We start from the raw sequence: 115,343 nt of genomic DNA, 5'->3' as shown, positions 1-115,343 counted from the left end.
TTCCCTTTGATTCAAAACGAAAAAGGATGACTGTCTTATATAAAGTAAACGACCAATATGTTTCTGTCACAAAAGGGGCTTTTGATCGCTTGGATCTCATTGATGCGAACAACCCTGCCTACTTGAACAAGCATGATGAGTTGGCCAATCAAGCATACCGTGTTTTGGGCGTTGCTTATAAAAGATACGATGAAAAACCTACACGTCTTACTGAAGAAATTCTTGAAAGTCAGTTAGAGTTTGCAGGATTTGTTGGGATTATCGACCCAGCTCGGCCCGAAAGCTATACGGCTGTTTCTATTGCAAAACAAGCAGGGATTCAAACCGTAATGATCACAGGGGACCACTTACTAACAGCAAAAAAAATCGCAGAAGATGTAGGAATTCTCACCGATGGGAAAAAAGCAATGACCGGCGCGGATTTACATGAAATGAGCGATGAAAAATTAGCCCATGTGATTGATGACTATCGAGTCTTTGCCCGTACTTCCCCAGAAGATAAAATTCGAATCGTAAAAGCATTTCAAAAAAATGATGAGATTGTCGCTATGACTGGCGATGGTGTCAATGATGCACCTGCATTAAAAGCAGCTGATGTAGGGATCGCAATGGGAGGTGGCACAGAAGTAGCAAAGGAAGCTTCTGATATGGTTTTAGTAGACGATAATTTTGCGACGATTGTTCAGGCGGTTGAAGAAGGACGACGGGTATACAGCAATATCAGAAAATCATTATACGCGATGCTTGGTTGCAATATTTCTGCACTGACGATCGTTTTAATTTCCTTGCTCGTTGGGTGGGGAGCACCTGTTACAGCGGTTCAATTGTTAATCATAAAAGTAGTTGCAGATGGAATCCCAGGAATGAGTCTTAGCATTGAACCAGTCGATAAAAAAGCAATGATGGAAGCCCCGATCGCTAAATACACGAGCATTTTTGCGCAAGGATTATTGGTAAAAATTGTAGAAATCTCAATTGTTTTTACAGGCGTCACATTAGGCGCGATTCTAATTGGACGTCTAGAATCGATAGAGGTTTCGCAGACAATGACATTTATTGTATTGGGATTATCAACTATTGTGCATATGTTTAATTGTAGAAGTAAAGAATCTATTCTGAAGCTGCGTTTTTTGAGCAATCCGTTGTTAGTAATGACAACCTTCATAGGTGCATTGATCATTATCTTGTTAGTAACGATTCCATTCATGCAAACTATTTTTGGCTTTGTTTCTCTTCGTGCAGTTGACTGGCTATGGGTAATCGGCTTATCCATTTTTCCTTTAGTGTATATTGAAGTGAAAAAATACTTTGGTTTCTTCTAATAAGAATGATAAATAGAAAATCCTCTGTTAACAAATTTTCTTGAGAAATGAGGGAGGGCAAAAACTGGGAAGTTTTTGCGTCTCCTTTAATTATTTACAGACGCTTATGATTTCTGGTTTGATATTATTTAGAAGATATCAGAATGCATAGCAACTATTGTTGAAAGGAAGGAATCGGTAGTATGTTTCAGGAAAATCACCAGAAGTAGCTAAAAAAATCCCCTCTATTCTACTCTCTTTTTCAAGAATTCCTGTTAAATGGTAGGTTTTATGTCAAAATGAAAGGTAGAAATCGATGAGGAGTTGTTGAAATGAAGGAAACAATATTAGCAATGAAGCTGAAAGAATATAGAGAAAAAAACAAGCTAACACAAAGTATGCTAGCAGAATTATTAGAAGTAAGTGACAAGACAATCTCAAAATGGGAGTTAGGTGCTACGTACCCTAGCAAAAAAAATATGATCAAAATAGCCGAAGAATTGGATATCTCATTAGAAACATTACTTTTGGAAGAAACTAAGAAAGACAATGATGATTTAAAAGTAAGTATCAAGTATGGGGTGATTAGTTTTTGCTTGCTCTTTTTTGTCACGATGATCGTTACTTCGTTCAATCAAGACTTCAGCACGATTATGAATCTTTCTATTCAAGAAAAATTTGGTGTACTTTTAAACACTGCTTTAAAATTATTGAGCATCTCGGTGCCGCCAGCGATCATCATTGGCTCCGTGTTTTATTTTTATATCTTCCCTAAAAATAAAAAAGAGAACGAACCATTTCCTCGGTTTCGACAGAAATGGTAGATTAGAGTATAGGAATCAAGTCATGGACAGAAAAACGCATTTTAGATAAAAAGAATGCTCAGTCTGGCTAGTGTGAAAAGCGCATAAATTTTATAAGAAGGGGAGAACAGGGTGGGATTCTTTGGTAAAAAGAAAGAAGTCAGAAATTTAACGAAGGAAGAAGAAGCAGAGATCAAAGAAGAAATGGCACGACAAATTCTTTCGAAAAACGAAAATGATATTGGCATGGTCAAGAAAATTAAAGTCCTGACAAACATGCGTACAGGACAAGCGAAAGACCTATTCCTGAAATTTAGGGATGAGTTAACCGAGAATTAATCGGATAGGGAATCAGATAGCGATTGCCCTTCAAGAAGGCGATATTTTGCTTATTATGTTTCTTTCAAAATTGAGATGAATAGAAAGGGAGAATAGATATGAAGAAAAAAACTCTGAAAAATGGTATTTTTGGGTACTTGTTGTCATAATGGTTGTTGTCTTTTTCTATCTTACTAAGTAAAGAGAATGAATTTTCTTGAAAATAAACACTTACTAAGAATGACTATTTTTTAAGTTATGAATGGATGATGATTTTATGAAAAACGAATATGGATTTACCTTGATTTCAGTTTTAACTATGTTATCCATTAGATTATTATATTGATGAATGAAGCATCCAGAGACCCATTGTTTTCTGAATGCTTTTTTCATCTACAAATCATTCTTTGAGAATCCGGCTGTTGCGAAAAATCAGTGATAGTGTATTAGAATATATGATGAATTCTGTTGAAGGGTGCGTTCATTAAATGGCTCGGGCGATTAATTCCCTGTAGGGTTTCCATTAAAAGGACCACTTACAACGACTTTTCCCAACATATGGCCACTTTCGACATCTCTCGTTGCGCGCTTCAAATTTGCCGCGTTGATTCCATCCGAATAGACTTTGCTTAAGGTTGTTTTTAGTGTCCCTTCATTTGCTAAATCAGCAATCACTTTTAGCGCTTGTCCTTGTGTCTCGATTTGATAGTCGTGGTCTGTTTTAGCGAACATATACTCCCAATCAAAGCTAACAGAAAGGTTTTTCCATACACTTAAATCAAGGGGCTCGTGAAGGCCAACGATCGTGCCCACATGACCATAAGGTTTTACCAAATGGCTGATTTGATCAAAGTATTGGGTGATGTCAAACAAGACAGCGATATAGTCAACATTCGGAACGCCTAATTCTCGAAAGCTGTCCCTTAGGTCGTGATGGTAGTCTAAAGGGTGGTCAACCCCGGTTTTTTGAAGCCAGTCAAAATTTTTTGAACTAGCGGTAGCATACACTTCTAGACCTGCCCAATGAGCCAACTGATTCAGTATCGATCCGACGCCACCCGCACCATTGATGACGAGAATACTTTTCCCTTGATTGGCGTTTTCTTTAGGAATCAAGCCGAATTTTTCAAACAGCAATTCATAAGCGGTTAATGCAGTCAATGGGAATGCAGCAGCCTCTTCATCTGTTAAATTTTTAGGGGCTAGGGCAACGATCCGTTCATCGACTGCTTGATATTCTTGATTGCTTCCTGATCGAGTGGTGGTTCCTGCATAAAAGACCCGATCACCAACAGTAAATTTCATGACATCTTTTCCGACAGCGACCACTTCTCCGACCGCATCAAAACCTAAGATACGCAGGGCATTTCGCTTGCGAGTCGTTTGCCGTAATTTGGTGTCGACTGGATTGACCGAAACGGCTTTGATTTTTACTAATAAATCACGAGGGCCTGGAACAGGGATTCCTTCTTTTTGGTCAATAAAACTATGCGTAGATTCAATTGGCAGGCCTTCGAAAAAGCCTATTACATTCATCGTTTTCTGTTCTGACATCTTCATTCCTCCTTTTCTGGATAGAAAATCGCATTAGTTCTTTTACGTATTGCCCTCCCTTTGGATCAAGACCGGTTAGTTTGCTTTCGCAGGATTTTTTCCGATAAAAATGCGGAACAGACTGTAAGGCTTCTCTCTCAGGTCTTCTCCTTTGTGAAAACTAGCCTGCCGTTGCAGCTGGTTGGCGTTAAAATATAAGTATTGATCTGGTCCAATAGATAAAGTATCTGGCCATAAAATACGCGGATCGTGAGCCAAAGTCTCCATAGTACCATCCGTGTGAATCACACGAATGCTGTTGTTTTCATAGTCGCCAGCATAGATCGTTCCATCTTCTGCCGTAATCATGCCATCAGAGGCGCCTTTTTCGCCCCAATCTTTAACATGTGCTTCTAATGCGTGATCATCAATTTCTTTGTTGAAAATTTTATCGGTTTCAATTGAGTATAAATGTCGACTGGATAAAGGACTAAAAAACAAGGTTTTTCCGTCGGGAGAAATCGCTAGGCCGTCAGCTGCCACTTGCCAATGCGAAGTTGTTCCATCAGCCGAGCGATTTAACAAAATCTCGCCTTCAACTTTAGGAATAAAGGCTGGATCAACCGCGGTGGAGGGCGTGCCATCTAAAATACGGAATGCATCGCCAGTACCTAAATCGAGTACGATCAACGCACCAGGACCGGTAATAGAAGAATCGGTTATATAGGCTACCCCTTCAGAACCGCGGCGTAAATCAATTCGAACATCATTCAAATACGTAGAGTCTAGGACGACATCCGGTGAAAAAGTATAGACTTTGCGAATTTGATTAGTACTTAAATCCACAGCAACCAGTTTTGCCCCACCCTTAACAGGAACGGTGAATTTGGGTGCAGCGGTATCCAATACCCACAAAGTACCAGCACCATCAGCAACGATACTTTGTACACTTAGAAATCCGTTTTCCGGTTTTTGAGGATCAAATGTATTCGCTTCTTGGCTAGGATAAGGAATTAATTTGCCGTCTACTCGTTCAACGACTGTCGCGGTTACTTGGTCTCCCCATTCAGGAAAATTAATAAAGATTCTCCCGGTTTCCGATAAGCTAACGCCGGTAGGCATCGCATCATAAAATTCATGGACTTGTTCTAGTTTGCCAAAATAGTTTTCTTTTGCAGCATTCATTACGTATCTTCCTCTCTGAGCTTTCCCTATTTCACTTCGACTTCAAAGTTCACAACACCACGAGCTAGGACATGTCCAAAGGTATTAAAAATGAAAAAAGCTGGGGTAGAATCCTCAGGAATTTCAACTTTCTCAATAGCCAATGCCCAAACCGTTAAGAAGTAGTGATGAACACCATGACCTTTGGGCGGCGCAGCACCAATATATTTTTTCATGCGGGCATCATTTGGTAATTGAACGGCTCCCGGTGGCAGCTTTGCGTTATCGCTACTGCCGGCTCCTTGTGATAATTCCTCTACAGAAGCGGGGATATTCATGACTGCCCAATGCCAAAATCCTGATCCAGTTGGTGCATCAGGGTCGTATAAGGTAACCGCATAGCTTTTCGTATTGCTTGGTGCACCGGTCCAGTGAAGCTCTGGTGAAATATCTTGTCCATCCTCAATCCCAAAATCACCAGACATAAATTTTTTATCCATAAGTTTCCCGTCAACAATGTCCTTACTGGTCACGTGAAACGCTGGCACGTCTTGTAATCCTAAAAATGGATCGTTCATACTATCTCCTCCTTGAAACGTGTTTTTGTAACAAGGATAGCGTAATCCTCGGTCAATGAAATGTAAATTAGGGAATTTTTTTATACCACAATTAGAGGTGAACGAGTGTAAACTGACTTAAGAAGCCTGCTTGCCAGTCTTTATCCGATTTCAAATGGACTTGACCGTAATCAACTAGCCAACCATGAAAGTTTTGAGCTTGTTCATTGGTAAATGTATCTGGTAATTCGATCATATTTTGAAGGGTGAGGTAAGTAAGCGGCTCATTTAGGCCTAAGCGACTAAAAATTCGTTGTGCGTATTTATCAGCGATAAACACGACCTTATTAAACACAAAAACCATTAGTACATCTGCCGTTTCATAGCCAACACCATAGATAGCTAGCAACTCTTTTCGTAACTCAGCCTGTTCTTTTTTCTGTAGAATACCGATATCATAGTTGTAGCGCTGAAACCAAGAAAAGATTTCTTTTATCGCGCGGGATTTATTTTTGTAGAAACCACTGGGCCGAATCAGATCCTGAAGAAGGAACTGATCAATTTCTGCCAATCTTTTCGGAGAAAATCCAATCTCTCTTCTGATGTTTGCTAAGGAATAGGCCACATTTTTCCAATTGGTATTTTGAACCAAAATTGATCCGACAACGATTTCCCATGGATTTTCTGTATCCCACCACGTTGAATGTTCCATTGATGTGCTTAATGCTTCATATAATTCTTCAATATTTTCAATCTTTTTCACGTTAAAAACCTCATTTTTACTAGCAGTCGCGATCAATTGCAAGTTAAACATTCTTCTTCAAGTAATCCCGCGTTTTTGTGATTAAAATCTTCGCCCCAGCGATACAATAATTCAATGATCTCTTTTAAAGAGTAGCCATAATCGGTCATTCCATACACAACCTGTAATGGTTTTTCCTGAACGACCTTACGATAGATCAATCCATCCTTTTCTAAATCTTTCAACTGCAAAGAGACCATTCTTCTAGTGATGCCAGGAATCAGCTTTTGTAGTTCGTTATAGCGAAGTGACCCATCAAACATCAAATGATATAAGATAACGCTTTTCCAACGACCTGAAATCATTTGTAAAGTCGATTCGACCGCGCAGCCATGTTCGCAATTGTATATTTTTCTTGTCATCTTCCGTTGTCTCCTTTTCCGTATGTCTGAGAGTATCATAAGGATTTACTTACTATTTGTAAAACAATTCATCTCCTAATCGTAAGAAGGCAATAAGAAATAGACGTATAAAAAAATTCCCTAATGTACAACTCTTTCTTTTGAATCTATAGTACACGAGTAAGCAAATTTATTACCTTTACAGTTATCTCAAGTAATCCTAATAAACAACTTGCAAAAAACATTTAGGAGAGATTTATTATGAATAAGAACGGTGCAGACTTGATTGTAGATACATTGATTAAAAATGGTGTGGAATATGTCTTTCAATTGCCAGGCGGCAAGTTGGGTCCGTTATTAATGGCTTTGAAAAAACGTGAAGAGATTAAAGTTGTTACGGTAAGACATGAACAAAATGCTGGTTTCATGGCACAAGGAATTGGGCGCATGACTGGTAAACCTGGTGTAGTGATGACTACGTCAGGACCGGGGGCTTTGAATTTGGTCACGCCCTTAGCTACGGCGACTTCTGATGGTGACCCGGTATTGGCTATTGCCGGACAAGTTCCACAAGCGAAGTTAGTAACACCGTATCCTCAAAATCCTAATATTTCTGGCGTAATGAATGATTCAACGATTACTAAATATGCCAAGGAAATTCAGCATACCGATGCCCTTGCGGATGAAGTAGCGAATGCGTATGTCTCAAGTATCAATGGCAATCCCGGGGCCGTTTTTATGGATATTCCAGGTAATATTCTGTTAGCTGAGACCACTAAATCTGGTTTGGCTTTTTCGACCTTAGTGAATCAATTGGACAATACGATTAGTGACGAAGCTGCCATTCTTAGTGCAGTTGAGAAAATCAAAGCGGCAAAACGCCCAGTTATTATCGTTGGTGCTCGGGCAGCCGATGATAATGCGGCGGCTGCCATTCAAGGGTTCGTTAAAAAAACGGGAATTCCGGTCGTGGAGACGTTCGAAGCTACAGGTCTATTGACGCATGAGTTTTCCCAAAACTATGTGGGTCGAGTGGGGCTGTTTAATAACCTGCCTGGGGATGAACTGGTTTTTAACAGTGATTTAGTGATTACATTGGGATTAAATTTGGTTGAATACTGGGCTTCTGTTTGGAATACCGATAACAAGCGCATTATTGATATTGATACTGTAGTGGATCATTTAGATGAAACTTATCTCCCTGACACCATCCTCTTAGGCAATATCGCAAAAAATCTAAAAAATATTACCAATAGCATAACGGAACAAGCCATTACGGATGAGTGGAAAATGGTGGTTCATGACTTGCAAGAAAAATTGACAGCGAAGAAAAAAGTACCCAGCCAAACACCTGAGGATGCACTACATCCATTGGAAATTGTTGACTCTTTGCAAAAAATAATCGAGGCTCATCCAAATACGACCGTTGTTATGGATGGAGGAAGTCATGAAGTGTGGCTGGGTTCGTACCTAAATGTGTATCGGCCAAAACATTTCTTAATGTCTGATGGGGAACAAACCTTAGGCGTCGGTCTTCCTTGGGCGATTTCAGCAGCACTGTTACGTCCAGAGGAAAAGATTTTGTCTTCAGGTGGGGATGGCAGCTTTATGTTTTCCTCACAAGAATTAGCTACAGTAGCCCATTACAATTTGAATATTGTGCAAGTAATCTGGGTGGATAAAGAATACAACATGGTTGAATTCCAACAAGAACTAGACTATAACGGACAAAAAGAAGGGGTCGATATCGATTATATTGGGTATAAAGAAATGGCTGAAAGCTACGGTATTAAAGCAGTTCGTGTACGTTCCAAAGAAGCTTTAGATGCTGCGCTGAAGGAAGCGTACGCTACGAGTGAACCAAGAGTGATTGAAATGATCGAAGACAATCATGAGAATATTCATTTACGAGATAAAGAACCGTTTAAAAAGTACTGAGTCTTTCTACTATGGGCCACAAAACATGTGTTAGAAAAGAATGGCAATGCACCTTTACTACGTTAAAGAAAAGAAAGTTCTTTTTACAATAAAAACAGTGCCTGACTAAAAATATGAAGTGGAATTTTTAGAGAATCCAGGACAGAAGTCTTTAATAAAATGCCGTTGGTAAGGACGATGATTCGTTTGCTGCTAGCGGTATTTTTGTTAGCATCTCCTCTGATTTTTTCGGAGAAAAGGTCTGCCAATTCGGCACTGTCTTAAAAAAGCACATCGATACTCTAAATACGGTGGATAGCGGTGATTTGGATACGTGTTTCTAGTCTTCATAGAGGCAGATTTCAAGTAAGTCGAATGAAGGAAATTAAGCACTTCCTATGTTGTTTGATGGAAGAATTATTAGTGAGGAGACTCCTTTTTCCAGCTAAGGAATGACTTCTATAGGATGGTTTCCTTGTTAATTGTTGTAAGTATAATGTGTAAAAATATTTTAAGTTTCTTTTTTTAATGATTGATATGTATAATAAGATGGTAAAGCAATAAAGTGTATGCTGAAAAGAGGTCTCTTATGAAAAAATTTGCACTCGGCGTTTTTTGTTTCAGTCTTTTTATCACGGTCGTTGGCTTTTTTTTACAAACGATTTTGATTCCTATTCAAGATTTTGACACAATAAGCCAAGAAGAGCTTAAGAATATCCAACTTGATCTTGCTATTAATTATCCATTAGGAACTGGTATGCTCTATGTCGGACTTCCTTTGTTAGTATGCTCGAGTGGTTATTTGGTTTATTGTTATTTTAGAGATAGGAAGAACTGAAAGAAGAGTAAAACTATCTGGAGTATAAAGCTTTCGTTCATTAGGAGGGATAAGTTGAAAAGAGGGTTATTTTTATTGTTTTATGTCCTATGGAAGGGGCTAGCAATACGTGGCATTCCTTCTTTTTATGCAAGATATTTGATGAGTTATAATCATTTCGGAGTAAAACTATTGTTCGTTTTACTTGGTATCCTTCTTTTCCGTAACTATTTAGTAGAGAGTTATAAAAAGATAAATAAAATTGCGCTAATAAAAATCGGTCTCATCGTACCTACTAGTATTATCCTCACTATCGGTTTAATTAATATTCTTTTATTTCGTGATCTCAATGCGTTGATTTTTGTTTATCTCTCCGATCAAAGAACCCTTCCATTTGTATTCGATGTACTTTTGCTAGCACCTGTTTTCGAGGAAATGCTTTATCGCTATACACTGATTTATGTTGGAGAAAAACGATGGTTGAGAATCATCACTGCTGTCGGAAGCCTCTTGCTTTTTACTGAAAGTCATATCGTAAATGTGAACGGGAATCTTTTTGCTCTTTTTCCCTACTTTGTCATAGGGTTTTATTTGACGATCACCTATTTACGTAGGGGAAATATTTGGGAATCCATTTTTGCACATAGCTTCTATAATTTCGTTGTGATGGCAGCAGCTATCTTGATCTAAAGATTTCTTCTTAATGTTTCCTCTTAATAGTAGAAGAATTGGGGGCAATTTATCTATTATGTACGTATAGAATCTCTAAAACATATTTGGTGAAAGTACATTTGAGAGGTCAGAGAAGCGTCTTAGGCATGTTGTTTTGTACAGTTCTTATCTACGAATGTCTGTCCTTCGTCATTTTTTAGATCATCATTTAGGTTCCACTGCTAAATATGAAAAGCAACTCCTTGTTCAAAGATGACTCACTGGCCCTATTTCCAAGAACATTGTCATACTGACAAAGAAAAGTGACGACATACAATTCAGTAAGAACTAATACAAGTCCGCTTCCTTTTGCAATGTGAGCGGACTTGTATTGGTTTTCTTCAATAAAAACCTATTAACTTTCAGTATCTAACATCCGCTCCATAAACCATTCCACTTGTTGGGGGGCATCGTGGTCAAAGAATGCGGACTCTTTTTTATCTAAAGCGGCTATTTTTTCAATGTCTTCTTGGGAAAGCTCAAAGTCAAAAATAGCAATGTTTTCAGCCATCCGTTCTGGACGAACTGTTTTTGCTAAAGCGACAATCCCTCTTTGCATCAACCAGCGAAGAACAACTTGACCAACCGTTTTGCCATATTGCTTGCCAATTTCTGCTAATGTCGGATTGGTAAATAGGTCATGGCGTCCTTCTGCAAAGGGAGCCCAAGCTTCAACTTGGACGTCATATTTTTCATGCCATTCCTGATCTTCCGCTCGTTGATTCCAAGGGTTCACTTCGATTTGATTGATTTGAGGTTTCGCCTCATTCAAGCCGACAAACTCGATCATCTTAGCTGATTTGAAATTTGAAACGCCAATTGCACGTAATTTTCCTGTTTTTTGAGCAGCAACCATTGAGCGCCAAGCACCATAAATATCTCCATATGGTTGGTGAATAAGGTAGAGATCAAGATAAGTTAATCCCATTGTTTCAAGCGAATGTTCAATCGTTTCTTTCGCTTTATCTTCGGAAGCTTGGAGAATAAATAATTTAGAGGTAACAAAAAGTTCTTCTCGAGTGACTAGACCTTCAGTGATGGCGCGCTTGATTCCCTCGCCTGTTTCTGTTTCATTTCCATAAATAGAAGCAGTGTCGATCAGTCGATACCCAGCTTTGATTGCTTGGTAAACAGCTTCTGCTGTTTCTTCCAAAGGTATTTGATAAACGCCAAATCCTAGTTGCGGCATGGTGACACCATTATTGAGTGTGATTGTTTGCATAATGTTTCCTCCTCTAATTTTCATTGCATGTTCTATCCTAAACCTTGGAGTTAAGTCCATAGCAAGTGAAAGATGTTACTTTTTTCGTTCCCATAATTTTTCCACTTTATCAGGGGTCATATTTCCTGCTTTAAATTTTGCGATATGCTCATCATACGTTTCTATCTTATAAATAAGTAGGTCTCTTACTTCCTGCATTGCTGCTAACTTTTTCTCTAATTCTTCGAGTTGATCGGCTAAAATCTGTTTCTGAGCTGTTTCGACGTTTTGACTTTCACGTACTTGTGCCAATTGAGCAAATTCAATTAGCGATTCGATCGACAATCCTGCATTTCGTAAATGTTTTGCTAAATAGATCCAGTTTAGATCATTTGTTGTGTACACCCGATAGCCACTCTCATTGCGTTGGACAGGTGGAATCACACCGACTCGTTCATAATAGCGCAATGTGTCTACGCTCAAATCAAACATTTCCGCTGCTTTTTTTATATTCATCGTTGGTTCTCCTTATCTTTTCTATAAGTAATCATAAACCCTGAAGTGGACTCTAGGGCAAGTGGTTTAAAATCGTTTATTGAAAAGAATATATTTTGTTCGTTATGGCGACTATTCGGGAAGAAAAAGCTACAAGCATTTTTATTTCAACAGAATGATTTGAGAAATCATCAGTATTGAAAGCTCCTTTCTTAGTGTGTTTCAAAGCAAGTCATACTCTCTTAGAATTGATTGTTTCGTTATCTATTTGAGCGAGGCAGTTTTTATCCATAGATTTTAAATAAATCCATCTCATGTTATGATGATGTTGAAAATTCTTAACTTGGATCAATGAAACAGCGATTCTTGTTATGAAAAACGAAAATAAGCTGATGAGAGTGTGACTATCCATGAATATAAAAGAAGTAAGTAGTATGAATCAAAAGTTAGAGCAACAATTAATTGAAGTATGGGAGAGTTCTGTTAAGGCGACGCACACCTTTTTGTCAGAGACCGAAATCCAAGCCATTAAGCAATACATTCCAGAGGCATTGCATCATGTGCCACATTTGATTATCGTAGAAAGTGAAAATGGAGAGCCAGCTGGCTTCATGGGGATCTCGGATCGAAATCTTGAAATGCTTTTTATAGCAAATGAACAAAGAGGCAAGGGACTAGGAAGAAAACTCTTGGCATACGGGATGGAAAACTATTCTGTAAATGAACTGGGAGTAAATGAACAGAATCCTCAGGCGAAAGGATTTTATGAGCATATGGGATTTGAGGTATACAAAAGAAGCGAGTTAGACGAACAAGGAAACCCTTATCCAATTCTTTATATGAAGAAAGTTGATAACAAGTAGCTGTTAAAAATTATTTGCGTTTGCGGGAAATATGTAAGAAGGAGTCGAGACATATATAGCTAGTCACGACCCCTTCTTTGATTGCTATTATCCTTATTAATAAGTAAAGTAAGGATCAAATGATTTTCTCTTAACTAGCTTTCTCTTCTTTTTTTATCTCTTCTTTTTTCTGATTTGAAAATGGTGTATCAGTCTCTTCAGGTAAGATGATTGGTGGATGATGGGAATGCTGATTACTTCCACACATGGTGATGATTTGTTCTTTTGAAGCTTCAGAGATTACTTTCATTGTATACCTCTCCTTTCTTTTATATTTCCAGATGACATAAGGTAGGCCTATATCATCTAAATTCATGATTTATTTAACTGAATTAGCTCATCAAATGAACCTAGAAATTCCTGATTTGTTGAGTGAGTAACGACAATGATTATTTTATCTGTAAGTGAGCAGATTAAGTCACTGATAATCATCTCGTTTATACTGTCTAGACCAGATGTTGGTTCGTCAAAAAGAATAACATCGGAATCTTTAAAGATTGCCCGAGCAATCTCAAGCCGTCTAAGCTCGCCGCCAGAAAGAAAGTTTATCCATGTATTATCTTGCGTATCGGTTAAATCATTGTTATCAAAGCGATCATCTAATCCACTTCGTTTTAAAACATCAACGATTTTTTCAAGTTCGTATTCACTAAAAATAGAAACGTTGTAAGCAATACTCGTCTGGAAGATAGCAGTTTTTTGTTGGACAAGTGCAACTTTCTCATAAAGGGAGTCTCTAGATAGCTGATTCATCTCTTGCTGGTCAACCAATACTTGATGATCGTCGATAGGGTAAATTCCCGCTAAAATATTCAATAGTGTCGACTTCCCGCTACCGCTTGCGCCAGTGATAGCATATTTTTTTCCACGCTCAAATGTTTGAGTAAAACCATTAAAAATCAAACGATTTCCATGATGGAAATGCAGATTTTCAATCGATAAAGTATTTATTGGTTCTGCAAGTTCAAGTGAGCGATTGGGCTCATCATCATCGGTACCATCAATGAAAGCTATAAGATCGTCCGCGACCTTCTTGCTCGCTAAAATATCTGTAACTGAAGTACTGAAATACTCTAACGGACCGGCAATCGTACTCATTAGTGTAGTCATCGCAATAAGATCGGGAATGGTGATTATTTTGGCAGCAACAAAGAAACCACCAACGATCCATGTCCCTGAATAGGCAAGATCCCCAAGTCCAAAAGAAATTGCATAAGTCAGTCCTTGTAAGGTTTCAAAAGTGATACTTTCCTTTTTTAATCGTTCACTACTGTTAGTAAAAATTTTCGTATATGTTGGAAAACCTTTGCCGACACGTAAGGTCAGGTATCCTGAGAGAAGTTGGTCAAATAAACTAAGTGTACGATCTTGCTCCAGAACAACGGACTTGCGACGATCACTAAGGATTCGCTTAGCGAAATAAGGGGCTAGCAAAGGACTAAAAGCTAAGAGCAGCATAATCAATGAAAAAGAAGTGTTTAATTTTAGTGTGAATAAAAGAGAGAATAGAAAGGTAAAAATGCTTAAAATCAGTCCAAATCCGGGCTTTAAAAATTCTAATTCAACGACTTTCATTTCATTTGCCAACTTTGAGAGATACTCGTTTTTCTCATTTTTAAGAAATAGTACCGGATTCATTCGAACGATTTTCTGCGAGAGACTCTCTCTCAGTTGATTCATTATTGATTGAACTAAGACGGATTTACTTCTTCTTGGAATAAAATCGCTCATCGTGTTCAATAAGATGTAAAAGAAGGCGAATATACCAATAAATAAAAGTCTTTTTACATCTCCTGACATAGCAACCTCGGTGATTTGTCTATACACCAAAGCAACCCCAACTTGAATGAGCGCTGCCATTGCGCATAAAATCACATGCAAAAAGAAAAGTGGTTGGTTTCTTTTTAATATTTTTTTCATTCTCTCCCTCCTATGTAAAAACTATATCACAAATTAAAAAAAAATTGAAATATTATTTTGTGAAATGTATAATTATTGAAAAAGGGGGTTAGGTGATGCGTTTTTCACGGTATGTCGATATCATTGAGAACGGTAACGAGACTATTCTTTGCAATACATTAACGCAAGAAATAGTTACTATTGATTCAAAAAAAATGAAAAGTAAAACGGAGATTTCGAGCGAAATAAGTGAAGGTGAACGAAAATATTTATTTGAAAATGGATTTATACACGGTAATTTGGAAAGTTATAAACAGAAAACAATCAATTTAAAGAGAGACTTAGTTACTATCACTATAAATATCACAGAAGATTGCAACTTTTCGTGTACTTATTGTTACCAGAATGATTTCCTTTCTAAAAATGTTATTACTGATCAGACGATAAATAATATAATGCAATACATTTTAGACATTGCTCAGCTAGGCGTTCGGAGACTATATATCTATTTTTTCGGGGGCGAGCCACTTCTTTATAAAAAAAGAATTCTCGCAATTAAAAGTAAGATTGATCAAATTGCGTCAGAGAAATCACTCTCAATTTCTTATGGTTTAGGAACAAACGCCTATCTACTCACTCCAGATTTTATAAATCATTTTGATTCTTTAATTGTCGATACTACACTAACATCTAGAAAAGATCATGATAGAAATAGATCTCTTAAGAGTGGAAGCGGAACGTATGATAAGATTTTTGAAAATCTAGCGGTAGCATCTAAGAGCGGACGTGTTAAAATCCATATTGGTTATAATACATCTGATAAAAATACAGAAGAGTTTCAGTCTTTTCTCGTTACGATCCGCCAAAGTGATATCAAAGCCCATATCAATTGCTATTACATTAATAACTATGAGTTTAATGAAAATTATTTCAATGCATTATCCTATGAAAAATATCTAAAGTGGGTATCTTCAACTGCAATTGATCACCTAATTGAAAACGGTTTCCTGGTGAATGTCTCTCCATTTTCTTCGTATCGCTTTGAGTGCGATGCGTATAATCCTTGGTCTGTAAAGTTTTTCTCTGATGGATCTATAGGGTTATGTAATGCAACAAATTTTTATGAACGTAGAATAATAAAAAGTTTTACAGAATCATCTTCTTTTGCAGAAGATGTTCAATATAGCCTTTATGACCAAAAGAGTGTTCTTCCGAAAAGCAACAATCAGTGTAATTCATGTGAATTAATTGCAGTGTGTCGAGGAAAGGTACAGTGTGATACTTCATGTAACCCCAACTATTCAATTGATAGAGAAACATTCATACGTTCTTTTGTAAAGCATACAAATCTAGGTAACAGAAAATTTTTTACCCAATTTAATTAGGAGTGATTTTATGAAATTATCGCAATATACGATTGTTGAAGAAGTGGATAATGAAATACTTTTGTACAATTCGGTATACTCTGCTATCGTTTTACTAACTCAAAGCGAGTTCCATGATCTACAGACTTTTATTAATAACGATAACTTTGAGAAAACAGAATTATTCTCTTATTTAGAAAATCAAAATATCATTGTTTCCGATGAGATTGATGAAGAAGCAAGATTAGTGTCTGTGGCAAATGAAAAACGATATAATCCTAGTCAAGTAACTTTCACAATTGCCCCTACGATGAACTGTAATTTTTCCTGTTTTTATTGTTACGAGCAAGGGTTTAGACAACATACTATGACTACTGAAACTGCTAAGAAAACAGCTGAGTTTATTCTTAAAAATGTATTACCCCATCAGTCATTGAAAGTAATTTGGTATGGAGGAGAGCCTTTGATGGGATTGAACTCTATTAAAGTTATAAGTGAAATAATAATGAAAAACGAAAAAAAATATAAAAATTTCAACGCAGAAATTGTATCCAATGGTTATTTGCTAACAGAAAAAGTTGCACAACTTTTAAAAAGTTATCACGTTAATTATGCTCAAATTACTCTGGATGGGGATCAGATAAATCATGATTCTAGAAGATGTTTAACAAATGGGAAAGGGACATTTGCAAGAATATTACAGAATATAGTTAAAACTCTAAAATATATTCCAGTAACTGTAAGAGTAAATATAGATAGGGAGAATAATCATGAAGATGTTATTCGTTTGATGAACTCGCTGGATAATTTTAATTTACTTAAGAAAGTTGGCTTTTATCTTGCGCCGGTAGAGGATTTTGATACCTACAAAACACCCACATGTTATACATCCCAAGAGTTTTCGAAAGAAGAAATAATGGTTTATAAAAGTCTTTTGGAAAGAGGGATAAATATTGTTGCCATACCACGGACAACGATTGGGTTCTGCGAAGCTATCAATCGAGATGACTATGTAATCGACCCTAATGGATTTTTATATAAATGCTGGGTTCATATTGGTAAAACGATTGGACGAGTTGGAGATATCTATACAGGAATACAATTGAACAGTGTGCATAAAACATTTACAGAGTACAAATTTTTTTCGAAAGCGAAATGTTCAAGTTGTAAAGTTCAACCTTTGTGTTTAGGAGGCTGTCCGTTAATTCGAATGAATACAGGTGAGTCGAAGTGCGTTAGCTATAAGTACAATATTGAAGAGCATATAAAAATGGCTTCGGCAAGACTAATATAATCTGGTGGAATATTTTTGCTTCAGAAGATTGATAAGGTCTTCTTAAAAAAATAGCTTAGTTAAATAAGGTTACTATGTTACATTGTGAATAGAATCTATACTTACTTATGAAAATAGAAAGCGTAACTCAATTTTCTCATTCATATTGTAATAAATGATTTCTCATATTAAAATTTTTATAAGAAAACTAAATAGTGAGCAAAGCTCACCCCAAGCAGCCTCCGAAACTGTTTTCGGGGGCTGCTTGAGGTTTGGGGGGCTTAGCTAGCTAAGTAATGATCGATCACTAAAAAAATGATCAAAACAGAATAGGCAATTTTTTCTTTTCAATCAAAAAATTTTGATCATTTTATCAAGCAGAGGATGGCACAAGTAAGTGGAAAGTAGGTAGTGGCTATTTTTTTGTTCAGGATGGGGAAGTAGATTTGTCTAGGATACGCCGGAGGATAAACGTTTTGAGGATCATTTGTTTTTGACTTACCTATGTGCCATCACTGCGGAAACCCTGTGGATGAAGGCGTCATGTACGACACCAGATACTCGGATGAGAGCTAAGGACGTTTGATTGCCGTGCCTGACACGCTTTTTCTAACCGCAAAGTCGTAGGGGCTAAAGAGCTACAGCGCTGAGACAGATGACTGCCCCGTGCGATTTTGGGTGTTTTTTGAACCCTACAAGCTGCTATTGCTACGCGTCTATTCGTCGCAAGCTTGGAAGGTCTTCTCATAAAATGCCCGTCAGCTGTCAACAGGCTGCCTTTTGCATCAGGAAGCATCAGCGTTCCAACAAATCTTTTTGATCCAGTAGTCGCCCACTCATTTTGGGCAACTTCTATCCGAGAAAACATTGCGTTAGAAGTATGTCTGTCCGTCTTTTCCAGATAAAAGTCAGCTGAAAGAGGGCTGATACTTAACAAAACGGCAGTTAGGACGACCACAAGCGCTCTCAAAAAAACTCAGTCCTTTCTTTTCAATGGTCATTGTTCTTATCTGCACTTCATGATAGCACCGAAACGCGAATTATTTTTCGCGTTTTTTTGTTTTTAAAATAAAAAATTAGGTATTCGCTTTTTTGGGTTAAATGGTATACCTGAGATGGAATAAAAATAATAAAAGAAAGGACAGGATTTACAATGAAGAAAACATCATTAGTTGCAGGTTTCGTTTTAGGTGTAGGCGTTTTGTTTACTCTAGGTGCATGCTCAACAGTGGAAGAATCAGGGGAAGTGGTCTCTGGGTCTGGAACGGAAACGTTGATCAGCGATTCGTCAGATGAAGTAGTTGTGGGAAGTGAAAAATTGAGTGATGACGGGTATTTTGAAGAAATCGTAACTAAGGGAATCGATCCGAAAATCAAAGACGTCGTTTGGTATGAAACGAATTATGAAAATGCTGGTTGGGATCACATTCGCTTTTTAGTGAATCATGTAAAAATCGTGAATGTAGAAGAATTCAAAGACAAAGACAAAGAATACAAAACATTGCTCTCACTGAAATATCAATTGTTTAATGAAGATTCGAAAGACAAAAAAATCAAACCTGACAAAGCCTATTTGGTGTTGAATGATGGCAAAAAAGTAGAAGCGGAAGTGTTTGTGGACTACTTAGATGATGAGATTTTGACCCATGACAAACATAAAGATGGCTTTATTCATTTTAAAGTGGCGCAAGAACAAAGTTTGCCAGCGATCAAAGCGGTCGAAATCGAATTTAAAGCAGATGGAGATTTGACACATACGTACCATATTGATCTATCTTCCGCTGCTGAAAAATAGTATCTAACGATAGGAGGTAAAAAAAATGGATACTAGCAAGAAAAAACTATCATTGTTGAGTTTTTTTGCAATAACTGCTTCAATGGTGATGACGGTATATGAGTATCCAACCTTTGCGACATCGAAGATGAATTTAGTTTTTTATTTACTCGTCGGCGGTTTCCTCTGGTTTATCCCTGTAGCCCTTTGCTCTGCGGAGATGGCTACTGTAAAGGGATGGGAAAAAGGGGGACTCTATACCTGGGTCTCAAAAACATTAGGGAGAAAATGGGGCTTTGCTGCCATTTTCTTCCAATGGTTCCAAATCACGGTAGGCTTTATTACGATGATTTACTTTATTGTCGGGGCGCTTTCCTATGCCCTAAATTGGCCGGCTCTTAATACGAATGTTTGGCTGAAGCTGATTGCCACTTTAGTGATCTTTTGGCTGATCACGATCTCGCAATTTGGCGGAACAAAAAATACTGCGAAGATTGCCAAAGTAGGGTTCTTTGTGGGGATCGTCGCAACAGGGATCATTCTTTTTATCTTAGGAATTGTCTACATTGCTCAAGGGAATCCCGTCAAAGTTTCTTTTGGATCAGGCGCTTGGATTCCTGATTTCACGAAAATCAATACGCTGGTCGTTTTTGTTTCCTTTATTTTAGCCTATGCAGGGGTTGAATCTTCTGCCAGTCACGTAAAAGATATGGACAATCCTGGAAAGAATTACCCGAAAGCTATTTTGATTTTAGTTGTAGCAACGATTCTTTTGGATACGTTAGGTGGGGCAACGGTGGCTGCCACGATTCCCCAAAATCAATTGTCTCTTGATACTGGCGTGATTCAAGCCTATTCTTATTTGATCCATCATTTTGGCGGCGGAGAATGGCTGGTTCGTTTGATTGCCGTGGTCATCTGTTTAGGTGTCATTGCAGAAATTGCTGCTTGGGTGGTCGGCCCATCGACTGCGATGCTTGAAGCAGCTGAAAATGGCTTGCTGCCAAAACAAATGGCCAAAGTCAATCAACACAATGTCCCAATCAATATCGTTTTGGTACAAGGCATCATTGTTTCCATTTGGGCGGTTGTCTTGACATTAGGCGGTGGAGGCGCCAATCTATCCTTCTTCGTTGCGATGGCGTTGACGGTCTGCATCTATCTGGTGGCTTATGTCCTCTTGTTTCTTTCCTATATTAAATTAGTCAAAGAAAAAGACGACTTAACAAGAACGTATCATATTCCTGGTGGGAAAAATGTGAAAATTGGTGTTGCGATGGTTGGTTTGCTTGTTTCTATTTTTTCTTTCTTTATTTCCTTCTTTCCACCGAGCGATATCGGCACCGGAAAGGGCGGAACCTATTTAGCCATCTTGATCATCAGTTGGCTGATTATTGTCGTGATACCGTTTGTCATCTATAAATATGTAGGTGAAAAAGCAAGCGATAAAAATAAAAAGCACAACCTATGAGGAGGAGAGCTGCATGTTATTTAGTAAAAAAAATCGAAAAGAAGCCCAATATTTGGAGCCTATCTATGGGAATGAGGCAATGGATCAAGCGATCCCTATGTACAAATTACCAAAAGAGTCCTTGGTACCGCGGGATGCCTATGAATTAGTCAAAGATCAATTGATCGATGAAGGGGTCTCAAGACAAAATTTGGCGACGTTCTGTCAAACCTACATGGAACCAGAAGCAGTCAAAATTATGAGTGAAACCCTTGATAAAAACGCCATCGATAAAACCGAGTACCCACGGACGGCTGAAATTGAAAACCGCTGTGTCAACATGATCGCTGATTTATGGCATGCCCCAGAAGCGTCCGATTTTATCGGTACATCAACGGTAGGCTCAAGTGAAGCGTGTATGCTAGGTGGATTGGCCTTAAAATTTGCTTGGCGCAATCGGGCAAAAAAACTTGGCTTAGATATCAATAAACAAAAACCAAACTTAGTGATTTCTTCTGCCTATCAAGTCGTTTGGGAAAAATTCTGTGTCTACTGGGACATTGAAATGCGGACGATCCCTATCGATGAAGAACATGGCAGCATCAATGTCGAAAAGGTCACGGACTATTTAGATGAATATACGATCGGAGTCGTCGGTATTTTAGGGATCACTTACACTGGACGATACGATGATATCAAAGCACTAGATAAGAAATTAGAGGAATATAACAAACACACCGACTACAAAGTCTACATCCACGTGGATGCGGCTAGTGGTGGATTGTACACACCATTTATGGAACCAGAACTTGAATGGGATTTCCGTTTGAAAAACGTTCGTTCCATCAGTACGTCTGGACACAAATATGGGTTAGTCTATCCTGGTATCGGTTGGGTGCTTTGGAAAGAAAAAGATTTCTTACCAGAAGAGCTGGTCTTTAAAGTAAGTTATCTTGGCGGTGAAATGCCAACGATGGCCATCAACTTTTCAAGAAGTGCCAGCCAAATCATCGGACAATATTACACCTTTATCCGTAATGGGTTTGAAGGCTACCGCTTGATCCACAAAAAGACCAGTGATGTTGCCCAATATTTAGCAAAAGAGATTGAAAACATGGGTTACTTCGATATTTATAATGATGGTTCACGGTTGCCGATCGTCTGCTACAAATTAAAAGAAGATGCCGATATTTCTTGGAATCTGTATGATTTGACGGATGAATTTGCGATGAAAGGCTGGCAAGTCCCTACCTATCCATTACCTGATAATCTATCACATATCAATATCCAACGCTTTGTCTGTCGGGCAGATTTAAGTATGCAAATGGCAATGGATCTGGTGCAAGACATGAAAGAAGGAATCGAGCGCTTGAACAAGCGACCAAGCCGTCATGTTTCATCCGATCAAACCTATGGCTTTTCACATTAAGAACGGTATCGCTAGAAACCCTTTCAATGCTTTTTTCAATGAATAAAAAGTCCCTTTATGAAACGTTTTTTGCAAGACTGAATGAACATTGGTTTATAGAAAAATCAAAGGCGGTTGCATCGACTGCCTTTGATTTTTTTTTTGTAAGAACGGGTAAGCACTTGATAGTGTCGTTTTTTAAGAGAAAGTAAAAAAACAGTGCTTGATAATTTCATTTATTGACATTTCTGGCTTGTGATAGTATTAATTATTATGGTCTAAATATATTTTTTTAGAGAAGAACGTTTTACATAAACAAAAAGGAAATCTTGAACGTTGTCGTGAGGGAATTCTTAGGGAAATTCGTCTTGCATCGAGGGTTTTTGTTTGTCAGTCATGGTTTGCTGGGGAGTAAGTGAAGGAAAAGTATCTGTAGAAAGGGCCTGTTTTTACTGCGCTTGTTTGTTTCATGAGTAACGTACTGCTATCTTTTTCTGTAAATTGGTTGTAACTATTCTGAATGAATATAGATTTACACTGGAGGAAAAACAGTCATGTATAAAGAAGACTTACTGGATAAGGACTTGAAATTAGAGTATATCTTGCTCAAATTTTTGTATTTATCGACCGGTCATATCAAAAAAAGTGATGCGTGTCGGGAATTAGATATTACGATGCCGACCTTGACGAAATTATCAGAGAGCCTTCAACGGCAACTAAAAAATGAGAAGGTCTCTTTTATCATCAATCGTTATACGTTGGAACTGCAAGTAACCGATAGTGTCTCACTGGATGATTTGACCGACACGCTATTGAAAAAATCTGCTAAATATCAAATCATCCATTATTTGTTTCAACATGCAGGCTATGATGCCTTCGTATTAGCCGATGAATTAAACATAAGTGTGGGGACCCTCAATCGATTGATTGCTGAGTGCAATCAGTTGTTGCAGCATTTTGAATTAAAGATCAGAAACAAAAAACTAGTTGGAACGATGACACAACGCATTTATTTTTACTATAATTTTTTCAAAATGGGTGCAACAACGATCGATTCTGTTTTGATCGATGATCTGGTTGCGGAGTTAGCGAAAAAAATAACCTTATCGATTGCCCAACAAAAGCAGCTGAAGATCTGGTTGTATGTGATTATGAAAAAAGTCACGTCTCACACGACCTTGGGAAGTTTAAGTCCGGAAGAACAAACCCAAATTGAGCGTTGCCAAGAGATGCCCCTCTGTCACTTTATTCGACAGATCTATGCTTCTAAAAAATGTATCTGCTCAGTAGATGAAGCGAAGATCGTGCCATTCTTTATCTGTCTCTTCCTCATTACGGTGGGCGGGATTCCTTACGAGGAACTTCGCTTAGGACTGTACACTAATAAAAATCCCGTCTTTGAGATCACCGATGAAGTCATGGCAGCAATCCAGTCCATTTATCGTCTTGATGCCTCGCATACGACGATCGATATCAAAGCCAATGTCTTTTCCTTAATCGCACAAGTTTATTACTTTCATGGAGTGAATTATTCCATCGATCGAGTCACGCTAAATTATTACCACAAAATGTTTCACAATTCCTTGCGGGATCAAGTGATCTCAGACATTCTGGAACACATTATTGCACCGACCAACTTGTTTACGCCCACGAAACTCAACTATCTCAAGAAACGCCTAGTCTTTTTAATTTATATGTTATCGCCTAAAGAAGAATATCGGGTACGGATCGGGGTCTTAAATATGTGCTCTAGTCTTTTGGCGGATGCTTCGATTTACTTGTTAAAAAATGAACTAAAAGGCAAGCAAAATGTTGTTGTTTTACCCTATACTCCGGACGAGACGTTTGACTTGTTGATTTCCAATGCCAATCTCCCCCAATTAGGGAACAATTATGACCAATTTTATCAAGTGACCGCCATTGGTGCCGATTTAGACGTCAATCAGGTTTCTGCGATCGTCGATCAAATTGCTTATTCTAAGTATCATTCTTTTGTGGTGTGAGCCATCACTTGTTAGTTAAAAAGCAGCGAGTCAACGGATAGGTGATTCGCTGCTTTTTCAATTATCTGCGAAGTAGGGAAAGGAAAAGGCGCTTGAATTGCTCTTATCATTGATGACGGAATGAAAACAGGGATCAGTCAAGCAGCTTTCTGCTAGATAATGTGTCCAGTATCCTTGTATAACGTATCGCAACAGAGCAGAAGACATCAAGCGTGAAAATAACAGAAGGGATTCAAAATGCTGGTTTTGGAAGGATGTAAAAAAAAGACCCACATAATGATGTGAGTCTGCAATCGTTAGTTCTGATTTTCTAATTTTTCTAGAACCTTTTTGGGAATTGCATCTTTTTCAACGCTATTCGGGCCTTTTATTGTGCGCTTTTCACTGATCACCGCTTTTACATAAGAATTTGGGGTTAAGGGTTTTGCGTTATCTTCTGATAATGAAACCTCGAGTGTTTGTGTGCTACCATCTTCTTTTACAAAGTTTAACGTGTAATCGTAAGAATACCAAGGCGACTGGTCGCCGATGCCGCTTTTACTTTCATGTTCTACCTTAGGGAGAATCTCAGATGGGACATACGCGTAAGCTGTTTGTCCTGAGTAGGTGGATTGATAATATTCATAGCCTTTGTATCCGGCAAACCCTAAAAGTACGACTAAGACGAATCCGATTATTTTTTTCATATAAACCATCCTTATCCTCAAATATGGAGCTATTATAACAGAATGGTTCTATAGATGACCTTTCAACAGACGAACAGTTTTGCAAGGAGAAATGTTACTAGCCAGTCGTGGAAAAGTGGGGAACGCCGCTAATAAAGGGTTCTATCTATAAATCGTCAGGGGATTGTTGCTTAGAGTGACTAGAAATAAGTGCGGAATCAGGCGAAAAGACCTTAATAAAAAAACACAGCATGGAAAATGTTTCTTTTTTGTATGCTCACCAGCAGACTATTTGATAAGACGTGTCGTTGTTTTTTTCACTATAGAAAGATGAAAAACGGCGCATCAGTTTAATAAAAAACCAGCAAAGACGAGCTCTTATGGAGCGTCTTTGCTGGTTTTTTTCTACTGAAAATGTTTGAGCGCAGGCCATGACAGCTGCTTACGGCTCGATTTTACTATACAAATCGAGGGCTCTTTTCCTGGCTTCGTTATGGTCGACTATAGGCAACGGATAGTCGGTGCCTAAAACTACCTTTAGGTCGGCTTGTTCTTCGTCAGTCATCAGGTAAGGTTCGTGGATGAATTTTAGCGGCAACTGGGCGAGTTCGGGAACAAATTGTTTGATAAACGTCCCCTCTTTGTCGAATTTTTTCCCCTGAGTGATGGGGTTGAAAATTCGAAAGTAAGGAACCGCATCGGTGCCAGTCGAAGCTGCCCACTGCCAGCCGCCGATATTGCTGGCAGCGTCGTAGTCGATCAATTGTCGAGCAAAATAGGCTTCTCCTTGCCGCCAGTCGATCAATAAATCTTTGGTTAGAAAGGAAGCGACGATCATCCGTAGACGGTTATGCATCCAACCGGTTTGATTCAGCTGCCGCATCGCGGCATCAATGATCGGATAGCCGGTTTGTCCTGCTTGCCATTTGTTAAACGCCTCTTCATCCTTTTGCCAATCCATGTTTCGATATTTCTCAATGAGTTCATAGTTTTTTTGCTCCGGATGAGTGAAGTAGATCATATGATAAAAATCTCGCCAAGCCAGTTCTTTTAAAAAGGTCGCTTTGCCAGTGCTGGATGGCATTCCTTGGCAAGCGGCCCAAACCTTCCGAATAGAGAGTTGTCCAAAAGACAAGAAAGGAGACAGGCGGCTGGTTCCTTTGATCGAAGGGAGATCACGGTCTTTTTCGTAGGCGGCCAAACGCTTTTGCACAAAGGCCTGCAATTGTTTATGCGCATAGTCTTCCCCAACGATCGTTGAAAAATCGGTCTTTCTATTGTTTAGCACCTCAGCAAGCAGCGCTGTCCCTGCTTTGAAGTGAGGGGCATCATTAAAATGAGCGGCTTTTTCAAAATCAAGGGCCTGCTTTTGATACACCGGTTTGGGCAGTTGGATCCATTTCTTATAATAGGGCGTAAATTTTTTGTAATACGTCCCGTCCTCTTTGGTGACTTCCGTTGGTTGGTGTAGATGATGTTCTTCAAAGGAATGGACAGTGACGCCTTTTTTCTCGACCAATTCTTTTATGTAGAGGTCGCGTTTACGACCATATCCACGGTTATCAAAGTTGAAGTAAAGCTGGCTCCATTCTGGATAGCAAGCGAACAACTGATCAAAGGCTTCTGTCAACGTTCCCGTCAAGAGGTGGATCGTCAGATTTTGCTTTTTGGCAGCCTCGATAAAGTGAGCAACCGCGCTAAAAAAGTAATCATGGCTTGGTGCATCGGGGAGAAACTGCTTTTCATTGAGATGAAACACACACAACAATTGGTCGTTTGCTTGAAGAGACAAAAGCGCCTCAGTAAGCGCCGTATTGTCCTCTAAGCGCAGATCCTTTCTAAACCACATCACATGAATTGCCATAACAACCTCCTTGATAGTATAACCGTGCTAAAAAAACGATCGGATTTCGTTCATAGTAAAGGAAAGATGGGATTTATTCAAATTTGGCGATTGCGTAAGGAAAATTGCTGTTGCAACAAGTCGAGGGATGCTTACAGGGTTTGTTTTAATTGGTGCACCGATTTGAATAGGCGCTTGTCATTTACCGTTTCGTTTCTGCAAATCGTCTCTTCTTAATAAATAATAGGTAAAAAATGAGTAGTAGGGGATGAAATGAGTTACATTTGCGTAACGAGAACGTATATAATCATAGTATATAGTGAGGCTTTTTACTTTAGCGTTTATTAATAAGCGCATATTTGGATGGAGTGAAGGATGATCAAAAACAAATTACAGCAATACAAAATTTTAACGCTTTTACTGATACTTGTGACGGTTGGATTAATTCTCTTTTTAAATCAGATGATTTATGCTTGGCAGGCCATTGAAATTTTGGCGATTCTTCTTTGTGGCTACTTAGTGGTTTTTGATCAAAGGGATGGAACTTCGAAGATTGCTTGGATCTTAGCTTTATTGTTTTTACCGATTGTAGGAGTCATGTTGTATTATTTAATTGGTCGTGAACCTCGATTAAGGAAGTTGCCCAAACAGCAGATACAAAATGAACGGGAAGTGCAGCGAACGGTTTCGGCTATTTTGCAAGAACATTCAGAGGTCATTCATGGGAAACATGATCTCTCCACTGAGATTTTTCATCTTTCGGGCAAGTATCCCACAACTAATAATCATCTGACTGTATTAAACGAAGGCGCTGAGGCATTCGCTTCTTTGCTGGAAGATATCAAGAAAGCCAAGCATCATGTGCATGTGTTTTTTTATATCGTTAAAGGGGATGAAACAGGGGAGGAGCTGACAAATGTTCTGGTCGAAAAGGCCAAACAAGGGGTGGAAGTTCGGTTTATGTATGATAGCGTGGGGTCGATCGCCTTTCCTAATCAATTGTTATTATTGATGCGAAAGAATGGAGTAGAGGTGCGCACGTATGATTTGTTGAACTCGCCTTGGCTAAGTAATAAAGCGAACTGGCGCAATCACCGTAAAATGGTCGTTATTGATGGGGAGATTGCACATACAGGAGGCATGAATATTGGAAATGAATATAGTGGGCGAGGCAGTAAGTTTTCTTATTGGCGAGACACAAACATCCGGATAGAAGGACCTGCTGTTCTAGAAGTTCAAGAGTGTTTTATTTATGATTGGCTCTTTCTTGATGAGACGGAAGAAACGGTCACTCATTTTTTGACACAGACAGCTACGTATTTTCCGTTGAAGACCGACGTTCAAAGCGGTTCGGAAATCGTTCAGGTAATCTACGGCGGACCCTATGATAGCGAGCGAATCATTAAGGATTCCTTTAATGATCTCATTGGAAAGGCAACGGATTCGATTAAGATCGCCATGCCTTACTTTATTCCTGATGAAGAAAGTTTAGGTGCGCTTAGAAGAGCAGCACGGTGTGGGATCAACGTGCAATTGATTGTGCCGGGAAAAGGGGATCGAGGAATTTCTTTTCATGGCACGAATTCGTTTATTGATGATTTATTATCTGCCGGCGTCGAAGTCTACACCTATGATGAGACTGCTTTTATTCACTGTAAATATATGATCGTCGATGAGTTTGCTGCAACGATCGGGTCAACAAATTTTGATATTCGTAGTTTTTACCTTAACCATGAGTTATCTATGTTCATCTATGGACCGTCTAACATAATCACAGAGTTAAATCAGCAATTTATGGAAGACTTAGCTCGTGCAAAATTAGTAGAAAAAGAAGAATGGCAAGCCAGAAGCCTTTTGACGAAAACAAAAGAAAAAATCAGTGGCTTGTTTGTTCCGATTCTTTGAAGGAAGATAGTGAACAAAAGAATGAATTATTTCTGATCCATCAGTCTCATATATGATTGCCCTATGATTCCTAGCGGATAGCATCTTCTCAGCTAGGGATTATTTTTTGTTTGTGCTAATCTATTGGCTGCATGGATGGAGAGTCTAGCGAATTGCTAGGATTTGTAGTGATTAAGCGATGGGGGTGAGTGAGACGGTGCGTTCACCTGAATCTGTCCACGATCATTCGATTTTTGTGTGTAATGCCCCGTTTTTATGTGAGGAGGGAATGCTAGGAGCTGCTCGTGTCTTCAGAAGATCGTTTTTGAAGAAGCGGGGAACAATGAGACCTCTTTTTCATGTTCCACGCTATTTCATGACGAATCGTGAAACAAACGTTTCAGTTTCAAGGCTGCCTATTGAAATAAGCAATAATTTACGAGATATTGAAATCGGTTACAAGAGTTTTATCCGGAGAAACTTGATGTGATTAAAAGCCAATTTTTTTCAGGGAGGAAAACTATGAGTGAATCAAAATCTATCATCAATGATCGAATAATGCCTGTAATGGGGAAAATTAGTCAGATAAAAGCGATTCGAGCGATTCAATATGGGGCGATGTCTACCATGCCATTGACATTGGGGGTCAGTCTGATAGCTATTTTAGTCAATCTGCCCGTTGAGCCTTGGTTGGCTTGGTTAGCGCAAACTGGGATCGATGAACATATGCGTGCCACTATCAAGGTGACAATGGAAATTACTGCGTTGTATATGACGTTTATGATTGGTTATCATAATGCCAATGAAAGAAATTCAAGTCCTGTGACCGGTGGGATATTATCTTTGGCCTCGTTTTTCGTTTTGATGCCGCAAGTGATTCCCTATGATGGGGGCGAAGTAGCCGGACTAAATTTTGACTATATCGGCAGTAATGGTATTTTCGGCGGGATGATCGTAGCGCTATTGGTGTCTAGTCTATATTGTGTATTGGACAAAAAAGGCTTGGTCGTTAAACTGCCAAACTCGGTGCCGCCAATGGTTGCCCAGTCGCTTTCGCCGACCTTTATTGCCATTATTATATTTGTACTTGTTTGCTTAGCTCGCATCGGCTTTAGTCTAACTGCGTGGGGCGATTATTTTGATTTTATCAATGGCGTGGTCGGAGCACCGATTATGAACTTGGGGGCAACACCGATTTCGGCGATTATTTTTATGATCACTATTTCGATCTTCTGGTTTTTTGGGATCCATCCCAATACGATCCTCAGTATTTACTTGCCGGTTTTAATGGCTACAGGGGTTGCCAATTTAACGGCGTTTATGGAGGGAGAACCGATGCCGCATTTGGCATTTTCAGCGGTGATGGCTTTTTATGCACTTGGAGGTGCGGGCAATACCTTAGGAATCTCGTTGCTGATTCCCTTTATTTCGAAATCACAGCGCTATAAAACTCTTGGGAAACTCAGCTTGGCACCAGCGATCTTTAACATCAATGAGCCATTAGTGTTTGGTTTGCCACTGATGTTGAATCCGATCTTCTTTATTCCGATGGTCAGTACTTCTTTGGTGAATGGGATTATAGGGATCATCGGCTACAATCTTGGGGTGTATGACACACTGAATCCTTCGATCTCACTGCCTTGGATCATGCCAGCCTTCATTGGACCGATCTTGACCATCGGGATCAAAGGTGTGATTGCGGTAGTCATTGCGATTTGTATCAATGGGTTGATCTACTTGCCGTTTTTCTTAAAAGCCGACAAGCTGGCATTGGCGGAAGAGCAAGCGCTTGAAGATGAGGTTATGGCAGAGAAAGTCACAGAGGCGGTCTAAAGAAAGACAGGAGGATCAGTCAATAACATGAGTTTACCAGAAGGATTTTTATGGGGCGGCGCTACCGCCGCCAATCAATATGAGGGGGGCTTTGATCAAGGAGGCAGAGGACTATCTACATTGGATATTGTTACCAGCGGCAGTCAGGAACAGCCCCGTCAACTTACTGTGAAAGATGCGCAAGGCAAAATCCGCAACATTTCTATGTATGAAGGAATGCCAGCGGATTGCCAAGGATACTTAGACGAAAATCAGTATTATCCTAGCCATCGCGCCACAGATTTTTACCATCATTGGCAAGAAGACATTGCTTTATTTGCTGAACAAGGCTACAAGGCTTATCGGATGTCGATCAGCTGGACACGGATTTTTCCTGATGGAACGAAAGAATCGCTTAATGAAGAAGGAATTCTCTTCTATGAAAGGATCTTCAATGAACTGCTCAAATACGGCATTGAACCAATCGTTACCTTAAATCATTTTGATATGCCGCTGGCTTTAGCTGAAAGTCGTGAAGGATGGCTGGATCGGCGTACGATTGAAGATTTTCTGGACTATGCGGTTTTGCTGTTCGATCGTTTTAAAGAGCAAGTGAAGTACTGGATCACCTTCAATGAAATCAATTTTTTGAATGGCTATGTTTTTTTAGGGATCAAAGGAAAAGACTTAGGAAAAAGGGCGCAAGCATTGCATCATGTCTTTCTTGCTAGTGCCCGCTGCGTGATTGAAGGCAAAAAAATCAATCCCGATTTTCAAATTGGAATGATGCTTGCCAGTGCTGGTATGTACCCAGAAACCTGTAATCCAAACGACAGTATGCGGGAAATCGAAGTTTCTAGAATGTTCAAATATCTGTATAGTGATGTCCAATGCCGTGGGTATTACCCTGAATATGCCTTGAAGGAGTATGAACGAAACGGCTGGCAGCTGGTCATGGAATCAGATGATCTTGATCTTTTACGCGTAGGGACGGTCGATTTTCTTTCTTTTAGTTACTACAATTCAGCGGTCATCTCCACAAAAGAACAAGAAAAAACGAGCCGCGGCAATATGATGGAAGCGGTAAAGAATCCCTACTTAGAGGAATCGGAGTGGGGGTGGCCGATTGATCCGACAGGTTTGCGGATCGTATTGAACCAATTGTATGATCGCTACCAGCTGCCGTTGTTTATTGTAGAAAACGGCTTAGGCGCACTTGACACTTTTAACGAACAAAACGAGATCATCGATGATGCGCGTATCGCTTACCTCAGCGCCCATATTGAGCAGATGATCAAAGCGGTTGTACATGATGGCGTGAAACTACTGGGCTATACACCGTGGGGCTGTATTGATATCATATCTGCAGGAACAGGGGAAATGAAAAAACGTTATGGGTTCATTTATGTAGACTTGGATGATGCTGGAAAAGGGACTTTTGCCCGCAAAAAGAAAAAATCTTTTTACTGGTACAAAAAAGTGATTGAGTCTAATGGCACCTCGATCCAAGCAAAGTCTTGATTCAACCTGGAGGTTTTTTATGACAAAGACAGAGACTGATACACCTACCCAGATTACGTATTCCGTCCATTGCCAAAGATACGATTGGGGACCGGCAAACCATAAAATTGTGATTGATTTTGGACAAGTGATCGATGAGCAAGTAGATGCCTCGTTTTTTGAAGTACTAGGAGAAAAAGAAGGCTTTGATTGGTCGACGAAAATACCAAAGCAGATAAAAGGCAAGATCGAACTCAAAGAGGCTTATTTATCTGATTCGACAGGACAAAAGCAACCCGTCGATCTGCCGACGACGTGCGTTACATTGGCGTTGCAGGTTCATCCCGATGCCCCGTTGACATCACCCTTTGTCTTTAATCCACAGTTGTTTTTGAATCAAAAGCGACAGACGATGTATACGATCACGCTAAAGAAGCCTCTGTGTATTAATGGTTCTTCTTTGAACGAGCTCGTTTTGACGAACCAACAGTTTGAAGAAACCGTTTATGAAGGGACCGAGCAATTTCTGCAAAAAGAATTTTTTTATGAAGATGCTGAGTTTGGTGAGATCACTTTACACCATGCACTTTTTGAACCGAAGGAAAAAGGGAAGCATCCCCTAATCATTCTTTTGCACGGCGCGGGCGAAGGCGGAACCGATCCTGAAATTGCGCTTTTGGGCAATAAAGTGGTTGCTTGGGCTGATCCCGAAGTACAAGCGATGTTTGGTGGCGCCTATGTTCTGGTTCCTCAAGTGCCAGATATGTGGATGAACGATGGAAGCGGCGGTTACACTCAAGATGGCACCAGCAAGTATACCCGAGCTGTCAGCCGTTTGATTGATGAAGCAGTTCAGACCTTTGAAACGATCGATCCAACGCGGATCTATTTAGGCGGCGGCTCCAATGGCGGCTTTATGACCATCAATCTGCTTTTAAGAAAGCCCAATTTTTTCGCGGCAGCTTTTCCTATTTGTCAGGCCTATAAGACACAATGGCTCGATCAAAGACAACTTGAAGGCCTCAAGGAGGTCCCACTTTGGTTGACTCATGGCATTCACGATCAAGTCGTTTCCTTTAACGAGCATAGTCAGTCATTATATGAAACGCTACAAGCGATGAACCATCCGAATCTTCACGTGACTGCACTTGAAGCGATAACGGACGAAACAGGCTGCTATCAGGACGGTACGGGGGCACCGTATCGCTACAATGATCATTGGGCATGGATTCCAGTTTATAATGGTGAGATTGCGAATGAAACCCAGTCGTTGTTTCACTGGCTAGCAAAGCAAAAACGATAATGGGTTATCACCTCGGAAGATACCATATATTCCGAGGTGAAATATTTTTTGAGAAAGTTGGGTAAACAATGAATTATCTTGTTTATGATATAGGAGGCAGTTACATCAAATACTGTTTAATGACGGGGGATCGCGAGATTTTCTACAAAGGGAAAGTAAAAACACCTCTTGAAGAGAAAGCCTGCTTTTTAGTCGCTGTCGAAGAAATTTTTCGGCAATTCGAAGGGCAAGTCGATGGTATCGCCATCAGTATGCCGGGGAAAATTGATGTCTTCAACGGTTATGCCCATACCGCTGGTGTGCTGACCTTTTTAGAACAGACAAATATCGTTGATCTCTTTCATACATTCACTGATTTGCCGATCTCGGTAGAAAATGACGGCAAATGCGCGGCATTGGCAGAATCGTGGGTCGGAGCGCTGGCGCATACAGATCATGGCATCGTCTTGGTCTTTGGCACTGGTGTCGGCGGTGGACTGATCATCAATAATCGCCTACATCGCGGCAGCAGCGGGATCGCTGGAGAGTTTAGTTTTGTCCAGCAAACCGATGCGTACCATCAACCAGCCGCTTATTTCGGTGCTTCTGGCAGTGTTCTGTCGCTGGTTAGTGAAGGAGAACGAGTCAAAGGGATGGAAAAAGGCACGCTCAGTGGTGAGTTGCTGTTTCAACTGATTGAGGAAGGCGACAAAGAACTGCAAGGCGTTCTAGAAAAGTATTGTGATACGATCGCCCTTCATTTGTTCAACCTGCAGTATATTTTTGATCCCGAGACATTTGCTATCGGGGGCGGAATCAGTGAGCAAAAACGATTTATCCAAGAAATCGAAAAAAGCATTGATCGGTTGAAAGAGAAACACACATATCATCTTGCAGTGCCGCAGATCGTTCCGTGCAAGTTTCGAAATGACGCGAATTTGATTGGCGCCTTGATGAATCATCATTTAAATAAAGTGAAAAAAGTAAAACACAACCTTATATGAGCATGGGAGACACTCTGCGTTTAGAAAAAGACCAGAAATCGTTCGGTGCAAAATCGTTTGGGAGATATAGTCATGAATTTATTTGCAAAACTGAATTGTGTCAAATATTTGTCTGATACAGAACACAACATTATTGATTTGATTAATAAGGACCCAGTTGCTTTTACACAGATGACCATTCGTGAGATCAGTTCATTGGCATTTGTTTCTAAAGCTACCATCTATCGTTTTTGCAAAAAGTTGGGGTATTCCGGGTTGAATGAATTGAAATTAATGGTCACTGCCTCTTATGCCGATCAATTACAGCATGCAGATAAAAAAGTAGATTTGAATATTCCATTTGGAAAAACAGATTCTGCGTTTACCGTCATCTCAAATTTAAGAGATTTGTACGAGCGCTCGTTATTTTTGGCAACGACTTTTATCAGTGTCAAAGATCTGCAACAGATTGCCGTGGACTTGATCCATGCTGTCAATATTATTGTGTTTGTCGATGATGAACAGCTGCATGTAGCAAAAATTTTTAAAGATCGAATGGAAAGCTGTGGTGCCAGGGTCACAGTTCCTGCAAATCTCTATCAAAAAATTTCACTTGCACAATCGGCAGGTACCCAAGACATTGCGATATATGCTTCCTATTATCCTGTTCAAAAGCGTCACTTGGAGCTAGCAAAGATTTTAAAAGGCAATCAAGTGAAAATGGTGGTCATCAGCTCATCTGATGACCACTTACTCAATCATCATGGCGATCGCAACCTCGTAGTAGGCCCGATCGATCATGAAAAAGACAAGATCGCTGATTTTGCGATTACGATCATTTTTCAATTTTTGTTTGATTCCATCTACTCAGTATTCTTTAAAGAGCGCTACGAAGAAAACATTGAGAACTTACGTGCCTCTTACTTGAAGTATCGGAATATCTGAAAGGGGAGCTTGTGCCTGAAAATTGTGTTTTTAAGCGGTGAATAGCTAACTGTGGGACTATTTTCGTTTAGGGGTGGCTCATCCGTTAGAGTCTGGAAATGCTGCTTGGTTGAAGGACAGTGTTCATTGAAGGGACTATTCTTTATTAAACAAAAGTTAAAAACTCGATTCCATCATTTGGAATCGAGTTTTTTCGCGTCATTTTCTTCTAGCAGCTCGAAAATAATTGATCCCGGTTCCTGCAAATACTACGAAACTAGCCAATAGGAACAAAAATCCTACGGGGATTAGATAGAAATTTTCATGTAAAATGCCGGATTGATCGATGTATTCCACGGAGCTTGCTTTGATGAAGAAGCAGGCAAAGCCGAATAGTAGTAAAAATGTTCCGATCAAGGTCGTGATCAAATTGAGTTTGGCGCGTCGGGTCTCGCTGCCGTCTTTGATTAGTTTTTCAGTGATCTTGTTCACTTGAGTTCCTCCTAAAATCAATTCATCAAGCGAGAGTTGAAAAATCGTGGCGATGGCAATCAACATTTCTAAATCTGGTAGATTGCGATTGTTTTCCCAGTTCGAAACGGCTTGTCTCGTCACGTGTAGTTGAGTGGCAAATTGTTCTTGGGTCAAGTTATTTCTTGTGCGTACTTCTTTGATTTTTTCGCCAAATTCCATCTTTTTTTCCTTTCGCTGATGTGACTTAAGCATAGTCGAAACCTGCGTTGTTTCCAAGAAAGCAGGGCTTGCTTCTTGATAAATCAAGGGAAAGTGGTGCTTGCGTCGTTTTTTATCTGCTGTTTTTTTGAGAGGAGCATCGTTTTCATTCTGAGGTCGTGAAAAACGTCTGTGACAAAGTGACCTTGAAGCATGTTATTTTTACTGCATATCATTTTGTTTATTATAGCACTGAGGCTAAGGGGAAGGAAATATGTGGCTCGTTTTTTCTCTTGCTTGATTGGTACATGTTCGATACATGACAGTTTATCGAGTGGGGAGCAACGCAACAGCAAGTTTCTTTTCTTAAAGAAAATCACTTAGTTGACAAATAGGGAAACATCTTGTTTAATATACCCCGAGGGGTATAAGAAAGGAGCAAGAAATGTTTTCATTATTTAAACGCATACCAAGTATGTCAACAGCAGATTTACAAAAAGAAGGAGCCAAAGAATGGACGGTTCTGGATGTTCGCACGCCGGCGGAGTACCGTAGCGGGCACATTGCCTACGCCAAAAATGTACCGTTAAACAAGATTGCGGGCTTCACTAAAAAAGGTGACAAGAAACTGGCAGTCATTTGCCAATCAGGGATGCGAAGCAAACAAGCAGCCAAAATCCTAAATAAAAAGGGGTTTGATGTGGTCAATGTTCGCGGTGGCATGAATCAATGGCGGGGAACAACCAAAGGAGGAAAGTAACGATGGAAAAAATAGTTATTGTCGGTGGGGTAGCAGGAGGAATGTCTGCAGCAACGCGCTTACGTCGGCTTAAAGAAGTAGCGGAGATCATTATTTTTGAAAAAGGTCCTTTTGTCTCTTTTGCGAATTGTGGACTGCCGTATGCCATTTCTGGTGAGATCGAAGAGCGAGACGCCTTATTGGTCCAAACACCTGAGGCGTTAAAAAAACGGTTTAACCTAGATGTGCGGCCTCTTCATGAAGTGCTGGCGATCGATCCGGAGGAGAAAACGGTCACGGTCAAACATGGCGAACAGGTCTTCACGGAATCTTATGATGCGTTGATTTTATCACCGGGGGCAAAACCGCTAGTACCAGCGATCAAAGGGCTAGAAGAAGCAACCAACGCCTTTTCTTTGCGCAATGTTCCTGACTTAGACCAAATCATGACACATCTTGAAGACAAAAAGCCTCAAAAAGTGACGATCATTGGCGCTGGGTTTATTGGGTTAGAAGTCGCTGAAAATTTACATAAAAAAGGCCTACAAGTAACGATCGTGGAAAAAGCACCCCACGTATTGCCACCTTTGGATGAAGAAATGGCGGCGTATGTCAAAAATGAATTGATCAAGCAAGGGGTCAATGTTTTGACCTCGCAGTCAGCGACCGCTTTTGAAAAAGCAGGGCAAGAAATCGTTCTGGAGGATGGAACGGTTCTGGCTTCAGACATCACGATTCTTTCGGTGGGTGTCCAACCAGAAACGGATTTGGCGAAACGTGCTGGTATCCAATTAGGACACCGGGGGGGTATCCTGGTAGATGAGCAATACCAAACCAGCAAGAAAGACATTTACGCGGTGGGAGATGCCATCGTTGTGAAACAACAAATCACTAACGAAGACACGCTGATCTCCTTGGCGTCACCAGCCAATCGCCAAGGTCGGCAAGTGGCTGATGTATTGGGAGGACTGACTCGCAAAAACAAAGGCAGTATTGGGACGGCGATCGTGCGCGTATTCGATCTTGCCGCAGCGTCCACTGGGTTGAGTGAGCGCAGCGCCAAACTGGCGGGGCTAAATCCTCAGGTGGTTCATCTTTCAGGCAAAGACCATGCTGGGTATTATCCTGATGCGACGGATATTTATTTGAAATTGATTTTTGATGCTGATACTGGAAACATCTACGGTGCGCAAGGCATCGGTGCCAAAGGGGTCGATAAACGGATCGATATTTTAGCAACAGCGATCAAAGGTGGCTTAACGATCTTTGACTTGCCTGAACTGGAATTCACCTACGCGCCGCCTTTTGGCTCAGCGAAAGATCCAGTGAATATGATTGGCTATGCAGCGATCAATCTGGCAGAAGGAATCAGTGAGAATATCCAATGGCACGAATTGACGGAGGCCTTAGAAAACGGTAAGCAGTTGTTGGATGTTCGTTCAGAGATGGAATTAGCCAATAATGGGCGTTTTCAAGAGGCGCTCCACATTCCGTTAGATGAATTGAGAGATCGGTTGTCTGAATTGGATCCAAGTGTTTCGTATGTTGTTACGTGTCATAGCGGATTGAGAAGCTACATTGCCGAACGCATCTTAAAACAAGCGGGCATCAATTGTCAAAACCTCGATGGTGCCTTTTCGTTGTATAATACTATTAAGCCGGAGATGATTATTCATGATTAAAGCCATATCTATGGAGGAATTTACCCAAAAAGAAAAACGTGAGGCGCTTGAGATCCTTGATGTCAGAGAAGTTGATGAGTTTGCACAAGGACACATCAAAACAGCACAAAACCTACCGTTGAGCGAGCTGACGGAACAAACCAGCGACTTAGAGAAGAATAAAAATTACTATGTCATCTGTCATTCAGGGGCTCGTTCGCAAATGGCGTCTGAGTTTTTGAACCAGCAAGGGTTTCAAGTGACCAATGTCCTCGGCGGCATGTCAGCATGGAGAGGAGAAATCAAACGATGACCGCATGCAACAAAGATATTTTGAATCGGTTAAAACGAACCGAAGGCCAGTTGCGGGGGATTCAAAAAATGATCGAAGACGAGAAAGAATGCGTCGATGTCATCACGCAATTGTCCGCCGTTAGTTCCAGCGTCAACCGTATTATGGGGATCATTGTCGCTGAGAATTTGAAAAATTGTTTGGAAAATCCAGACAGCGACACGGAAACCCAAAAGCAGAAAATCGATCAAGCCGTTCAGCTGATCGTGAAGAAATAGCGGGATTTTTGAAAGGTTTGTCGCGTTTTTTATCATCCCATAGAAAAGGTTCAGAAGAGCAGTATGTTCTTCTGAACCTTTTTATTCTTCATCAGTGATTGCTTGTCGACACCAATGGAGGAAATAAGCGGAGCTTGTCGGGATGTTTTGTTTTTTTATTACGAAGGAATATACACCGAGAAGGCTGTATGGTTAAATGGAGGGAGAAACGTCAAAACGCCCGATGGGTCGTTGAGTATTTATAGCGACCAACGATCGCTTTTCTTATGACTAAAATCACAATAAGCGAGTGGGTGTTGCGCAGTTATGACGAATGAGAGAGGAGAGCTTCTTGAACAAAAAAATACAGTCTTTTACATTGCCTTTGATTGCTTCCAATTTGTTTCAAATCATTATTGCACAAGTTTCCTTAGCGATTATTTCAAGAAGATCCACGGAAGCGCTGGCGGCGATCGCACTGATCGACGGGTTTCTCTATGCTTTTGCGGGTATCTTAGGTGCGATTGGGCTGGCTTTTAATATTTATGGCGCAAAGGCAGTCGGGCAAAGAGAAGAGACGAAGTTAAATGATTATCTGTCGTCGGTTCTTTTTCTAGTAGTCGCGATCGGTGTGAGCTTTTTGCTGATTTTCCTGCTTTTTGGACGAGACATTTTACAGCTTGTTTACGGATTTAGCGGGGAGCTGCTAGGAACTGCGACGTTGTATCTTGCAATCATGTCCCCCTATATTTTACTTACGTTAGTCACGTTTGTTTTTACTAGCCTTTTAAAAATTGAAAAGAAAACGAACTACATCCTCGGTGTTTCGATCATTAGTGCGTTGGTACAGGTGTTGCTTAGCTATTTATTGATCAACGGCAATCTCGGTTTTCCCGCCATGGGGGTCTTAGGCAGTGGCATCGCAAATATGCTTGCGACTTTGTGCTTGCTGGGGATTTATGGGGTTCTTTTAAGAGAAAGTCTAGCAAGAGGGCTAAAACAAAGACCACGAAAACGCGCCTTTTTATTGAAAAAATCGATCCCCTTAATGATTCAGGAATGCTTTGAAGGCTTAGTCTTTATTATTGCTTTTGAAGCTTTCGTCTCACGGTTGGGTGTTAGTACGCTGGCCGCCTATGCGATCGGCAGCCAAGGATTGATGATCGCACGGTTGCCTGCTTTGATGTATGGCAACGCAGTGACCGTCTTTGCGAGTGAGGCGAATGGTCAGAAAAATCGTCAGAAGATTTTAGCAGTGGGAAAAAGTGCCTTCGCTTCTTCTTTCGTGGCTTATGTTGGAATCGCCAGTCTGATCTGGGGCTTTCGTTCTGCTTTTTTCCAGTTGTTTACTACAGATGTAGCTGTTTTAGACTTGTTGCCAGCTATTTTGCCAATCATGCTGGGGATAATGCTCGTCAGTCCGTTATATGAAATCACAAAATACTTATTACAAAGTTTGGAGTGCAGTCGCATGGTTTGTCTGTTGACAGGATGCGTCAACAGTCTGGTTTTAATGGGAATCACAGGCTTTTGGAGCAGTGGGCAGCTGAACTTTTTCTTCCTCTACTGTCTATACGGTTTGAATTTCCTGATTCTCGGCAGTTTCTTTGCAGGGCTGTTTTATTGGACGATCAAGCAGCGTTATCCTCAAGGCAAAGGACGCCTTTGAGGGGGATAGAAAAAAGCGAAGGTGCTGCTGATCCTTCGCTTTTTCGTCGCCTACAATTGGACAGGGGAGATTAATTGTGGCTGACTTCTTCGTAAAAGATAGCATTGCGTTCTGCAATCAGTTGGGTTTCCCTTCGCTCTAATTCGAGAAAGGTTTCGTCTGCCAGCAATTCGGCAGCAGAGTAGCCGGCCGCCAAGAAGTTTTCTGCATAGGTCAATTTCTGATTCGTGATGTTTCTTCGTTGCTCGGCAATGACGAGCAGCTGTTTCACATTCATACACTCACTCCATTCTTTTATAAAAAGCAAGTACTAAAAGAGGACAGCTAATAATACTTGCAAGTCAACGTTGAAGGCGGGATATCAATCATGCTCGGCTATTCATAAATAAGAGAAATACGGTAGGTTCGTTTCTGATTGGTCGTTTTATACGGAAGCTTTGTACTAAGTATAAAAAAATTTCCCCCGTAGCAACAGAACCTAGTCGTTTACATAAAGCAACGATTGGTTTACATTACTCGGACAAGCGGGTGTTACAAGAAAAACAAGTAATTTTTCCTAGGGGAACGGCGGGATTTGACGACAAAAAAACCTGCGATCGCCTCAGGCGGATAGCAGGTTTCACGGGCTAGTAGAAATAGCTTAAACGGTTTGTTTTGCTGGGCGCAGCAAGACTTCGCTGATCGCCACATGTTTGGGCTGTTGAATGGCATAAACCACTGCATTTGCTACATCTTCTGGCGTTAGGCTGTTGCCTTCTACGCGAGAGGTTTCTTTCAAGGCTGCTTCTAGTTGAGCATTACCTACGGTTTCAAACAATTCCGTGGAGACCATTCCCGGAGAGACGATGGTGGAGCGAATGCCATGTTCACGTTCTTCTTGGCGCAAGCCTTCCATGATTGCACGAACTGCAAACTTTGTCCCGTTGTACACGGCAGATCCCGGGTAAATGACATGTCCAGCAACTGAGTCAGTGGCGATGATCAAGCCATCTTGTTGTTTTTGCATGATGGGCAGCACAGCGCCGATCCCGTTCAATACCCCCATGATATTGATATCCAGCATTTTTTGCCAGCTGTCATAGTTCAACTCTGCCAAGTTTCCTTGAGGCATGATACCAGCATTATTGAAAAGGACATCAATACGACCAAAGGAGGTCATGGCTAAATCAATGACTTGTTGGACTTGTTCGCGATTCGTGACATCGGCTGTTTGATACAAAACATTTTCTCCTAGTTTTTCAGCCAGGGCTTTAATGCGCTCTTCGCGGCGGGCTGCGATTACTACTTTTGCCCCTTGTTCGGCTAGCTTAACGGCGGTTGCTTCCCCAATTCCCGAAGAGGCTCCCATAATTACGATAACTTTTTCTTTGATTTCTGTCATTTGTATTTCCTCCAGTGAATGATTTTTTCATCGAATCCTGCTGCTGCCAAACCCAAACCTGCGAGATGACGGGTGATTGACAGTACAGTGCTTGCGGTGTATTTTTATTGTAGAACCTGAAGTTAGGTTTAGGTCAAGGGAGAAACAAAATTTTTTTTAGGAGCGATGCAAGTGAGTTACTCGATTGGTGAAGTATCAAAAACGACTAACATCCCCATCTCGACACTACGTTACTACGATCGAGAAGGAATGTTTCCGAATATGGCCCGTAGCAATGGCGGCATTCGGGTGTTTTCAGAAAAAGAAGTAGCGACGATCAAAGTGATCGATTGTTTGAAGAATACCGGCATGCCCATCAAAGACATCAAGAATTTCTTGGATTGGGGCGAAGAAGGCGATGCGTCTTTGCAGAAACGACAGCAGCTGTTTCATGAACGTTTGGAAGAAGTCACCAAGCAAATGGCAGCCTTGCAAGAAACGATGAATACGATCAAATACAAATGCTGGTACTACGATACAGCGATGGCAGCAGGTACCGAGGCGGTAGTAAAAGAGTTGCCGCTAGAAGAAATACCAGAAGAAGTCCGATCATACAAACTGTAAGTCCATCGAAAAACCACCTGCTGTTTTTGCAGGTGGTTTTTCGATTCTACTGGTTTTGCTGGGAAAATCAACCTTGCCAGTTGCCGTTTTCTAATGAAAGACTGACAATCCTACGAAAATAGGCTCTGTTATTCAGTAGCGCTACTCAATAACCCCCACTGGAATCAAATAGCGGGGTTCATTTTCCGTCGGCAGTTGTAATAATTCTTTGAGTTCATGATCCGTGAAGGCGCCGATCGGCACAGCGCCTAAGCCTAACGCTTGGGCTTGTAAAAGGACGTTTTGGGCGGAATGACCGACTTCGATATAGGCATAGCGTTCGATTCCTCGGTCCCCATAGCGCTCAATCAGTCGTTCATAAACCACTGTATAAAGCAATGTGGCAGGTGCCCGTTGGATCGCTTGCTGATCCAACGAACCTTCCGCCAATGCGGTCCGAAAATCACCAGCAAGGATTTTTTCTAAGGCATGTTGCTCAGGTTGATACAGATAAAGCCCTGGCTCAAGCCCCGTTACCTGTGTGACCACGACATAGAGGTCTAAGGGATACAAGGCACCAGCCGAAGGCGCTGTCCGGCGACCATCTTCTGTAGTGACACCGGCAGCGGCCCATAAAAGCTGTGCCAGCTGTTCTTGTGTTAGCTCAGTGTCTTGAAAATCTCGTTGCGAGCGCCGCTCGAAGAGAGCTTCCGCCACACTGGTTTCCCCGTCTAAGATCGGTTGCGGCAGTGGAAAGGTTTCATAGGAAACCGCAGGTTCAGAAGAAGTGGCGGTGTTGGTAGTCGGTTGTTCTTCAATCGGTGCTGTATCCGCACTGCAGCCAGTGAGGAGTAAGCCCAGCATCCAAAGAGCGCCTAAATGAGCAAAGCGAAATCGTTGGTAACGGGTCATGAGGGTTCCTCCTTTTCCTAAGGACTTCGTGTTATTTATAAGTATAACAAGGATTGCTTTTTCATGCGCTTTTATTCACAAGTAGATAATTAGGGAGGTAAGCAGTCTCTCAGTCGTATCATAGGCTGATTGTGCTTTTTAATATTTTCTAAAGACCTAGATAATGAGTAGTATCGTATTAACTTGCTATGAATATTTTTTATGAAATCCAAACCGACTGCAATCAAACGTAAGAGAAAAAAAGGCCATACAAAAACCCTCCAGCAACGAATTGCTGGAGGGCTTCATTTAATTCGCAGCTGCCAATGACGCTTGGTTTTGTTTGGCATGGTAGGCTTCTACGTCTAAGATTGCTTGTTTGAACATTTCTCGCGTGATCTCATAAGGCACGTGGACGATATCATTGGTGGTCATTGCTTTATCTAAGATTGCCTCAAGGTCGCTGGTGGCGTTAAGACCCATATCTGCTAAGCAAACCGGCAGTTTGTTTTCCTTCATAAAGGCGTAGATGCGCTGGAAGAGGGCCTCTTGCTGATCGAGCTGCAACAAGGCCAAAACACCGTAACTAACGGAAGCACCATGCAAATAGTCTTCCATTTTTTCCAAAACGGTCGTTCCGTAGTAAAAGGAATGGGCAAGGGCGGAGTTGTAATCATTGATGACTAAGACGGAAACTAAGCCGGTAGTCACGATGATATCCAAGACGACTTGCTCAATGGCATAAGATGGCTGATTGGCGGCACTGTCTTTCAAGGCTTGTGTGCCGTATTGCAATAAGCGTTCCGTGCACATTTTGCCGATTTGGATGCCTAACCCATCGGTGTAGTCTAACTCATCGCCCCGCGCTGAAAACGTCGATTCGATCTCTTTGGAGAGGGCATCGCCGATTCCTGCCCATAAGTACTTGTCGGGGGCCTGGGCGATGATCTCACTGTCGATAAAGGCATGGGTCGGTGGTTGCGAAGGGAAAAACAGCCCTTGCATCTCGCCGTTTTCTTTATAGATGACACAGACCGCGGTGACTGGTGAGCAGTTGGAGCCGATCGTTGGAAAGGTGAAGACTGGTTTGCCTGCTTTTTCTCCAACCACTTTGACGGTATCGCAAACGCGGCCGCCGCCAACGGCGAATAGAACATCGGCGGCTTGGACGCTTGGATTGGCTAACAGCTGATCGACGTTTTCATAGGTCGAGTTGCCGCCGTACCACAAGGTATCCGTCACTTTGACTGCTGACGTTAAACCGGCTTTGATCTTGTCTTCGGCTTTTTCAAGGGCGGTTTTTCCGCCGATGATCACGGCATTGGTGCCGTATGGTTTTACGATCTCATTTACTTTTTCGTAGGCGTCCGCCCCGATTGTGTAGTTTGGCAAAAAGATACTTTGACTCATACTGTTTTCCTTCTTTCTTGGCCACGAGATTGGCTAAAATTGGTCCGGTAATTTGATGGATCACCATGCCGACTGCGGCAGGGGTAACGGCTGCAGCAATGGCGGCAAAGTGGGCATTGGCTAACGAGATCGCTAGGCCGGTATTTTTCATTCCTAATTGAAACATGATGGATTTGGCTTGGGTGGCACTGACGCCCATCACACGGCTCAGACCATAGCCTGCACCGTAGCCGATCAAGTTATGGAGCAAGACTAAGAAAATCACGATCAAGCCAGATTGGACGATGACGGCACCGTTGCGAGCGACAGTTCCGGCAACGATCAATAAGATACTAACGGAAGAAATCAACACAAATGATTGCAGAAATCGCTCGATGTGCTTGGCAATGAGTTTGTGGACGATCACCCCTAAAATGATCGGCAAAAGCACCATCTGCAATACAGACAAGAGCATTTCCCAGAAGGAGATCTCAGTATACTGACCAGCCAAGATGTAAACCAAAAAGGGGGTAACGACGGTCGCTAACAAGGTCGATACCGTGGTCATGGAAACGGTGAGGGCGACATCGCCTTTGCCGATAAAGGTCATGACATTGCTGGCGGTTCCACCAGAAACGCAACCTAGTAGGACAAACCCGATGATCAAACCGGAAGAAAGACCAAACAGCTGCGCTAAGCCGTAAGCAACCAAAGGACTGATGGTGAACTGGAAAAGCACTCCTAAGATGAATGCTTTAGGCTGTAAGACGACCATTTTAAAAGCAGCAACGTTTAAAGTCATCCCCATACAAAACATGATGATGCTCAGAAGAATCGTTGTACGAGGCGGAATCCATAAGAAGGGTTGCGGGAAAAAATAAGAGACGATCATCAATAAAATCATGATATAGATCAAATACTTGTTTACAAAAGCAGCGATCGTGTTGACGGTTTTCATAAGAAAAAATCATCCTTCCTTTTTCTGCATGACCAATCAAGTGTTCAAACAGAAGGGGTCTTTAGAATAAGTGCAGTGCATAACCGTGGGGAATCGGCAGCAGTTGTTCAACGAGCGTTTTCGGATCTATCTGACATCAATGTGTCAGCCTGCAAAAGGCCGCTTCCTTGAAAATGGGTATAAAAAAACACTCCATCTCAAGAAGTTGATCTTCTTTTTGGATGCAATGTGAATAGGGACTCTTTGAATGTATAAATCAAACAGTCCCGGCTATAATAATAAAATAATTCGTTTGCTAACATTGGTGCGGGTCATATACGCCACCGTCCTTTTCTTTATTTGGAATTTTCTAAATATTTAAATTATTTCTACCTAGTCTACAAAAGAGTCAAGGCTTTGTCAATCGTTTGAGAAAATTTTTTTCATTTTTTTGGGTGTTTTTTTAAAAACATGGGTTTCTATGGGGAAAAATAGCAAGAATTGGTTTGTGCTGTGCCTTTTTCTCCTTCGTTTAGAAACAGAATAGTTGTTGGATCTAGGTTTTTGTCCTACGATGATACTAGCAAGAGTTGGAAAAAGAGTCGAGAGGAGTAAAGAAAATGAAGATTTTTGTCGTTGGTGCTACCGGACGGGTGGGCCAAAAATTGATCGCCTTTCTAGAAAAACAAGGACACATCGTTTATGCTGGTGCGCGCAGCAGTGAGAAAATCACAGAAACGGAGAATATCAAGCCCGTGTTCTTTGATTTACACACGGAACCGGAAGAGATGGCGGCCAAATTCGCAGATGCGGAAGCGGTATACTTCGTGGCGGGTTCCCGAGGCAAAGACTTGCTGCAATCTGATCTGTATGGTGCGGTCAAAGTGATGCAAGCCGCTGAATCAAAAGGAATCAAGCGCTACATCCACCTTAGCTCAGCCTATGCCTTAGAACCTGAACAGTGGCAAAGGGAAGGCATGGCGTCATTGATGGATTACACGATCGCCAAATTTTTCTCTGATCGCTGGCTGATCGACAATACCGCACTAGACTATACGATTTTGCAGCCGGGTGCGTTGAAAGAAACACCAGGATCTAGTTTGATCGAGATCAGTGAAACGACCTCTGGTGCGATCCCGATCGAGGATGTCGCCGTCTTGTTAGGTGAAATGCTGGAACGTCCAGCAACTTATCAAAAAGTCATCAAAGTCCAAGCAGGAGAAACACCGATCAGCGAGGCACTGGATCAGCTTTAAGGCGTGCCTTTGGGCTTGAAGAGAATGTACTGAAGGAACTGCACGGCAGCGAATCGTTGTCGTGCGGCTTTTTTTTCGTAAAACTTTGAGATGCCCCTTCATTGCTATGAAAGCGATGACTCTTGACTTTGGAAAAATAGTTTGTTACGCTTATTGCTAACTTTAGAGGGGGTGGTAAACGAATGTCAAGCGACTCGAGTGACGGTGAGCAGAAACACTATTTTGACTTGCCTTACTTTTTAATTGAATAGGAGACCAACAACAGCGCGTTATTTAGGAGTAGTTTCTAAATAAGGGGCTTATTTGCGTTATCCATCAATGAAAAAAGAAAAGGAAGAAGAATAAATGAATAAAAAAGAGTTTCAATTATCAGTGTCAGAAACAATCGAACAGTATCAGGTGCCCTCTATCGATCAGGGATTGACTGAGGCGCAAGTAACCGAGCGGTTAGAAACCTACGGATTGAACCAATTAGCGATTAAAAAAACCGCCAAGTGGCGGTTGCTGCTGCGGCAATTCCATAACACGATCATCTACATTTTGATTTTCTCCGCCATCTTAACGCTGCTGATGGGGCATTTCTCTGATGCCGTGATCATTGGCATCGTCGTACTGGTCAATGCGTTGATCGGTTATTACCAAGAAGCAAATGCTTCCGATGCGTTAGAGCGGATCAAAGAGATGCTATCAGCAGAAGCCACGGTCTATCGGAATGGGATTCGGCAAGACATTCCAGCTGCCGAAGTCGTTCCGGGGGATGTTGTATTCTTAGAAGCCGGTGACAATGTGCCTGCGGATCTGCGGATCATCGAAGCCGACAACTTGCGTATCCAAGAATCCGCCTTGACTGGTGAAGCCGATTCGGTGGAAAAAATAACAGATGCCTTAGTGGATGAAGCAACCCCATTAGCAGAACAACGGAATTTGGCGTTTGCTTCGACTTCCGTGACGTCAGGAAGCGGGAAAGGAATCGTGATCGCTACCGGCGCCACGACTGAGATCGGGAAAATCTCCACAGAAGTCAATCAAACGGAAGAACGAAAAACGCCGTTGATGAAAGAAATCGATGGGCTGGGGAAAGGCATCACCTATGTGATCATGGGCGTGGCGGTCTTGCTGTTTATCGTCAGTTTGTTCCAGCAAACCTACGCGATCTCTGTCTTGTCCTTAGCCGTCGTCACCATGATCGTCGGCTCGATCCCAGAAGGATTGCCAGCAACGACATCGGTGGTTTTGGCGATGGGTGTCAGCGACATGGCAAAAAACAAGCACACCATCATCAAAACACTGCCGGCGGTTGAAACGCTAGGCTCAGTGGATGTGATCGCGACGGATAAGACCGGTACCCTGACCAAAAATGAAATGACGGTCAAAGACATCGTATTGGCTGAGCAGGAATATGAAGTGACGGGTGACGGCTATGCGCCGGTGGGCGTGATTCGTCCAAAGCAGGAGGACGTTCGCACGCAAGACATCTTGCAGTTGTTTTTGGAAGCTGGCTACGAAGCCAACGATACGGTATTGGTGCCAGAAGGAAATCACTGGACGATCAATGGGGAACCAACAGACGGCTCCTTTTTGACGCTGTATCATAAGCAATTTGCCTATCCGCAAGCACCTGCTTACCAAGAGCTGGATATGCTGCCCTTTGATTCGGACAACCGCTACATGGCGAAACTAGTGGCAAACCCTGCGGGGGAACGCTTGCTATTTGTTAAAGGCTCCCCAGATAAATTGTTTGAAATGGTGCAAAAACAAGCGGCACCTTCTAATGAAGCCTATTGGACAGGTCATGTTCGCCGCTTGTCGGCAGAAGGCAAACGAGTGGTAGCGGTGGGCTATCAGAAAGTTTCGATTGATCACATTGATGAAACGATTTTTGAGCAAGGGCTACAATTACTAGGGATCGCCGGGATCATCGATCCGCCGCGAGAAGAAGTGATTGCCTCCCTGAAGGAAATGAACCAAGCCGGTGTTCAAGTGAAAATGATTACTGGGGATCACCCTCTGACCGCCAAAGCGATTGGGGAAAAGCTTGGCTTAGCGGATGAGATTCACGTCGTGACAGGTGCCGAGTTGGATCAGATGAGTGAAGCTGAATTTCAAGATGCTGCCTTGACGAATCAAGTCTTTGCACGAACCACGCCGAAAAATAAATTGGACATTATCAAAGCGCTACAAGCCAAAGGCAAAGTCACGGCGATGACAGGGGACGGCGTTAACGATGCCCCGGCGTTGAAGCGGGCGGATATCGGTGTAGCGATGGGGATCAGCGGCACGGATGTAGCCAAAGATTCTGCTGATATGATCTTGACCGATGACAATTTCGGTACCATGTCCTTAGCGATTCGCGAAGGACGCAGGATCTATGACAACATCAAAAAGAGCATTCTGTTTCTGTTGCCGACATCTTTTGCCGAAGGGCTGATCATTGCCTTTACGATCATGATGCAAAAAGAATTGCCGCTGCAGGCGACACAACTGCTGTGGATCAACATGGTTTCTGCTATTACGATCCAGTTTGCGTTTATCTTTGAACCAGCAGAGTCTGGGATCATGAGCCGCAAGCCGCGAAAGACAGGCAATAAATTGTTGAATCGTCACGATATTTGGCAGATGGCGTATGTGTCGATCTTGATGGCAGTCATCAGTTTGATCGCTCATGACTGGCTCTTGCTGCAAGGCGTCAGCGAAGCCGTTGCCAGTACCATGATGGTCAATATCGTGGTCTTGAGTAAGATTTTCTATTTGTTCAACATCCGTACCAGTGCACCAGCGTTTTCTAAAGCTTCCTTCACCAATCCAAAAGCGTTCGTGATCATTGGTGTAATGCTGGTTCTGCAACTGTTATTGACCTATGTTCCATTTATGCAAAGCGCCTTTCATACGGAGGACATGTCCTTGATCGGCTGGGTCATCTCAGCAGCTTCTGGGATGGTCGTCTTACTCGTGACGGAGTTCGATAAATGGCTTCGTTCGAGAAAAAATATTTAACCTAGGTTTTCTCGTATTTTTTTACAGGCAAAATCGCCTTGCTGCAGCTTAGGAAAATGGCGGAACGACAAGGGATTTCTGCTGTCGCTTCTTTGGGATTGCCAAAAGAAAAAGCCAAGAGGAATTCCTATTGGCTTGTAATCAGGCCTATTGACAAACAAAAATGGTCGGGCTAAAATGCACATGAATTGAATAGTATTCTTCGGGGCAGGGTGTAATTCCCGACCGACGGTGACAAGTACAATGCTTGAAGTCCGTGACCCGCATAGCTATGCGGTGGAGCCAGTGTGAATCTGGCACCGACAGTGAAAGTCTGGATGGGAGAAGAAAAACCACAAAATTTCAAGGGGCGCAGTGCGTCTAAAATTGATTTTTTGCCGGTCTTGTTTGTCTATGCCTCGTGAGATTCTCACGAGGCATTTTTTTATTGAAAGGAGGAAGGAAGATGCATAACGAATACATGCGTTTGGCGATCGCAGAAGCCAAAAAAGGGCGTTACCAAACCTTTACCAATCCGCTAGTGGGCGCTGTGATCGTCAAAGAGCAACGGGTCATTGCCAAAGGGGCTCACTTAGTCTATGGGCAGCCCCATGCGGAACGAAACGCCATCGAACAATGCCATTCCTCCGAAGACCTAATCAATTCGACTTTATACGTGACGTTAGAACCTTGCAACCATCAAGGAAAACAGCCGCCTTGCACCCAGCTGATCATCGACAGCGGCATCAAAAAAGTAGTCGTCGGCCAGTTAGACCCTAACCCGATCGTGGCTGGACAAGGCAAGCGCTTTTTAGAAAATCAGGGCATCGAAGTGTTGGTGGGTATCGAAGAAACAGAAGTGCGCCGTTTGAATCCACACTATAATTTTTACCATCAGCATCAGCTACCTTACGTGGCATTGAAGCAAGCGATCACTTTAGATGGTCGGATCGCTCATGATGCGCAGACCCGCAATGCGATCACTGGTTCAGCGGTTTGGCAAAACGTTCATCAAGAACGTGGGGACTACCAAGGGATCTTAGTGGGCAGTCAGACGGTGTTGACAGATGATCCCACCTTATTGACCACGATTGAAACCAGCTTTCCGCCGATTCGCATCGTGGTAGACCGTCGGGGACGAACGCTGTCGCAACCCCAATTGGCACTGTTTGCCGACGATTCGGCACCTGTGTGGATTTTTACGCAGCAGGCAGCTGTCAGTGATTTGCCAGCGCATGTCTCAGTGATCCAGCTGGAAGAGTTGACGATCGCTGCATTGTTGAAGGAGCTTGCCACACGACAGGTCCAATCGCTTTACGTGGAGGGAGGCGCTGCGATCCATGATGCCTTTTTAGCCAGCGGACTGTGGCAAGAAAGCATTACCTATGTGGCGCCAAAGTTTCTTGGGGGCAATAGTCTCGCAAGTTTTACTAGTGAACGTACCCCGAAACAGCTGCAGCAGCTAACAGAGGTGACGGTGACAGCAGTTGGGGAAGATGTTTGCATCCGAGGAAGGAGACAAGAGGAATGTTCACAGGATTGATTCAGGAAAAAGGCCGCATCAAAGAGATCCGCAAGCAAAGCCGCACGATCCAGCTAACCTGCAGTGCGTCGGAAGGCTTGCTGGCGGATTACCAGATTGGAGACAGTATGGCGATCAATGGTACGTGTTTGACGGCGATCGCCAAACAAACGACGACGTTTACGGTGGATATCATGCCGGAAACCTTTCAACGAACGACCTTTAAACAACTCTCGGTAGGTGCCGAAGTCAATTTGGAGCGAGCGATGGCAGCAACGCAGCGCTTTGAAGGCCACTTTGTCGCTGGCCACATTGATGTAACGACCCGTTTGATCCAGAAAAAGCAGTTGGAAAATGCCTTGATCTTGACGTTTGCTTATCCTGTCAGTGTGCAAGGGGAAATCATTCCGCAAGGGTCGATTGCGATCAATGGCGTCAGTTTGACGGTTACCCAGACGACGGCACAGGCATTTTCCGTTAGCTTGATCCCCCATTCCAAAGACCAGACGACGCTGGGGCAGTTGAAACAAGGGGAGTGGGTCAATATCGAGACGGATATGATCGGGAAATATGTCAAATACCAACGAAAATGAAAGAAGGCAGACGATGCATAAAGTAGAACAAGCAGTGGAATGGTTAAAAAAGGGCGGCTTAGTGATTGTCGCCGACGATGAAAATCGGGAATCAGAAGGAGATTTGATTGGGATCGCTGAATACGCAACGCCAGAATCTGTCAATTTTATGGCGACTTATGGCCGCGGCTTGATCTGTGCACCCATCTCACAAGCGATCGCTGAAAAGCTGGCATTGCCTGAGATGACCGCCAATAATACGGATGCCTTTGGCACCGCGTTTACCATCAGTGTCGATCACGTGACGACGAGTACAGGAATTTCTGCGAAAGACCGGGCAGTGACGATTGAAAAGTTGGCTGATCCTGCGTCACAGGCTGCGGATTTTTATCGCCCTGGCCATATCTTCCCATTGACCGCTCAACCTGGCGGCGTGTTGGAACGCAGAGGACATACAGAAGCGGCTGTGGATTTAGCAAAGCTTGCTGGCAGCGTGGAAGCAGCCTACATTTGTGAGATTTTAAATGAAGATGGCACGATGGCTCGGGTCCCAGAATTGAAAAAATTAGCAGAAAAATGGCAGCTGCCGTTTTTGACCATTGATGAGTTGGCGGAATATCTACGAGGAACTGCACCTATCACGGTGGATCTGCCAACGGCTTATGGGGCGTTCCAATTGACCTTATTTGAAGATGAATTCGGCAATGAACACCTTTTACTAGCCAAAGGCGAGATTCAACATACTACCGAGCCGCTGTTACTACGGATCCATTCAGAGTGTTTAACAGGCGACGTCTTCGGCTCTCATCGCTGTGATTGTGGCGAACAGCTGCAAGAAGCGATGCGGCAGATCGAGGCAAAAGGCCGTGGTGCGATTTTGTATCTACGCCAAGAAGGCCGCGGTATTGGCTTGCGGAACAAGCTCCGTGCCTACCAGCTGCAGGAACAAGGCATGGATACGTATGAAGCAAATATTGCATTAGGGTTTGCAGCAGATGCCCGTCATTACACGTTTGCTGCCGATGTTTTACGTTCCTTAGAAGTGCAGGAGATTCAACTGATGACCAACAACCCTGACAAGGTGAAGGAATTAGAAAGCTTAGGGATCAAGGTAGTAGCACGGGTACCGCTGGAGATGCCTGTGCATAAAGAAAACAGCAGCTATTTGAAAACGAAGAAAGAAAAGTTTCACCATTACCTATCTATTTAATCAACCAAAGGAGAATGAGCGATGACAGTATTTGAAGGAACGTTTCAGGGAGAGGCAGTCAAAGTAGGGATCGTGGTTTCACGATTCAACGAGTTTATCACTTCCAAGTTAGTGGAAGGCGCCAAAGACAATTTGGTGCGTCATGGAGTCAAAGCAGAAAACATCGATGTGTATTGGGTACCAGGTGCTTATGAGATTCCGTATATTACCAAAAAAATCGTTGACCACAAACAATACGATGGGATCGTGACATTAGGTGCCTTGATTCGCGGAGCAACGACCCACTATGAATTGATCTCAAACGAAGTGGCGAAAGGCGTAGCCCAAATTGGTCTGAATGCCGACATTCCGATCATGTTTGGTGTATTGACGACTGAAACGATTGAACAAGCCGTTGAACGAGCGGGAACCAAAGCCGGCAATAAAGGCAGTGAAGCCGCTCAAGGTCTTTTGGAGATGATTTCGTTGAATCAGCAAATCCTTGGCAACGCATAGGTTTCACGTGCTAACAAAGGGAAGCTAGCAAGAACAAGCCTGCCTAAGCATAGGCTTCAGACTGGAGACAGACTTCGTACGAAATGAAGTCTGTCTTTTTTCATCATTAAAAAAACTGGATTATTTTGCCGAAGAATTTGCTTCTTCACGGGTACCGTGTTTTCGATAGGTCAATGGAAAGGAAAATGCCCAATCAATCACGAACATTAGAATAACTCTTATTTAAGGAAATTTTCAGAAAATTATTTACATTTCACAAAAGGTTCCTTATAATGACTCTATTCATTGAGAGTGATTCTCATTTGCAAATAGATGTCAAAGTAGCACATGGCTTTGGCGCTTTTCATGAGAAGAACTTTTATAAGCGAAAAAACGCACAGATGCTTCTTTTATGATGGCGGCGAGGCAACACTCAGGTTGTTTTTGCTGTGAAATCAGAGGAGTTCGTGCTGAATAAAGGAGAATCACATGTCGGTAGGGTTGATTAAATCAAATCGTTGGATGGTGTCGACAATCATTTGCTGTGTTTTAGTTGTCGCCATTCTCTTATCTGCAGGAGTTGCTTTGGCAAACGGACAAGCCAATATCACCCTTGGCGAAGTTTACCAAATTCTCTTCTATAAAATCAGCCACGGGTTGGTTGGTGATCTTTCAGGCATTTCAGACGCAAACATCAATATCGTCTGGTTTGTTCGGGCACCGCGGGTCTTGCTTTCTATTTTTGTGGGGATGGGGTTAGCGATCAGCGGGGCAGTGATGCAGGCAGTGGTCCAAAATCCGCTGGCAGATCCATATATCCTAGGGATCTCTTCCGGCGCATCCTTAGGGGCGACCTTTGCCATCTTAGTCGGTTTTGGCGGCTCGGCGCTAGTCTTGCAGCTGGGCTTATCGTTTGGCGCCTTTGCAGGAGCGGGGATTGCGACTATTTTGGTGCTGCTGCTTGCCAGTATCGGTGGGAAAATGACTTCCACAAAACTTGTGCTGTCGGGGACGATCGTCAGTGCCTTATGTAGCTCTGTTTCAAACTTGATCATCTATCTGGCTAGCAATGCAGAAGGGATGAAGACCGTAGCGTTTTGGTCGATGGGCAGCCTAGCCTCGGCTTCTTGGAACAAATTGGGCTTTATCGTGGTTCTGGTTTCTTTGATCACGCTGTTCTTCCTGACGCAATACCGTGTTTTGAATACGCTTTTGCTGGGGGATGAAGTTGCTTCCACCTTAGGGGTCAAGCTGACCTTCTATCGGCGTTTTTACATGCTGCTAGCAGCGCTATTAACTAGTATCATCGTTGCGAATTCTGGGATGATCGGCTTTGTCGGCTTGATCATTCCTCATATCGTACGTGGAGTCAGCGGCTCGGATCATCGCCTGTTGATGCCTTTGACCGCTTTGACAGGCGCGTTGTTTTTGATTTGGGCGGATGTGATCGCCCGCTCGACCCTGCAAGGAGTCGAACTGCCGATCGGGATCATTACAGCGCTGATTGGCGCACCGATCTTTATCTATATCATTGTCAAACGACAATACAACTTTGGGGGGTGACGAGATGAAATTGGCAGTTGAAAAGCTCAATCTGACGATCGGGGATCAGCAGATTCTAAAAGACATCTCCGTCCAAACCGCACAAGGGCAATTTGTCGGTTTGATTGGGTCTAATGGCAGTGGGAAGTCCACGTTGTTAAAAGCCATCTACAAAACGTTGAAACCAGACAGCGGCGAAATTTATCTGGGTGAGACGAATATTTTGAAAAGTTCCGAAAAAAAAGTCGCCCAGCAAGTCAGCGTCGTCAGTCAATTCAATGAGTTGAGCTTTGATTTAACAGTAGAACAGATGGTGCTTTTAGGCCGCACGCCCCACAAGGGGTTGTTGGAACAAGACACCAAAGCCGACCATGAACTGGTCACCGAAGCCTTAGCCAAAACAGGGCTAAGTGCCTACAGAAAACGCAGCTACCTCTCATTATCAGGAGGCGAAAAACAGCGGGTCGTCCTTGCTCGTGCCATCACCCAAGAACCGAAATTTATGATTCTCGATGAGCCGACCAATCATTTGGATATCCGTTACCAGCTGGAAATCTTAGAGACCGTCAAGCATCTGAAGATTGGCTTGTTGGCGGCGCTGCATAATTTGGAACAAGCAGCCAACTATTGCGACATTATCTATGCCTTAAAAGATGGTCGGGTCGTAGGGTATGGCGAACCAGAAACGCTGCTGACAGAAGAACTGATCGAAGAAATCTATGGCGTGAAATGCAGTATTTACCATCATCCGATCACAAGCGGATTAGGGTTTCATTATTATTTTGAAAAGGAGCAAACAGATGAATAAATGGGGAAAAATGATTGGGGTAGGATTGGCAGTCTTTACATTAAGCGCTTGCGGCAATACGAAGGATGAAGGAACTTCGGCTTCTTCCTCACAGGCAGAAAGTACGTATCCCTTAACCATCAGCAACTACACCAAAGCAGAAGGCGGCACGCAATGGACCGCCAAGGATCAAACCTTTAATGAGGCACCAAAAAAAGTCGTTGCCAACACACGACCAGCAGCGGAATTGCTGCTGCATCTCGGCCTCAAGGATCAGATTGCGGGTGTCGGTGCAACCTTTGGTGCCGCTGATGAGGAAGTTGCTGCTGATTACGCAGAACTCAACGACCTGGGCAGCGACTATATCAGTAAAGAAACAGCCTTAAGTGTGGATCCAGATTTGATTTTTGGCCGCGGGGGACTTTTCGATAACCAAGATTGGGGCGTCGGCACCGTTGATTCCTTGAACGAGATGGGCATTCCGACTTATGTCCAAGAAACCTCTGTCACTGGGGCGACGTTTGATTCTGTTTATCAAGACATTGAAAACCTTGGTAAGCTCTTCAATGTCCCTGAGGCAGCCGCTGCTTTTGAAAAAGAATTAAAGGATCGTCAGAGTGCCTTGGAAGAAAAAGTAGCAGACAAAGAAGAGCAAACCTTTGCCCATCTCTTTATGTCTGATCCTAGTGTTGTCAGTGTCTATGCCGCTCAAGATGAGTCTTTTTTCAATAGCAACTTTGATATGATCAAACTGAACAATGTGTTTCAAGACTATTCAGGGGAAGTCAGTGTCGAAACTTTGATCGAAACGGATCCCGATGTCTTGATCGTCGGCGACTGGTCAACGATCGAAGGCAGTGTTTCCGGCCAAGAAATCATTGAAGGCTTATACAAAAACGACAAACTCTCTAGCATGAAAGCCATCAAAAACAAACAAGTCTACAGCATGGACTACAATTATCTCTTTGGCTACGGCTACCAAGCCTTGACTGGTTTGGAAGAACTGGTAGAGCAAATGGCACAATAAACACCTCCTATTCCCATAAAAAGGAGAACCAACTTTTTATATAATAGAAGAAAATCAACGTTTCACTGGCCGATTGACCACAGAAACGTTGGTTTTTTGTATTTGGGAAAAGCAACCTTTGCCGCTGCCCGTTACGCAACAAGTAGCCCGTTAGCTGTTTTTTTCTGTCTCTTGGTTCATTTGATAGCGAGACAAAAGCTTTTCTTTGTGTTTTTGCATGATTGTTTCCAGAGAAATATCGTATTTATCGGCGAGAATAAATAAGTTATCCAGTACATCGCCCAATTCTTCCGTCAGATTTGCCAGTTTTTCTTCCGGCAAGCCTTCTTGTTCATCGGGACGGTCACGGCCAATCTCCAATGTCCGAATGGCACGGCTCACTTCCCCGACTTCTTCTGCTAAAAAATTCGCCCGAATAAACGGATCATATTGATACCAGTTGCGGGCTTTGTAGAAGTCACTGATAAATCGTTGATATTCCTCAATGTTCATAATTTTTTTTCCATCCTTTCCCAGAACCTTTATCAGAATCATGATATACTATTTCAAAATGATTGAGAAGGATGATGGAGAGTTTTATGAAAATTGCAGTCTATTGTGGTGCCAGTGTCGGTAATGAACCTAGTTTTGCAACAGCCGCCCAAGAATTGGGGCAGTGGATCGCTTCACGGCAAAATACGCTGGTCTATGGCGGCGGAAAAGCGGGCTTGATGGGCGTGCTGGCAGATGCTGTCTTAGAAAATGGCGGTCAGGTGATCGGGGTGATCCCAACCTTTTTAAAAGATCGGGAACTAGCACATCCTGGATTGACCGAACTCCATGTCGTCGAGACGATGTCAGAAAGAAAACGAAAAATGTTCGAATTGTCGCAGGCGTTTGTCGCACTGCCAGGTGGTCCCGGGACGCTGGAAGAAATCACGGAGATGATCTCGTGGTCAAGAATCGGTCAAAACCCGAATCCTTGTGCTTTTTATGATGTGAACAACTTTTACCGCGCAACGAGAGCCTTGTATGACAACATGGTGGAAAATGAGTTCTTGACGCAGGCCGATCGCGAAAAAATCGGTTTTGCGCAAACAACCCAGGAGCTGGAAGTCTTTATTCAAGCTTACGAACCACCAGTTATTCGGCAGTATTAAGCGTCTGTTGCAAAAGAGCAAGGCGAAGCACCGGCGGGTGTCGTCTTGCTCTTTTGCTTCTTTGACGCATTCTTAGTATAATGGGGTTTGTTTTGCAAGTGGGGTCATAAAATAAGATCCTTGGACAAAGAAATGGAGCGTAAATCATGACAACAAATTTTTGGGCTGAATTGCCGAAGCCTTTTTTTATTCTAGCACCAATGGAAGATGTCACCGATGTCGTTTTTCGGCATGTCGTTCAAGCTGCCGGCGCACCAGATGTTTTCTTTACGGAATTTACCAACTCCGATAGTTACTGTCATCCAGAAGGACGCGACAGTGTGCGGGGACGTTTAGTCTTCACCGAAGATGAGCAACCGATGGTAGCCCACATTTGGGGAGACAAGCCAGAGTATTTCCGTGAAATGAGTATCGGATTAGCCGAGATGGGCTTTAAAGGGATTGACTTAAATATGGGCTGTCCAGTGCCAAACGTTGCCGGACGAGGCAAAGGCAGCGGCTTAATCTTGCGACCAGAAGTTGCTGCTGAGCTGATCCAAGCAGCCAAAGCTGGCGGCTTGCCGGTCAGCGTCAAGACGCGTTTGGGCTATACCGAACTAGGGGAAATGGAAGCCTGGTTGACCCATGTCCTACAACAGGATATTGCCAACCTTTCGATCCATTTGCGAACCCGTAAAGAAATGAGCAAGGTCGATGCCCATTGGGAATTGATTCCTGAAGTGGTTGCCTTGCGGGATAGAATCGCCCCACAAACGAAGCTGACGATCAACGGCGATATCCCTGATCGTACCAAAGGTTTAGAGCTAGCAGAAAAATATGGCGTAGACGGAATCATGATCGGTCGGGGTATTTTCAAGAATCCCTATGCCTTTGAAAAAGAACCGAAAGAGCATACCTCAGAAGAGCTATTAGGCTTGCTACAGCTGCAATTAGACTTACAGGATCATTACGCCAAAATGGTGCCACGCTCGATCGCAGGATTGCATCGTTTCTTTAAAATCTATGTCAAAGGCTTCCCAGGAGCCAGTGATTTGCGAGCAAAATTGATGAATACCAAATCAACGGATGAAGTTCGGCAACTGCTGGCAGAGTTTGCGGAGAAAAAGAACCACGAGGAAAGTATTGAAGCGTAAGTTTCAATGCTTTTTTTGTTTTTGGTTGCTGTACCCGCTCTATTGTCAATCCTTACTTGACAATAGATAGGTACCTATGTAAAATGGAGAGCGGACTTTTAACTAGGTACCTATCTAAATAGTGAAGAGGCGAAAGGAGCTGAAGGTCGATGGTTTCCGAACAAGAAATCGTGGAACGATTGTTTGAAGTGTATAAATTAAATCGGCGGTATGCGGAACAAAAGTATGGACGCTTTATGCCGGGACGGGGGCAGTTCAATTGTTTGCTGGTATTGGACGAAAAAGGCACGTTGACCCAAAAAGATCTCGCCGCGTATTTAGCGATTCGTTCGACATCCACTGGCGAACTACTAAAGAAACTGGCTGAAAAAGGGCTGATCCAAAAAGAAGTCGATCCGAAAGATAAACGCAGCCATTTGATTTCGCTGACAGAAGCAGGCAAGGAAGAGGCACAGCGAATGAAAGAAAAACGCAGCAAGGCGCACCAAGAAATGTTGACCTATTTGACGGCAGAAGAAAAACAAGCCTTTGGTCAAGCCTTAGCAAAAATCGAACAGTTTTATCTTGAGAAGGAGGCGGACATTGATTGAGTGAAACAGTCCAACGAACGGAACGTCAGCGGACGCTGATTTTTATTAATTTAATGATTACATGTATTGCCGTATCCATGTTGGCGACCGCATTGACGACGGCTTTACCCGCCATCGTCAATGACTTGCAGATTTCCGTCACTACGGGCCAATGGCTGACTAGCGGGTATTCTTTGGCAATGGCGATCGTTATGCCCTTGACGGCATATCTTATGAATCGTGTGCCAACCAAGAAGCTCTATCTCGCTGCATTAGGAATCGCTCTGGTGGGTTTGCTGCTTTGTGCCACAGCACCCAATTTTCTAGTCATGATGCTTGCTCGTATTTTGCAGGCCGTAGGCAATGGAATCTTGACCGCGATGGCACAAGTGATCCTCTTATCGATCTATCCGATCAATCGCATCGGTGTCGTGATGGGCTGGTATGGACTCTCAATCACCGCGGCACCCGTGATCGCACCGACGATCGCCGGGCTGATCGTGGACCGGTTGAACTGGCATGCAATTTTTTATATCGTTGCCGTGATTGTTTTGATCTCATTGATTTGGGCCATAAAGGTTTTTGATGATGTGTTGCCAGTAAGCAACAGCAAATTTGATCAGACCTCTTTTGTTTTGAGTGCCTTCGCCTTTGGTGGGATTACTTTAGGCTTTGGCAATATCGGCAGCTATGGCTTTTTCAGCTTACCCGTTTTAGGAACCTTAGGGCTCGGTTTGGTAGCAGGGATCTTCTTTGTCTTCCGTCAGTTAAGAGCGGAAACTCCATTTTTGGATCTGCGGGTCTTAAAAACAAAAGAGTATGCCATCAGTGTCTTTGGCAGTATCATGCTTTACTTGGTCTTGATGGGTTCGGCGATGCTGATGCCGCTATACGTGCAGTCGATTTTAGGCAAATCAGCGACGATCTCGGGATTAGTCGTTTTGCCAGGCTCTCTGGTCTCGGCTTTCTTAAGTCCCGTGGCTGGGCGAATCTATGACAAAGTCGGCATCCGTCTGTTGACGCTTTTTGGCGGCGGCTCACTGGTCTTGAGCAACATCGGCATGTATTTTATCCATATGCACACGGGTATTTGGGTAGCAGTGGTTTTGAACATGCTGCGCTGTGCCGCCACAGGCTGTTTGTTGATGCCCTTCGTGACGTGGGGAAATAAAAATATTCCGCCGCAGTTGACGGCGCATGGAACAGCATTATTGACTTCTTTGCGAACGGTGGCAGGCGCTATCGGTACAGCATTATTTGTCGGGATCATGAATAGTGTGGCGCAAAACAGCACGACCTTAACGGGGACGAGTGCACTGCTTCATGGGATGAATGTTTCTTTCTTATTGATGACGATCGCTTCTGGTCTGCTGTTTGCAACGGGGCTATTTTTGATTCGAGATCAGAAACCAGAAGCCGTGTGGCTGGAAGGTGCGGAAGAACCGCTGGAATAAAGAGGGGCACCTTTCTTTGAAGGGTGCTTTTCTTGATTTATTTCATGAAACTCTATGAAAAACCAAAAAATTCGATATAATAAGATAACTTATGGTTTAGGAGGAGTATTTTTTTTCAGGAAAGACTTGCTTTCAAGGAAAAAAATCAGGGATAAAATGAAGAATAAAGGCGTTTATTTTGGGTTGTCTGCCTATGTATTATGGGGCTTGGTCACACTATATTGGAAAATAATCGTTGGGGTTTCCCCGTTAGCCACGATGTGCTACCGAATCGTGTGGTCCTTTGTTTTTATGGTGTTGTTTATCGTGCTTTCCGGGAAGAAAACGCAATTTTTACAAGAAGCGCGTCTGCTGTGGAAGAACAAAGCATTTGCTGGACTGATCGTTTTAGCGTCTGTGCTGATTTCCATCAACTGGTTCACTTTTATCTTCGCGGTGAGTGCGGGCCACGTGATGCAAGCCAGCTTAGGCTATTACATCAATCCGCTAGTCAATGTCTTGTTAGCAACCGTTTTTTTGAAGGAACGACTTAGTCGTACTGGCATGCTGGCGTGTCTGCTGGCAAGTATCGGGGTAATCTTATTGTCGATTCAAACAGGAACGATTCCTTATGCCTCACTGATCATGGCCTTTTCCTTTAGTACGTATGGCTTGATCAAAAAAAGAATCCCTATTAGTTCCGTCACTGGGTTAACGATCGAGACGATGGTGATTTTTCCCTTTGCGCTCGTGTATATTTTAGGATTTTCAAGCGTCGGCTTTATGAATTATCCCTTGCAAACCAATCTCTTATTGATGGGTGCCGGGATCGTGACGGCTATTCCGCTGTTGCTGTTTGCGGAAGCCGCGAAAAATGTTTCTTACATTACGCTTGGGTTTATTCAATACGTCAACCCGACGATCATGCTTTTGTTGGCCATCTTTTTGTTTCACGAAACCTATTCACTGGCCCAATTTTCCGCCTTTGCGTTTATTTGGCTAGGGATCGCGGTCTTCACCTATGGTACGTTAGGCACGGCTATGAAAGAGCGGCGCATGGGACAGCAAAGAAAGCAACTCTGATACATCAGGAATGGCTGCAGCTGAGCCGTTCCTTTTTTTATTAAAAAACAACTCAATTTAGATAGTGAAGGATGTTGCAAGGAGAATTGTTCAATGGTATAACAAAGGAAAAGCACGTTGCAGAAATTCTGATTGAAAAGGGTTGAATCTGCCACAGGGGTGTGTTATTATTCTTTCAGTTACAAGGATTGTTACTGTTCGGCAGGCAAAACCAGAATTGACCGTAGCGCGCTAATGGGGAGATTCTAGGTTTTTTTATTTTGGAGTGAGGGAAAACGATGGTTATTGGGAAAATATTAAATAATAATGTCGTCATCTCGACCAATGATGCCGGTCAGGAAGTGATCTATATGGGTCGTGGCATTGCGTTTAAGAAGAAGGTCGGCGATCCAGTGGATGAAGCCTTTGTCGAAAAAGAATTTGTGTTAAAGGATACGTTTACCGCAAATCAGTTTCAGCAATTGTTTTCAGACATTCCTGTGGAAGAAGTCGAAGCCGTCAAGCAAGTGGTGGATGATGCAGAAGCGTCATTGGGGATCGAGCTGTCGCCAAATATTTATTTGACACTGACCGATCATATCCATTATGCGCTAGTTCGGGCACGTGAAGGCATTGAGCTGCCGAATCCATTGTTGTTTGAGACCCGCAAATTTTATCCGAAAGAGTATGCGGTTGCAGCAGATGCCGTTGCTTATTTTGAAAAAGTCTTCGGGATTTCATTGCCGGAATCGGAAATTGGCTTTATCGCCTTTCATATCGTCAATAGCGAACAAGCAAATGGTACGATGGAAACCACGATGCAAGCGGTAGAGATCGTTCGTGACGTATTGGCGATCATCAGTCGTTTTTATGGACGAGTCTTTAACCCAGATTCCTTGAACTATCAACGGATCACCACGCATTTACAGTATTTTGCGCAGCGCTATTTAAGCGATGAACTTTCGGGGGAAAAAGATGAATTTTTATTTGCCCTTGTGCAATCGAAGTACCCTAAAGCGTTTCAAACGGTTCAACGGATCAACGAATATTTGATCAAAACCTACGACAAATCGATCGGTGAATCAGAAATGATCTACTTAACGATCCATATCGAACGTGTCGTCAATGATCAAACCAATTAACATTCAATCATTAACGGATTGTTACTGTCAGGCAGGCAATACCCAGATTGAAAAGACAACAGTCAGCGAGGAAAAGACTCGTTGGACGGTCGTTTTTTCAATCTGGGTTTTTTTATTAAAAAAGGAGTGTTGAAAAAATGAGTTCAAATAAAGAAATTGCCGTTCGCGTCCTCGATGCGGTGGGCGGCAAAGAAAATGTCAATAGCGTGGTGCATTGTGCGACCCGCTTGCGTTTCAAATTAAAAGATGAGAACAAAGCGGATACGGCACGCTTGAATCAAGACGACGACGTGATCCAAGTCGTTCAAAGCGGCGGACAATACCAAGTGGTGATCGGCAGTCATGTCAGCGACGTTTACCGTGAATTGAATGGAGTAGCGAACTTCGATGGTGAAGCAGACAGCAAAGGCGACAAAGGCAACCTGTTGAATCAACTGGTGGATATTATTTCGTCGATCTTCACGCCGTTTTTAGGCGCAATGGCAGGTGCCGGGGTCTTAAAAGGATTCTTGACGCTGGCAGTCACCTTGAATTGGTTAGCAGCTGATTCTGGGGTCTACACCGTATTGTATGCGATTGCCGATGGGTTGTTTACCTATTTACCAGTGATGTTGGCTTTTACTGCAGCGAAAAAGTTTCGCACCAATGAATTTCTAGCGGTTTCCTTAGCGATGGCGTTGGTTCATCCAGACATTACCGCTTTGGCTGGACAAACCTTGAGTTTCTTAGGCTTACCGGTCATTATTGGTGCTAGTGCTTATACGTCTTCAGTCATTCCGATTATTTTAGCGGTCTTTTTACAAAGCTATGTGGAGCGTTTCTTTAAAAAAGTCATTCCTAGCTTCTTACAGATCATCTGTGTACCTTTAGCGGTCTTCTTGATCATGGCGCCATTGACCTTTATTGTCGTCGGTCCACTAGGAACGATTTTAGGAAACTTGTTAGGTAGTGCTTACGACAGCATTTACCACTTCAGCCCACTGATCGCTGGTGCTGTTATGGGTGGTTTATGGCAAGTCTTTGTGATGTTTGGCATGCACTGGGGCTTTGTGCCGATCATCATGTTGAATCTCAGTCAAACCGGTGTCGATACCATGGTACCAATGCTGTTGCCAGCTGTCCTTTCTCAAGGTGGTGCAGCGCTAGCAGTGTTCTTTATGACAAAAAATGTGAAATTGAAAGGCTTGGCCCTTTCTTCAACGATCACCTCAATTTTTGGGATCACAGAACCGACGGTGTATGGGGTAACCTTGCCATTGAAAAAACCATTTATCGCCGCGTGTATCAGTGGTGCCATCGGGGGAGCCTTCATCGGCTTCAGCCAAGTCGAAAACTATACCTTTGGGTTAGTCAGCTTACTAAGTCTTCCTTCCTTTATCCCACAAGATACGAAAGATCTAAGTGGTCTGATCGCAGCTTCAATCGGAACGGCTATCGCTTTTGGCGCCGCGTTTGTCTTGACCTTCTTCTTACGTTTTGAAGATCAGCCAGCAACCGAAGCCAGTGCAGCACCAGCAAAAGAGCCAGCAGCACCCACAGATAGTTCGTCTAAAGAACGAGTGATCCTCAGTAGTCCGTTAGAAGGCAAAGTGGTTCCCTTAGCAGAAGTCAAAGACCAAGTCTTTTCTTCTGGTGCATTAGGAAAAGGCATCGCCATCGAACCGACCGTCGGGGCTTTGTATGCGCCGGCAGATGGCACCATCACGACGCTCTTTCCTACCGGCCATGCTGTTGGTTTGACCACTACGGATGGAGCAGAAGTCTTGATGCATATTGGTATGGATACCGTGGAACTAGATGGCAAAGGCTTTGAGGTCTTTGTTAAACAAGACGATCAAGTCAAACGCGGTGATTTGTTGGTGAAGTTTGATCTAGATACGATCAAAGCTGCCGGCTTATCCACGATTACACCAATCGTTGTGACGAATACGCCGCAATATTTAGATGTGATGGATATGAATCAAACCGATGTCTTGCAAGGAGAAGACTTCTTAGCCATCGTAAAATAAGCAAAAGAAACCCGATCCTCGACTGAATATCAGCAAGGATCGGGTTTTTTGTAAGAAAATAAGGCGCAGTTGCCGGTCTCGCTTGCCTTCTTCGGTGGAGAATGCTTGTCACAGCGCTAGTTAAGGGCAAGACCAACAGCAGGAACGCGTACTCAGGGAAAATCCGAACATTCTTATGGGCTGCTCCTTATACATGGCTTAAATTTCCGGCAAGCGACTCTAAAGCGGGGAAATCGAGAATTGCATAGCCCTGTTTTTGTTTTTCGATCAGCTTGTCTTCACGAAAGCTGGTAAAGGTTCGCAGCAGGTGGCGATAGCTGACATTCAAGATTGCGGCACAGGTGGTTAACTGAAAGGAAAAGTGTTGGTTTTCTTGATGCGCAAGAATAAATTTGGCCAACCGTGTCTCTACAGGTTCCGTCAATGAATTCGCTAAGTTGATCCCCGAATTCAAGCGGGAACTGAGCAACTGACAGATGGTTTGCAAAAAGCGGACGTCTTGTTGCAAGGTGCTGCGGTAGCGATTCAAAGGGATGCAGACGCAGACGCAAGCAGAAGCGGCTTTGACACTGCTTTTCGGCAAGAGTTCCCATAAAGAGGAAGCTTCCCCTAAAGGTGCAGCCGGCTTGGCGTAATCAATACAAATCGTTTGGGTATCCGAAGAGAAGGAATAGACCATCACGGTTCCTTCCACGAGAAAATACAAGTATTCAGAAGGCGTGCCCGTTCGAATCAGGTGCTCTTCTTTTTCAAAGGAATGCAAAGTGGCCATCGCTAACAAATCATTGTCCATATAAGATTGCAGATCGTATGTGTCAATGTAATTACTGAGGCGTGCGGTATCATCGATTTTTTTCATGGGAATCAGCCACTCCTGAATGGTTTTCTTTAAGTATAGCTTAGTTCCCCTTTTGACTCAACACGAACGATAAATAAAAACTAATGTAAATTGTATGTAAAAATAAGGTAAAATAGGACATGTGTCACTTCATTTTGAAGGGATACTTGGTATGATTTGAATGTAAGAAAGCTTCAAACCATTAGGAGGAGAAAAAATGCCATTGAAACGAATTGTTAAAGGGATGTTAGGAATTGCGTTAGTTGCAGCATTGACCGGCTGTGGGAATGGGAGCAGCAGCGACAGCAGTGCCGCAGCCGAAAAAGAAAAGCTGGTGGTACAATTCGTACCGACCAATAATGACGGCTCGATGCAAGCCAAAGCAAAACCGTTTGCTGAGTATTTATCAAAAAAATTAGACCGTGAAGTAGAAGTAACGTTAGCAACGGATTATTCGACGATCGTAGAAGCGATGGCTTCTGGACAAGTTGATTTAGGGATCATGCCGCCAGCCGCTTATGTTCAAGCCAAAGATATGGATGCAGCAGAAGCGATTTTGACTTCTCAATTAGGTGCCTATGATCCAGAGACCGGCTTGCCATTAGAAGGCGAAAAAACCAATACCTTCAAAGGGGAGATCTTGGTACGTGCGGATAGCGATATGACAGAATTGACGGACTTAAAAGGGAAAAAAATCGCTACATTGAGTCCGAACTCTGCCAGCGGCTATATTTACCCAGTTGCCGAGTTGAAAGATGCAGGAGTTGATCCAACGACGGATGCTACATTAACGACGGTGAACGATATTCCAAGTGAGATCACTGCAGTCTTGAATGGTCAGATGGATGCCGCCTTTGTGTTTCAAGGGGCACGGAATGTCTTTGCGTCAAGCTTCCCAGATAACGATTTATTCGAAGATCTAAAAGTTCTTTACTTAACCGAAGGGGACATCCCGAATGACGCCATTGCCGTTCAACCGACGATGGATGCTGAACTAAAAGAGCAGATCAAAGAAGTGTTCTTGAATATGGCAGACGATGAAGAAGGCGCCGAAGCAATGAGCTTGTGGGGACACCAAGGGTATGAAGAAGCAGCTGATTCTGCTTACGATACCATTCGCGACTATACTAAACGAGCAGCAGAGTAAAAAATCAGGGATTGCGGTAGAAGGATAACGGGACACGGAGATGTGCAGCGATTTACTAGGGGAATAGGTGGAATACGCAGTATCAGTGCATTTTTTAGTGAGATAGACCGTGACCGATTGGGGAAACTTTGCCGCGGTCCCTACATAATGGAGAAGACAGATGATAACTTTTGAGAATGTATCCAAAGTCTACCCGAATGGGGTCAAAGGATTACAGAACATAGATGTAACGATTGAACAAGGAGAATTTGTGGCAATCATTGGTTTGAGCGGTGCTGGTAAGAGTACCTTTTTGCGCTCGATCAATCGCTTAGTGCCAATCACTGAAGGAGATATCCGGGTAGATGGCAAATCAGTCACGAAAGCCAATAAAAAAGAATTGCGCTTGATTCGCCGACAAATCGGATTGATCTCCCAAAGCTTCAATTTGGTCAAACGTAGTACTGTCCAAAAGAATGTGCTATCTGGTCGTTTGGGGTATTACGGGACATGGAAAAGTATTTTAGGGTTGTTTACGAAAGAAGACTACGAAAGAACGAAAGAAGCACTAGCGACTGTCGGCTTGTCAGACAAACTGCAAACGAGAAGCGACCAGTTGAGTGGTGGGCAACAGCAGCGGGTATCCATCGCCCGTGCCTTGGTCCAACAAGCACCAGTGATTTTAGCAGATGAACCCGTGGCATCGCTAGATCCCATCACGACAGAGAAAGTGATGGAGGATCTGAAGAAGATCAATCAAGAAATGGGCAAAACGATTGTCATCAATCTGCATTCGATTCCCTTGGCTCGTCAGTATGCGACAAGGATCATTGCCTTAAAAGCAGGTGCAATCGTTTTTGACGGCAACGCAGCCGCTTTGACGGATCAGCGTTTAGAACAAATCTATGGGAAAGCAATTTTTGAAGAAAAGGCAGGAGAAATCGATGAAACTGAAAGAAACAGTTCATTTTAATTGGTACAAACACCTGCTGCTGATTCTTTTATTGCTGCTCTTTTTTCAAAGCAGTGCCTGGATCACGGGGGCTGATTTTGCCCAAGTGTGGTCGAATCGAAGCCAGATGACGGCTTTCATGGCTCGCTTTTTGCATCCGGATTTTAGTTATTTACCACAACTGATGATGCCCTTGATCAAGACATTGCAGATGTCCTTTTTAGGCACCGTTTTAGGAGTAGTCGCAGCGATACCGGTGAGTCTGTTGGCGACGACAGTCGTGACAGAAAGCCGGTGGGTCTCTGTGCCGATGCGTTTTCTCTTAGGTCTGGTGCGGACGATCCCCAATTTATTGTTGGCGGCATTGTTCGTAGCGATTTTTGGGATCGGTGAAGCCACTGGTGTTTTGACCATCGCGGTCTTTACCTTTGGGATGGTTTCACAGCTGATGTTCCAAGCGATCGAAACCATTGATTTTGCGCCAATCGAAGCAGCGGCGGCGGTAGGGGCAAATAAATTTCAAGTGACTGTTTGGGCGATCATACCTCAAGTCATCAGCCAGTTTGCCAGCTATACTTTTTATGCCTTTGAAGTCAATGTTCGAGCTTCGACGGTGTTAGGATATGTTGGTGCCGGCGGGATCGGGGTCATCTTGAACGCCTCATTGGCATTGTTGAATTATGAACGGGTCTCGATCATTATCTTGACGATTTTGTTAACGGTAGCGATCGTTGATTTTCTAAGTGAGCGGGTAAGGAGGTCATTCCTATGATGATCAGAGAAGTGAAGAAAACGACTTGGCTGTTATGGGGACTCTTTGCTATCTTACTGGCATTATCCGCAGCGACGCTGGATTATTCCGGATTGAGTACTTTTTCCTTAGCGATGGGAAGAGATGTCCTGCAAGGGCTGAGTCAGCCAGACTGGTCTTTCTTTTACGACGGTAGCGGGGAGGATCTGTGGAGCTTATTGTTACTGACGATCGGGATCGCTTGTCTAGGAACGATGATCGCAACAGTCTGCGCGATACCGGTGACCTTGCTGAGTGCCGCCAACCTATGGTCTTCTGCGCCGTGGGTCGCGAAGATCGGCAAAATGATCTGCAATATCTTGCGGGCATTTCCAGAGCTAGTTTATGCGATTATTTTTGTCCGTGTGGTAGGTCCGGGACCTTTCGCTGGGGTTATGGCGATCGGTGTCCACCAGATCGGTATGCTGGGCAAGCTGTTCACGGAAGAAATGGAAGCCATGGATGAGCGCTTGACGGAAGAGATGCAAGCAGTCGGTGCCAACTTTTGGCAAACGATGTTTTTCGTGCGGGTTCCTTATTTAGCACCCATCTATAGTTCCTTTGCGTTGAATCATTTTGAAATTGCGGTCCGCAGTGCGGCAACGTTAGGGTTAGTCGGTGCCGGCGGGATCGGTGCACCATTGATTTTTGCTATTCAAACCAGAACCTGGAGCAAGGTAAGTATTATTTTGTTGGGCGTCGTTGTGACCGTCTTCTTATTAGACCAGTTGACTGGAATCATCAGAAAGAAATTGAGATAAACCTATGAATGTATTGCATATATCAGATATCCATTTTCGAGAAAGTTACCTGCCTTGTGAAGAAGGGTATCAAGGAATGCTGGCAGCTATGCAAAATCCCTTGATTCCTCTTGAAGAGTGTATCCAAGATGCCAAGGCGCGAGGGGCGATTGATTTGGTGGTGATCAGCGGTGATTTGACCGAAGATGGCGCGCCTGCCGATTATGCCTCTTTGAAGCATTATCTAGAAAAAGCCTTTGGCTCAGTGCCGATCGTAGTAACGCTAGGCAATCATGATATTAAACGGCATTTTCGCCAAGGCTGGCAAGGCAAGTCAGTAGAAACGGCCAGTGATACACCTTTTAATCAAGTCTATGAAACGGAGACATTGGCGGTCGTGACTTTCGATAATTCCTGTTACGGCTATGCCGACGGTATCGTAGATGAGCGACAGTTTGAATGGCTGCAAGCCACGCTGGCGCAGCTCAAAGAGAAAAAGATCATCTTTGTGACGCACCATCATTTGTTGCCTTATCAAGCAAGCACGCCGGCATGGGCCGGTGCCAATCGTTTGGTGGCATTATTGCAGCAGTATCAGATCTCTTGTATTCTCAGTGGACATACCCATCATGCATTTACGGGAACGATCGCAGGGATTCCTTACTATACTGTGGCAAGTATGTCGTTTGTCGGGGAAGATGAAGGCGAGGGGATGGTCCGTTTTGAAGAACGCTATGGATACAATTTGTATCGTTTTGAGGAAGGCGCGCTGGTTCATCAATCCTCAGAAAACTATCGACCGAACCGCGTATTGATGCGGGTCAACATGCAAGGATAAAAAACAGACGTTCCGTCAACGCTGAATTTAGCAGCAGGAAAGGAACGTCTGTTTTTGTGCAAAAAAGGCTTAACCTTGATTGCCAAAGGTTTTGACAACTTCAATCGTGCCGTCGATATGGAAAAACAAGGTATAGTTTTCTTCGGTTTTGATACCGTCAAAGCGGCGAGCATAATAGGTGACTGCGTCTTTGAAGGTTTGTGGGGGGACACCTAAAAAATCAGCGCATGCCGCCAACGTTTTGCAGCCTTCTTCAAAACAAGCGATGATATCATAGGGCGTGACCACGATCGCAGAACCAATGTCACGGGCTTTGCGTTCTTGTTTGCGTTTTTCGTTGGTGTCTTGGGCGGTAATGTCGCCAGCACTGGTCAAATAATGACCGATTTCTTCACCGATGGTGCTCAAGAGGTCTTCTTGTGATTGGTCAGGGTTCAAGTAAATATGGTGATCGATGTACAATCCTTGCTGACCATCAGGCATATTTTTATCGAAAATAAAGTGCAAGTCTGGGTAGGCGGCCATCAGTTCTTCTACTTTATCCATTTCCATCATTCCTTTTGGGCGTGCCGCTGTTTTATAAATTCAATGTAGCTGAGGATATCTTCCATCTGCTCATCGGTGACGTCATCATCAATATGGGCCGCAACGGTTTGAACTTTTGCAGAGGGCGGCGTAAAGCCTGCCGGGACTTGTCTGCCTAATAAAAAATCGGTGGATACTTGAAAAATCTCCGCGAGTTTGACGATGGTCTCGCCATCGGGTTCGTTACGATCATTTTCGAAATGCGAATACGCTGCGCGGGTGATCCCTAGCTGATCTGCGATCTGCTGTTGGGTTTGGTTGGTTCGTAGTCTGAGTGTTCTTAGCCTTTCGCCAAGCATGAGTGATCGCCTCCTTTTTTGTAGTATAGCACGTTGGATATAATTTGTATCTATTTTTGTATTATTTGATATAAAAAATATCACATCAGTTGACGATACGAATCGTATCTTTTATACTGGAAACAGATGATATGAATCGTATCAAAAAGAATGGGGGAGGATCATGGATACATCGATCGTAACAGTTGTCTTGCCGTCACTCATTACTGGTGTACTTACTTATTTGGCTACCCGAGTATCCAGCAAAGCGAATTTGGAACAAACGAATATCGAAAATGCCCAAAAGCTTTACCTAAAATATGAACAGATCAATCAAGAATTGACCCATAAAATCGATCAGTTAGAAGAAGAAGTCCAAAAGACCGCCAAAACCTACCAAGAAGAAGTCTTGGTCTATCAAGGAAAGCTTGCTACTGCCCAAAGCGAAAGGGATTTATTGCGGGCAGAAAACCAGGTGCTGAAAGAATTACAGCGAGGGAATCAAGTGCCTGTGGCGCGTGAAGAGAAGCAACATTCAGCCGTTGGCTAATAGAAAAAAACTGCTTATCCATCAATAAGCAGTTTTTTTTCTAGTTTTTATTCTTTAATTGATTATTTGTTCATTCACGTAGGCAGCATAAAGCGGGTGATTGTTGATCAATTCTGCATGGGTACCTTGACCGGTAATGGTACCTTTTTCTATAAAGTAGATTTGATCGGCATCCACGATGGTCGACAAGCGATGGGCGAACACTAATGTCGTGCGCCCTTCCATTAGATGATCCAACGCCCGCTGGACCTTTTCTTCCGACTGAGAATCTAGGCTGGCGGTCGCTTCATCGAGCATCAGCAGCTTGGGGTCTCGCAAGAATGCTCGTGCGATGGCGATCCGTTGTTTTTGCCCGCCAGATAGTTTGACGCCGCGTTCGCCGATTTGTGTTTCTAGTTTTTCGGGGAACTCTTGGACGAACTGATCGGCATAAGCCAATGCCAGTCCTTGCCACAATTCCTCCTCTGACAGTGTTCGGCTTAATCCGTATTGCAAGTTTTCCCGAATCGTACCGGCAAAGACCGCACTGTCTTGGGAAACATAGCCGATCTGTGCCCGCCAGTCCTGCAGATCAATGTCAGCTATCGGCTGTTCACCAATCAGCAAGCGCCCGCTGGTGGGTTCATAAAAGCGTTCCAGTAAAGCGAAGATCGTGGATTTTCCGCCGCCGCTTGGTCCCGCAAAAGCAATCACGGTGTTGGGTTTGGCTTCAAAAGAAATGTTTTGCAAAATCGGCCGTTTGGGATCGTAACTGAAATCGATCTGTTCTGCCCGTAGGACTGCGCCGTCGATAGCGGCTTTGGGTGCTGCCTGGATCGGCTCCAGCGGCGTATCCAAAATTTCTTGGATCCGTTCCGTAGCACCCATCGCTTTTTGGACTTGTGAAAAGAACATCGCAAACGTCGTCACAGGCGCAATAATATTAAAGAGATACAGTAGAAAAGCAATCAATGCGCCACTCGTCAAGGTGCCGGCTTGGACACGGATCGCGCCATAACCGAGGATTCCTACGAGTAATCCCAGCATTGCCGTCGTCATGATTGGCTGCAAAATCGCACTAACTTTCGCATCCTTGACCCCGAGGGTAAAGATTGCCCCAATGTTGCGCCGACCGTTTTCTTGTTCACTAGCTTCTCCGTTGCTGGCTTTGATCAAACGGATCTCTGAGAGTTTTTCGCTGGCATCCGCATTGAAATCGGCAGTCGCTGCTTGTAGTTGGCGTCCTAGTTTCGACATGATCTTGCCGATCGGCCACATGATCAAGGTGATCAAAGGCACCGCACTGAACATGATCGCCGCCATCTTCCAATCCATCAAAAACAAGATGATCATCGAACCAACCAATTGGATCAAGCCAGTGACAAAGCTGGGAAATTGCGAGGTGACTAGTTCTTTGATCACGGAAGTATCATTAACGAGTCGCTAACTGCTTTCCCCCGACTTATGGTCATCAAAATAGCTGACTGGCAAATGCAGCAGATGTTTCCAAAGACGTTCTCGTAATGTTTTCACGGCACTTTCTCCCACATAGCGCAAGAGAAAGCCGCCTAAAGTGCCTACGCCTAATTGCAGCACAAAGGCTAGGATCAAAACGACCAGCATGGAGGTGCTGAACGTGGGGGTGCCGCTGGCATCGACTAGCGTTTTCGTCAGCTGCGGCACGACCAAACTGGCGGCACTCGTGATCAGGCTAAAGAGCATCCCTAAAAGAAACAAGCCTTTCTTGGGATTGACACTGACGATCAGGTGGATAAAGTCTTTCATTTTAAATTTGTTTTTGTTCACTGTTGGTGTCGTTGTTTCCATTCGTTTTCCTCCGCTACAAGCAAGATGTCCTGCAGCTTTTTCTTTTTCATTAGGTGCTATTAGAAATCCTGCCAATCATCTTCGGCTGCTTCGTCTTTAGAAGCGGAATCAGGTCTTGCTTTGCGGTCTTGTCCAAACCCGTAGGCATCAAAAAAGTTGCCTTTTCCCCATGTGTCCCGTGGATCATTCGCCTCGCTACTATCAAATGGCCCAAATGGCCCAAATGACCGATTGCCAAACATGCCGCGGTGTCCAGGAAATGGCATTTGCCGCATGGCTTCTTTGATCTGCTTTTTCATTTGACGCCGCTCGTCAGCGCCCATATCTTGCCAAGTATCTTTCATTTGTTGCTTCATTTTTCGGCGATCGTCATTCGTCATTTCCTGCCAATTTCCACCCCATTGCTTCATCATCTGTTCCCGGATCTCCTGCATAGCTTGTAGACGATCCATCGGGTCAATAAAGCGTTGCGTCTGTTGCTGAAAGTCAGCTTCCCACCCAGCGGCGATGTTTTCAAGCAGACGAGCAAATTCGGTTTGTTCTTCCTCTGTTAACCCAGCAAAAAACGTTTGACTGCTGGCGGCTTCTTTTTGTGCCAGTAATTTTTCTGCTTTTTTTCGTCCAGTCTCTGTCAGAAAGATTCGTTTGATCCTTTTGTCGGCTGCATCTTCTTTGCGTTGGATATCCCCACTGCTTTCCATTTTCTTCAATAGTTCTGCCAAGGAACTTGGCCGTAAATCTAAAACTTCTGCGAGGTAATTTTGCACCAAGCCATCTTCTAAATTTAAAACGGCTAGGACGCGTTGCTGTCCAGAAAGGCGTTGGTTATTTTGACTCATAAAAGCATTGCTGGCTTCGCTGATAAAACGAAGCTGTTTCATTAAGTGATCGGTCATTGTACTCATTGAGAACACTCCTTTTGAATTATTGTTCGGTACCTAATGATATCGATGAGTTGATTATAGTTCGGTGCCGAACGAATGTCAAGAGGAAGTAGCTGGGATTTTTTTCTAACAAAAAGTAAGCAAAATGATTGACTTACTAAAAGTAAGTTTGATATGCTGAGTCCATCGTTAAAGAAAACACAATAAAAGGAGTACAAAAGAATGGTCTTTGGATTTGGGAAAAAAGAACAAATAATTGAAAAAGAAGTAATTAAAGAGGTGTATCGCACTCCGGAAAAGAAAAAAGCGCAAAAAATCGGAATCATCGTTGGCAGCACGAGAGAAGGCCGCGTGAGTCCGCAAGTAGCCAATTACGTTTTACAAACAGCACGAGCACATAGCGACCGCTCATTTGAAATCATTGATATCAAAGACTACGACTTGCCCTTTATGGGTACAGGCGAAGCGAACCAAGCGTGGAATGAAAAAATCGCTGAATTAGACGGTTATATCTTCATCGTACAAGAATACAATCATGGGCTATCGGCTTCCTTGAAAAATGCGTTAGACAGCGCCCGCGAGGAATGGTTCAACAAAGCAGCAGCAATCGTCAGCTATGGTTCAGCAGGGGGTATTCGGGCCGCTGAGCAAGTTCGCTTGATTTTGGCGGAACAAAAAGTAGCCACGGTGCGCACTAATCCAGCCTTCAACTTATTTACTGATTTTGAAAATTTTGCCACCTTTACTCCTGGCGAACATATGACGGCAGGAATGAACGATATGTTGACGGAATTACTGGACTGGGCAGACACATTTGCCAATCGTTAAAAAACAAACGAAAACAATCTTAGGAGGAACCTATCATGAAATTTGGTATTATTTTAGGCAGTACAAGAGAAGGACGCGTAAGTCCGCAAGTCGGAGCATATATTCAAGAAATTGCTACTCAACGGTCAGAGCATCAGTTTGAGATCGTTGATGTAAAGGCATTTGATTTACCGTTTATGGGAACGGCTGAGCCAAACATGGCGTGGAACAAAAAAATCGCTGAATTAGATGGCTATATCTTCATCGTACAAGAATACAACCACGGTTTTGCGGCTTCCTTGAAAAATGCCGTAGACTCTGCACGGGAAGAATGGTTTGATAAAGCAGCTGGGATCGTCAGTTATGGTTCTGGCGGTGGGATTCGTGCCGCTGAACAATTGCGTAACGTTTTAGCTGAACAAAAAGTTGCCACCGTGCGGACTAACCCAGCCTTCAATCTCTTCACAGATTTTGAAAATTTCAGTACCTTCAAACCCGGTGCGCACATGGCTGCAGGTGTCAATGACATGCTGGATGAATTGTTGTTGTGGTCAAAAGCTTTTGCCACGATTCGCTGATCTGTTTTAGGAGGTCACCATTTATCATCGATCATTTGCTGTTTCATTCATTGAATGGAGCAGCATTTTTTTGCGTTTCCAAGGAATGGTTTTCACTGGAAAGGCTATTTCACTGAAAGAATGACTAAAAATCGGGTATACTAGAAGAACAGAAGATGCGGGCAACTGCGTTCGATTTTTTGCCCAACGAGTGCATCCAGTAACAGAGGAGTGAACAAGAGCATGAATCTACTTTTTGCGATTGATGATCGATTCAGTGAACAATTAAAAACAACGTTATATTCAATCAAACGCCATACGACAGCAGCATCTTTCGATGTCTATGTCTTACAAGAAAAAGAATTGAGGCAAGGTGCAGAGCTAGAGGTCTTTTGTCAAAAATTGGCGATGACCTATCATCCCGTCATCATCGGTTCTGGTTCGATCTTTAAAACGGCACCAGTTAGTGACCGCTACCCAGAATCAATCTACTATCGATTGTTGGCACAAAATTACTTGCCGCAGCAGGTGGAAAAAATCCTGTATCTGGATGCGGATATTTTGTGCATCAATGATTTGCGCCCCTTGTATGAGCTGACGTTAGGGGATTTTCTGTATGCCGCTGCCAGTCATTCCAAGCTGACAGAAGTGACGACGGTCATCAATAAAGTCCGTTTGCGCAATTATGAGTCAGAAGGCTACTATAATTCAGGTGTCTTGCTGATGAATGTGCACCAGCTACGGCAAGAGGTCAAAGAAACAGAAATCGCAGCCTTCATTGAGAAAAATCATTTGAACCTCTTTTTGCCGGATCAAGATATTTTAAATGGGTTATATGGTGATCGGGTGCTGGCGATTCCTGATCAGCTCTATAACTATGATGTACGGAAAAACCGTACGTATGAGACGATCAGCCTAGGGGAATGGAGTTTGGATTGGGTCATCGAACATACCGTTTTGCTGCATTTTTGCGGCAAAGAGAAACCATGGAAGAAAGGCTATCGCAGCCGCTACGGTTCGTTATACAAATATGTAGAAAATGAACGGCGGAAGTTTGAAGAGGAACAATCAAAGAGCGTATGATTAAAAAAGCTTTACTTGGACAAAAGACAGGTAAAGCTTTTTTTTCGATCATTTTTTGAAGGGAATTCTTGTAAAATCAAGTAGACGCATCTAATTTGCTTCCGCATCGATAAGGAAACACCTTGTGTTCAAAAAGAAAGCGCTATCTATTATGATGACATTATCAACCCATTGCCATGCTAAATCAGGTGAGCAACTGATTTATTCAACGTAAGGAAAATCAGTACTACACCACTATTTAGCAGCTACTGAACATAGATAGTGAAAATGAGTGTATTCGTTAAGGAGGAAAACTATATGAAAAAAGCATTAATCATCTGTGCAGGCGGTATGTCTTCATCGGTCATTGCAAAAAAAACGACGGAATATTTTAAAGAGCGAGGAAAAGAAATTGAACTAGATGCAACGTCTGCCTCTCAAGGAGCAGCCACGATCGCCAAAGATGAATACGACCTATACTTAGTCAGCCCTCAAACTAAGATGTACTTTGCGAATCTTGAAAAAGCTGCCATCAAGTACCAACGACCCATCGTAAATATTCCGCCCCAAGCCTATGTTCCGATACCGATGGGCATTGAAAAATTAGCTGCTGTGGTAGAACAAAATATCAAATAGCAGTTCAAAGCAGTTCAAATAAGTAGCTAGATGAAAATAGGTTGATGAAAAAGGTTGATGAATAATGTTGAGTAAAAAAGAAATCATCATGCTAAAGATGCTCTACCAAAACCGCAACACATACACTAGCAGCAAACAGATCGCAAATCAACTGGGGGTCTCAGATCGGACTACTCGCAAGTACGTTCAAGGTCTGGGACTTATCCTGAAGAACCATAAGATTGGTCAAATTTGTGCCAAGCAAGGACAGGGGTATCGCTTGAACATCACGGACCAGCGTTCCTTTGATCTGTTTTATTCAGAGAAGACCAATCTCAGGCCAACAGCTGACGATCTAACCACGATCAATGAAGCCAATGACCGGCAATATTTTTTGTTAAATCAATTGTTATTTGGGCATAAGCCCGTTTTTGTTGATGATTTGGCAGCGGATCTATGTGTTTCGCGCTCGACGATTTCAAATGATATCGTTGAAATCAAGCAATTATTAAAGCCTTATACGATCGAGTTGAAACATCGAACCAGTCAAGGCATTTATGTTGAAGGATCTGAAAACAGTCTGCGGCATTTCATCATGAATTACTTTTTCATGAATCGCCTGCAAGACAATCTTTATGCATTCTCAATGTACAAACATCTATTAGAGGGGATAGCGATCGAGGAGATCGTGATCATCGTCTTGGACACCTGCCGTAAATACTTTTTGAAACTCTCTGATTTTATGATCTACACGATCGTCCTGCATATAGGCTTAGCGATAAAACGGCTGCAGTCGGGCTTTGAGATCCAGCTGCATCCGCAGGATCCTGAATTGGAACAAGAAGCAGAATACCAGTCGGCTATAGAAATCGTTGAGAAGATTCGCCAACAGATGAGCATTGCTTTGCCGCCAGAAGAGGCTTTTTATATCGCCATTCACTTAAAAAACAAACTAGTTTCCGAAACTATCCGTGAACAGATCGATTTAGATGATAACGAGGTCAAACAACAGCTGTTAGCTGTTTTGCATAAAATCGATCAAGAAACCGGCTTTTGCTTAGTCGAAGATCCACTGTTGATAGAAGGGCTGATGATGCATATCACCCCCTTATTGCAACGATTGAATAACGGTACGAGTATGGAGAATCCTTTGCTAGAGACCATCAAAAAAGATTACAGTGACTTTTTTCAGTTAACGATTCGGCATTTTTCTGATGTTCCCTTCTTTGCCCCCTATAGAGTGACCGAAGGAGAGCTTGCCTATTTGACGATCCATTTAACTGCTGCGATGGAACGCTTAGCGAATCAACAAAAAGCTAAGGTCATAGTGATCTGTGCAACAGGAATTGGTAGTTCGCAAATGTTAAAAAATCGTTTGGAACACGAACTTGGTTCAAAAATCGTGATTGAAGATATGATCAGCTATTACGAAATCAGTGAACAAAAACTAGCAGGGATCGATTTGATCATTTCATCCATCAAAGTACCAGATGTGGTTCTAAATATCCCCATCGTCACCGTCAGTGTTTTTTTAGATAAAAAAGATATCCAAAAAATCAATCGCCAGTTGAAGCAGTATAAAATCAAAAAACAGTATGGTAGCATACTGAAACAACAGCCGAAATCTTTATCTGACAAGGAGCGGGAATTGATTGAGACCAGCTTTCGCTCAGAACTTTTTCTGCTGATAGAGGAAGAGACTGACAAAGCAACTGTTATGGATCAGTTGCTGACGAAAATTGAAGGCTTGGAAAAACGTTCAGTGAAAGAAGCGCTAGGCAAGCAGCTTGCTTTACGAGAAGCCTATAGCTCAGTAGCTTTTTCGGATCATTTGGCGGTGGCGCACCCCATTGAACCGATCACCAATGATGCTTATGCGGCCGTTGCTATACTAAAACAAGGCATAAAATGGGATGACGAGCATGACCAGATCCAGCTGATTTTCTTACTTTCCCCTGATCGATTGGGGCAAGTAGAATTGAACAAAATCAGCCAACTGTTAGTACCGATCATTGAAGATGAATCATTTAAAGATGCACTCATAGCAAGTGGTGATTTTGAACATTTTATGAAATGTTTTATTGGGTATCACCTAGAAGCACATATATAGCACATGTAAGGGAGAAAGAACAATGGAATCAGAAAAATTACAAGAGACCGCTTTTCAAATCATTCTTAGCAGCGGGGATGCTCGGACAATCGTTCATGAAGCATTCCAAGAGATGCGCCAAGGAACTTTTGAAGCAGCACAAGCAAAACTGGATCAAGCAAATGAAGCACTAGTAGAGGCCCATAAAGCACAGACGGGCTTATTACAAGAATACGCCAGCGGCGAAAAAATCGACATGGAGATTATCATGGTCCATGCACAAGATCATCTGATGACAACGATGACTTTGCGAGAAGTGGCGATTGAAATGCTGGCGTTATACCAGCGAGAGCGGTAGAAAGGAAGGAAACAAATGACCAATCAAGAACAACAGAAAAAAATGGCAGAAAAAAATTTTCGGTTTAATCGCTTTTTATTTCTAAGGTATGTATTAGCAGTGTTTTTCTTTGCAAATCTTTATTGGTTATTGGCTGCGATGGCCAGCAATGCCCTACTCCTGATTCTTCCGCTGGCGCTGTTGGTTTTGGCTATTTCGGCAATTGGAGAATACGTGCGCCTTTATGGCAGCCACTCAGAGCAAATAGCAGAAAAACTGCGGTGGACGCGCTTGTTTTATCTTTGTCAACTGACGATGAATCTCCTTTTATGCGCCGTTTGTTTCTTCTCTCCTCTGTTTTCATTCGTTTTTCCTTTTCTTGATAATACACTGCACAATCGAGGCATTCTTACACTCTGGCTTAGTGTGGGGCTAACGTTAGCTGCGCTATGTTTGCAGCGTGTGAATAAGATCCGTCGCAAAAAAGATACGTATTATGGATATATTAAAGAATACCAAAAACTCATTGAAGGGAAGTAGTTACATTATGGAACAATCAAATAGCAAGTTGTTCAGTCTCTTAGAAACGGCCGTCATGGGACCGTTAGGAAAAGTGGCACAGTTCAAAATCGTACGTGCCATCATGGCTGCTGGGATGGCTTCGATTCCTTTTACGATCGTTGGCTCGATGTTTTTAGTTATCAATGTATTGCCGCAGACCTTTACCTTTTTAGAAGATTTCTTCAATAATACTTTTTTCAGAGTCAGTGAATTGTATATGCTGGCAAACAGCACGACAATGGGACTTTTGGCATTATATTTTTGTATCGTTCTCGGCTATGAATACACCAAGATCTATGCGGAAGAAGAAGAGTTGGATCTTGCGCCTATGAGTGGGGCGTTACTATCGATGTTTGCCTTTTTCATGTCGATCCCACAATTGATGATTGTGGATGGCAACATGTCACGGATCACCGATCAAGAAAATGCCATCATCAATGGCTGGGCGATCGGTGGCGACGGGGTGGAGCGTTTAGGAACGACCGGGATATTTACCGGTATCATTATGGCGGTGTTGGCCGTTCAGTTGTACCGTTTATGTGTGACGAAAAAATGGGTCATCAAAATGCCTGAAGAAGTCCCATTAGGGGTTGCCCGTGCCTTTACAGCATTGATTCCCGCCTTTGTTGTGGCCTTCACGGTTCTTATCATCAATGGCGCATTAGTTGCAGCAGGAACGGATATTTTCCAAATCATTGCGGTACCTTTTGGGTTTGTTACCAATTTGACCAACAGTTGGTTAGGTTTGATGGTGATTTACTTTTTAGTCAGTGCATTATGGTTAGTAGGGATTCATGGCGCAAATATCATTTTCTCTGTATTGACGCCAATCACCTTAGGCAATTTGACAGCCAATGCTGAGGGCGCCAATTTTGCATTAGCTGGTGAGTTTAACAATGCGTATGTGACCGTCGGTGGTTCAGGGGCAACGCTAGGTCTCGCTTTATTCTTGGTTTATCTGGCGAAATCAAAACAATTAAGAGTGTTAGGAAAAGCTTCGATCATTCCAGCATTATTCAATATTAACGAGCCGTTGATTTTCGGGATTCCTTTGATTTATAATCCTTTCTTAGCGATTCCCTTTTTCTTAGCACCGATGGCATCCGCATCGATTGCCTATTTTGCGATCGAATTGGAAATCATTCGACCGATGATCGCCCAAATGCCATGGCCTTCTCCAATCGGCATCGGCGCATTTATTGGAAGTGGAGGCGATTGGAAAGCCGCAGTTTGTGCTTTCTTATGTGCAGGCGTTGCCTTTTTGATCTACTTCCCATTCGCTCGTTCTTATGACGCAGGCCTAGTCAAGCAAGAAGCCCAAGAAGGGGAACAAGCAGCATAAATCGAAAGGAATAAGAAAGAAACGTCCACACGGCCGTTTCTTTTTTTAAGCGTTCTATTCTGCTTTTTTTCGATTCGATGGTACGATGAAACTAGTGAGTTATGAAAAAAAGAAGGAGTGGAGAACATGAAATTTTTAATTTGGCTGGTCTGTGTGATCGGCATTGAAGCAACAGGAATCATCTCGAGTTTGTTTGCAGGGGACATTGCCGGAACGTATGCGCAAATGGAAAAACCCTTTTTAGCCCCTCCTGGCGGGATCATTGGGATCGTTTGGACGATTTTGTATGCCTTTATGGGAACGACGTTGTATCTGTTGATCGTCGCCAAAGTCAATCCAGCGCTTAAAAAGAATGCCTACATCTTCTTTGCGATCCAGCAAGTATTAAACTTCTTTTGGAGTATCGTTTTCTTTGGCTGGAATGCTTACTGGGCAGGAACGGTCATTATTGTCTTGTTAGTGTTATCAGTGATTATTTGTATGATCCTCTTTGCTCGCATCGACAAAAAAGCGATGTACTTGTTTATTCCTTATTTGATTTGGTGTTTATACGCCGGCTACTTAACGATTGGCTTAACTTTATTGAATGCCTGATAGAAAAACCCTCTTCCAAGCGTCTTGTTGGAAGAGGGTTTTTTCTTTTAGATATAGTCTTCAGTCAATTCCATAAAGCTGGCAACATCTTTTAGGACCATGTCGATCCCTGCTTGCCAGAAGTCTGGTTTCGTTAAATCGACACCAAGGTGTTTTTGCGCCAGTTCTTCCGTCGTCATTGAAGCAGTATCTTGCAATAAAGCAATGTATTCTTCTTCAAAGCTAGACCCTTTTTCATTGGCATACGCGTAGATCCCCATACTAAAGAGGTAACCAAAGGTATAAGGGAAGTTGTAGAACGGCACATCGTCAATAAAGAAGTGCAATTTGGCTGCCCAGAAATGTGGGTGATAAGTCGCTAACCCATCCGCATAGCTTTCTTTTTGCGCCGCAGTCATCATTTCCGTGATTTGTTCCGCTGAAACCAAGCCCTTTTGACGAGCTTGATAGAAGCTGTTCTCAAAAATAAAACGTGCGTGGATGTTCATGAACATCGCGATCGCATTTTGCATTTTAGCATCCAATAGATTGATTTTTTCTTCTTTTGTCGTTGCTTCTTTGAGGGTTGCATCAGCAACGATCAATTCAGCAAAGGTACTTGCTGTTTCGGCAACGTTCATGGCATAGTTGCGGTTTAATTCTGGCAGCTCCCAAAGAACGCTGCTGTGAAACGCGTGACCGAGCTCATGGGCAAGCGTCGCTACTTCGTTGACAGAATTGCTGTAGGTCATGAAAATACGTGATTCTTTGGTTTCTGGCAAGCTGGTGCAATAGCCGCCAGGACGTTTGCCGGGACGATCTTCTGCTTCGATCCAGCTTTTTTCAAAAGCGACTTGGGCAAAGTCAGCCATTTTTGGGCTGAACTTACGGAAGTTGGTCAAAATGAAGTCAGCTGCTTCATCAAAGGTGTAGGTTCTTTCTTCCATATCGCCAAGGATGATTGGCGCATCTTGGTCTTGCCATTCCATTTTTTCTTTGCCGAAAAGCTGCGCTTTGCGGGTCAAGAAATCAACGATCGGCTGTTTGTTCTTTTGGATCGTGCCCCACATAGCATCCAATGTCGCTTTTTGCAGACGATTGTATTCTAATGGTTCCTTCAAGTAATCAGTGACACCGTGAAGTTTGAAGGTAGAAAGGCGGAAACCGTCTAAGTGGTTCAAGGTATCCGCAAAGAGGTCTTCTTTTTCTGCCCACGTCTTTTCCCAAGTGTCGAATAAACGCGCACGAACTTCCGGATCAGGATCACCCATCATTTTATTGAAGGCTTGACCAGCTGAAAACTTGATCGTCGTGCCGTCTTCTTGCAGGAAAGGAATTTCGATCGAGGCAACGATCGTATCGTAATGTTGGCTCCAAGCATTCAAGCCATCTAAATTTAAAGTATTGATGATGGTCTCTTCTGCTTCGGATAACAATTCTTTGCCGTCGCGGCGAATCTCGCTTAAACGAAAAGCGACAGGTGCTAAGTTTTCCGCTTTAACTAGTGCTGTCCAATCATCCTCAGAAATTTCTGTCAATTTTTTCGAGAAAACGGTTTGTGCTGCTTGCAGTGCTGGCAATTTTGCGTAGAGGTCACCCGTCAGGATTTTGGCTTTGCTGTCATTGACATTCGCTGAAAGCAAGGCATTGATAAAGCTGCCGCATTGTGAAAATCCTTGACTAATAGTTGCGGATAAATCAAGTAACTCTTCTAATTTTGCTGCATCGTCTTCGCTGTTGGGCGACCATGCATCGACTGTTGTTCGGTAATTTGCAATTTGTTCTTCCAGTTGGCTCATGCGTTCTTTTAATTGAACAGAATCGCTGCCTCCCGGAAAGATTGTTTCCAGATTCCAATTGATTGAATAGGTCATTCCTATCAAACCCCTTTCTTTTCCTTCGATCTTATTAAGTATAGCATAACGAAATTTGGTCGCAACCATCAGAATCCTTATGAAATAAGGGTTCTTGATGAAACTGTACCAAAAACAAAAAATGGAATGTATAACTCCTTGATCTATTGATAGGGCGGAAAAACGTCAAAAATAAAAAAACTATCACATCCTCATCAAATTCTTAGAAAAAAATCGATGGATAAATATTACATATGAAAAAAAACAGCGAGTAAAAAAACGCCTGATGAGCGATATTCGCTTTTTCATGCATAATGCCAAATCCTTTGCGAAAAGAACACGAAATATACCACTGCGAAAGCGTATACAATTAGGTAGCATAGAGGTGTAAACAGAAGAAGGAGGAAGAAAAATGCCAAATGCTATTCATGTTTTTTCAGAGATTGGACGATTGAAGCAAGTCATGCTTCACCGCCCTGGTCGGGAATTGGAGAACCTTGTTCCTGATCATTTGAACCGCCTGCTATTTGATGATATTCCTTTTTTGGAACAAGCCAGAGCAGAACATGATCGGTTTGCGGAAGTCCTACGTCAAAATGATGTGGAGGTGTTGTATCTAGAAGATTTAGCTGCTGAATCGCTCACGTCACCAGAAATCAAACAGCAATTTCTCAAGGATTATTTAGCGGAAACTACAATCCAAAGTTCTGAGATCATCAAAGAAGTCACGGATTATTTTATGTCTTGTGACAATGATCGGGAACTGATCGACAAAACTATGGCTGGTTTAGCCAAAAATGAACTGGAGCTGCCAAATACCCAGAGCCTCGCTGGGACCGTGGATGATCAATACCCATTTCTGATCGATCCAATGCCGAATTTGTATTTTACACGAGATCCCTTTGCGACGATTGGTAACGGAGTATCCTTGAATCGCATGTATTCAGAAACAAGACGGCGCGAAACGTTATACGGCAAATATATTTTTGCTCATCATCCAATGTTCCAGCAAAATCCGCCTCATATGCTGTATGATCGCGCCCAACCAACCCGCATCGAAGGTGGCGACGAATTAGTTCTGTCAAAACATGTGTTGGCGATTGGTATCTCGCAACGAACGGATGCCGCTTCGATTGAGCAGCTGGCCCGCAAAGTGTTCGAAAATGAGCCAAGCTTTGAGTATGTTCTAGCGTTTGACATTGGTCAAGAGCGCAAATTCATGCATTTAGATACGGTATTTACAATGGTCGATCATGACAAGTTTACGATCCATCCAGAAATCGAAGGAGAGCTGACGGTTTATTCAATCTCACGAGCAGGTGATGGGGTGACGATCAAAGAAGAAAAGGACACGTTGGAAAATATTTTATGTCGCTATCTAGAACTAAATGCGGTTGAATTGATTCGTTGCGGCGGCAGTGATTTGATTGCAGCAGCTCGGGAACAATGGAATGACGGTTCCAATACCTTGACGATCGCACCTGGCGAAGTCGTCGTATATGACCGCAATACCATCACCAATCAGAAGTTGGCAGAAGCCGGTATCAAATTGCACAAAATCTCCGGCAGTGAATTGGTTCGTGGTCGTGGCGGTCCTCGTTGCATGAGCATGCCATTTGTTAGAGAAGATATTTAAATCAGAGGAGGAATCATCGATGGAACAAGTATTTAAAGGAAGAAGTTTTTTAGCAGAAAAAGATTTTACGAAAGCCGAGTTAGAATACCTCATTGATTTTTCAATCTATTTAAAACAATTGAAAAAACAAAATATTTCTCATCGTTATTTAGAAGGTAAGAACATTGCCCTTTTGTTTGAAAAAACATCGACTCGGACACGGGCGGCCTTTACGACAGCTGCCATCGATCTTGGTGCCCATCCAGAATTTTTAGGCGCGAATGATATCCAGCTAGGCAAAAAAGAATCTGTGGAAGATACAGCAAAAGTTTTAGGCAGCATGTTTGACGGTATTGAGTTTCGTGGATTCAGTCAACAAGTCGTTGAAGATTTAGCCAAATTCTCCGGTGTTCCTGTTTGGAATGGCTTAACCGATGAATGGCACCCAACCCAAATGATCGCTGACTTTATGACCATCAAAGAAAACTTCGGCACCTTGGAAAACATTACGCTAGTTTATGTGGGCGACGGCCGGAACAATATGGCGAATAGTTTGTTAGTGACGGGGGCAATTTTAGGGGTCAACGTTCGTATCTGTGCACCAAAAGAACTTTTCCCAGCGCAAGAAGTGACAGACTATGCCAACAAATTTGCTAAAGAATCTGGCAGTCAGTTGATGGTAACAGATGATATCCAAAAAGGCGTCAAAGATGCAGACGTCTTGTATACCGATGTTTGGGTGTCAATGGGGGAAGAAGACCAGTTCGAAGAGCGGGTGAAGCTGTTGAAAGATTACCAGATCAACCGCGAAATGGTGATGGCCACCGGAAAACAAGACGATGGCTTGATCGTGCTGCACTGCTTGCCAGCGTTCCATGATACGAATACGACGTATGGAAAAATGATCGAAGAAAAATTTGGCATTTCTGAAATGGAGATCACAGACGATATTTTCCGTAGTCACTGGGGTCGTCAATTTGAAGAGGCTGAAAACCGGATGCACTCGATCAAAGCGATCATGGCAGTAACATTAGGCGATCTATTTATTCCTAGAGTGTGAGAAGGAGCAGTGAGCAGATGAGTGAAAAGAAACCAACGATCGTTGTCGCCCTTGGCGGCAACGCCATCTTAGCAGAAGATGCCAGTGCCAAAGGGCAAAAAGAGCGACTCAAACAGACCGTGGACTATCTGATTCCCTTGATCCGAAAAGACGTCAATTTGATCATTACTCATGGGAATGGTCCCCAAGTGGGAAACCTGGTTTTGCAGCAGCAAGCGAGCGATTCTAGCAAAAACCCAGCAATGCCTTTAGATACCTGTGTCGCCATGACCCAAGGCAGTATTGGCTATTGGTTGCAAAATGAGCTGAGAATCCAGTTGAAAGCAGCACAAATAGCGAAGCCGGTGGTGACTGTGGTCACGGAAATTACAGTCGATGCCCAAGATCCAGCATTTGCCCATCCGACAAAACCAATCGGGCCGTTCTTAACGGAAACGGCTGCCAAAGAAGCCATGGCGGCTTCAGATGCCATCTACCGGGAAGATGCTGGTCGTGGCTGGCGGAAAGTCGTGGCTAGTCCTGCACCACAAGCGATCCAAGAAGTTGCCAGCATCAAAGCGCTGATTGAACAAAACACGATCGTCATTTGTGCAGGAGGCGGCGGCATTCCCGTGCTAGACAATGGCCTGGGTGTTGAAGCCGTGATCGATAAAGATTTTGCTTCTGAAAAATTGGCTCGATTAGTCGATGCGGATCAGCTGATCATTTTAACGGGCGTAGAAAAAATCGCTTTGAACTTTGGCAAGGAAAGTGAGCAGTGGTTGGATCATGTGACCGCCGCGGAATTGGAAACCTATGTCGATGAAGGCCATTTTTCACCAGGTAGTATGTTGCCGAAAGTACAAGCCGCTTTGAACTTTGTCAAAATGGGGGCGGAAAAACGGGCAGTGATTACTTCTTTAGACAAGCTGGCAGCTATCGATGATGCTGGCACGCAGATCACCTGGAAGTAAGCGAAGCAGCAAAGCAAGACCCAAAACATTGGAGTGAGAAAAATGATCGACCACCAAATAAAAGATCCATCAACAAGAGCGAACAGCTTTCAATGGCTGGAAGAAGAAAATCAGCAGCGTTTGAAAGAGCATATTTACTGCCGTACGTACAAAAAAGGTCAAGTGCTTTTTTATGAAGGCGACGTAAGAGATCGGATATTCCTTGTGATAGAAGGACTTGTGCGGATCGAAAAGACCGACGGAACTGATTCCTATTGTTATGTAGATTTTGTTGGGCCAGATCAGTTATTTCCTTTGATTGGCTTGTTTGAAAGAGACAACTATGATGTATCGGCATTCGCTGCAACAGACATTGTCGTGCAGTTTGCAGCGATGTCACTGTTTGAACCGCTAGTCGTTTCGTCTACAAGTCAGTTGCTGTGGCTCAATCAGCAAATGAGCCGGCAGTTGGAAAAGCAAAGACGCCGTGTCGAGTATTGTGTCACCTCCAGCGCGCAAACAAGAGTCGTTAATACGATTGGTCTTTTGATGATCGAGCATGGGCAGACACAAGGTGAGCAGATTCGCATCCCTTTTCCAGTTTTTATCAATGATATAGCCAAGTACAGTGGAACGACGCGAGAGACAGTCAGTCAAACGCTCAAGGCGCTCGTGCATAAAAGAAAGATTTATTATCGCTACAAAGAACTCATTATTTATGACCAAGATTATTTTTCTCATGTTGCCAAGTAATGGCTGGCAGCAAATAGGATCGATTCAAAAAAGGGGGAACACAGATGAAAAAAAAGCAAAAAGAAAAAAAGTCGCTGACATCATTCAGTATCTTATTTCTGATCATTATCGCCTTGACGGTCGCTTCCTGGCTCTTAGCAGGGCAGCCTTTTGCGCCTTCTTTACCAGCAGGCCAAGAAGAGATGGTCAGCCAAGTGGTGGGTGCCAAGTTTTCTGATTTCTTTATGGCGCCTTTTAACGGATTTCGTGATGCGATCGAGATCTGTGTGTTTATTCTCTGTTTGGGTGGTTTTTTGAATATCGTCACGCGAACAGGCGCTTTGGAAGCCGGGATTCAGCATTTGGTCAAAAAACTCAAAGGCAATGAGTTGATTTTGATTCCGATTTTAATGATCTTGTTTTCGATCGGCGGCTCCACTTATGGAATGGCGGAAGAAACGATTCCTTTTTATTCCTTATTAGCAATAACGATGGTGGCATCAGGTTTTGATACGATCGTCGCAGCAGGAACCGTTATGCTGGGTGCTGGTGCCGGCGTGATTGGCTCCACCGTCAATCCCTTTGCGACCGGCGTTGCGATGGATGCCTTGCGAAGCATCGATATTGCCCCAAACAATGGCACGATCTTAGTAGTCGGGGCATTGCTTTGGTTAGTCACGACCGCATACTGTATCTTTGTGGTGATGTCTTATGCCAAAAAAGTCAAAGCCGACAAAGGCTCCACGATCTTATCGCTGCAAGAGCAAAAAGAAATGGAAGAACATTTTGTCAAAGACACGAACGAAGCCTTGGTGTTTACGCAAAAACATCGCCTGATTTTGACGATTTTTGGTTTATCCTTTGTGATCATGGTGGTTTCCTTGATTCCTTGGGGCGACTTTGATATCCATGTGTTTGACGGTTGGACCGCCTTTTTGACCGGCAATAGCTTCGGTGAATGGTATTTTGGTGATTTGGCCATGTGGTTCTTCTACATCAGTATCATCATTGCGTTGATTCAAGGATTCTCAGAAAAAGAAATCGTGACCAACTTTATCGATGGGGTCAAAGACATTTTATCCGTTGTCTTGATCATCGTTGTGGCACGGGGTGCTTCCTACATTATGCAAACGACGTACTTGGATCTGTTTATTTTGGATCGGGCTTCCCATCTTTTAGAAGGTCTATCACCTGTCCTGTTTGTGATTGGCGCCTACATTTTGTATCTGCTCTTATCGTTCTTGATTCCATCGACTTCCGGACTAGCGTATGTATCGATCCCGATCATGGGGGCCTTGGCGCAAAGCATCGGACTCAATCCGAACGTCATGGTGATGATCTTTACTGCTGGTTGCGGATTAGTGAATTTGATCACACCAACTTCTGGCGTCGTGATGGGGGGATTGGAGCTGGCTCGGGTCAACTATTCCACTTGGACCCGCTTTATGCGCAAACCGTTACTGGTTATCGGAATTTCCAATCTTGCCATTTTAATCTTCTCAATGTTGTTCTTGTAAGCTACGTTTCAAGATGTGAACGAGACGGATCAACTATTTCAGTAAGCGAGGCGACTTGAGAGGAGCGGATCAAGTAAATGAAAAAAAAAGAGCGACAAGCAATTATCAAAAAACTCTTTGTCCTACATCGGATTGAGTCTCAAGAAGAATTGATGAATTTATTAAAAAAAGAAAATGTTTCAGCTACCCAAGCCACGATTTCTAGAGACATGCGGGAAATGAACATCGCTAAAACGTATGCCAAAAACGGTCGGCCGTATTATTCGATCTTTGAATCCAAAGAGCAGGATCTAGAAGACAGAATTGCGTTTTCGATGTATGAGTACCTAAAAAAGATTACGCAGATTGACTTTTTAGTTGTCGTTCATACGGCTGAAAACGGCGCCGATGTGATCGCCAATTATCTTGATGAAATGGAGCTGCCAAAAATTGTCGGCACGATTGCAGGGTTTGATATTTTATTGATCATCACGCCGTCACAAGAAGCGGCAGCAGAGGTCGTCGATCGGTTGAACCATTATGTAGAAGGCTACGAGATGGGTTCGTCATTGTTTACTGGAGAAAAAAACGCAAAACAGCCCTGAGAATCGTTGAAGGAGCTGAACGTCACAAGCCCCAAAATCTCACGACCAAACGGGTGACGGCTTTTCATACCGATGGCTATTTTTAAAAAGAAAGAGTGCTTCTAATCTTCACGGAAGCACTCTTTTTGTGTGTGCAATGTCACCACGGTTTGCTGGAAAAACAGTTGCATCACCAAATGAAAATGGTAAGATAGGAAAATGAGGAGTGAAAACTATGAAAAAATTACTGAAAGAACCGAATTTTTACTTTTGTATCGCACTTGCGGTTATGGTCATCCTCTTTATCAGTTCTTCACAAACCTATGAGCAGCAATCACAAATCGGGTTGCTTTCACGAATCTTAAAAAATGAACCATTGAAAGAGTGGCTAGAGAAGATTTCTTTTTCCTATGCTGGTTCGGAGATCAGTATTGCGGAAAAAGGCTATTTCTCATTTGTGGAATTTTTCATTCGTAAAGGCGCACATTTCTTTACCTATTTTGTCTTAGGGGGCAGTCTGTTCTTAACGCTTGTTTTTCGAAAACAGCCGTATTGGCTAGCCGCTTTTTTTGCTTGGTTAGCAGCTACCGGCTATGCTGGGATCGATGAATACCATCAAATGCTGACGGGAGGACGGACGCCGCTTTTTCAAGATGTCATGCTGGATTCAGCTGGAGCACTGACCGCCGTTCTTTTGGGGTGGTTGATTTGTCAGTTATCGAAAAAGTCACCTAAACGCCGCAAAACATAACGAGTTGTCGGCGTTTTTAAGCGTTAAGCTGTTAGAAAGTATAAAAAACAAGAGGCGAAACCAATGGAAAAAAGTTTGAGTAGTGTCAAAGGCAAAACCGAGTTTGTCGTGCATGAAAGTTTGCCGGTGGGGGTTCTTCTCGCGATGGCTGGCGGCTTTTTAGATGCCTATACCTATCTCTTTCACGGTGAAGTGTTTGCGAGCATGCAGTCGGGGAATGTTATTTTGTTAGGGATCAATCTTTCAACGGGGCAGTTTGAACAAGCCTTTCGGTATCTGCCACCAATCTGTATGTTTTTAGTGGGGATCGTGGTGACGAATTATCTGCAGCATCATTTTCCGACTGGTGGTTGGATCGTTTGGCAAAATGCTGCGTTGATCTTTGAAGCGATCGGTATTTTGGTTCTGGGCTTTTTTGCGCGTTCTTTACCCAATGTCCTGGTTGATTCCGGATTATCTTTTTTTGCAGCGATTCAATATGCCGCTTATCGGCGCTTGGCAGGGATGCCCTATGCCACCACGATGACCACTGGCAATTTACGTTCGCTGGCTGATTACTTATATTTGCGCGGGTTTAAGCAGGACCGATCAGTGACACCCAAGATCATTTCTATTTCCTTGATCATCGGCGGTTTCTTTTTTGGGGCGGTTTTAAGCAGCTTGCTAGGAATTTTCTTATTCCACCGGACCATCTGGGTGGTTTCAGGAATTTTAGCCCTGGTGTTGGGAATCACGATCCACAGTCAAAATAAAGAATAGAAAAAAGACATTCGCCGGAATGTCTTTTTTGTCTTACTTTTTGGTGCTCGCGCGTGAATCTTTGAGATACAGCGCTATTTCTACCAGCAGTGCTGCCAGAAGATAGCTGCCAAGGACGGCTATCTGGTAAAATTTCTCTTCAATCAGCTCGTTGCGCTGCAGCAAAATGACCCCACCTAAAAAGAGCATCGCCAACAGGGAGAACCACTGCTTGGAAAAACGCCAATTGCTGACACTGGCTGTACTGCGCTTGGTGCGAAAGCCGAATATATAATTGGGTTCTTCTCGGTAAAAGAACCGGAAGACGATGAAAAAAATACCCGTAAAAATCAACAACAAAAGACCAATATCGATCGAGATCACTTCCTTTCAAGCGAGGTTTGTTGGGAAAATCAGCGAATAAAAAGGATTATCTATTTATTGTACTCGCTGTAAAGGATTCTATGAAGGGGAACTATTGAAAAAATAGATAGTTTTGCGTAAATAAAAAGGGAGGGCGCTATAAGTCGCCATCCCTTTTTCAATTATCCGCGTTGAAATGGTCCTTTTGGTGCAATCAGTTCAAGATTGGTGCCATCTGGATCTGTAAAGTAGGCAACACCTGTCCCGAAGCCGCTTTTTAAACCATCTTGTTCTTCAAAAACGATTGGGGTACCGTCAGGTTCAACCCCGATGGCTTTTAGACGAGCAACGGCTTCATCAATATTTTCGACTTCAAAACAAAGATGCATGGCACTGATTTGCTCATTGGAATAGCTAGCTTTGTTGGATTTTGGTTCGACGTATTCTAAAAGGTCGATGTTGAGATTGTCTAAATGAAGATTGGCGTATTTGATCAATGTATCCTCTAAACCTTGCGTTTGCGCCATTCGTTTGCCACCGATCGTATCTTGATTGGCGATTTTCTTTCCAGTTAATGCTTCATAAAATTGGATGGAACGTTCGAGATTGCTGACGGTGATTCCCACGTGGTTCACCATTGAAAAGCCTGTGTTTGTGTTTGTCATTATACTTCCTCCTAAGGTTTTGTTTAGTATATCGTTTGGTTAATGAAAATCGAATGTGTCTGGATCTGGACCCACTCGCAGGTCCTCATTTAATGCGTTCAAGCGGGCTATTTCATCTTCTGATAAATGGAAATCAAAAATCGCTGCATTGGCGCGCATTCGCTCAGGGTGTGTCGATTTGACATTGACTAAGATTCCTTGTTGGATAGCCCAGCGTAAAAGCACTTGTGCCGCTGATTTTTGCTGTGCATCGGCGATCGCCAAGACGGTTTCCTCTTTCAGCAGTTTGCCTTGCATCAAAGGTGACCAAGCTTGGATCGCAATCCCCTTTTCAGCACAAAAGTCCCGCAGGTCTTGCTGCGTAAGTTTGGGATGCAGTTCGATCTGATTGACGACAGGAACGACCTTAGCAGCGGCCAATAGTTGCTCCAAGTGATGAATCTGGAAGTTGCTGACCCCGATTGCTTTGATTTTTCCAGCGGCATACAAGTCTTCCAATGCGCGCCATGACTCTTGAAATGCCTGGTTTCCCGGCCAATGGATCAAGTACAAGTCGAGATACTCGAGGTTTAAGCGGGCCAAACTCTCATTGAAAGCATGGATCGTTTCATCATAAGTTAAGTGATCGTTCCAAAGTTTGGAAGTGACAAAGAGTTCTTCACGAGCCAACCCCGTTTCTTGTAAGCCTTGTTTGATTCCTTCCCCTGTTCCTGTTTCGTTGCCGTAAATAGCCGCCGTATCAATCAGGCGATACCCATTGATAATGGCCTGTTTCACGACCTCTGCTGTTTCAGCTTCAGGGATTTGAAAGACACCTAACCCCAAACCGGGGATTTTGCTGCCGTTGTTCAGTGTAACGGTATCCGATAATTTTTCGATCATAAAAACATCTCCTTTATTTTTTTCTGTAATCATCATATAATGAGGAGGTAAGGTTGTATAGTACGTACTTTTTTGTTTGATACACACCTTTTGGTAACATTTGTGTGTTTACAGACTTGATGAGGTGAAAAAAATGGAAGAAAAAATTTATAATATCGGTGTAGAAGCAACGATGGATGTCATCGGCGGGAAATGGAAACCAATCATTCTTTGTAATTTACGCCATGGGGCATTGCGTCCTAGTGATTTACGGCGAAAAATTCCTGGCATCAGTCAAAAAATGTTGACGCAGCAATTGCGGGAACTAGAAGAGTCTGATATCGTTACCCGCAAATCCTATAATCAAGTACCACCCAAAGTTGAGTATTCCTTGAGTGAATATGGAGAAACGTTAGGCGGCTTATTGGATACCCTTTGCCAGTGGGGCACGATGCACGTCGCTGCGCTACAAGACAAAGGAGAACAAGTTACTTTGTTAGAACAAGAAGAGGCGATTGTCTAGCAGAGGGCAAGTGGCATGAGAAAAGGCCGGCAGAAACCATTGGTTTCCGTCGGCCTTTTTTAGGCTATGCTTGTTGGATCAATTCTAGAATGGCTTCAGCATTCATGCCGCTGTAATGATTGATGGGAAATGACAGGCGCTTGATTCGCGGCGGGATGGCCTGCTTGATCATCGGATCTGTTAAAGAAAGCAAAGGATCGACCAAAACGATTTTTTCTTGCGAAAAACGATAATTCATCAGACGTTCTGGTGTCACAACAGTCACGCTGATTTGATCCTCGGACAGCATTTGGATGTTGCGGGCGAAAATTTTAATCAGACTTCCAGCTAAAGTAGAACGATCAATAAAGACAACTTTTTCCAAAGTGATTCTCCTTTTTAATTAATATGCTTAATTAAGTATATTAATTAAATGGCGCTTTGTAAACAGGAACATTTGGAAACAACAAAAAAGCCGCAAAAGAATTTTTTTGCGGCTTTTGGTTCATCTATAAAAAGGTTTGACTCTTTTTTCCATTAAATCACGATCACGGGTGTCCCGACTTCGGCTTTACTGTACAATTCTTTCATCACGCCTGGCGGAGTATTGATACAGCCGTGAGAGCCGCGGGTTTTCCAAAGATCACCACCGTATTCCGTTTGCCAATCAGAATCATGGATTCCGACACCGGTCCAATCGATCGGCATCCAGTAATCAACAGGGGACGCATAATCTTCACCGGTCAAGGTTGCATCTTCTTCTTTGTTCCAGACATAGAAGACACCAGTTGGCGTTGGTGTGGCTGGTTTTCCAGAGATAATTTTCGTATCTAGCACCAGCTCGCCATCTTTGTAATACCACATGTGTTGGTTTTTCAGATCAACTTCGATATACGTGTTGCCAAATAACGGGCTGCCAGCATCGGTGCTTCCTTGAGCGATCGGTGTGCGCGTGAAGTCTTCGCCGGCTTTTAACGCCTCAATCAATGCTTCTGTTTCCGCATCGGTTTGGATCGTCCAGCTGAGGGTGCCGGCTGGAACCGTTACTTCGCCTTGTTTGGTACTCTTGAAGGTCGAAGAATTGGTGCTGGTGTTGTATTGCTCTCCGATAGAAGCGACATAGCTTCTTACTTTGTCTTCGTCGATCGTGGTGTTGCCATCTTTGTAAGAGAGCCAATCCATGATCGATTCTCTTGGAATTTGAAACGTGTTTCCGTTGATCGTATAATTGCCGGTTACTTTGGCGATTTTATTCAACGAATCCATTTCTTTGGTTAGATCAGGATCATCAGCGGTCACACTTGGTTTTGTGACGTAATCGACGAGATTTAATTCCTTTTCGCCACTGACGATGGCTTCTTGTAAGTCTGCTACTGCTTTGTCCACATCAATGGCATCGCCGTCAACTTCTGGTTTGATAGAAAAGCCGTCTTCGCCTTTTTCCAATGTTGCATCGGCTGACTTGGTACGATCCTCATTTAAAGTTTCTAGTTCCTTTTGGATCGTGTCCGTTTCGCTGTTTAGCGTATCTTGATCCACCGAGAGATTGTCCAGTGTTTTTTCTTCTGCAGCGGAAACATAAGCCATTCCCCAACTCCACTGGTTCTGTTCATCTTTTAATGATTGCAGCTCATTGGTGAAATCCGTTTGTAACCCAAATTGAGCAAGGTTGATTGTCTTCCATTCGCTATCGCCTTCTTTGATGGTGAAATCTTCTTGCGAGTAGCGGTCATGCAGCAGGGCATTGGCCTCGGCAACAGTTTTGTTGCTGATGTCGATCCCATCGATTTCAGTCTTTGGTAAAAAACGGTTTGCATAATATGTACTTCGGTAGGTATAGCCGCCAGCGATCACTACTAATATAGCAGCCACAACGATCAGAACAATTTTCTTGGTATTGTTCTTGGCGTCAGTATGTTTGTTTGAACGAGTCATTCAACTACTCCTTTTTTTCTAATGGCATAATAGATAATAACGCTTAAATCATACCATATTCCCCCAAGAAAGCGAATATGGCAAATGAAACTTCCATGAAAAATAGAAAATTCTTAAACTATCTTTAGCTAAGCTGTAGAAAAGCATTTCTTTGCATAAAAAAACTGAACGAACCGCAGCAAATCATCTTGATCAAATTGTTCTGAAAAAGAGTGAGCTGTAAGGTTCGTTCAGTGGCATAGTTGACTAGCTAAACGAAGTGAAAGAAATTATTGATTGTCTTCTGCATCTAGTTTCGCAAAAGCTTCATCAAGAATATCTTTTAATTGTTTTGCAGAAGCGGCCATCCGGTCTTTTTCACCATCCGTCAATGGGATCTCAATCACTTTTTGGATCCCTTGGGCGTTGATAACTGCAGGCGCACCGATGTACAAGTCGTTTAAGCCGTATTCGCCGTTCATGTACACAGACAATGGTAAAACAGCATTTTCATCGTCTAAGATCGCGCGAGTGATTCGTGCTAAGGCTACCGCGATCCCATAGAAAGTCGCACCTTTTTTCTCGATGATGGTGTAGGCTGCATCACGAACGCTGAAGAAAATGTTGACCATTGCTTCTTCATCGATATCTGGGTTGTTTTTGACCCATTCATAGATTTGCAAGCCGGCTACGTTGGCATGAGACCAAACAGGGAATTCTGAATCCCCGTGTTCGCCTAAGATATAGGCATGGACGTTACGGGCATCAACATCGACTAATTCAGCCAAAGCTTGACGGAAACGTGCAGAGTCTAAAGAAGTACCTGAACCGATGACGCGTTCTTTCGGGAAGCCTGAGAATTTCCAAGTCGAATAAGTCAAAATATCGACTGGGTTTGCTGCTACTAAGAAGATTCCGTTGAACCCTGAATCAACGATTTGGGTAACTACTTCCCGGTTGATTTTCAAGTTTTTATGAACCAAATCTAAGCGGGTTTCACCTGGTTTTTGAGGCGCACCAGCTGTAATAACGACTAAATCAGCATCATGTGCATCTTCATAAGAAGCGGCATAGATTTTTTTAGGGGAAGTAAAGGCCAAGGCATGGGACAAATCAATTGCGTCGCCTTCTGTTTTTGCTGTATTTATATCAATGATTCCGACTTCTTGCGCAATGTTTTGGGTCACCAGCGCAAACGCGTAACTAGAACCAACCGCACCGTCTCCAACAAGAATTACCTTTTGGTGATCTTTTTTGTTCGTTTTTGCAGTCATCTGTGTATCATTCCTTCCGCATAATTGTTTTACTCGCTATCATCCTACCATTTTCAAGTATATTTGTCATGTGATTTGCACAACAATATTACACAAAATATCGCTGTTTCAGTTGTAAATGCTTTCTTTGTTATTACGTCAAAAAGAGGATATATCAACGTTTTATTAAGATTCGTTAAGAAAGATAAAAACTGAGCAAGAGGACGCCACCATAACAGTCCATTTCGTGTTATAATTATTTCAGCAAAAGAACTGGGCGCATTTGTGTGCCCAGTATTTTGTGTTTGGATAAGAAAACCGATAAAATAGTTGAAGAATCAGCTTGAAACTAGAAATAATGGAGTGTAATCGAAAAATGAAAATGATTGTAGGCTTGGGAAATCCCGGCAAAAAATATGAGAAAACCAAACACAATGTTGGCTTTATGGTAGTGGATGCCTTGGCACAAAAGTACCAAGCAACCTTTAAAAAGTCGGCTTTTGAAGCAGAAGTGGCAGAGTTTTTCTTGAAGGGTGAAAAAATCCTTTTGGTCAAACCGCAAACCTTCATGAATGAATCCGGTCGTTCGGTAGGTCCGTTGATGACCTATTTTGGCATCTATCAAGAAGAATTAGTAGTGGTCTATGATGACCTTGATTTAGCATTAGGGAAAATCCGCTTGCGCCAAAAAGGCAGTGCGGGGGGACACAATGGAATCAAGAGTTTGATCGCGCATTTGGACTCGACAGTCTTTGACCGCATCAAAATCGGGATCGATCGGCCACGTCCAGGACAAACCGTGGTCAATCATGTACTGAGTCCTTTTGCAAAAGACGATCTGCCCATCGTTTTACAAAGTATTGATAAGGCAGTCGAGGCAAGTAGTGATTACTTGACCAACGGCGACTTTCTTGCCACAATGAATCGATTTAACTAAGGAGGGCCGAGATGGATTTAATTGAATTAATAAATAAAGTGCCGACAGTGGCGGCTTGGCATGCAGGTTTACGTGAACAGGCCCCCCGGCAATTATTGACCGGTCTAGCTGGATCGGCAAAAACATTGGCGATCACCGGTGTGTATCAGGCATTTCAAAAACAAGTGATCGTGGTGACACCAAATCTGTATTATACGAATCAACTAGCCGAAGATCTGCGCAACGTGACGGATGATGTCTATGTTTTCCCAGTGGACGAAGTGTTGTCAGCCGAAATGGCTTTTTCTTCACCAGAAGCACGAGAAGAACGAGTGGCAGCGCTGAATGCTGTTTCTCAAGGAAAAACCGGGATCTATGTGTTGCCGGTGGCGGCTTTGCGAAAGTATTTGCCTGAAAAGAAAACCTGGTTAGCCAACCAATTCCAATGGCAAATCGGCGATGAGATCGATTTAGAGCGTTTGCCGCAACAATTGATCTTGATGGGTTACGAACGGCAGTCAATGATTGGCAAACCCGGCGAATTCAGTATTCGTGGGAGCATCCTCGATATTTATCCATTAAATGCCGAATACCCCGTACGGATCGAGTTATTCGATGTAGAAATCGACTCGATGCGTTCTTTCAACGTGGGAACGCAACGCTCAGTGGAAACGCTGCAGCAAGTGGCTATTTTACCGACTACCGAATTGGTTTTCTCAGCGGAAGATTTAGCGGCGGGGCAAAAGCAGCTACAAGAATTATTGAACAAACGGTTGGCGGTCACCAAAGAAGTAACTGATCGCGCGTTTTTAGAAGACTATTTCGGCCAATTGGCCTCCCAATGGCAAGCGGGGATTCCCGGTGAAAGTGCCCGTTATTACACGGATTTGCTTTATCGTCAGCAAACGAGTGTCTTAGATTATTTTTCTGAAGACGCCTTTTTGATGATCGATGATTATGCTCGGATCATGGAGACCAATCGTGAGATCGAACGGGAAGAAGCGGAGTGGCATACCCAAAAATTAGCGGAGCTGCGGGTCTTTTCTGAACAGCAATTCGGGATCGATGTCCATCAACTGCTGCAAAAAGAAACCTTTGTGACCAGCTTCTTTTCTTTATTCCAAAAAGGAATGGGGAACATTCGCTTCCAAGCGATCCATCAATTCCAATACCGGCCGATGCAGCAGTTTTTCAGCCAAATGGGTCTCTTGAAAGTTGAGATCGATCGCTGGGAGAAGCAACAGCAAACGGTGATTTTTCTGGTCAGTGACCAAGAACGGGCCAAGAAGTTAGAGCAAGATCTGCGAGATCATGATATCTATGCCGTGCAGACGCAACAAGACCGCCTGTTTACGGGACGCACCCAAATCGTGGTGGAACGTTTGCAAAGCGGCTTTGAAATGCCGCAAGACAAGCTAGTGGTGGTTACAGAAAAAGAAATTTTCCAAAAGATGAACAAAAAAAGAGCCCGCCGGCAAAATGTCACCAATGCGGAACGTCTCAAAAGCTACAATGAGTTAAAAACCGGCGATTATGTCGTCCATGCGAATCATGGGATCGGGAAGTACATCGGCATGGAAACCTTAGAAGTCGATGGCGTCCATCAAGATTACATGACGATCTTGTACCAAAACGAAGACAAGCTCTTTATTCCAGTCACCCAATTGAATTTGATTCAAAAATATGTGGCTTCCGAATCGAAAACACCGAAAATCAATAAATTAGGAGGCAGTGAGTGGGCGAAGACCAAGCGCAAAGTGACGGCTAAAATTGAAGACATCGCAGATGATTTGATTTTATTGTATGCCAAACGCGAATCAGAAAAAGGCTATGCCTTTCAACCAGACGATGCCTATCAAAAAGAATTTGAAGATGCCTTTCCTTATTCGGAAACCGATGATCAGCTGCGCAGTACGGCAGAGATCAAGCGGGATATGGAAAAAGAAAAGCCGATGGACCGTTTGTTAGTTGGAGATGTCGGTTTTGGGAAAACAGAAGTGGCGCTGCGGGCTGCTTTTAAAGCGATCAAAGAAAGCAAACAAGTGGCTTTCTTAGTGCCGACAACGATCTTGGCACAGCAGCACTATGAAACGATGGTCGATCGTTTTGAAGGCTTCCCCGTCAATGTTGGGGTGCTGAGTCGTTTTCGGACGAAAAAACAGCAGAATGAAACGATCGAGCAAGTGCGCAAAGGGCAAGTCGATATTTTGGTTGGGACCCACCGATTATTGTCAAAAGATGTCGAGTTTGCTGATTTGGGCTTGTTGGTGATCGATGAAGAACAACGTTTTGGGGTCAAACACAAAGAGCGCTTGAAACAACTGCGTTCGCAAGTCGATGTGTTGACGTTGACGGCAACGCCGATCCCAAGAACATTGCATATGTCGATGCTGGGCGTGCGGGACCTATCTGTGATCGAAACACCACCGGAAAATCGTTACCCGATCCAAACCTATGTGATGGAGATGAATCCAGGAGCGGTGCGAGAAGCGATCCAACGGGAGATGGCACGCGGGGGCCAAGTGTTTTATCTCTATAATCGTGTCGATACGATCGAGCGAAAAGTCGAAGAACTGCAGGCGTTAGTGCCAGATGCACGAATCGCTTATGCCCACGGGCAAATGACCGAGATCCAATTGGAAAATACCCTGTTTGACTTTATTGAAGGGCAATACGATGTGTTGGTGACGACGACGATCATTGAAACCGGTGTGGATATTCCCAATGCCAATACGTTGTTTGTGGAAAATGCCGATTACATGGGGCTTTCGACGTTGTATCAGTTGCGTGGCCGTGTCGGTCGGAGCAATCGAGTCGCTTATGCGTATTTCATGTATGAACAGCAAAAAGTGTTGAACGAAGTCAGTGAAAAACGTCTGCAAGCCATTAAGGACTTTACGGAGTTAGGTTCAGGATTCAAAATCGCGATGCGAGATCTTTCGATTCGTGGGGCAGGAAATCTATTGGGGGCGCAACAGCACGGCTTTATCGATGCAGTCGGGTTTGACATGTACTCACAAATGCTGTCGGAAGCAGTCACTCGTAAACAAGGGAAAAATACCCAAACAGAAAAAACGACCGTTGAGATCGATCTGGGGATCGATGCCTACTTACCGACTTCGTATATTGAAGACGAACGGCAAAAAATCGAGATCTATAAACGAATTCGTGAGCTGGAATCACAAGAAGCAGTTGATGAACTTCAAGATGATTTATTAGACCGTTTCGGAGAATACCCTGTAGAAGTGGCGCACCTCTTAACGGTGGGCGAGATCAAAATGAACGGCGATCGTGCCTTGTTAGAAACTATCCGCAAGCAGCAACAAACCGTGTCGTTTACTTTGAGTAAAGTAGGCACGAAAAATTATTCGGTGGAGCAGCTGTTTGAAGCATTGAAAGCTACTAAATTAAAAGCCACGATGGGTGTCGATCATGAGCAAATGACCATCAAATTACAGATTCCGCCAGTGATGAAAGAAAGCACCTGGCTATTAGAAATCCAAGATTTTGTCAAAGCGTTACGGGAACAAAAATACGCCAGCCAAGGCTAGAAAGGAACCAGAGGGATGCCGAAATCACAATTGAAGCGTACGATGGAAGGGGCGTTTATTTTAACGATCGCTTCCTTTATCGCAAAAATCTTAAGTGCCGTTTATCGGGTCCCTTTTCAGAACCTGGTAGGCGACGAAGGGTTTTATGTGTATCAACAGGTCTATCCGATTTATGGATTGGCAATGACTTTGGCGTTGTCAGGTTTGCCGCAGTTTATCTCCCGCATTGTTGCTGAAGAACCTGATCCTTTGAAAAGCAAGGAGCGGCTGCAAGCGTTGACGTCTTATGTGCTTTGGTCGGCGATTGGCTTATGGGCTGTGACCTTTTTATTTGCCGGTCCAATCGCGCAAGTGATGGGGGACCATCAACTGGCAGGCTTGATTCGAGTCGTTTCCTTTACCTTTTTGTTTGTCCCACCCTTGACCTTTTATCGAGGAATGTTTCAAGGAAATCTACAAATGGTGCCAACCGCAGTGTCTCAAGTTGTAGAGCAGCTGCTTAGAGTTGGTGTGATTTTAGGTGCTGCGGCAGCTTTCCAGCAATTGGGCTGGACGATTTATCAAACGGGGACTGTCGCCATGATGGGTGCCTTAGTCGGGGGCCTTGCGGCGTGGTGGATTTTAAGTTATTATAGCCGACAAATCAACGGCAAACGCCTATCGCTATGGCATAAACCAGTCACCCGTACAGGAGAAAATACCGCTGGTTTATCCGCCTCGTTGAAAAAACGGTTCTTCTTAGAAGGCGGTCTGTTGACGATTTATAGCGGCTATTTGATCTTGTTCCAGTTAGCGGATTCGTTTTTATTGACCAATGCGCTAGAAGCGGGGGGATTGACGGCACAAGCAGCCCGGATTTCGAAAGGGATCTATGATCGCGGACAACCCCTCGTCCAACTAGGTCTTGTGGTGGCGATGGCGTTAAGCTCGACGTTTTTGCCAACGTTGACCAAGTATTTGACGGTAAAAAATCAGCAGCTGTTTGAAAAGTCGGCAAAAATGTATTTGCGCCTAACGATCGGGATTGCTTCGGCTTCTGCGGTAGGGTTAGCGATTTTGCTGCCTTATATCAACTTTGCTTTATTTAAAGACGGATCTGGCAATGCGGCGCTGGTATTGTTTGTCTTTTCCATCGCTCTGATGGCGACGATCCAAGCCTATCAAAGCATTCAACAAAGTCGCAATACCTATACCTTCGGCTTGCTCGCTGCGGGAATTGGTCTTTTAGTCAAATGTCTATCGATGTGGCCGCTGACCGCTTCTTATGGGACTGCAGGAGCAAGTATCAGTACGCTGTTGGGGTTAGGCGCGACCTTATGCTGTTTTGTGGTTTCCGAACAGCGTCGAGCACAAAGTAGCATCAATCGCTTTTGGTATGAAGGAAATTATGGAAAAAAATTATTTCTTTGTTTAGGGATCATGGCAAGCGTGCTATTCTTATATTATAGCTTCGTTGCGATCTTATTGAACGGTCCTTTGACCCATCGACTACAGGCGCTGATTTTTTGCCTAGGCGGTGTCGGTTTGGGAGGCGCAGCCTTTATCGGGGCAGCGATCAAAATCAAATTGTTAACGATTCGCGAATGGCTGTTAGTTCCATTTGGAAAGAAACTATTAAGAAGAGGTGAAAAACATGAGATTAGATAAATTTCTTAAAATCTCCCGCATCATCAAGCGTCGCTCTGTGGCCAAAGAAGTGGCAGACAAGGGACGCATTCAGATCAACGGCAAATTAGCCAAGTCAAGCAGTGACGTCAAAGTAGGCGATACTATGCGTATTCAGTTCGGGAATAAGGTCTTGGAAGTAAAAGTCAATGAATTGCATGAATCGACGAAAAAAGAAGACGCTGCAAAAATGTATGAGATTGTTTCAGAGGAAAGAATCTCAGAAAATGCTTGATTTTTACGGCATTTTCAGTTAGACAAGCTTTGCGGATGTTGGTATAATGTAAAAAACAAAGACAGCGACGGGAGCGAGTTCAGGTGGCAAAAGAATCAAATAAAAAAATAGAACTATTGCAGACCGATTATGCGAAAGAGCAATTTGCCAAGTTTGAAAAAGAGCGGCGGCAAGTCGTGTTTCGCCGACGTCGGCTGGTGGCGTTTTTCGTGGCGGCATTAGCGATATTTGCAGTCGTGGGGATTCAGATGTTTAACGACCAAATGCGCCTGCAAAAACTAAAGGAATACAAGGCGGAAACAGTCGCCGAACAAAAAGAAGCTGAACAAAAAGTGGCTTCATTGGAGCGAGATGTTGCCTTATTGCAAGACGATGAGTATGTGGCAAAATTGGCCCGCAGCCGATTCTTCTACTCAAAAGATGGCGAAAAAATTTATCCTGTCTTGCCAGATGGAACGGATTCTCAAAACACTAATGAGCGTTCTGCGCAAAGCGAACAAGAATCATCATCCACAGAGTCACAAGATTAAGCAATGTCATACCTACTCAGCGCAGTAGTTTGAATTATTTTAAATGGGTAAAAATTAGGAGGAACATTTTTTATATGTCAATCGAAGTTGGAGCGAAACTAAAGGGCAAAGTGTCTGGTATTACAAATTTTGGTGCGTTCATTGATCTTGGTGAAGGGAAAACTGGTTTGGTGCATATCAGTGAAGTATCAAACGGATTCGTCAAAGACATTCACGACGTGTTGTCTGTTGGGGATGAAGTGACAGTACTTGTTACGGCAATCGGCAACGATGGAAAAATTGGACTATCGATCCGCAAAGCAGAAGATAAGCCGGAAGAAAAACGTGAATACCCGAAAAAAGAATTCAATCGACCAAATCCGAAAAAATCTTTTTCACGCAATCAAACTACGAATGTAAATAAACAAGACTTCGATTCATTGATGAGTTCTTTTCTAAAAGATAGTGATGATCGTCTTTCATCATTACGTCGAAATACAGAAGGAAAACGCGGTGGCCGCGGCGGACGCCGTAACTAAACATGAATAGCAAGTTGGAAAAAGCTGAAACAAAACTGTTGGTTCGTTTTGTTTCAGCTTTCTTTCTTGTGGGTCTACCAAATGAGAAGGAGGGCAAATGATGGTCATTCAAACCGTTCGAGGGCAACTCACTGCCATCGATCCTGAAAAAAAACGCCGCTTTTTGCTGGCGGTATCGACGGGCGTCGACTCCATGGTCTTGCTGCAGGTCTTTTGTCAGTTGTTTCCCGAAATGCAAAAAGAGCAGGTCTTTGGTGTGGCACATGTAAACCATCAATTGCGTCGAGCATCTGCTGAGGAAGCTGCTTTTTTACGGCAGTACTGCCAAGAACGCGGCATTCCTTTTTATGAGCGGTGCTGGGAAAATCCGCCAGAAACTGGCATAGAAGCTAGCGCTCGGGACTTTCGCTATACGTTTTTTGCCGATGTCATGTCCCGAGAAGGCTATGATGTTTTGCTGACTGCTCACCACAGTGATGACCAAGTAGAAACGATGCTGATGAAGATGATGCGAGAAGGCCGCTTGCAATCGGCTGGCGGGATGCAGCAGCAGCAGCCTTTTCACGCTGGAATCCTGTTGCGGCCGTTGCTTAGTGTCAGTAAGACAGCGATTTACGACTATGCGCAAGTACAGCAGATTCCCTACTTTGAAGACGAAAGCAATCACGAACCGCTGTATTTGCGAAACCGACTACGCCAGCAAGTAGTGCCGGCATTAAAAGCGGAAAATCCGCAACTGTTGCCGCATTTTCAACAGCTTTCTGTAGAAATGCAGTTCGCCAATCAGTTGATCCAGCAAGAGCAGCAGCAATGGTTGTCTGCGTTCGTTCAACAGCAAGCTACTCGCTTAGTGATCGATCTGCAACAGCTGCCGACGTTTTCGCCGGCGCAGCGCTATTTTTTCTATGCGGGGTTTTTGCAACAAGCAGAAGCTTTTACAAAGCATCCACTCAATCAAAAACAGCTGCCACAGCTATTGCGTTTGCTAGACGAAAAGAAAGGGCAATGGCAATTGGCGTTGCACAAACAGTGGCAGCTGCGGCGCAGTTATGACCAATTACTATTGGAACCCATTGCTGTTCCCCAAAAGCCTGCAGCGCCGTTGACAGAAGTCAGTCAGCGTCTGGTTTTAGGAGAAGGGATCTATCTTTCTGAAAAGGAATGGATTGGGTATTTTCCGATAAATGAACAGCATATTCCCAAAAAAATCACAAATTGGTCAGAGTTTTCCCAAGATTTACCGCTAAACTATTCCTCTGAGCTGATCGTACGTAAGCGTCAGCCAGGAGACCGAATCCGCTTGGCACGTGGCCTGACCAAAAAGATCAGTCGTTTTTTTATCGATTCAAAAATTCCTAATGAAGAGCGAGAAAAAAGTTGGGTCGTCACAAACCTTGATAAACAGGTGATTGCCTTACTACCTCATGCATTTTCCTATTTGAGTATTACGCCAGAAACTGATAAAATACACTACATACTTCTTTATAAATATCAGAAGTAAGAGTTGGAAGGAGAACTTTATGCTAGATAAAGATATTGAGAAAATTTTGATTTCCCGTGACGAAATCAAAAATCGTTGTGTGGAACTTGGTCAAGAATTAACGGCGGCTTATGCGGATAAAAATCCTCTAGTCGTAGGTGTACTGAAAGGTGCCGTTCCTTTCATGGCAGACATCGTTCGTGAGATGGATTGTTACTTGGAGTTAGACTTCATGGATGTCTCAAGTTATGGCAATGCCATGATTTCATCTGGAGAAGTCAAAATCATTAAAGATTTAGATACAAATGTTGAGGGCCGCGATCTTTTGATCGTTGAAGACATCATTGACAGCGGTCGCACGTTGGCTTATCTGGTAGATCTATTCAAATACCGTAAAGCGAAATCAGTGAAAATCGTGACGTTATTAGATAAGCCGGAAGGCCGTGTTGTTGAGATCGATGCTGATTACGTCGGCTTCGATGTGCCAAATGAGTTTGTTGTTGGATATGGACTGGACTATGCAGAGCAATATCGAAACTTACCTTACGTTGGCGTCTTAAAACCTAGTGTTTATCAGTCAAATTAGTGACTGTTCTAAATCAATTGTGATACAATTAAATGGTCAGGATTGATAAAACAAAATAGCCAGGGAGGTACGCATGAATAAGAAAAATAACGGTATGGTAAAAAATACCTTATATTATGTACTTGTCTTGTTGGCGATGGTCATGGTCGTTTATTTCATTTTTGGAAATGGCAATCAGCAGACCCCAACGATCGAGTACTCCACGTTTACAGAACAACTGAAAGACGGGAAGGTCAAACAATTTACTGTCCAACCCGCTAACGGTGTTTATCGAATCGTGGGTGAATACAATGAAGAACAAACTGTCAGCAATGACAACAGCTTGTCTGTTTTAGGCAATACACAGGCGAGTTCGACCCGCTTTTCAACGATCATTTTACCAAATGATTCTACGCTGAGCGAAGTCACCAGTCTGGCCTCAGCACAAGGGGTCAAAACTACCATCGAAGAAGAATCCAACAGTGGTATTTGGTTATCGCTTTTGGTTAGCTTCTTACCACTTGTGATCATCATTTTCTTCTTCTATATGATGATGAGCCAACAAGGCGGCGGCGGTGGCGGTGGCGGCCGTGTGATGAACTTTGGCAAATCAAAAGCCAAAGAAGCGGACAAAAAAGCCAACCGCGTACGTTTTTCAGACGTAGCCGGTGCAGAAGAAGAAAAACAAGAACTTGTCGAAGTCGTGGAATTCTTGAAAGATCCTCGACGTTTCGTTGAATTAGGTGCCCGTATCCCAGCAGGTGTCTTACTTGAGGGACCTCCGGGAACCGGGAAAACGTTGCTAGCCAAAGCCGTTGCCGGTGAAGCTGGCGTACCGTTTTACTCGATCTCTGGTTCAGATTTCGTTGAAATGTTTGTCGGTGTCGGTGCAAGCCGGGTACGTGACTTATTTGAAACAGCGAAGAAAAATGCACCAGCCATCATCTTTATCGATGAAATCGATGCCGTCGGTCGCCAACGTGGTGCCGGTATGGGTGGCGGACATGATGAGCGGGAACAAACATTGAACCAATTATTGGTTGAGATGGATGGTTTTGATGGGAATGAAGGCGTGATCGTCATTGCCGCAACGAACCGTTCGGATGTTCTAGATCCAGCGTTGCTGCGTCCAGGTCGTTTTGACCGTCAGATTTTAGTTGGTCGTCCAGACGTGAAAGGCCGTGAAGCAATCCTCCGTGTTCATGCTCGGAACAAACCTTTATCAGATGATGTTGATTTGAAAGTCGTTGCCCAACAAACACCGGGCTTTGCCGGTGCGGATCTGGAAAACGTCTTGAACGAAGCCGCCTTAGTTGCTGCTCGTCGTAACAAGAAAAAAATCGATGCTTCAGATATCGATGAAGCAGAAGACCGCGTGATCGCTGGTCCTGCGAAGAAAGACCGTGTCATCAACAAACGCGAACGTGAAATGGTTGCTTACCATGAAGCAGGACATACCATTGTTGGTTTAGTCTTGAGTCGTGCCCGTGTGGTACACAAAGTAACCATCATTCCTCGGGGGCGAGCTGGTGGGTACATGATCGCCTTGCCAAAAGAAGATCAATTCTTGATGACTAAAGAAGATATGTTTGAACAAATCGTTGGCTTGCTAGGTGGACGTACGGCTGAAGAAATCATCTTCGGTGTGCAATCAACGGGGGCTTCCAATGACTTTGAACAAGCAACTGCGCTTGCAAGAAGCATGGTGACAGAATATGGAATGAGCGATAAATTAGGTCCAGTTCAATATGAAGGAAACCATCAAGTCTTTGTCGGTCGCGATTACGGTCAAACAAAAGCATACTCTGAACAAGTTGCCTTTGAAATTGATCAAGAAGTTCGCAAGATTTTAATGGATGCCCATCAAAAAGCCCATGAAATCATTGAAGAACATCGTGCCCAACACAAATTGATCGCTGAAAAACTACTTGAACATGAAACATTGGATGCTAAAGCAATCAAATCCTTGTTTGAAGAAGGCAAAATGCCTGCAGGGACTGAAAGCTCTGAGTATCCTAGTGAAAAAGCCCAAACGTTTGAAGAAGCGAAACGTGCGCTGGAAGAAAAAGATGCAGAGAAGCAAGCTGCAGAAAAACACAGCGAAGATGCATCATCAAACGATTTTGATCAACAATTGGAAGACGTTCGCCGCAATAGCGAAAGCCAACCGACTGATCAAGAAAACAAAGATGATAACGCCTAAAACAAGACGTATCAAGGCGCCGAGGAAACTCGGCGCCTTTTTGTTTCTATTTAAGAAGACTTTTCTTAAATTCAAACACATTCAGTTGAAAAAAGCGGCGCTTCCTAGTATGATTCATTAATGAATAAAAAGGAGAATCAAGATGAAGGATTATTTAGTAAAAGCACTCGCATATGACGGCTTCGTCCGAGCATACGCCGTATCGGCAACAGAGACGATCGCCGAAGCACAACGACGCCATGAAACATGGAATACGGCATCTGCTGCTTTAGGGCGAGCGATGGTGGGAAGTTTGTTATTAGGCAGTACCTTAAAAGGGGAAGACAAATTGACCGTCAAAATTCAAGGAAATGGTCCTGCTGGGGCAATCGTCGTAGACAGCAATGGCCGTGGGGACGTAAAGGGATACATAAAAAATCCACAGATCAGTCTGCCATTGAATCCTCAAGGAAAATTGGATGTTCGGGGCGCAGTGGGAGACCAAGGAATTTTTACCGTAATCAAAGACTTAGGGCTAAAAGAACCTTTCTCTGGACAAACACCGATCGTCTCTGGGGAACTTGGGGAAGACTTTACTTATTATTTAGCAGTGTCAGAACAGATTCCTTCTGCTGTTGGTCTGAGTGTATTAGTAGAAACCGATGATTCGATTCGGGCAGCCGGTGGATTTATGCTACAGATCATGCCTGGTGCCAGTGAAGAGATCATTGATGCCATCGAAAAACGTTTGGGAGAATTGCCTCGAGTGTCAACCTTGATCGATGAAGGCCAATCACCAGAAGAGGTCTTAGCGACATTGTTACCAGACACGACGATCGAAGTACTAGAAAAAATGCCCGTCCAGTTCCACTGTGATTGTACGAAAGAAAAATTTGCGACAGCGATCATCACCTTAGGGGCTGAGGAGATCCAAGCAATGATCGATGAAGATCATGGGGCAGAGGCAGTCTGCTCGTTTTGTGGCAACAAGTATCATTTTGATGAAACGGAATTGGCGGCGTTGAAGAAAGAGGCGGAAGCGTAAGTGAAAGATAGACAGACATGGCAGATCGGCTCGGTTGAGATTCCTAACCGCGTCGTCGTTGCGCCAATGGCGGGGATCACCAATTCTGCGTTTCGTGTGACAGTCAAAGAATTTGGCGCGGGTTTAGTCGTCTGTGAGATGATCAGTGATCGAGGGATTCAACTGCGTAACAAGAAGACCCTTGAGATGCTGTTTATTGACGAGACCGAGCATCCTCTTAGTATTCAGATTTTTGGTGGGAATAAAGCATCCTTAGTAGAAGCAGCGCAATTTGTCGCAGAGAACACAACTGCCGATATCATTGATATTAATATGGGGTGTCCTGTAAACAAAATCATCAAAGCAGAAGCTGGTGCGAAGTGGCTTTTAGATCCCGACAAGGTTTATGAAATGGTCCATGCTGTTTCCAGTGCGATCGACAAGCCCGTTACCGTCAAAATGCGGATCGGTTGGGATGAGCAGCACGTCTTTGCGGTTGAGAATGCCCAAGCCGCGGAAGCAGCGGGTGCTGCAGCAATCGGTATGCATGGCAGAACCCGTGTACAGATGTATGAAGGATCGGCTGATTGGGACGTTTTAAAACAAGTGAAGCAAAGTATCACCATTCCCTTTATGGGCAACGGCGATGTCAGAACCCCTGAAGATGCGAAACGAATGTTGGAAGAAGTCGGCGCTGATGCAGTGATGATCGGACGGGCAGCCTTAGGCAATCCGTGGATGATTCACCGCACCAAGCAATACTTGGAGACAGGCGAGTTGTTGCCGGAACCAACACCACGAGAAAAAATTTCGACAGCGAAACTTCATTTAGAACGGTTGGCTGATCTAAAAGGGGAAAAAATCGCTTCGCGAGAATTCCGCCAACATGCTGCGTACTACTTAAAAGGTATTTCACGGGCAGCCAAAGTGAAGGCAGCTATCAATCAAGCAGAAGATAAGCAAACGATTTTTGATTTATTAGATGCATTTGTAGAGAAGACCGAAAAACAGCCGGTAGCAACTTTTAAGGAATAAGAAACAAATCAAGTCGATTCGAAAGTTCGGCTTGATTTTTTGCGTCATCATTGGCATTATAAGAAGGAAACCCAAGTTAAGAATGGAGGAAAACTCGTGACAGAGGAACGACAAACACAAGAAGAATTGAATGATCAAATGTTGGTTCGCCGTGAAAAGATGGAAAAACTACGGGAAGAAGGCATTGATCCTTTTGGCAAGCGATTCGAACGCACCCATAATTCTGCCGAGTTACATGAGTTATTTGATCAAAGAACCAAAGAAGAATTAGCCGAAATGAATCTTTCAGCAAGCATTGCAGGAAGAATCGTTACAAAACGTGGAAAAGGGAAGGCTGGTTTTGCGCATTTACAAGACCGCGAAGGCCGTATTCAAATATATGTACGTAAAGACCAAGTCGGGGACGAACCTTACGAAGTATTCAAGCATGCAGATCTAGGTGATTTCTTTGGTGTATCTGGTGAAATCATGAAGACCGACACTGGCGAAGTGACCATCAAAGCCAAAGAAATCGTGATCTTATCCAAAGCATTGCGTCCATTGCCAGACAAATACCATGGCTTGACGAACGTAGAACAACGCTACCGTCAACGTTACTTGGATTTGATCAGTAATAAAGAGAGCTTTGATCGTTTCATGAAACGAAGCCAAATCATTAGCGAAATTCGTCGTTACCTTGACGGACATGGATATATCGAAGTCGAAACGCCAGTATTGCATAATCAAGCAGGTGGTGCAGCGGCTCGTCCCTTCATTACACACCACAATGCCTTAGACATGGATCTGTATTTACGAATCGCACTTGAGCTTCACTTGAAACGATTGATCGTGGGTGGCATGGAAAAAGTCTATGAGATCGGCCGCGTTTTCCGAAATGAAGGAATCGATACGACCCATAATCCCGAGTTTACGATGCTAGAAGCGTATACAGCATATACAGATTTCAAAGATGTGATGGATTTGACAGAAGGCATTATCCGTAATGCTGCTGAAAAAGTCTTGCATACAGCAACGATCCAATACGATGGACAAGAAGTCGATTTAGCTAGCGACTTTGCACGAATCCATATGGTCGATGCAATCAAAAATCAAACAGGTGTTGATTTCTGGCAACCAATGTCCGTTGAAGAAGCGCGTAGTTTAGCGAAAGAACATCATGTTGAAATCACTGATGCCATGACTGTTGGCCATATCATCAATGAATTCTTTGAGACATTTGTTGAAGAAACGTTACAGCAGCCAACCTTTGTCTTTGGTCATCCAGTGGAAGTTTCGCCATTAGCGAAAAAGAATCCAGAAGATGAACGCTTTACGGATCGCTTTGAATTATTTATCGTTGGTCGTGAATTTGCGAATGCCTTCACGGAATTGAATGACCCAATCGATCAAAGAGAACGTTTTGAAGGACAAGAAAAAGAGCGCGAAGCAGGAAATGATGAAGCCCATGGGGTGGATGAAGATTTCTTAGAAGCACTTGAATACGGTATGCCGCCAACTGGTGGATTAGGGATCGGGATCGACCGCTTAGTGATGCTGTTGACCGATGCACAATCGATTCGTGACGTTTTATTATTCCCGACAATGAGATAAAAAAGCTCCGTCCACTCGCAAGAGATGGGCGGCTTTTTTTCTTGTCTGCTGGATCAGGGAGAAAAACAGTGAGGAATTAGAGGGGAAAAAGCCAGGGTAATTGCTAGAAAACGGATTAAATGCGAACGATAAAAGCTGGATTCAATGTGATTAGACGGGTTTGTAAAAATTAAAAAAAGCCATAGAAAATGATTGACCGCAAGGGATTTAGTTGGTATATTATTACATGTGCCAAATGACTGAAATGAATTCGTAAAAAGAATTGAAAAAAGTGGTTGACGCACAGCTCGACAGATGATATTATAACGAAGTCGCAATTTTAAAATAGTTAATCGACGTTGATACATCAACAAAATTAATTAAAAAAAGTTGTTGACAAATAACAAATCATTTGTTATTCTAATGAAGTCGCTGAGACAGCCGCTACGAAGTTGAAAAACAACGGGCGAAAAAAACTTTTTAAAAAAGAGTTGACAATCAACTGTCGCTCTGATATGATATAAAAGTTGCTAACACAGCACTGTAGACCTTTGAAAACTGAACAAAGCAAGCAAACGAACCAATGTGTAGGACGTTTCAATTTATTGAAACAAATACATGCAAGCAATAGCTAGCAAAGTTAATTTTTATGAGCTTAATGACCGTATGGTCATTCAAACAAATCATTATGAGAGTTTGATCCTGGCTCAGGACGAACGCTGGCGGCGTGCCTAATACATGCAAGTCGAACGCTTTTTCTTTCACCGGAGCTTGCTCCACCGAAAGAAAAAGAGTGGCGAACGGGTGAGTAACACGTGGGTAACCTGCCCATCAGAAGGGGATAACACTTGGAAACAGGTGCTAATACCGTATAACACTATTTTCCGCATGGAAGAAAGTTGAAAGGCGCTTTTGCGTCACTGATGGATGGACCCGCGGTGCATTAGCTAGTTGGTGAGGTAACGGCTCACCAAGGCAACGATGCATAGCCGACCTGAGAGGGTGATCGGCCACACTGGGACTGAGACACGGCCCAGACTCCTACGGGAGGCAGCAGTAGGGAATCTTCGGCAATGGACGAAAGTCTGACCGAGCAACGCCGCGTGAGTGAAGAAGGTTTTCGGATCGTAAAACTCTGTTGTTAGAGAAGAACAAGGATGAGAGTAAAACGTTCATCCCTTGACGGTATCTAACCAGAAAGCCACGGCTAACTACGTGCCAGCAGCCGCGGTAATACGTAGGTGGCAAGCGTTGTCCGGATTTATTGGGCGTAAAGCGAGCGCAGGCGGTTTCTTAAGTCTGATGTGAAAGCCCCCGGCTCAACCGGGGAGGGTCATTGGAAACTGGGAGACTTGAGTGCAGAAGAGGAGAGTGGAATTCCATGTGTAGCGGTGAAATGCGTAGATATATGGAGGAACACCAGTGGCGAAGGCGGCTCTCTGGTCTGTAACTGACGCTGAGGCTCGAAAGCGTGGGGAGCGAACAGGATTAGATACCCTGGTAGTCCACGCCGTAAACGATGAGTGCTAAGTGTTGGAGGGTTTCCGCCCTTCAGTGCTGCAGCAAACGCATTAAGCACTCCGCCTGGGGAGTACGACCGCAAGGTTGAAACTCAAAGGAATTGACGGGGGCCCGCACAAGCGGTGGAGCATGTGGTTTAATTCGAAGCAACGCGAAGAACCTTACCAGGTCTTGACATCCTTTGACCACTCTAGAGATAGAGCTTCCCCTTCGGGGGCAAAGTGACAGGTGGTGCATGGTTGTCGTCAGCTCGTGTCGTGAGATGTTGGGTTAAGTCCCGCAACGAGCGCAACCCTTATTGTTAGTTGCCATCATTTAGTTGGGCACTCTAGCGAGACTGCCGGTGACAAACCGGAGGAAGGTGGGGATGACGTCAAATCATCATGCCCCTTATGACCTGGGCTACACACGTGCTACAATGGGAAGTACAACGAGTTGCGAAGTCGCGAGGCTAAGCTAATCTCTTAAAGCTTCTCTCAGTTCGGATTGTAGGCTGCAACTCGCCTACATGAAGCCGGAATCGCTAGTAATCGCGGATCAGCACGCCGCGGTGAATACGTTCCCGGGCCTTGTACACACCGCCCGTCACACCACGAGAGTTTGTAACACCCGAAGTCGGTGAGGTAACCTTTTTGGAGCCAGCCGCCTAAGGTGGGA

106 protein-coding genes, 1 rRNA gene, 1 pseudogene and 1 riboswitch (2 of these 109 running past the window's edge) are annotated in these 115,343 nt (G+C 43.3%); of the genes and pseudogenes, 78 read left to right on the top strand and 30 right to left on the bottom strand.

The window, feature by feature from the left end:
• The 3 genes from IGJ01_RS16315 to IGJ01_RS16305 all read left to right on the top strand — a co-directional run.
• Positions 1 to 1,322: the 3' portion of a cation-translocating P-type ATPase gene (locus tag IGJ01_RS16315; protein ID WP_005233166.1), read on the top strand. The gene continues 1,240 nt to the left of window position 1, outside the view; 1,322 of the gene's 2,562 nt are visible here — the last part of the coding sequence; its start codon lies off the left edge, out of view; the stop codon is at positions 1,320 to 1,322.
• Positions 1,323 to 1,633: 311 nt separating this feature from the next.
• Positions 1,634 to 2,125: a helix-turn-helix domain-containing protein gene (locus IGJ01_RS16310; protein ID WP_005233169.1), complete on the top strand. Its 492-nt coding sequence runs from the start codon at positions 1,634 to 1,636 to the stop codon at positions 2,123 to 2,125.
• A gap of 111 nt (positions 2,126 to 2,236) precedes the next feature.
• Complete coding sequence (locus tag IGJ01_RS16305) at positions 2,237 to 2,443, top strand: hypothetical protein (RefSeq protein WP_005233172.1); 207 nt, start codon at positions 2,237 to 2,239, stop codon at positions 2,441 to 2,443.
• A 480-nt stretch (positions 2,444 to 2,923) separates the two neighbouring features.
• Here IGJ01_RS16305 and IGJ01_RS16300 read toward each other — a convergent pair whose 3' ends face one another.
• From IGJ01_RS16300 to IGJ01_RS16280, 5 genes are all read right to left on the bottom strand, one after another.
• Positions 2,924 to 3,976: a zinc-binding alcohol dehydrogenase family protein gene (locus IGJ01_RS16300; protein WP_008380297.1), complete on the bottom strand. Its 1,053-nt coding sequence runs from the start codon at positions 3,974 to 3,976 to the stop codon at positions 2,924 to 2,926.
• Between the two features lie 75 nt (positions 3,977 to 4,051).
• Complete coding sequence (locus IGJ01_RS16295; RefSeq protein ID WP_005233176.1) at positions 4,052 to 5,140, bottom strand: L-dopachrome tautomerase-related protein; 1,089 nt, start codon at positions 5,138 to 5,140, stop codon at positions 4,052 to 4,054.
• A 26-nt stretch (positions 5,141 to 5,166) separates the two neighbouring features.
• Positions 5,167 to 5,697 (bottom strand): YbhB/YbcL family Raf kinase inhibitor-like protein, encoded by a 531-nt coding sequence (locus IGJ01_RS16290; RefSeq protein WP_005233187.1) that lies wholly within the window; start codon positions 5,695 to 5,697, stop codon positions 5,167 to 5,169.
• A 91-nt stretch (positions 5,698 to 5,788) separates the two neighbouring features.
• Complete coding sequence (locus IGJ01_RS16285) at positions 5,789 to 6,490, bottom strand: endonuclease III domain-containing protein (protein ID WP_005233189.1); 702 nt, start codon at positions 6,488 to 6,490, stop codon at positions 5,789 to 5,791.
• Positions 6,472 to 6,840, bottom strand: coding sequence for a winged helix-turn-helix transcriptional regulator (locus IGJ01_RS16280; RefSeq protein WP_008380292.1), 369 nt, complete (start codon positions 6,838 to 6,840; stop codon positions 6,472 to 6,474). The genes IGJ01_RS16285 and IGJ01_RS16280 overlap by 19 nt, the downstream gene beginning before the upstream one ends.
• Positions 6,841 to 7,080: 240 nt before the next feature.
• On the opposite strand from IGJ01_RS16280, the gene alsS reads away from it, so the two are divergent.
• From alsS to IGJ01_RS16265, 3 genes are all read left to right on the top strand, one after another.
• Positions 7,081 to 8,757 carry an acetolactate synthase AlsS gene (gene alsS / locus IGJ01_RS16275; RefSeq protein WP_008380291.1) on the top strand — a complete coding sequence of 559 codons (1,677 nt, stop codon included), beginning with the start codon at positions 7,081 to 7,083 and terminating at the stop codon, positions 8,755 to 8,757.
• Positions 8,758 to 9,325: 568 nt separating this feature from the next.
• On the top strand, positions 9,326 to 9,574 hold the full coding sequence (locus IGJ01_RS16270) for a hypothetical protein (RefSeq protein ID WP_008380289.1): 249 nt from the start codon (positions 9,326 to 9,328) through the stop codon (positions 9,572 to 9,574).
• Positions 9,575 to 9,628: 54 nt separating this feature from the next.
• Positions 9,629 to 10,243: a CPBP family intramembrane glutamic endopeptidase gene (locus tag IGJ01_RS16265; protein WP_008380288.1), complete on the top strand. Its 615-nt coding sequence runs from the start codon at positions 9,629 to 9,631 to the stop codon at positions 10,241 to 10,243.
• Between the two features lie 376 nt (positions 10,244 to 10,619).
• Here IGJ01_RS16265 and IGJ01_RS16260 read toward each other — a convergent pair whose 3' ends face one another.
• Together IGJ01_RS16260 and IGJ01_RS16255 are read right to left on the bottom strand one after the other, a co-directional pair.
• Positions 10,620 to 11,486, bottom strand: coding sequence for an aldo/keto reductase (locus IGJ01_RS16260; RefSeq protein WP_008380285.1), 867 nt, complete (start codon positions 11,484 to 11,486; stop codon positions 10,620 to 10,622).
• Positions 11,487 to 11,561: 75 nt separating this feature from the next.
• On the bottom strand, positions 11,562 to 11,981 hold the full coding sequence (locus IGJ01_RS16255) for a MerR family transcriptional regulator (protein WP_005233209.1): 420 nt from the start codon (positions 11,979 to 11,981) through the stop codon (positions 11,562 to 11,564).
• A 389-nt stretch (positions 11,982 to 12,370) separates the two neighbouring features.
• On the opposite strand from IGJ01_RS16255, the gene IGJ01_RS16250 reads away from it, so the two are divergent.
• Positions 12,371 to 12,823, top strand: a complete 453-nt coding sequence (locus tag IGJ01_RS16250) for a GNAT family N-acetyltransferase (protein ID WP_005230546.1) — start codon at positions 12,371 to 12,373, stop codon at positions 12,821 to 12,823.
• Positions 12,824 to 12,953: 130 nt separating this feature from the next.
• Here the strand turns inward: IGJ01_RS16250 and IGJ01_RS16245 are convergent, their stop codons facing one another.
• Positions 12,954 to 13,112 (bottom strand): hypothetical protein, encoded by a 159-nt coding sequence (locus IGJ01_RS16245; protein ID WP_008380281.1) that lies wholly within the window; start codon positions 13,110 to 13,112, stop codon positions 12,954 to 12,956.
• Positions 13,113 to 13,174: 62 nt separating this feature from the next.
• Positions 13,175 to 14,782 (bottom strand): ATP-binding cassette domain-containing protein, encoded by a 1,608-nt coding sequence (locus IGJ01_RS16240; protein ID WP_005233211.1) that lies wholly within the window; start codon positions 14,780 to 14,782, stop codon positions 13,175 to 13,177.
• A 95-nt stretch (positions 14,783 to 14,877) separates the two neighbouring features.
• Between IGJ01_RS16240 and IGJ01_RS16235 the strand changes: the two genes are divergently transcribed.
• The 6 genes from IGJ01_RS16235 to IGJ01_RS16210 all read left to right on the top strand — a co-directional run bounded on the left by IGJ01_RS16235 (position 14,878) and on the right by IGJ01_RS16210 (position 24,033).
• Entirely contained in the window at positions 14,878 to 16,146 is a 1,269-nt protein-coding gene (locus IGJ01_RS16235; protein ID WP_430601251.1) for a radical SAM protein, read from the top strand.
• Positions 16,147 to 16,156: 10 nt separating this feature from the next.
• Positions 16,157 to 17,419, top strand: a complete 1,263-nt coding sequence (locus IGJ01_RS16230) for a radical SAM/SPASM domain-containing protein (RefSeq protein WP_005233213.1) — start codon at positions 16,157 to 16,159, stop codon at positions 17,417 to 17,419.
• A gap of 1,132 nt (positions 17,420 to 18,551) precedes the next feature.
• Positions 18,552 to 19,193 carry a hypothetical protein gene (locus IGJ01_RS16225; protein ID WP_005230557.1) on the top strand — a complete coding sequence of 214 codons (642 nt, stop codon included), beginning with the start codon at positions 18,552 to 18,554 and terminating at the stop codon, positions 19,191 to 19,193.
• A 25-nt stretch (positions 19,194 to 19,218) separates the two neighbouring features.
• Positions 19,219 to 20,643, top strand: coding sequence for an amino acid permease (locus tag IGJ01_RS16220; protein ID WP_430601250.1), 1,425 nt, complete (start codon positions 19,219 to 19,221; stop codon positions 20,641 to 20,643).
• 13 nt (positions 20,644 to 20,656) lie between these two features.
• A complete protein-coding gene (locus IGJ01_RS16215) occupies positions 20,657 to 22,051 on the top strand; it encodes a glutamate decarboxylase (protein ID WP_005233215.1) in 1,395 nt (464 codons plus the stop codon).
• 533 nt (positions 22,052 to 22,584) lie between these two features.
• Entirely contained in the window at positions 22,585 to 24,033 is a 1,449-nt protein-coding gene (locus IGJ01_RS16210; RefSeq protein WP_194199876.1) for a helix-turn-helix domain-containing protein, read from the top strand.
• Positions 24,034 to 24,329: 296 nt separating this feature from the next.
• Here IGJ01_RS16210 and IGJ01_RS16205 read toward each other — a convergent pair whose 3' ends face one another.
• Positions 24,330 to 24,719: a YxeA family protein gene (locus IGJ01_RS16205; RefSeq protein WP_035006924.1), complete on the bottom strand. Its 390-nt coding sequence runs from the start codon at positions 24,717 to 24,719 to the stop codon at positions 24,330 to 24,332.
• 421 nt (positions 24,720 to 25,140) lie between these two features.
• Complete coding sequence (locus IGJ01_RS16200) at positions 25,141 to 26,562, bottom strand: cryptochrome/photolyase family protein (RefSeq protein WP_400451075.1); 1,422 nt, start codon at positions 26,560 to 26,562, stop codon at positions 25,141 to 25,143.
• A gap of 354 nt (positions 26,563 to 26,916) precedes the next feature.
• On the opposite strand from IGJ01_RS16200, the gene cls reads away from it, so the two are divergent.
• The 6 genes from cls to IGJ01_RS16170 all read left to right on the top strand — a co-directional run bounded on the left by cls (position 26,917) and on the right by IGJ01_RS16170 (position 34,947).
• The gene (gene cls, locus IGJ01_RS16195) at positions 26,917 to 28,446 is read left to right on the top strand and encodes a cardiolipin synthase (protein WP_301389521.1); all 1,530 of its coding nucleotides are present in this window, start codon (positions 26,917 to 26,919) and stop codon (positions 28,444 to 28,446) included.
• A 501-nt stretch (positions 28,447 to 28,947) separates the two neighbouring features.
• On the top strand, positions 28,948 to 30,258 hold the full coding sequence (locus IGJ01_RS16190) for a PTS sugar transporter subunit IIC (RefSeq protein ID WP_086316659.1): 1,311 nt from the start codon (positions 28,948 to 28,950) through the stop codon (positions 30,256 to 30,258).
• Positions 30,259 to 30,285: 27 nt separating this feature from the next.
• Positions 30,286 to 31,758 carry a glycoside hydrolase family 1 protein gene (locus IGJ01_RS16185; RefSeq protein ID WP_144330802.1) on the top strand — a complete coding sequence of 491 codons (1,473 nt, stop codon included), beginning with the start codon at positions 30,286 to 30,288 and terminating at the stop codon, positions 31,756 to 31,758.
• Positions 31,759 to 31,777: 19 nt separating this feature from the next.
• Positions 31,778 to 33,040 carry a prolyl oligopeptidase family serine peptidase gene (locus IGJ01_RS16180; RefSeq protein WP_176273440.1) on the top strand — a complete coding sequence of 421 codons (1,263 nt, stop codon included), beginning with the start codon at positions 31,778 to 31,780 and terminating at the stop codon, positions 33,038 to 33,040.
• A gap of 68 nt (positions 33,041 to 33,108) precedes the next feature.
• The gene (locus IGJ01_RS16175; RefSeq protein ID WP_086316656.1) at positions 33,109 to 34,023 is read left to right on the top strand and encodes an ROK family protein; all 915 of its coding nucleotides are present in this window, start codon (positions 33,109 to 33,111) and stop codon (positions 34,021 to 34,023) included.
• A gap of 72 nt (positions 34,024 to 34,095) precedes the next feature.
• On the top strand, positions 34,096 to 34,947 hold the full coding sequence (locus IGJ01_RS16170) for a MurR/RpiR family transcriptional regulator (protein ID WP_086316655.1): 852 nt from the start codon (positions 34,096 to 34,098) through the stop codon (positions 34,945 to 34,947).
• A gap of 198 nt (positions 34,948 to 35,145) precedes the next feature.
• Here the strand turns inward: IGJ01_RS16170 and IGJ01_RS16165 are convergent, their stop codons facing one another.
• Positions 35,146 to 35,619 (bottom strand): DUF3955 domain-containing protein, encoded by a 474-nt coding sequence (locus IGJ01_RS16165; RefSeq protein ID WP_052533231.1) that lies wholly within the window; start codon positions 35,617 to 35,619, stop codon positions 35,146 to 35,148.
• A gap of 424 nt (positions 35,620 to 36,043) precedes the next feature.
• Between IGJ01_RS16165 and IGJ01_RS16160 the strand changes: the two genes are divergently transcribed.
• The 5 genes from IGJ01_RS16160 (at position 36,044) to IGJ01_RS16140 (ending at position 40,216) form a co-directional block, all read left to right on the top strand.
• Positions 36,044 to 36,358, top strand: a complete 315-nt coding sequence (locus IGJ01_RS16160) for a rhodanese-like domain-containing protein (protein WP_086316654.1) — start codon at positions 36,044 to 36,046, stop codon at positions 36,356 to 36,358.
• A gap of 2 nt (positions 36,359 to 36,360) precedes the next feature.
• A complete protein-coding gene (locus IGJ01_RS16155; RefSeq protein ID WP_086316653.1) occupies positions 36,361 to 38,019 on the top strand; it encodes an FAD-dependent oxidoreductase in 1,659 nt (552 codons plus the stop codon).
• Complete coding sequence (locus IGJ01_RS16150; protein ID WP_086316652.1) at positions 38,012 to 38,311, top strand: rhodanese-like domain-containing protein; 300 nt, start codon at positions 38,012 to 38,014, stop codon at positions 38,309 to 38,311. The genes IGJ01_RS16155 and IGJ01_RS16150 overlap by 8 nt, the downstream gene beginning before the upstream one ends.
• On the top strand, positions 38,308 to 38,568 hold the full coding sequence (locus IGJ01_RS16145) for a metal-sensitive transcriptional regulator (protein ID WP_005230585.1): 261 nt from the start codon (positions 38,308 to 38,310) through the stop codon (positions 38,566 to 38,568). The genes IGJ01_RS16150 and IGJ01_RS16145 overlap by 4 nt, the downstream gene beginning before the upstream one ends.
• Positions 38,569 to 38,899: 331 nt before the next feature.
• A complete protein-coding gene (locus IGJ01_RS16140) occupies positions 38,900 to 40,216 on the top strand; it encodes an MATE family efflux transporter (protein WP_086316650.1) in 1,317 nt (438 codons plus the stop codon).
• 70 nt (positions 40,217 to 40,286) lie between these two features.
• On the opposite strand, the gene IGJ01_RS16135 is transcribed toward IGJ01_RS16140, so the two are convergent.
• Together IGJ01_RS16135 and IGJ01_RS16130 are read right to left on the bottom strand one after the other, a co-directional pair.
• The gene (locus IGJ01_RS16135) at positions 40,287 to 40,493 is read right to left on the bottom strand and encodes a hypothetical protein (RefSeq protein ID WP_008380254.1); all 207 of its coding nucleotides are present in this window, start codon (positions 40,491 to 40,493) and stop codon (positions 40,287 to 40,289) included.
• Between the two features lie 363 nt (positions 40,494 to 40,856).
• Positions 40,857 to 41,597: an SDR family oxidoreductase gene (locus IGJ01_RS16130; protein ID WP_008380252.1), complete on the bottom strand. Its 741-nt coding sequence runs from the start codon at positions 41,595 to 41,597 to the stop codon at positions 40,857 to 40,859.
• Positions 41,598 to 41,762: 165 nt separating this feature from the next.
• Between IGJ01_RS16130 and IGJ01_RS16125 the strand changes: the two genes are divergently transcribed.
• Positions 41,763 to 42,200: a MerR family transcriptional regulator gene (locus IGJ01_RS16125; protein ID WP_086298802.1), complete on the top strand. Its 438-nt coding sequence runs from the start codon at positions 41,763 to 41,765 to the stop codon at positions 42,198 to 42,200.
• A 141-nt stretch (positions 42,201 to 42,341) separates the two neighbouring features.
• Here the strand turns inward: IGJ01_RS16125 and IGJ01_RS16120 are convergent, their stop codons facing one another.
• The 3 genes from IGJ01_RS16120 to IGJ01_RS16110 form a co-directional block, all read right to left on the bottom strand.
• Positions 42,342 to 43,091, bottom strand: a complete 750-nt coding sequence (locus IGJ01_RS16120) for a SagB/ThcOx family dehydrogenase (protein ID WP_086298800.1) — start codon at positions 43,089 to 43,091, stop codon at positions 42,342 to 42,344.
• Between the two features lie 288 nt (positions 43,092 to 43,379).
• Positions 43,380 to 44,480, bottom strand: coding sequence for an iron-containing alcohol dehydrogenase family protein (locus tag IGJ01_RS16115; protein ID WP_005233244.1), 1,101 nt, complete (start codon positions 44,478 to 44,480; stop codon positions 43,380 to 43,382).
• A complete protein-coding gene (locus tag IGJ01_RS16110) occupies positions 44,416 to 45,417 on the bottom strand; it encodes a bile acid:sodium symporter family protein (RefSeq protein WP_005233246.1) in 1,002 nt (333 codons plus the stop codon). Before IGJ01_RS16110 ends, IGJ01_RS16115 begins: the two co-directional genes overlap by 65 nt.
• Before the next feature lie 599 nt (positions 45,418 to 46,016).
• On the opposite strand from IGJ01_RS16110, the gene IGJ01_RS16105 reads away from it, so the two are divergent.
• The 9 genes from IGJ01_RS16105 to IGJ01_RS16065 all read left to right on the top strand — a co-directional run bounded on the left by IGJ01_RS16105 (position 46,017) and on the right by IGJ01_RS16065 (position 56,759).
• Entirely contained in the window at positions 46,017 to 46,652 is a 636-nt protein-coding gene (locus tag IGJ01_RS16105) for an NAD(P)H-binding protein (RefSeq protein WP_008380239.1), read from the top strand.
• 345 nt (positions 46,653 to 46,997) lie between these two features.
• A complete protein-coding gene (locus IGJ01_RS16100; protein WP_086316648.1) occupies positions 46,998 to 49,646 on the top strand; it encodes an HAD-IC family P-type ATPase in 2,649 nt (882 codons plus the stop codon).
• 194 nt (positions 49,647 to 49,840) lie between these two features.
• Positions 49,841 to 49,979: riboswitch (FMN riboswitch) on the top strand.
• Positions 49,980 to 50,091: 112 nt separating this feature from the next.
• On the top strand, positions 50,092 to 51,168 hold the full coding sequence (ribD, locus tag IGJ01_RS16095) for a bifunctional diaminohydroxyphosphoribosylaminopyrimidine deaminase/5-amino-6-(5-phosphoribosylamino)uracil reductase RibD (protein WP_086316647.1): 1,077 nt from the start codon (positions 50,092 to 50,094) through the stop codon (positions 51,166 to 51,168).
• The gene (locus tag IGJ01_RS16090; protein ID WP_301389117.1) at positions 51,153 to 51,740 is read left to right on the top strand and encodes a riboflavin synthase; all 588 of its coding nucleotides are present in this window, start codon (positions 51,153 to 51,155) and stop codon (positions 51,738 to 51,740) included. The genes ribD and IGJ01_RS16090 overlap by 16 nt, the downstream gene beginning before the upstream one ends.
• The gene (gene ribB, locus IGJ01_RS16085; RefSeq protein ID WP_400451085.1) at positions 51,718 to 52,929 is read left to right on the top strand and encodes a 3,4-dihydroxy-2-butanone-4-phosphate synthase; all 1,212 of its coding nucleotides are present in this window, start codon (positions 51,718 to 51,720) and stop codon (positions 52,927 to 52,929) included. Before IGJ01_RS16090 ends, ribB begins: the two co-directional genes overlap by 23 nt.
• A gap of 21 nt (positions 52,930 to 52,950) precedes the next feature.
• Positions 52,951 to 53,424 carry a 6,7-dimethyl-8-ribityllumazine synthase gene (ribH, locus tag IGJ01_RS16080; RefSeq protein ID WP_005233264.1) on the top strand — a complete coding sequence of 158 codons (474 nt, stop codon included), beginning with the start codon at positions 52,951 to 52,953 and terminating at the stop codon, positions 53,422 to 53,424.
• A 468-nt stretch (positions 53,425 to 53,892) separates the two neighbouring features.
• Positions 53,893 to 54,966, top strand: a complete 1,074-nt coding sequence (locus IGJ01_RS16075) for a FecCD family ABC transporter permease (protein ID WP_005233272.1) — start codon at positions 53,893 to 53,895, stop codon at positions 54,964 to 54,966.
• 4 nt (positions 54,967 to 54,970) lie between these two features.
• A complete protein-coding gene (locus IGJ01_RS16070; RefSeq protein ID WP_005233273.1) occupies positions 54,971 to 55,753 on the top strand; it encodes an ABC transporter ATP-binding protein in 783 nt (260 codons plus the stop codon).
• Positions 55,746 to 56,759 (top strand): ABC transporter substrate-binding protein, encoded by a 1,014-nt coding sequence (locus IGJ01_RS16065; protein ID WP_005233274.1) that lies wholly within the window; start codon positions 55,746 to 55,748, stop codon positions 56,757 to 56,759. The genes IGJ01_RS16070 and IGJ01_RS16065 overlap by 8 nt, the downstream gene beginning before the upstream one ends.
• A gap of 150 nt (positions 56,760 to 56,909) precedes the next feature.
• On the opposite strand, the gene IGJ01_RS16060 is transcribed toward IGJ01_RS16065, so the two are convergent.
• Positions 56,910 to 57,251 carry a MazG nucleotide pyrophosphohydrolase domain-containing protein gene (locus IGJ01_RS16060; protein WP_034872892.1) on the bottom strand — a complete coding sequence of 114 codons (342 nt, stop codon included), beginning with the start codon at positions 57,249 to 57,251 and terminating at the stop codon, positions 56,910 to 56,912.
• An 86-nt stretch (positions 57,252 to 57,337) separates the two neighbouring features.
• Between IGJ01_RS16060 and IGJ01_RS16055 the strand changes: the two genes are divergently transcribed.
• The 7 genes from IGJ01_RS16055 to IGJ01_RS16025 all read left to right on the top strand — a co-directional run bounded on the left by IGJ01_RS16055 (position 57,338) and on the right by IGJ01_RS16025 (position 65,246).
• Complete coding sequence (locus tag IGJ01_RS16055; protein ID WP_008380221.1) at positions 57,338 to 57,898, top strand: TIGR00730 family Rossman fold protein; 561 nt, start codon at positions 57,338 to 57,340, stop codon at positions 57,896 to 57,898.
• Between the two features lie 146 nt (positions 57,899 to 58,044).
• A complete protein-coding gene (locus tag IGJ01_RS16050; protein WP_005230648.1) occupies positions 58,045 to 59,031 on the top strand; it encodes a tRNA dihydrouridine synthase in 987 nt (328 codons plus the stop codon).
• Positions 59,032 to 59,180: 149 nt separating this feature from the next.
• Entirely contained in the window at positions 59,181 to 59,621 is a 441-nt protein-coding gene (locus tag IGJ01_RS16045; RefSeq protein ID WP_301389110.1) for a MarR family winged helix-turn-helix transcriptional regulator, read from the top strand.
• Positions 59,618 to 61,054: an MDR family MFS transporter gene (locus tag IGJ01_RS16040; protein ID WP_301389108.1), complete on the top strand. Its 1,437-nt coding sequence runs from the start codon at positions 59,618 to 59,620 to the stop codon at positions 61,052 to 61,054. The genes IGJ01_RS16045 and IGJ01_RS16040 overlap by 4 nt, the downstream gene beginning before the upstream one ends.
• 156 nt (positions 61,055 to 61,210) lie before the next feature.
• Positions 61,211 to 62,116 (top strand): EamA family transporter RarD, encoded by a 906-nt coding sequence (gene rarD, locus IGJ01_RS16035; RefSeq protein WP_301389106.1) that lies wholly within the window; start codon positions 61,211 to 61,213, stop codon positions 62,114 to 62,116.
• A 278-nt stretch (positions 62,117 to 62,394) separates the two neighbouring features.
• Positions 62,395 to 63,237 carry a BglG family transcription antiterminator LicT gene (gene licT / locus IGJ01_RS16030; protein WP_005233287.1) on the top strand — a complete coding sequence of 281 codons (843 nt, stop codon included), beginning with the start codon at positions 62,395 to 62,397 and terminating at the stop codon, positions 63,235 to 63,237.
• A 137-nt stretch (positions 63,238 to 63,374) separates the two neighbouring features.
• Positions 63,375 to 65,246, top strand: coding sequence for a beta-glucoside-specific PTS transporter subunit IIABC (locus IGJ01_RS16025; RefSeq protein ID WP_086372413.1), 1,872 nt, complete (start codon positions 63,375 to 63,377; stop codon positions 65,244 to 65,246).
• Positions 65,247 to 65,433: 187 nt separating this feature from the next.
• Here the strand turns inward: IGJ01_RS16025 and IGJ01_RS16020 are convergent, their stop codons facing one another.
• Entirely contained in the window at positions 65,434 to 66,105 is a 672-nt protein-coding gene (locus IGJ01_RS16020; protein ID WP_430601249.1) for a cyclic nucleotide-binding domain-containing protein, read from the bottom strand.
• Positions 66,106 to 66,301: 196 nt separating this feature from the next.
• On the opposite strand from IGJ01_RS16020, the gene IGJ01_RS16015 reads away from it, so the two are divergent.
• From IGJ01_RS16015 to IGJ01_RS15995, 5 genes are all read left to right on the top strand, one after another.
• Positions 66,302 to 67,231: a phosphate/phosphite/phosphonate ABC transporter substrate-binding protein gene (locus IGJ01_RS16015; protein WP_086372412.1), complete on the top strand. Its 930-nt coding sequence runs from the start codon at positions 66,302 to 66,304 to the stop codon at positions 67,229 to 67,231.
• A 160-nt stretch (positions 67,232 to 67,391) separates the two neighbouring features.
• Positions 67,392 to 68,183: a phosphonate ABC transporter ATP-binding protein gene (gene phnC / locus IGJ01_RS16010; RefSeq protein WP_005230661.1), complete on the top strand. Its 792-nt coding sequence runs from the start codon at positions 67,392 to 67,394 to the stop codon at positions 68,181 to 68,183.
• Positions 68,155 to 68,934: a phosphonate ABC transporter, permease protein PhnE gene (gene phnE / locus IGJ01_RS16005; protein ID WP_008380208.1), complete on the top strand. Its 780-nt coding sequence runs from the start codon at positions 68,155 to 68,157 to the stop codon at positions 68,932 to 68,934. Before phnC ends, phnE (IGJ01_RS16005) begins: the two co-directional genes overlap by 29 nt.
• Positions 68,931 to 69,713, top strand: coding sequence for a phosphonate ABC transporter, permease protein PhnE (gene phnE, locus IGJ01_RS16000; RefSeq protein ID WP_005230666.1), 783 nt, complete (start codon positions 68,931 to 68,933; stop codon positions 69,711 to 69,713). Before phnE (IGJ01_RS16005) ends, phnE (IGJ01_RS16000) begins: the two co-directional genes overlap by 4 nt.
• Before the next feature lie 4 nt (positions 69,714 to 69,717).
• A complete protein-coding gene (locus IGJ01_RS15995) occupies positions 69,718 to 70,530 on the top strand; it encodes a metallophosphoesterase family protein (RefSeq protein ID WP_016620314.1) in 813 nt (270 codons plus the stop codon).
• A gap of 69 nt (positions 70,531 to 70,599) precedes the next feature.
• Here IGJ01_RS15995 and IGJ01_RS15990 read toward each other — a convergent pair whose 3' ends face one another.
• Positions 70,600 to 71,076 (bottom strand): ImmA/IrrE family metallo-endopeptidase, encoded by a 477-nt coding sequence (locus IGJ01_RS15990; RefSeq protein ID WP_034858679.1) that lies wholly within the window; start codon positions 71,074 to 71,076, stop codon positions 70,600 to 70,602.
• Positions 71,077 to 71,081: 5 nt separating this feature from the next.
• The gene (locus tag IGJ01_RS15985) at positions 71,082 to 71,414 is read right to left on the bottom strand and encodes a helix-turn-helix domain-containing protein (protein WP_005230670.1); all 333 of its coding nucleotides are present in this window, start codon (positions 71,412 to 71,414) and stop codon (positions 71,082 to 71,084) included.
• Positions 71,415 to 71,577: 163 nt separating this feature from the next.
• On the opposite strand from IGJ01_RS15985, the gene IGJ01_RS15980 reads away from it, so the two are divergent.
• The gene (locus IGJ01_RS15980; protein ID WP_005233306.1) at positions 71,578 to 71,943 is read left to right on the top strand and encodes a hypothetical protein; all 366 of its coding nucleotides are present in this window, start codon (positions 71,578 to 71,580) and stop codon (positions 71,941 to 71,943) included.
• A 54-nt stretch (positions 71,944 to 71,997) separates the two neighbouring features.
• Here IGJ01_RS15980 and IGJ01_RS15975 read toward each other — a convergent pair.
• Together IGJ01_RS15975 and IGJ01_RS15970 are read right to left on the bottom strand one after the other, a co-directional pair.
• Positions 71,998 to 73,749: pseudogene (locus IGJ01_RS15975) on the bottom strand (ABC transporter ATP-binding protein).
• Positions 73,750 to 73,808: 59 nt separating this feature from the next.
• Positions 73,809 to 74,654 carry a MarR family transcriptional regulator gene (locus tag IGJ01_RS15970; RefSeq protein ID WP_081119242.1) on the bottom strand — a complete coding sequence of 282 codons (846 nt, stop codon included), beginning with the start codon at positions 74,652 to 74,654 and terminating at the stop codon, positions 73,809 to 73,811.
• 201 nt (positions 74,655 to 74,855) lie between these two features.
• Between IGJ01_RS15970 and IGJ01_RS15965 the strand changes: the two genes are divergently transcribed.
• From IGJ01_RS15965 to IGJ01_RS15925, 9 genes are all read left to right on the top strand, one after another.
• Positions 74,856 to 75,461 (top strand): NADPH-dependent FMN reductase, encoded by a 606-nt coding sequence (locus IGJ01_RS15965; RefSeq protein WP_005233311.1) that lies wholly within the window; start codon positions 74,856 to 74,858, stop codon positions 75,459 to 75,461.
• A 35-nt stretch (positions 75,462 to 75,496) separates the two neighbouring features.
• Positions 75,497 to 76,018, top strand: a complete 522-nt coding sequence (locus IGJ01_RS15960) for an NADPH-dependent FMN reductase (protein WP_005233313.1) — start codon at positions 75,497 to 75,499, stop codon at positions 76,016 to 76,018.
• A 222-nt stretch (positions 76,019 to 76,240) separates the two neighbouring features.
• Positions 76,241 to 77,080, top strand: coding sequence for a glycosyltransferase family 8 protein (locus IGJ01_RS15955; protein ID WP_008380189.1), 840 nt, complete (start codon positions 76,241 to 76,243; stop codon positions 77,078 to 77,080).
• Between the two features lie 297 nt (positions 77,081 to 77,377).
• Entirely contained in the window at positions 77,378 to 77,695 is a 318-nt protein-coding gene (locus tag IGJ01_RS15950; protein WP_008380187.1) for a PTS cellobiose transporter subunit IIB, read from the top strand.
• 64 nt (positions 77,696 to 77,759) lie between these two features.
• Positions 77,760 to 79,784: a BglG family transcription antiterminator gene (locus IGJ01_RS15945; RefSeq protein ID WP_008380185.1), complete on the top strand. Its 2,025-nt coding sequence runs from the start codon at positions 77,760 to 77,762 to the stop codon at positions 79,782 to 79,784.
• Positions 79,785 to 79,806: 22 nt separating this feature from the next.
• Positions 79,807 to 80,121, top strand: coding sequence for a PTS cellobiose transporter subunit IIA (locus tag IGJ01_RS15940; protein WP_016620318.1), 315 nt, complete (start codon positions 79,807 to 79,809; stop codon positions 80,119 to 80,121).
• 15 nt (positions 80,122 to 80,136) lie between these two features.
• Positions 80,137 to 80,640 (top strand): hypothetical protein, encoded by a 504-nt coding sequence (locus IGJ01_RS15935; protein ID WP_008380180.1) that lies wholly within the window; start codon positions 80,137 to 80,139, stop codon positions 80,638 to 80,640.
• 7 nt (positions 80,641 to 80,647) lie between these two features.
• Positions 80,648 to 82,003 carry a PTS cellobiose transporter subunit IIC gene (celB, locus tag IGJ01_RS15930; protein ID WP_008380179.1) on the top strand — a complete coding sequence of 452 codons (1,356 nt, stop codon included), beginning with the start codon at positions 80,648 to 80,650 and terminating at the stop codon, positions 82,001 to 82,003.
• Positions 82,004 to 82,129: 126 nt separating this feature from the next.
• Positions 82,130 to 82,597: a TspO/MBR family protein gene (locus IGJ01_RS15925; protein ID WP_016620320.1), complete on the top strand. Its 468-nt coding sequence runs from the start codon at positions 82,130 to 82,132 to the stop codon at positions 82,595 to 82,597.
• A 47-nt stretch (positions 82,598 to 82,644) separates the two neighbouring features.
• Here the strand turns inward: IGJ01_RS15925 and IGJ01_RS15920 are convergent, their stop codons facing one another.
• Entirely contained in the window at positions 82,645 to 84,450 is a 1,806-nt protein-coding gene (locus IGJ01_RS15920; protein ID WP_034872886.1) for a M3 family oligoendopeptidase, read from the bottom strand.
• Between the two features lie 391 nt (positions 84,451 to 84,841).
• Here IGJ01_RS15920 and arcA point away from each other — a divergent pair, with 391 nt between their 5' ends.
• The 8 genes from arcA (at position 84,842) to IGJ01_RS15880 (ending at position 92,358) form a co-directional block, all read left to right on the top strand.
• Positions 84,842 to 86,065, top strand: coding sequence for an arginine deiminase (gene arcA / locus IGJ01_RS15915; protein ID WP_005233319.1), 1,224 nt, complete (start codon positions 84,842 to 84,844; stop codon positions 86,063 to 86,065).
• A gap of 19 nt (positions 86,066 to 86,084) precedes the next feature.
• The gene (gene argF, locus IGJ01_RS15910) at positions 86,085 to 87,104 is read left to right on the top strand and encodes an ornithine carbamoyltransferase (protein WP_008380172.1); all 1,020 of its coding nucleotides are present in this window, start codon (positions 86,085 to 86,087) and stop codon (positions 87,102 to 87,104) included.
• A gap of 17 nt (positions 87,105 to 87,121) precedes the next feature.
• Complete coding sequence (gene arcC, locus IGJ01_RS15905) at positions 87,122 to 88,057, top strand: carbamate kinase (protein WP_005233327.1); 936 nt, start codon at positions 87,122 to 87,124, stop codon at positions 88,055 to 88,057.
• Between the two features lie 42 nt (positions 88,058 to 88,099).
• Positions 88,100 to 88,789, top strand: a complete 690-nt coding sequence (locus IGJ01_RS15900; RefSeq protein ID WP_005233329.1) for a Crp/Fnr family transcriptional regulator — start codon at positions 88,100 to 88,102, stop codon at positions 88,787 to 88,789.
• Positions 88,790 to 88,833: 44 nt separating this feature from the next.
• Positions 88,834 to 90,285, top strand: a complete 1,452-nt coding sequence (locus IGJ01_RS15895) for a YfcC family protein (RefSeq protein ID WP_008380167.1) — start codon at positions 88,834 to 88,836, stop codon at positions 90,283 to 90,285.
• Positions 90,286 to 90,362: 77 nt separating this feature from the next.
• Positions 90,363 to 90,869 carry an arginine repressor gene (locus IGJ01_RS15890; protein ID WP_244732570.1) on the top strand — a complete coding sequence of 169 codons (507 nt, stop codon included), beginning with the start codon at positions 90,363 to 90,365 and terminating at the stop codon, positions 90,867 to 90,869.
• Positions 90,870 to 91,083: 214 nt separating this feature from the next.
• Positions 91,084 to 91,599 carry a VanZ family protein gene (locus IGJ01_RS15885; protein WP_005233334.1) on the top strand — a complete coding sequence of 172 codons (516 nt, stop codon included), beginning with the start codon at positions 91,084 to 91,086 and terminating at the stop codon, positions 91,597 to 91,599.
• Between the two features lie 63 nt (positions 91,600 to 91,662).
• The gene (locus IGJ01_RS15880; protein ID WP_008380162.1) at positions 91,663 to 92,358 is read left to right on the top strand and encodes a YoaK family protein; all 696 of its coding nucleotides are present in this window, start codon (positions 91,663 to 91,665) and stop codon (positions 92,356 to 92,358) included.
• A 33-nt stretch (positions 92,359 to 92,391) separates the two neighbouring features.
• Here IGJ01_RS15880 and IGJ01_RS15875 read toward each other — a convergent pair whose 3' ends face one another.
• The 3 genes from IGJ01_RS15875 to IGJ01_RS15865 all read right to left on the bottom strand — a co-directional run bounded on the left by IGJ01_RS15875 (position 92,392) and on the right by IGJ01_RS15865 (position 94,283).
• Complete coding sequence (locus tag IGJ01_RS15875) at positions 92,392 to 92,721, bottom strand: SdpI family protein (protein ID WP_244732566.1); 330 nt, start codon at positions 92,719 to 92,721, stop codon at positions 92,392 to 92,394.
• A gap of 161 nt (positions 92,722 to 92,882) precedes the next feature.
• The gene (locus IGJ01_RS15870) at positions 92,883 to 93,365 is read right to left on the bottom strand and encodes a VOC family protein (protein WP_005233337.1); all 483 of its coding nucleotides are present in this window, start codon (positions 93,363 to 93,365) and stop codon (positions 92,883 to 92,885) included.
• Between the two features lie 39 nt (positions 93,366 to 93,404).
• Positions 93,405 to 94,283, bottom strand: a complete 879-nt coding sequence (locus tag IGJ01_RS15865) for an aldo/keto reductase (protein WP_280517195.1) — start codon at positions 94,281 to 94,283, stop codon at positions 93,405 to 93,407.
• A gap of 97 nt (positions 94,284 to 94,380) precedes the next feature.
• Between IGJ01_RS15865 and IGJ01_RS15860 the strand changes: the two genes are divergently transcribed.
• Positions 94,381 to 94,749 carry a winged helix-turn-helix transcriptional regulator gene (locus IGJ01_RS15860; RefSeq protein ID WP_005233339.1) on the top strand — a complete coding sequence of 123 codons (369 nt, stop codon included), beginning with the start codon at positions 94,381 to 94,383 and terminating at the stop codon, positions 94,747 to 94,749.
• Positions 94,750 to 94,813: 64 nt separating this feature from the next.
• On the opposite strand, the gene IGJ01_RS15855 is transcribed toward IGJ01_RS15860, so the two are convergent.
• The 3 genes from IGJ01_RS15855 to IGJ01_RS15845 form a co-directional block, all read right to left on the bottom strand.
• Positions 94,814 to 95,113 (bottom strand): hypothetical protein, encoded by a 300-nt coding sequence (locus IGJ01_RS15855; protein WP_005233340.1) that lies wholly within the window; start codon positions 95,111 to 95,113, stop codon positions 94,814 to 94,816.
• Positions 95,114 to 95,265: 152 nt separating this feature from the next.
• Entirely contained in the window at positions 95,266 to 96,663 is a 1,398-nt protein-coding gene (locus IGJ01_RS15850) for a L,D-transpeptidase family protein (protein ID WP_005233342.1), read from the bottom strand.
• A 269-nt stretch (positions 96,664 to 96,932) separates the two neighbouring features.
• Complete coding sequence (locus IGJ01_RS15845; RefSeq protein ID WP_005230720.1) at positions 96,933 to 97,916, bottom strand: L-lactate dehydrogenase; 984 nt, start codon at positions 97,914 to 97,916, stop codon at positions 96,933 to 96,935.
• Between the two features lie 355 nt (positions 97,917 to 98,271).
• On the opposite strand from IGJ01_RS15845, the gene pth reads away from it, so the two are divergent.
• From pth to IGJ01_RS15780, 13 genes are all read left to right on the top strand, one after another.
• On the top strand, positions 98,272 to 98,832 hold the full coding sequence (pth, locus tag IGJ01_RS15840; protein WP_008380153.1) for an aminoacyl-tRNA hydrolase: 561 nt from the start codon (positions 98,272 to 98,274) through the stop codon (positions 98,830 to 98,832).
• 11 nt (positions 98,833 to 98,843) lie between these two features.
• Positions 98,844 to 102,362, top strand: coding sequence for a transcription-repair coupling factor (gene mfd, locus IGJ01_RS15835; RefSeq protein WP_430601248.1), 3,519 nt, complete (start codon positions 98,844 to 98,846; stop codon positions 102,360 to 102,362).
• Positions 102,363 to 102,377: 15 nt separating this feature from the next.
• Positions 102,378 to 104,009, top strand: a complete 1,632-nt coding sequence (locus tag IGJ01_RS15830; protein WP_008380151.1) for a putative polysaccharide biosynthesis protein — start codon at positions 102,378 to 102,380, stop codon at positions 104,007 to 104,009.
• The gene (locus tag IGJ01_RS15825; RefSeq protein WP_005230745.1) at positions 103,996 to 104,262 is read left to right on the top strand and encodes an RNA-binding S4 domain-containing protein; all 267 of its coding nucleotides are present in this window, start codon (positions 103,996 to 103,998) and stop codon (positions 104,260 to 104,262) included. Before IGJ01_RS15830 ends, IGJ01_RS15825 begins: the two co-directional genes overlap by 14 nt.
• Positions 104,263 to 104,345: 83 nt before the next feature.
• The gene (locus tag IGJ01_RS15820) at positions 104,346 to 104,792 is read left to right on the top strand and encodes an FtsB family cell division protein (RefSeq protein WP_005233351.1); all 447 of its coding nucleotides are present in this window, start codon (positions 104,346 to 104,348) and stop codon (positions 104,790 to 104,792) included.
• Between the two features lie 74 nt (positions 104,793 to 104,866).
• Positions 104,867 to 105,310 (top strand): S1 domain-containing RNA-binding protein, encoded by a 444-nt coding sequence (locus tag IGJ01_RS15815; RefSeq protein WP_005233352.1) that lies wholly within the window; start codon positions 104,867 to 104,869, stop codon positions 105,308 to 105,310.
• Between the two features lie 100 nt (positions 105,311 to 105,410).
• Complete coding sequence (gene tilS / locus IGJ01_RS15810) at positions 105,411 to 106,811, top strand: tRNA lysidine(34) synthetase TilS (protein ID WP_429969652.1); 1,401 nt, start codon at positions 105,411 to 105,413, stop codon at positions 106,809 to 106,811.
• Positions 106,812 to 106,830: 19 nt separating this feature from the next.
• Positions 106,831 to 107,376 carry a hypoxanthine phosphoribosyltransferase gene (gene hpt, locus IGJ01_RS15805; protein WP_005230750.1) on the top strand — a complete coding sequence of 182 codons (546 nt, stop codon included), beginning with the start codon at positions 106,831 to 106,833 and terminating at the stop codon, positions 107,374 to 107,376.
• A 73-nt stretch (positions 107,377 to 107,449) separates the two neighbouring features.
• Positions 107,450 to 109,558, top strand: a complete 2,109-nt coding sequence (ftsH, locus tag IGJ01_RS15800; RefSeq protein WP_005233354.1) for an ATP-dependent zinc metalloprotease FtsH — start codon at positions 107,450 to 107,452, stop codon at positions 109,556 to 109,558.
• Between the two features lie 142 nt (positions 109,559 to 109,700).
• The gene (gene hslO, locus IGJ01_RS15795; RefSeq protein WP_005233356.1) at positions 109,701 to 110,582 is read left to right on the top strand and encodes an Hsp33 family molecular chaperone HslO; all 882 of its coding nucleotides are present in this window, start codon (positions 109,701 to 109,703) and stop codon (positions 110,580 to 110,582) included.
• The gene (dusB, locus tag IGJ01_RS15790) at positions 110,583 to 111,596 is read left to right on the top strand and encodes a tRNA dihydrouridine synthase DusB (protein ID WP_005233357.1); all 1,014 of its coding nucleotides are present in this window, start codon (positions 110,583 to 110,585) and stop codon (positions 111,594 to 111,596) included.
• Between the two features lie 96 nt (positions 111,597 to 111,692).
• Positions 111,693 to 113,186 (top strand): lysine--tRNA ligase, encoded by a 1,494-nt coding sequence (lysS, locus tag IGJ01_RS15785; protein ID WP_005230758.1) that lies wholly within the window; start codon positions 111,693 to 111,695, stop codon positions 113,184 to 113,186.
• 663 nt (positions 113,187 to 113,849) lie between these two features.
• Positions 113,850 to 115,343, top strand: a 16S ribosomal RNA gene (locus IGJ01_RS15780); it runs 66 nt beyond the window's last position.

It is taken from the genome of Enterococcus sp. AZ089, assembly GCF_050547225.1.
Lineage (GTDB): Bacteria > Bacillota > Bacilli > Lactobacillales > Enterococcaceae > Enterococcus_D > Enterococcus_D entomosocium.
The sequence above is the reverse complement of the archived record's forward strand: the minus strand, read 5'-3'. Positions and strand labels throughout refer to the sequence as shown.

Coding starts and splice junctions, on each gene's coding strand:
- IGJ01_RS16185 (WP_144330802.1), top strand. CDS start 30,286: ATGAGTTTACCAGAAGGATTTTTATGGGGCGGCGCTACCGCCGCCAAT.
- IGJ01_RS16015 (WP_086372412.1), top strand. CDS start 66,302: ATGCCATTGAAACGAATTGTTAAAGGGATGTTAGGAATTGCGTTAGTT.
- IGJ01_RS15900 (WP_005233329.1), top strand. CDS start 88,100: ATGATCGACCACCAAATAAAAGATCCATCAACAAGAGCGAACAGCTTT.
- IGJ01_RS16110 (WP_005233246.1), bottom strand. CDS start 45,417: ATGAAAACCGTCAACACGATCGCTGCTTTTGTAAACAAGTATTTGATC.
- IGJ01_RS15885 (WP_005233334.1), top strand. CDS start 91,084: ATGAAAAAATTACTGAAAGAACCGAATTTTTACTTTTGTATCGCACTT.
- celB (WP_008380179.1), top strand. CDS start 80,648: ATGGAACAATCAAATAGCAAGTTGTTCAGTCTCTTAGAAACGGCCGTC.
- IGJ01_RS16155 (WP_086316653.1), top strand. CDS start 36,361: ATGGAAAAAATAGTTATTGTCGGTGGGGTAGCAGGAGGAATGTCTGCA.
- IGJ01_RS16280 (WP_008380292.1), bottom strand. CDS start 6,840: ATGACAAGAAAAATATACAATTGCGAACATGGCTGCGCGGTCGAATCG.
- IGJ01_RS16260 (WP_008380285.1), bottom strand. CDS start 11,486: ATGCAAACAATCACACTCAATAATGGTGTCACCATGCCGCAACTAGGA.
- phnE (WP_008380208.1), top strand. CDS start 68,155: ATGAAACTGAAAGAAACAGTTCATTTTAATTGGTACAAACACCTGCTG.
- IGJ01_RS16255 (WP_005233209.1), bottom strand. CDS start 11,981: ATGAATATAAAAAAAGCAGCGGAAATGTTTGATTTGAGCGTAGACACA.
- IGJ01_RS16055 (WP_008380221.1), top strand. CDS start 57,338: ATGAAAATTGCAGTCTATTGTGGTGCCAGTGTCGGTAATGAACCTAGT.
- IGJ01_RS15965 (WP_005233311.1), top strand. CDS start 74,856: ATGGTCTTTGGATTTGGGAAAAAAGAACAAATAATTGAAAAAGAAGTA.
- IGJ01_RS15925 (WP_016620320.1), top strand. CDS start 82,130: ATGAAATTTTTAATTTGGCTGGTCTGTGTGATCGGCATTGAAGCAACA.
- phnE (WP_005230666.1), top strand. CDS start 68,931: ATGATGATCAGAGAAGTGAAGAAAACGACTTGGCTGTTATGGGGACTC.
- IGJ01_RS16190 (WP_086316659.1), top strand. CDS start 28,948: ATGAGTGAATCAAAATCTATCATCAATGATCGAATAATGCCTGTAATG.
- IGJ01_RS15945 (WP_008380185.1), top strand. CDS start 77,760: ATGTTGAGTAAAAAAGAAATCATCATGCTAAAGATGCTCTACCAAAAC.
- IGJ01_RS16235 (WP_430601251.1), top strand. CDS start 14,878: ATGCGTTTTTCACGGTATGTCGATATCATTGAGAACGGTAACGAGACT.
- IGJ01_RS16115 (WP_005233244.1), bottom strand. CDS start 44,480: ATGAGTCAAAGTATCTTTTTGCCAAACTACACAATCGGGGCGGACGCC.
- ribH (WP_005233264.1), top strand. CDS start 52,951: ATGACAGTATTTGAAGGAACGTTTCAGGGAGAGGCAGTCAAAGTAGGG.
- IGJ01_RS16245 (WP_008380281.1), bottom strand. CDS start 13,112: ATGAAAGTAATCTCTGAAGCTTCAAAAGAACAAATCATCACCATGTGT.
- alsS (WP_008380291.1), top strand. CDS start 7,081: ATGAATAAGAACGGTGCAGACTTGATTGTAGATACATTGATTAAAAAT.
- IGJ01_RS15920 (WP_034872886.1), bottom strand. CDS start 84,450: ATGACCTATTCAATCAATTGGAATCTGGAAACAATCTTTCCGGGAGGC.
- IGJ01_RS16210 (WP_194199876.1), top strand. CDS start 22,585: ATGTATAAAGAAGACTTACTGGATAAGGACTTGAAATTAGAGTATATC.
- tilS (WP_429969652.1), top strand. CDS start 105,411: ATGGTCATTCAAACCGTTCGAGGGCAACTCACTGCCATCGATCCTGAA.
- IGJ01_RS15890 (WP_244732570.1), top strand. CDS start 90,363: ATGAAAAAAAAAGAGCGACAAGCAATTATCAAAAAACTCTTTGTCCTA.
- IGJ01_RS16250 (WP_005230546.1), top strand. CDS start 12,371: ATGAATATAAAAGAAGTAAGTAGTATGAATCAAAAGTTAGAGCAACAA.
- IGJ01_RS15860 (WP_005233339.1), top strand. CDS start 94,381: ATGGAAGAAAAAATTTATAATATCGGTGTAGAAGCAACGATGGATGTC.
- IGJ01_RS15950 (WP_008380187.1), top strand. CDS start 77,378: ATGAAAAAAGCATTAATCATCTGTGCAGGCGGTATGTCTTCATCGGTC.
- IGJ01_RS16025 (WP_086372413.1), top strand. CDS start 63,375: ATGAGTTCAAATAAAGAAATTGCCGTTCGCGTCCTCGATGCGGTGGGC.
- IGJ01_RS16170 (WP_086316655.1), top strand. CDS start 34,096: ATGAATTTATTTGCAAAACTGAATTGTGTCAAATATTTGTCTGATACA.
- ftsH (WP_005233354.1), top strand. CDS start 107,450: ATGAATAAGAAAAATAACGGTATGGTAAAAAATACCTTATATTATGTA.
- IGJ01_RS16290 (WP_005233187.1), bottom strand. CDS start 5,697: ATGAACGATCCATTTTTAGGATTACAAGACGTGCCAGCGTTTCACGTG.
- IGJ01_RS15935 (WP_008380180.1), top strand. CDS start 80,137: ATGACCAATCAAGAACAACAGAAAAAAATGGCAGAAAAAAATTTTCGG.
- IGJ01_RS16065 (WP_005233274.1), top strand. CDS start 55,746: ATGAATAAATGGGGAAAAATGATTGGGGTAGGATTGGCAGTCTTTACA.
- IGJ01_RS16215 (WP_005233215.1), top strand. CDS start 20,657: ATGTTATTTAGTAAAAAAAATCGAAAAGAAGCCCAATATTTGGAGCCT.
- licT (WP_005233287.1), top strand. CDS start 62,395: ATGGTTATTGGGAAAATATTAAATAATAATGTCGTCATCTCGACCAAT.
- IGJ01_RS16175 (WP_086316656.1), top strand. CDS start 33,109: ATGAATTATCTTGTTTATGATATAGGAGGCAGTTACATCAAATACTGT.
- arcA (WP_005233319.1), top strand. CDS start 84,842: ATGCCAAATGCTATTCATGTTTTTTCAGAGATTGGACGATTGAAGCAA.
- IGJ01_RS16070 (WP_005233273.1), top strand. CDS start 54,971: ATGAAATTGGCAGTTGAAAAGCTCAATCTGACGATCGGGGATCAGCAG.
- IGJ01_RS15830 (WP_008380151.1), top strand. CDS start 102,378: ATGCCGAAATCACAATTGAAGCGTACGATGGAAGGGGCGTTTATTTTA.
- IGJ01_RS15990 (WP_034858679.1), bottom strand. CDS start 71,076: ATGGATAAAGTAGAAGAACTGATGGCCGCCTACCCAGACTTGCACTTT.
- IGJ01_RS16310 (WP_005233169.1), top strand. CDS start 1,634: ATGAAGGAAACAATATTAGCAATGAAGCTGAAAGAATATAGAGAAAAA.
- IGJ01_RS16270 (WP_008380289.1), top strand. CDS start 9,326: ATGAAAAAATTTGCACTCGGCGTTTTTTGTTTCAGTCTTTTTATCACG.
- arcC (WP_005233327.1), top strand. CDS start 87,122: ATGAGTGAAAAGAAACCAACGATCGTTGTCGCCCTTGGCGGCAACGCC.
- mfd (WP_430601248.1), top strand. CDS start 98,844: ATGGATTTAATTGAATTAATAAATAAAGTGCCGACAGTGGCGGCTTGG.
- IGJ01_RS16075 (WP_005233272.1), top strand. CDS start 53,893: ATGTCGGTAGGGTTGATTAAATCAAATCGTTGGATGGTGTCGACAATC.
- argF (WP_008380172.1), top strand. CDS start 86,085: ATGGAACAAGTATTTAAAGGAAGAAGTTTTTTAGCAGAAAAAGATTTT.
- ribB (WP_400451085.1), top strand. CDS start 51,718: ATGTCAAATACCAACGAAAATGAAAGAAGGCAGACGATGCATAAAGTA.
- ribD (WP_086316647.1), top strand. CDS start 50,092: ATGCATAACGAATACATGCGTTTGGCGATCGCAGAAGCCAAAAAAGGG.
- IGJ01_RS15815 (WP_005233352.1), top strand. CDS start 104,867: ATGTCAATCGAAGTTGGAGCGAAACTAAAGGGCAAAGTGTCTGGTATT.
- IGJ01_RS16105 (WP_008380239.1), top strand. CDS start 46,017: ATGAAGATTTTTGTCGTTGGTGCTACCGGACGGGTGGGCCAAAAATTG.
- IGJ01_RS15865 (WP_280517195.1), bottom strand. CDS start 94,283: ATGATGATTACAGAAAAAAATAAAGGAGATGTTTTTATGATCGAAAAA.
- hpt (WP_005230750.1), top strand. CDS start 106,831: ATGCTAGATAAAGATATTGAGAAAATTTTGATTTCCCGTGACGAAATC.
- IGJ01_RS15955 (WP_008380189.1), top strand. CDS start 76,241: ATGAATCTACTTTTTGCGATTGATGATCGATTCAGTGAACAATTAAAA.
- IGJ01_RS15845 (WP_005230720.1), bottom strand. CDS start 97,916: ATGACTGCAAAAACGAACAAAAAAGATCACCAAAAGGTAATTCTTGTT.
- IGJ01_RS16295 (WP_005233176.1), bottom strand. CDS start 5,140: ATGAATGCTGCAAAAGAAAACTATTTTGGCAAACTAGAACAAGTCCAT.
- IGJ01_RS15960 (WP_005233313.1), top strand. CDS start 75,497: ATGAAATTTGGTATTATTTTAGGCAGTACAAGAGAAGGACGCGTAAGT.
- IGJ01_RS15980 (WP_005233306.1), top strand. CDS start 71,578: ATGGATACATCGATCGTAACAGTTGTCTTGCCGTCACTCATTACTGGT.
- IGJ01_RS15880 (WP_008380162.1), top strand. CDS start 91,663: ATGGAAAAAAGTTTGAGTAGTGTCAAAGGCAAAACCGAGTTTGTCGTG.
- IGJ01_RS16240 (WP_005233211.1), bottom strand. CDS start 14,782: ATGAAAAAAATATTAAAAAGAAACCAACCACTTTTCTTTTTGCATGTG.
- IGJ01_RS16130 (WP_008380252.1), bottom strand. CDS start 41,597: ATGACAGAAATCAAAGAAAAAGTTATCGTAATTATGGGAGCCTCTTCG.
- rarD (WP_301389106.1), top strand. CDS start 61,211: ATGAAGAATAAAGGCGTTTATTTTGGGTTGTCTGCCTATGTATTATGG.
- IGJ01_RS16020 (WP_430601249.1), bottom strand. CDS start 66,105: ATGAAAAAAATCGATGATACCGCACGCCTCAGTAATTACATTGACACA.
- IGJ01_RS16230 (WP_005233213.1), top strand. CDS start 16,157: ATGAAATTATCGCAATATACGATTGTTGAAGAAGTGGATAATGAAATA.
- hslO (WP_005233356.1), top strand. CDS start 109,701: ATGAAGGATTATTTAGTAAAAGCACTCGCATATGACGGCTTCGTCCGA.
- pth (WP_008380153.1), top strand. CDS start 98,272: ATGAAAATGATTGTAGGCTTGGGAAATCCCGGCAAAAAATATGAGAAA.
- IGJ01_RS16205 (WP_035006924.1), bottom strand. CDS start 24,719: ATGAAAAAAATAATCGGATTCGTCTTAGTCGTACTTTTAGGGTTTGCC.
- IGJ01_RS15995 (WP_016620314.1), top strand. CDS start 69,718: ATGAATGTATTGCATATATCAGATATCCATTTTCGAGAAAGTTACCTG.
- phnC (WP_005230661.1), top strand. CDS start 67,392: ATGATAACTTTTGAGAATGTATCCAAAGTCTACCCGAATGGGGTCAAA.
- IGJ01_RS16135 (WP_008380254.1), bottom strand. CDS start 40,493: ATGAATGTGAAACAGCTGCTCGTCATTGCCGAGCAACGAAGAAACATC.
- IGJ01_RS16225 (WP_005230557.1), top strand. CDS start 18,552: ATGAAGAAAACATCATTAGTTGCAGGTTTCGTTTTAGGTGTAGGCGTT.
- IGJ01_RS16125 (WP_086298802.1), top strand. CDS start 41,763: ATGCAAGTGAGTTACTCGATTGGTGAAGTATCAAAAACGACTAACATC.
- IGJ01_RS16160 (WP_086316654.1), top strand. CDS start 36,044: ATGTTTTCATTATTTAAACGCATACCAAGTATGTCAACAGCAGATTTA.
- IGJ01_RS16165 (WP_052533231.1), bottom strand. CDS start 35,619: ATGGAATTTGGCGAAAAAATCAAAGAAGTACGCACAAGAAATAACTTG.
- IGJ01_RS15870 (WP_005233337.1), bottom strand. CDS start 93,365: ATGACAAACACAAACACAGGCTTTTCAATGGTGAACCACGTGGGAATC.
- IGJ01_RS15985 (WP_005230670.1), bottom strand. CDS start 71,414: ATGCTTGGCGAAAGGCTAAGAACACTCAGACTACGAACCAACCAAACC.
- IGJ01_RS16300 (WP_008380297.1), bottom strand. CDS start 3,976: ATGTCAGAACAGAAAACGATGAATGTAATAGGCTTTTTCGAAGGCCTG.
- IGJ01_RS16220 (WP_430601250.1), top strand. CDS start 19,219: ATGGATACTAGCAAGAAAAAACTATCATTGTTGAGTTTTTTTGCAATA.
- IGJ01_RS15970 (WP_081119242.1), bottom strand. CDS start 74,654: ATGAGTACAATGACCGATCACTTAATGAAACAGCTTCGTTTTATCAGC.
- IGJ01_RS15825 (WP_005230745.1), top strand. CDS start 103,996: ATGAGATTAGATAAATTTCTTAAAATCTCCCGCATCATCAAGCGTCGC.
- IGJ01_RS16150 (WP_086316652.1), top strand. CDS start 38,012: ATGATTAAAGCCATATCTATGGAGGAATTTACCCAAAAAGAAAAACGT.
- IGJ01_RS16060 (WP_034872892.1), bottom strand. CDS start 57,251: ATGAACATTGAGGAATATCAACGATTTATCAGTGACTTCTACAAAGCC.
- IGJ01_RS16050 (WP_005230648.1), top strand. CDS start 58,045: ATGACAACAAATTTTTGGGCTGAATTGCCGAAGCCTTTTTTTATTCTA.
- IGJ01_RS16090 (WP_301389117.1), top strand. CDS start 51,153: ATGTTCACAGGATTGATTCAGGAAAAAGGCCGCATCAAAGAGATCCGC.
- cls (WP_301389521.1), top strand. CDS start 26,917: ATGATCAAAAACAAATTACAGCAATACAAAATTTTAACGCTTTTACTG.
- IGJ01_RS16145 (WP_005230585.1), top strand. CDS start 38,308: ATGACCGCATGCAACAAAGATATTTTGAATCGGTTAAAACGAACCGAA.
- IGJ01_RS15895 (WP_008380167.1), top strand. CDS start 88,834: ATGAAAAAAAAGCAAAAAGAAAAAAAGTCGCTGACATCATTCAGTATC.
- IGJ01_RS16120 (WP_086298800.1), bottom strand. CDS start 43,091: ATGACCCGTTACCAACGATTTCGCTTTGCTCATTTAGGCGCTCTTTGG.
- IGJ01_RS16200 (WP_400451075.1), bottom strand. CDS start 26,562: ATGGCAATTCATGTGATGTGGTTTAGAAAGGATCTGCGCTTAGAGGAC.
- IGJ01_RS16180 (WP_176273440.1), top strand. CDS start 31,778: ATGACAAAGACAGAGACTGATACACCTACCCAGATTACGTATTCCGTC.
- IGJ01_RS15850 (WP_005233342.1), bottom strand. CDS start 96,663: ATGACTCGTTCAAACAAACATACTGACGCCAAGAACAATACCAAGAAA.
- IGJ01_RS15940 (WP_016620318.1), top strand. CDS start 79,807: ATGGAATCAGAAAAATTACAAGAGACCGCTTTTCAAATCATTCTTAGC.
- IGJ01_RS16045 (WP_301389110.1), top strand. CDS start 59,181: ATGGTTTCCGAACAAGAAATCGTGGAACGATTGTTTGAAGTGTATAAA.
- IGJ01_RS16285 (WP_005233189.1), bottom strand. CDS start 6,490: ATGTTTAACTTGCAATTGATCGCGACTGCTAGTAAAAATGAGGTTTTT.
- IGJ01_RS16100 (WP_086316648.1), top strand. CDS start 46,998: ATGAATAAAAAAGAGTTTCAATTATCAGTGTCAGAAACAATCGAACAG.